Below are 115,343 nucleotides of genomic sequence, written 5' to 3' on the forward strand. Positions count from 1 at the left end.
AATCGAGCTGAACATCACCGCCTCGCGGCCGGTTTTATCCGCATGCTCGCGGGCCAGGGCGAACATCTGCGGGTTGGCGGTGGAGCCGAAGCTGCTGAGAAATACCCCGACGAAAAGCAGGACAAAGTAGCTGCGGTTCCACGCAAACAGCAGGCAGGCCAGCACGCCCAGCAGGCAGCAGAAGACAATCAGTCTGTTTACGATCCCCGCGGCGGTCCGAGCGCCCGGCGAGAAACTGGCTCACCAGAATGCCGATGACCGCGCTGCCGGTAAAAAAGAAGCCGACCATCGCCGGGCGCACGTGCACCTCGTTGGTCAAAAACAGGCTCAAGGTTGGCGTTTGCAACGCGCCGGCAATCCCGGTCAGAAAGGCGACAATCAGGAAGGCGGAAGAGGTCAAATCGAATCCGCGGCGGGGAAGGGCGGCGCTACTGTTTTGCATGTGCGGTTATCTGTGGTTTCAGGAGTCGCGGAGTTTACGCCGCCAGTCAGAAAATGAACAGTAGTATGGCATGAATAAAGCAAAGAGGCGTTTCAAAACGTTGCGTTCAGCAAAATGCTGAAGCGGAGGTCAATCTTGCAATACAGCTTCAGCAAAAATGTGCGTTATCTCTAACTTCTGTTATCAAGCCGATAACTTATCTTGCGCGGTGATTAATAAAGGTACAGACTCCTTGAAACGTTTCAGCGTCATTCAGGTGTTTCTTCAGCAGCACGGTGACGTATTTTTTCACCAGGCAGCTGAAACGATTCAACTCAGCAGGAGAGGAGATCCATGTTCCAGTTATCTGTGCAGGATATTCATCCCGGTCAGCAGGCCGGTAATAAAGAAGAGGCGATTCGTCAGGTTGCTTCCGCGCTGGTAAGCGCAGGCAACGTGGCGGAAGGCTACGTTAACGGGATGCTGGCGCGCGAGCAGCAGACCTCGACTTTCCTTGGTAACGGGATTGCGATCCCGCACGGCACCACCGACACGCGCGACCAGGTGCTGAAAACCGGCGTTCAGGTCTATCAGTTCCCACAGGGCGTAGCCTGGGGAGAGGGACAGACGGCCTACGTGGCGATTGGCATCGCCGCCAGTTCGGATGAGCATCTCGGATTACTGCGTCAGCTGACGCACGTGCTCAGCGATGACTCGGTCGCGGAGCAGCTCAGATCCGCTACCACGGCCGAAGAGCTGCGCGCCCTGCTGATGGGGGAAAAACAGAGCGAGGTGCTGAAGCTGGATAACGACACCTTAAGCCTCGATATCGCGGCCAGCGATCTGCTGACCCTGCAGGCGCTGAACGCCGCGCGGCTGAAAGAGGTCGGCGCCGTTGACGCCGCGTTTGTCAGCCGCACCATTAACGATAAGCCGCTGCACCTGGGTCAGGGGATCTGGCTGAACGACTGCGCGGAAGGCAATCTGCGCAGCGCCGTTGCCGTGAGCCGCGCCGTCAGCGCATTTACCGCCGACGACCAGCCGGTATCGCTGCTGATTACCGTCGCGATGGCCGACGAGCAGCCGACCGCGGTGCTCAGTCGCCTGAGCAATCTGCTGATTGACAAAAAAGCTGAACGTCTGCTGACGGCTGACAGCGCCACGCTGCTGGCGCTGTTGACCAGCGATGATGCAATTGCTGAAGACCTGCTGAGCGCCGAATTTGTCGTGCGCAACGAACACGGTCTGCACGCGCGTCCGGGCACGATGCTGGTGAATACCATCAAACAGTTTTCCAGCGACATTACCGTCACCAACCTCGACGGTTCCGGCAAGCCGGCAAACGGCCGCAGCCTGATGAAGGTGGTGGCGCTGGGAGTGAAGAAAGGTCACCGTCTGCGCTTTACCGCGCAGGGTGCAGATGCGCAACAAGCGCTGGATGCGATTGGCGAAGCTATCGCCGCAGGCCTTGGGGAGGGCGCATAAATGAGCAGACGTGTAGCAACGATTACGTTAAACCCGGCATACGACCTGGTGGGCTTCACGCCGGAAATTGAGCGCGGCGAAGTCAACCTCGTCCGCACCACCGGCCTGCACGCGGCCGGAAAAGGCATCAACGTCGCCAAGGTTTTGAAAGATCTTGGTATTGACGTCACCGTCGGCGGCTTCCTCGGCAAAGATAACCAGGACGGGTTTCAGCAGCTGTTTAGCGAGCTGGGAATTGCCAACCGCTTCCAGGTTGTGCAGGGCCGTACCCGCATTAACGTCAAGCTGACGGAAAAAGACGGTGAGGTCACCGACTTTAACTTCTCCGGCTTTGAGGTGACCCAGGGTGACTGGGAGCGCTTCGTCAACGATTCCCTGAGCTGGCTCGGCCAGTTTGACATGGTTTGCGTCAGCGGCAGCCTGCCGTCAGGCGTCAGCCCTGAGGCCTTCACCGAATGGATGATCCGTCTGCGCAGCCAGTGTCCGTGCATTATTTTCGACAGCAGCCGCGAAGCGCTGGTGGCCGGCCTGAAGGCGGCGCCGTGGTTAGTTAAGCCAAACCGCCGCGAGCTGGAGATTTGGGCCGGCCGCAAGCTGCCGGAAATGAAAGACGTGATTGACGCCGCCCACGCCCTGCGCGAGCAGGGGATTGCCCACGTAGTTATCTCGCTGGGCGAAGAGGGCGCGCTGTGGGTTAACGCCTCCGGAGAGTGGATTGCCAGGCCGCCTTCAGTCGACGTCGTCAGCACCGTTGGCGCCGGCGATTCGATGGTCGGCGGCCTGATTTACGGCCTGCTGATGCGCGAGTCCAGCGAGCATACTCTGCGCCTGGCGACGGCCGTTGCCGCCCTGGCGGTGAGCCAGAGCAACGTTGGTATTACCGATCGTACCCAGTTGGCCGCAATGATGGCGCGCGTCGACTTACAACCGTTTAATTAACAGCAGGAGAGGCATAATGAAAACGCTGCTGATTATTGATGCCGGACTCGGACAGGCGCGCGCCTATATGGCGAAAACCCTGCTGGGCACCGCGGCGCAAAAAGCGCAACTCGAACTGATTGATAACCCGAACGATGCGGAGCTGGCTATCGTCCTCGGCTCAACGCTGCCTGCTGACAGCGCGCTGAACGGTAAAAAGGTCTATCTCGGCGATATTAACCGCGCCGTTGCCCACCCGGAGCTGTTCCTCGGCGAGGCGAAAAGCCATGCGACCCCTTACAGCGCGCCGGCTGCGGCGCCCGCCGCGGCCAGCGGCCCGAAGCGCATCGTCGCCGTTACCGCCTGCCCAACCGGCGTGGCGCATACCTTTATGGCCGCAGAGGCTATCGAAAGCGAAGCGAAAAAACGCGGCTGGTGGGTGAAGGTGGAAACGCGCGGCTCCGTCGGCGCGGGCAATGCGATTACGCCGGAAGAGGTGGCGCAGGCCGATCTGGTGATCGTTGCGGCGGATATTGAAGTTGACCTGGCGAAGTTCGCCGGTAAGCCAATGTATCGCACCACTACCGGCCTGGCGCTGAAGAAAACCGCCCAGGAGTTTGAAAAGGCGCAGCTGGAAGCCAAACCCTATCAGCCTTCCGGGTCACAGCAGGCGGACAGCGCGAAGAAAGAGGGCGGCGGTGCCTATCGTCACCTGCTGACCGGCGTCTCCTACATGCTGCCGATGGTGGTGGCGGGCGGCCTGTGCATCGCGCTTTCCTTCGCTTTCGGGATTAAAGCATTTGAAGTGAAGGATACGCTGGCGGCGGCGCTGATGCAGATCGGCGGCGGTTCAGCCTTTGCGCTGATGGTTCCGGTGCTGGCGGGCTTTATCGCCTTCTCCATCGCCGACCGTCCGGGCCTGACGCCGGGTCTTATCGGCGGTATGCTGGCGGTGAGCGGCGGTTCCGGCTTTATTGGCGGGATCATTGCGGGCTTCCTTGCCGGCTACGTGGCTAAACTGATCAGCACGAAGCTGAAGCTGCCGCCGAGCATGGAGGCGCTGAAACCGATTCTGATCATTCCGCTGGTTTCCAGCCTGATTGTCGGTCTGGCGATGATCTACCTGATCGGTAAGCCGGTTGCCGGTATCCTTGCGGGTCTGACCCACTGGCTGCAAACCATGGGCACGGCTAACGCGGTTCTGCTGGGCGCCATCCTCGGGGCAATGATGTGTACCGATATGGGCGGTCCGGTGAACAAAGCGGCGTACGCCTTTGGCGTCGGGCTGCTGAGTACTCAGACCTATGCGCCGATGGCGGCGATTATGGCCGCGGGCATGGTACCGCCGCTGGCGATGGGCATCGCGACGCTGGTGGCGCGTAATAAGTTTGACAAAGGCCAGCGCGAAGGCGGCAAAGCGTCGCTGGTCCTGGGGCTGTGCTTTATTACCGAAGGGGCGATTCCGTTCGCCGCCCGCGATCCGATGCGCGTCCTGCCATGCTGTATCGTCGGCGGGGCGGTAACCGGCGCCATCTCCATGGCGATTGGCGCCAAACTGATGGCACCGCACGGCGGCCTGTTTGTGCTGCTGATCCCTGGCGCGATTACGCCGGTGCTCGGCTATCTGCTGGCGATTATTGCCGGGACGCTGGTTGCCGGTCTCTCCTACGCGGTGCTGAAGCGTCCGGAGGAGCAGACGCTCGAAAAAGCCGCCTGAGTCACATCTGCATAAGCAAAAGGGCCGATGATTCGGCCCTTTCTTTTTTTAGCGGTTGCGATTAGCCCGGCATCGACCTCAGGCCGACGCTTCCGCCGGCTGCTGCGCCCGCAGCCAAGCTATCTCTTGCGCCCAGATATCGGGATTCACGGTTTCCAGAATTAGCGGAATCCCGTCGAAGCGGCTGTCCTGCATGATCCAGCGGAAGGCATCGTGGCCGATATTGCCTTCGCCCAGGCTGTGGTGGCGGTCGACGCGGCTGCCGAAGGCGCTTTTCGCATCGTTCAGGTGCATCCCGCGCAGGTATTTGAAGCCGACGATACGCTCGAAGTCAGCGAAGGTCTTCTCACACTCTGCAGCGCTACGCAGATCGTACCCGGCGGCAAAGGCGTGACAGGTATCAATACATACGCCGACGCGGGATTTATCCTCCACGCCGTCGATAATGGCGGCCAGATGTTCAAACTTAAATCCGAGATTGCTGCCCTGGCCGGCGGTGTTTTCGATAACCGCGGTCACGCCTGCGGTTTTTTCCAGCGCGATATTAATCGAGCGGGAGATCCGCGCCAGGCACTCCTCTTCCGCTATTTGCTGCAGGTGGCTACCGGGATGGAAGTTCAGCAGCGTCAGCCCCAGCTGCTGGCAGCGGGTCAGCTCATCAATAAAGGCTTCACGGGATTTTTCCAGCGCCTCTTCCACCGGGTGGCCGAGGTTGATCAGATAGCTATCGTGCGGCAGGATTTGCCCGGGAGCGAAACGGTATTTTTCGCAGGCGGCTTTGAATTCAGCAATGGTTTCGTCGCTCAGCGGGGCGGCGCGCCACTGGCGCTGGTTCTTGGTGAAGAGGGCGAAGGCGGTCGCACCGATTTCGGCTGCGCGAATGGCGGCATTGGCCACTCCGCCGGAGGCGCTGACGTGCGCTCCAATATATTTCATAAAAAACTCCAGTTAAGCCGCTGCGGGGTGGGTAATGATAGCGGCTTAACCGGAGAGTTACATCATCCTTAACATCGCCGTCATACTTCAGGCCATCAGGCCGTGGACCGCCAGGTTAATCGTGCCGCCGCCGACAATCAGCCAGACGAACAGCATTAATGCCATCAGCAGCGGTTTGGCGCCGGCTTTTTTCAGCGCGCTAACGTGGGTGGTCAACCCCAGTGCGGCCATCGCCATCGCCAGCAGCACGGTATCGAGGGTCACCAGCATATCGACCGCCGCTTTTGGCAGCAGGTGGAAGGAGTTAAATACCGCCACCAGGATGAACATAATGGCAAACCACGGGATGGTGATTTTACTTTTCTCGCCGCTGCCGGCCGGGGCCAGCTGCTTAACGCGGGCGGCGAGGAACAGCAGGAACGGCGCCAGCATCATGACGCGCAGCATTTTAGCAATCACCGCCGCGTTCTCAGCATCGGGGCTCACCGCATGACCCGCCGCGACCACCTGCGCCACCTCGTGCATGGTCGAGCCCATATAGATGCCGTAGGTTTCCGGCGTAAACCAGTGCGCCAGCAGCGGATACATCGCCGGATAGAGGAAGATAGCCAGGGTCCCGAAAATCACCACCGTAGCGACGGCGACGGTTACCTTGCTGGCCTCCGCCTTCACCACCGGTTCGGTGGCCAGAACCGCCGCCGCGCCGCAGATGCTGCTGCCGGCGCCAATCAGCCAGCTGGTGTGCTTGTCCAGACCGAAGACCTTCTGCCCGAGGAAACAGGCGATAAAAAAGGTGCTGGTCAGGGTCAGAACGTCAATGGCAATGCCGCTCACGCCGACGTCGGCAATCTGTGCGAAGGTCAGGCGAAAGCCGTATAAAATAATACCGAGACGCAGCAGGTGCTGTTTAGCGAAGATCACGCCGCCGTCGCAGGATTGCCACATTTTTGGGTAGATCGTATTGCCGACGACCATGCCGAACAGGATGGCCAGCGTCAGGGCGCTGAAACCGGCGCCGGCGATAGCGGGAAAGCTGCCCGTCCAGAGCGCGGCGCCGGTAAGTACGACGGTAAGCGCCAGGCCTGGGATAAAATGCCACAGCGTGCGATGTTTTGTCGGTAAAGTGAGTGCTGTCATAACCTTCTCCTTTGTCTGCGTAAAGATTACGACTCGCTGGTTTAAATATAAAATTGATTATATATTTATAATTAATCGTAATAAGTGGTAGATAAGCCTCTTCGCAGCTCTCGCGGCGCTATGCGCCAGGCGTCGGGACTACGAAGAGTGATGTCGATTGGACGAGCAAGGAAGGGTTATGCATATCACACTGCGGCAGCTGGAAGTTTTTGCTGAAGTTCTCAAGAGCGGTTCAACCACCCAGGCGTCGCAAATGCTGGCGCTTTCGCAGTCAGCGGTCAGCGCGGCGCTGACCGATCTCGAAGGGCAGCTGGGCGTGCAGCTTTTCGATCGCGTCGGCAAGCGGCTGGTGGTCAACGAGCACGGTAGGCTGCTTTACCCGCGCGCGCTGGCGCTGCTGGAGCGCGCCGGTGAAATCGAGCTGCTGTTTCGCGGCGACAACGGCGCGATCCGCGTGTACGCCAGCAGCACTATCGGGAACTATATTTTGCCGGAAATCATTGCCCGCTATCGCCGCGATTTCCCCGAACTGCCGCTGGAGCTGAGCGTCGGCAACAGCCAGGACGTGATTAACGCCGTGGCCGATCTGCGGGTGGATATCGGGCTGATTGAGGGGCCGTGCCATGCGGCGGATATTATCGCCGAGCCGTGGCTGGCGGATGAGCTGGTGGTGTTTGCCGCTCCCGGTTCGCCGCTGCTGGAGGGCGAGGTGACGCTGCAGCGGCTGGCGGAGGCGCCGTGGATCCTGCGCGAGCACGGCTCGGGTACCCGGGAAATCGTCGACTATTTACTGCTATCGCATCTGCCGGCGTTTCATCTGGGGATGGAACTGGGCAACTCCGAGGCCATCAAACACGCCGTGCGTCACGGCCTCGGCATCAGCTGCCTTTCGCGGCGGGTTATCGCCGAGCAGCTGGAGGTAGGATCGCTGGTTGAGCTGAGCGTGCCGCTACCGCCATTAACCCGCACCCTGTGGCGGATTCATCATCGCCAGAAGCACATTTCTAAAGCATTACAGCGTTTTCTGCGCTACTGCGAGGTGTAGAACGGCGGATTCAGCGCGCTGAGGTGAAAAGAGGCGGGGGATTATTGCTGGCAATTCCGCGATTTAGTGCTTTACTAATAATCCATGTTCGATCATGAACCTCTCTTATAACTTTGTATTTGTACCGGATGGATCGCCGATCGTCTGCTACAATCTCGCCTCATTTTTTTGATGGATAGCATTTTCACATGGTTTCGGATACTAAAACCACAGAAGCGCCCGGCCTACGCCGTGAACTGAAGGCGCGTCACTTGACCATGATCGCTATTGGCGGTTCCATCGGTACAGGTCTTTTCGTTGCATCCGGTGCAACTATTTCCCAGGCAGGCCCCGGCGGCGCGCTGCTTTCTTATATTCTGATCGGTCTGATGGTCTATTTCCTGATGACCAGCCTTGGCGAGCTGGCGGCGTTCATGCCGGTGTCCGGCTCCTTTGCCACCTACGGTCAGAACTATGTCGAAGAGGGCTTCGGCTTCGCGCTGGGCTGGAACTACTGGTATAACTGGGCGGTCACCATCGCCGTTGACCTCGTGGCCTCGCAGCTGGTCATGACCTACTGGTTCCCTGACGCCCCGGGCTGGATCTGGAGCGCGCTGTTCCTCGGCGTTATGTTCCTGCTGAACTGGATCTCGGTCAAAGGCTTCGGTGAAGCAGAGTACTGGTTTTCGCTGATCAAGGTCGCTACCGTCATCATCTTTATTGTCGTTGGCGTGATGATGATCGTCGGCATCTTTGAAGGCACAAAGCCTGCGGGCTGGAGTAACTGGGGAATTGACGATGCGCCGTTTGCCGGCGGCTTTGCGGCGATGATCGGCGTGGCGATGATCGTCGGCTTCTCGTTCCAGGGCACCGAGCTTATCGGCATCGCCGCGGGTGAGTCGGAAAACCCGGAGAAGAACATCCCGCGCGCCGTGCGCCAGGTGTTCTGGCGTATTCTGCTGTTCTACGTGTTCGCGATTTTAATCATCAGCCTGATTATCCCTTATACCGATCCGAGCCTGCTGCGTAACGACGTGAAGGATATTTCCGTTAGTCCGTTCACCCTGGTGTTCCAGCACGCCGGCCTGCTGTCCGCGGCCGCGATCATGAACGCGGTGATCCTGACGGCGGTGCTGTCGGCGGGCAACTCAGGAATGTACGCCTCCACGCGTATGCTCTACACCCTGGCCTGCGATGGTAAAGCGCCGCGCATCTTCGCGAAGCTGTCGCGCGGCGGCGTGCCGCGCAATGCGCTGTACGCCACAACCGTGGTGGCGGCGCTGTGCTTCCTGAGTTCAATGTTTGGCAACCAGACCGTCTACCTGTGGCTGCTGAATACCTCGGGGATGACCGGCTTTATCGCCTGGCTGGGGATCGCCATCAGCCACTATCGTTTCCGTCGCGGCTACGTGCTGCAGGGCAACGATGTCAACGATCTGCCGTATCGCTCCGGGTTCTTCCCGCTTGGGCCGATCTTCGCCTTCGTTCTGTGCCTGATTATTACCCTCGGCCAGAACTACGAAGCGTTCCTGAAAGACACCATCGACTGGGGCGGCGTGGCGGCGACCTATATCGGTATTCCGCTGTTCCTGGTTATCTGGTTTGGCTATAAGCTTGCCAAAGGTACCCGGTTTGTCCGCTATAGCGAAATGAAGTTCCCGCAGCGTTTTAAAGGCTAACAGCAGCGAATTTCAGCAGATAAAGCCCTCTTTTAGAGGGCTTTTTTGCATATTTACTCCTTACAAATTGTCACAATTATTCATAATTGTATTGATAATCAATATCATTATCTTTATCATCCTTGCCAAATTCAGGATGAAGCCAATCCCCATATCTTGCCGGTCTCAGTATCTGACAAGGGGCGACCAGCCACGTCTGCTGTAAAAAATATGCGCGTACCGCCAATGAGCGTTGCGCCGACAGTACGTGTTAGCAGCACCTTTTGTTTGATTTGTTTGTTACCTCATGGAGATATGAAATGTTCAGGCTAAACCCTTTTGTCCGGGCGGGATTGTGCGCATCCGTCGTCTCGCTGGCCCTTCCGGCCGCGGCCGAGGTCAATGAAGAAACGCTGGTTGTCACTGCCGCGGCAACTGAACAGAGCGTAAAGGATGCCCCTGCCAGCATTAGCGTTATCACTCAGCAAGATTTACAGCGCCGTCCGGTGCAAAACCTGAAGGATGTTCTGCGGGAAGTGCCGGGCGTGCAGCTCACCAACGAAGGGGATAATCGCAAGGGCGTCAGCATCCGCGGACTCGATAGCAGCTATACGCTGATTCTCGTGGATGGCAAACGCGTCAACTCCCGCAACGCCGTTTTCCGCCATAACGACTTCGATCTTAACTGGATCCCGGTAGACGCCATCGAGCGTATCGAAGTGGTGCGTGGGCCGATGTCATCTCTTTACGGTTCAGACGCCCTTGGCGGCGTGGTCAACATTATTACTAAAAAAGTTGGTCAAAAATGGACCGGCACCCTGAGTGCGGATACCACCGTTCAGGAACATCGTGACCGTGGCGATACCTATAACGGGCAGTTCTTTACCAGCGGGCCGCTGATTGACGGTGTGCTGGGTATGAAAGCCTACGGCAGCCTGGCGAAACGTGCGAAGGACGATCAGCTGGCGTCCAGCAATGCCGCTGGCGAAACGCCACGCATTGAAGGATTCTCCAGTCGTGACGGCAACGTGGAGTTTGCCTGGACGCCGACCGATAGCCAGGATATTACCGCCGGTTACGGATTTGACCGCCAGGACAGGGATTCTGACTCCCTCGATCGCAACCGCCTTGAGCGCCAGAATTACTCGCTTAGCCACAACGGCCGCTGGGACATGGGTAACAGCGAGCTGAAGTTCTATGGCGAAAAAGTGGATAACAAAAATCCGGGTCAGGCCGGTACCATCACCTCTGAAAGCAACTCCGTTGACGGCAAATACGTCCTGCCGCTGGGCATGATCAATCAGCTGGTGACCGTCGGAGGTGAATGGCGACACGATAAGCTGAAAGATCCGGTCAACCTGAGCAGCGGCGGAAAATCGACCTCCGCCAGCCAGTATGCGCTGTTTGTTGAAGATGAATGGCGTATTTTCGAACCGCTGGCGCTGACCACCGGTATTCGTATGGATGACCACGAAACCTACGGCGATCACTGGAGCCCGCGTGCTTATCTCGTCTATAACGCGACCGATACGGTGACGGTGAAGGGCGGCTGGGCGACGGCCTTTAAAGCGCCGTCTCTGCTACAGCTGAACCCTGACTGGACCACTAACTCCTGCCGCGGCTCCTGCAGCATTATCGGTAACCCTGACCTCAAGCCGGAAACCAGCGAAAGCTTCGAGATCGGCCTCTACTATCGGGGTGAGGAGGGATTACTGGATGGCGTGGAAGGGAGCGTGACCACCTTCCAGAACAACGTGGACGATATGATTGATATCCTGCGTACTTCCAGCGCCAGCGAGGCGCCAGGCTATCCCAACTTTGTGGGCTGGAAAACCGTCAACGGCAAACGAGTGCCGGTATTCCGCTACTTTAACGTCAACAAGGCGCGCATCAAGGGCGTAGAAACCGAAGTGAAGGTGCCGTTCGGCGATGAGTGGAAGCTGACGGTGAACTACACCTATAACGACGGCCGCGATCTCAGCAACGGTGGTGATAAGCCGCTGCAAACGCTGCCGTTCCATACTGCCAACGGCACGCTGGACTGGAAACCGTTGGACGACTGGTCCTTCTACGTTTCGGCGAACTATACCGGCGAGCAGCGTGCGGTCAGCGCCACGGCTAAAACGCCGGGCGGTTACACCATGTTTGATATCGGTGCCGCCTGGCAGGTTACTCAGAACGTTAAGCTGCGTTCCGGCGTGCTGAACGTCGGGGATAAAGATCTGAGCCGCGACGATTACAGCTATACCGAAGAGGGCCGCCGCTACTTTATGGCCGTTGACTACCGCTTCTAAGCGCACTAAGGTTAGCTGAAACATAAAAGAGGGCTGGCAGGTTTTCCTGTCAGCCCTCTGTGCGCTGGCGACTAAGGTGCGGCAGTCGTCATCAGTGCGTCAGCAGATACCGGGCGTGAAAACGCAGATGGTCTTCGATAAATGAAGCAATAAAGTAGTAGCTATGATCGTAGCCGGGCTGAATTCTCAGGGTCAGCGGCCACGCCTTTTGTCGCGCAACTTCGGCCAGCACCGCAGGCTGCAGACTGCTGGGCGAGGAACGCGTCGCTGTCGCCCTGATCGATAAGCGTGGGTATCGCGTCGCTGGCCTGGCTGGCCTGCATTAATGCGCAGCTGTCCCACGCCTGCCAGCGAGATTCGTCGGCGCCGAGGTAGGCGGTAAACGCCTTTTGCCCCCACGGCACTCTGGCAGGGTTGACGATCGGCGCAAAGGCCGACACGCTGGCGAAACGGCCCGGGTTCTTCAGGGCGATAATCAGCGCCCCGTGACCCCCCATTGAGTGGCCGCTAATAGCGCAGCGATCGCTGACGTTAAACTGGGCGCTAATCAGCTGCGGCAGCTCGTCGCGAAGGTAATCGTACATGCGAAAATGCGCCGACCACGGCGCTTCGGTGGCGTTGAGATAAAATCCCGCGCCTTTGCCCAGATCGTAGGCGCTATCGTCGGCGACGCTATCGCCGCGCGGGCTGGTATCCGGCATCACCAGCGCCAGGCCGAGCTCGGCCGCGATGCGCTGAGCGCCGGCTTTGGTGGTAAAGTTCTCATCGTTGCAGGTCAGGCCGGAGAGCCAGTACACAACCGGCGGCGGCGCATCATCGCGCTGCGGGGGTAGGAAGATGCTGAACGTCATTGCACAGTTCAGCGTCGTGGAGTCATGCCGCCAGCGTTGCTGCCGACCTTCATAACAGCGATGCTCTTCAAGCAATTCCATGCCGGGCTCCTTAGAAAAAGGGGATACGCGTTAGCCAGCAGGCCATACATACCTTACGGATATATCGTGGTAGCGGCCGCCGGCTGACTCTGCGTACAGGGACGTAATTTTGCATAATACAGATATTTCACTTACTCGTGAGCAACTTTCACTTTCTCCTTTCGGGAACATATTGCATCATTAATGCAACTTTTAGCCAACATGCTCCGGCTGCTGTGCTATTTAGAATGACGCGAAGTCGTTCTTTTGTTCGGGAAGTGGCAACTGGCGGGCGTTAGACGATTGACAGGCGCGATGTGGCGGACGTAGGACCAGAAGCGCGCTATCAATAGGTCACGCAAATTTCAATAATTATCGTTTCGGCTACTAGATTATGTGCGCTACCTCACGCACAATGCATGCAAACTTTGCCCTCAGAAGAGCAAAGAGCGCCACACCTGCAGGAGAACATAAATGTCATCACTGAGCAAAGAAGCCATACTCGTTCATGAAGCGCTGGTCGCTCGTGGGCTGGAGACGCCGTTGCGTCCGCCAGTACAAGAAATAGATAATGAAACTCGCAAGCGTCTGATTGCCGGACACATGACTGAGATTATGCAGCTGCTGAATCTTGATCTTAGTGATGACAGTCTGATGGAAACCCCGCATCGCATCGCCAAAATGTATGTCGATGAGATCTTTTCCGGACTGGACTACGCCAGGTTCCCCAAAATCACCGTCATTGAGAACAAGATGCAGGTTGATGAAATGGTTACCGTGCGCGATATCACCCTGACCAGCACCTGCGAACACCACTTTGTCACGATTGATGGTAAAGCGACGGTGGCCTATATTCCGAAAGACTCGGTGATTGGCCTGTCGAAAATCAACCGCATCGTGCAGTTCTTCTCCCAGCGCCCGCAGGTGCAGGAGCGGCTGACGCAGCAGATTTTAACCGCGCTGCAAACCCTGCTTGGTACCAGCAACGTGGCGGTATCGATTGATGCGGTGCATTACTGCGTGAAGGCGCGCGGTATTCGCGATGCCACCAGCGCCACTACAACCACCTCGCTGGGCGGTCTGTTTAAATCCAGCCAGAATACCCGCCAGGAGTTCCTGCGCGCCGTACGTCACCACGGCTAAAATCGGAGCAGGGTACATGGAACGAAACGTCACGCTGGACTTTATTCGTGGCGTCGCCATTCTGGGTATTCTGCTACTGAATATTAACGCTTTCGGCCTGCCGAAGGCGGCCTATCTCAACCCGGCGTGGTCCGGGAGCATCTCTTTTAGCGACGCCTGGACCTGGGCGATCCTCGACCTGCTGGCGCAGGTGAAATTCCTGACCCTCTTTGCTCTGCTGTTTGGCGCCGGGCTTCAGCTGCTGCTGCCTCGCGGCAAGCGCTGGATCCAGTCGCGTCTGACGCTGCTGGCGCTGCTGGGGTTTATCCACGGACTTTTTTTCTGGGACGGAGATATCCTGCTGGCCTACGCACTCGTGGGGCTGGTGGCCTGGAGAATGATTCGCGATGCGCATCACCTCAAAACCCTGTTTAATACCGGCGTGATGCTGTACGTCATCGGCGTGGCGGTGCTGCTGCTGCTTGGCGTCATTTCCGGCGATGCGCCGAATCGCTCGTGGGTGCCCGATGCGGCAAATTTACAGTATGAGCAGTACTGGAAGCTGAACGGCGGCTTCGAGGCGATAAGCAACCGCGCGGATATGCTGTCGGATAATCTGCTGGCCCTCGGCGCGCAGTACGGCTGGCAGCTGGCGGGAATGATGCTGATGGGCGCGGCCCTGATGCGCAGCGGCTGGCTAAAAGGGCAGTTCAGCCTCAGCCACTACCGGCGCACCGGCGTTCTGCTGATCGCCGCCGGAATGGCGGTCAATATCCCGGCGATTTTCGCCCAGTGGTATCTCGACTGGGATCCCCGCTGGTGCGCATTCCTGCTGCAGGCCCCGCGCGAGCTCGGCGCGCCGCTACAAACCATCGGCTACGCTTCCCTGGCGTGGGGCTTCTGGCCTCAGCTGTGCAAGCTGCGGCTGGTGACCGCGATTGCCTGCGTCGGACGCATGGCGCTGACCAACTACCTGTTGCAAACTATCATCTGCACCACGCTCTTTTACCGCCTTGGCCTGTTTATGAAGTTCGACCGCCTGCAGCTGCTGGCCTTCGTCGTACCGATTTGGGCGATAAATCTCATCTTCTCGCTCTTCTGGCTGCGTCATTTCCGCCAGGGCCCGGTTGAATGGCTGTGGCGTCAGCTCACCCTGCGCGCTTCAGGGACATCATCAAAGAACACATCCAGATAACGATCTCGATCACAATCGTTAACAAAATGAATGTAAGCGTTTTCAGGCGTGTGACCTCACTCACGTAGCGCGCCGCGCGTCGCTGCCAGAATAGCCACCTTGCTGAACACAGGAGGTGGGTGTGACGTATTGCAATTCTCTACAGGTCGGTGAGCATGATCACCATTCGTGATGTCGCCCGTCAGGCGGGGGTTTCCGTCGCGACGGTCTCGCGCGTGCTGAATAATAGCGCGCTGGTGAGCCCGGATACGCGCGAAAGCGTGATGAAAGCGGTAACGCAGCTCGGCTACCGGCCCAACGCCAACGCGCAGGCGCTGGCGACGCAGGTCAGCGATACCATTGGCGTGGTGGTGATGGACGTGTCGGATGCCTTTTTCGGCGCGCTGGTGAAGGCGGTGGATACCGTGGCCCAGCAGCATCAGAAATACGTGCTGATCGGCAATAGCTACCATGAGGCGGAAAAAGAGCGTAACGCTATCGAAGTGCTGATTCGCCAGCGCTGCTCGGCGCTGATCGTGCACTCCAAGGCGCTGAGCGACGAGGAGTTCGGCGATTTCATGCAGCATATTCCGGGGATGGTGCTGATCAACCGCATTGTGCCCGGCTACGAGCACCGCTGCGTCGGTCTGGACAACGTCAGCGGGGCGCTGATGGCGACGCGGATGCTGCTCAACCACGGCCATCAGCGGATCGGCTATCTCTCCTCAAATCACGGCATTGAAGATGACTCCCTGCGCCGGGAGGGGTGGTTCAAGGCGTTGCAGGAGCAAAGCATTATTGCCCCCGACAGCTGGGTAGGCTCCGGTTCGCCGGATATGCAGGGCGGCGAGGCGGCAATGGTTGAGCTGCTGGGGCGTAATTTAGGCCTCACCGCCGTTTTCGCCTACAACGACAGTATGGCGGCCGGCGCGCTGACTACCCTGAAAGATAACGGCATTGTCGTGCCGCAGCATCTGTCGCTGATTGGCTTCGATGATATCCCTATTTCTCGTTACACCGACCCACAGCTGACGACGGTGCGCTATCCTATTATGTCAATGGCGAAGCTCGCCACCGAGCTGGCGCTGCTGGGGGCTGCGGGTAAGCTCGACCATGACGCTCGCCACTGCTTTATGCCGACCCTGGTGCGTCGCCATTCGGTGACCCAGCGGCAAATTGTGGGGCCGATCACTAACTGAAAAGGGCGGGGATGTAACCGCTTTCAATCTGTGAGTAAATTCACAGTATATTAACATTCAACTGATTATGATGGCCGCGTTTACCAGTCCTGACCATTTTGTCACGGTGATTAATCACTTTTACAACGGGAGCAAGGCGCTAAACTGCGAGTAAAGCCGTACCTTTGGAGCGTCACCCTACACGGAAGACAGAATTTACAGTCGTGAACCTTGTTGTGCGGTAACGTTAATGTAACAACTTCCGCCAGCCGTTTTCACACCAATGACCCTGCATAAAAAAAACCGGAGATTCCATGAATAAGAAGGTGTTTACCCTGTCTGCAGTTATGGCGAGTATGTTATTTGGCGCCGCGGCACACGCAGCTGATACCCGCATCGGCGTAACCATTTATAAATACGACGACAACTTTATGTCGGTGGTGCGTAAGGCCATTGAGAAAGACGGCAAAGCCGCGCCGGACGTTCAGTCTGCTGATGAATGACTCGCAAAACGACCAGTCCAAACAGAACGATCAGATTGACGTTCTGCTGGCAAAAGGCGTGAAGGCGCTGGCGATTAACCTGGTGGACCCGGCTGCCGCCGGCACCGTTATCGATAAAGCGCGCGGGCAGAACGTCCCGGTGGTGTTCTTTAACAAAGAGCCTTCCCGTAAAGCGCTGGACAGCTATGACAAAGCGTATTACGTCGGTACCGACTCTAAAGAGTCCGGTATTATCCAGGGCGACCTGATTGCTAAACACTGGAAAGCCAACGCCGGCTGGGATCTGAACAAAGATGGTCAGATTCAGTATGTGCTGCTGAAAGGCGAGCCGGGCCATCCGGATGCCGAAGCGCGTACCACCTACGTCATTAAAGAGCTGAATGACAAAGGTCTGAAAACTCAGCAGCTGCAGCTGGATACCGCGATGTGGGATACCGCTCAGGCGAAAGATAAGATGGACGCCTGGCTCTCCGGCCCTAACGCTAACAAAATTGAAGTGGTTATCGCCAACAACGATGCGATGGCAATGGGTGCGGTAGAAGCCCTGAAAGCGCACAACAAGAGCAGCATTCCGGTCTTCGGCGTCGATGCCTTACCAGAAGCGCTGGCGCTGGTTAAATCCGGTGCGATGGCCGGTACCGTGCTGAACGATGCCAATAACCAGGCAAAAGCCACCTTCGATCTGGCGAAAAACCTGGCGGACGGTAAAGAGCCTGCCGCGGGCACCAGCTGGAAGATTGAAAATAAAATCGTTCGCGTTCCTTACGTTGGCGTCGATAAAGACAATCTGAGCCAGTTTATTGGTAAGTAATATTTAATACTCGGTTTCGGGCTGCGGGTGCATACCATTTCGCAGCTCGAAGTTTATCGAGTAGATGTACGGGCGTATTGGCTATAAATACAGTCACTCGGGATGCGTTGAGAGCAACGTCGCCGCTAAAATGGCCGCCTGAAGGATCGCCAGCCGCTACGCCCGATTATTCCTGATAGAGAACCAGATCCTTATTTTGGCGCTAATTCGTCAGCTGAGGGTGTGCATGAACGCAGCCAGGTATAACTATGGTCAGTAATAATAGCGAACGGTCGGGCGAATTTTTGTTGGAAATGAGCAATATCAACAAATCATTTCCTGGCGTCAAGGCACTCGATAATGTCAACCTGAAAGTCCGTCCTCACTCTATTCATGCATTAATGGGCGAGAACGGCGCGGGAAAATCAACATTATTAAAATGCCTTTTTGGGATCTATCAAAAAGATTCCGGCAGCATTCTTTTTCAGGGACAAGAGATCGATTTCCATTCGGCGAAAGAAGCCCTGGAAAACGGCATCTCAATGGTTCACCAGGAATTAAACTTAGTATTACAACGTTCGGTGATGGACAATATGTGGCTGGGTCGCTATCCCGCCAAAGGCGTGTTTGTCGATCAGGATAAAATGTATCGCGATACCAAAGCGATATTTGATGAACTGGATATTGATATTGACCCGCGCGCGCGCGTGGGCACGCTATCGGTATCGCAAATGCAGATGATTGAAATTGCGAAGGCATTCTCCTATGACGCCAAAATCGTCATTATGGATGAGCCGACGTCGTCGCTGACCGAAAAAGAGGTCAACCATCTGTTTAAGATCATCCGTAAGCTGAAAGAGCGCGGCTGCGGCATTGTCTATATCTCCCACAAAATGGAAGAGATTTTCCAGCTGTGCGATGAGATAACCATCCTGCGCGACGGCCAGTGGATTGCCACCCAGCCGCTGGAAGGTCTGGACATGGACAAGATCATCGCCATGATGGTCGGCCGCTCCCTGAACCAGCGTTTCCCAAACCGGGAAAACACGCCTGGCGAGGTGATTCTTGAGGTGCGTAACCTGACCTCGCTGCGTCAGCCGTCGATCCGCGATATCTCCTTCGACCTGCATAAGGGCGAAATTCTCGGCATCGCCGGGCTGGTGGGCGCGAAGCGTACCGATATCGTCGAGACCCTGTTCGGCATTCGCGAAAAGGCCAGCGGGACGATTAAGCTGCACGGTAAGAAAATTAATAACCATAGCGCCAATGAAGCTATTAACCACGGCTTTGCGCTGGTGACCGAAGAGCGCCGTTCTACCGGGATTTATGCTTATTTGGATATCGGTTTTAACTCCCTGATCTCCAATATTAAGAAATATAAAAACAAGGTCGGATTGCTGGATAACTCGCGCATGAAAAGCGATACCCAATGGGTTATTGACGCCATGCGTGTGAAAACCCCAGGACAGCATACGCAAATTGGTTCGCTGTCCGGCGGCAACCAGCAGAAGGTTATTATCGGCCGCTGGCTGTTAACCCAGCCGGAGATTCTGATGCTTGATGAACCGACGCGCGGGATTGACGTTGGCGCCAAGTTCGAAATCTATCAGCTGATTGCCGAACTGGCCAAAAGAGAGAAAGGGATCATTATTATTTCCTCCGAGATGCCGGAGCTGCTGGGTATTACTGACCGTATTCTGGTAATGAGCAACGGGCTCGTTGCCGGAATTGTTGAGACAAAAACCACTACGCAAAACGAAATTTTACGTCTTGCGTCGTTGCATCTTTAAGATCAGGGGCTTGCGATGAGCGCATTAAATAAAAAGAGTTTTCTCACCTATCTGAAGGACGGTGGGATTTACGTTGTTCTTTTGGTCCTGCTGGCCATTATTATTTTCCAGGATCCGACCTTCTTAAGTTTACTGAACTTAAGTAACATTCTGACCCAGTCCTCGGTACGTATTATTATCGCGCTGGGCGTCGCGGGGCTCATCGTGACGCAAGGGACCGACCTGTCAGCCGGACGTCAGGTTGGCCTGGCAGCGGTTATCGCCGCAACGATGCTGCAGGCGGTGGATAACGCCAACAAGGTCTTCCCGGATATGGCAACGATGCCAATACCGCTGGTGATCCTGCTGGTGTGCGCGATTGGCGCGGTAATTGGTCTGCTGAACGGCATTATCATCGCCTACCTCAACGTGACTCCGTTTATCACCACCCTGGGCACCATGATTATCGTTTATGGGATCAACTCCCTGTACTACGATTTTGTTGGCGCCTCGCCGGTTTCCGGATTCGACAGCCACTTCTCGAATTTTGCGCAAGGGTTTGTCGCGCTGGGGACCTTCCGCCTGTCGTATATTACCTTCTACGCGCTGATTGCCGTGTTTTTCGTCTGGATCCTGTGGAACAAGACCCGCTTTGGCAAAAACATCTTTGCTATCGGCGGCAACCCGGAAGCGGCGAAGGTTTCAGGGGTTAACGTTGCCCTTAACCTGCTGATGATCTATGCCCTGTCCGGCGTGTTTTACGCCTTCGGCGGGCTGCTGGAGGCCGGGCGAATCGGCTCGGCGACCAACAACCTCGGCTTTATGTATGAGCTGGATGCGATTGCGGCCTGCGTTGTCGGCGGCGTCTCCTTCAGCGGCGGCGTGGGGACCGTGCTCGGCGTGGTAACCGGCGTTATCATCTTTACGGTGATTAACTACGGCCTGACCTACATCGGCGTTAACCCGTACTGGCAGTACATTATCAAAGGCGCCATTATTATCTTCGCCGTCGCGCTGGATTCACTGAAATACGCGCGCAAAAAATAACGCTCGATACTTGTTTACCAGGCCCGCGCACGCTGCGCGGGCTTTTTTTTGGCTCTCTTATCGCAAGGCGCGGAAGCCGTGTGGCCGCCGAAGGATACGACCCGTTACTTCTCTTTTTGCAATTCCAGCAGCTGATCCGGGGTCACCGCCGGATAGGACTGGGCGCCATGCGGAACTTCCTGCTGCGCCGGAATGGGGATCAGCGGGCCTAAAAAACGCGGCTCGCGTTTGAAAAGGTAGAGGTCCGCGAGGGCGCCGAAGCGCGCGCCGAACTCGCGCAGCCGCACGTTCCACATATCTTTTGGCGACGGTACCGCATAGCACTGGGCCTGAATGCCCATATGCAGGGCGATAAACAGCGCGCGCTCGCAGTGGAAGCGCTGGGTGATGATAATAAAATCGTTGGTGTCAAAAACCTTGCGGGTCCGCACGATGGAGTCGAGGGTACGGAAGCCGGCGTAGTCCAGCACGATATCCGCCGGATCGACGCCGGCTTTAATCAGGTCCCGGCGCATGGTCATCGGCTCGTTATAGCTCTGCAGCGCGTTGTCGCCGCTGAGCAGCAGGTAGTTCACCTTGCCGCTGTTGTAGGCGTTGAGCGCGCCCTGGATACGGTAGCGATAGTATTGATTGATGACTCCGGTGCGGTAGTACTTGGCGGTGCCGAGCACCACTCCGACCTGACGGTAGGGCAGATCCTGCAGCTCATCGTAGATGTAGGGCGCGGTTTTCCAGCTCATCCAGCGGTCAAGACCCAGCACGGTCAACAGCAGCAGGCCGAACAGGACTAACAGGCTGTATAACACGCGCTTTAACATTAACCTGGGCTCACCGATAGACAATAGAGTGTTCAGGCTACTTTACCCGCCGGGCAAGAGCAAGAAACCATCGTTTGATTGCGGGGATTTTCAGCAATACGGGCCTGAGGCCCGCATAATGTGTGATTTAGCCGAGCAGCACGCGGTCAATACTGTGGCAGCCAAGGGCTTTCAGCGTCGCCGCGGTGGCATCCCACTGGATCAGCGCCGCATCGGCCTTTTCTGCGAGAATGGCCCGCTGGATATCGGCGTAATCATAGCCGTTCAGGCTGAGCAGGTTGAGCGCACCCTGCAGCGGCGGCAGCGTCGGGTTAAAGGCGGCGTTTTCGGCATAGCTGCCGGCGAAGAGGGTGCCGTCCTTCAGCTCCAGCGCGACGCCGGACGGCGACTGGCTGTAGGGCATATGGCTGCGGTTTGCCGCCTGAATCGCCGCCTGTGCCAGCGCGTCGCCGCTCGGCGGGAAGCCGTGATCCTGCTCATCCATCAGCAGCGTTTTGATCTCCAGATCCTTCGGACCAAATGCGTCCGGCAGATAGTGCTGCAGCGAATGCGCCTCGCGGCCCGGCAGGTGGATGCGCAGCACCTGGCTACTGTTGAGCTCATTCATAAACTGGCGACAGTGGCCGCAGGGCGTGTAGTTAACGGTGATTGCCAGCAGGGATTTTTCGCCGCGTAGCCACGCATGGCTGATGGCGCTCTGCTCCGCATGGACGGTTTGCTGCATGGTCGCGCCGAGGAACTCCATATTGCCGCCGAAGTACCAGCGTCCGCTGACGCCGCGCGCGATGGCGCCAACGTTAAAATGTGACAGGTCGGCGCGCGCGCAGGCGGCTGCCAGCGGCAGCAGGGCGAAGGCCAGCGCGTCTTCATCCAGGCCCGTCGCGCGCTGCAGCGCGGCGACCTGCTCGGCATCAAGCATGGCCGGGAAATGCGGGTCGGTCAGCATCGGGGCGATAGCCGTCCGCAGGTCTGCCGCCAGTTGAGAGAGAGCGGCTTGAAAACGTGGGTGCATGGCGTTGCCTCATAACAGTGTAATGGGAATCTAGTGTACGGGCGGTGAGGGCCTGTATATGTGATTAATATCTCATTGTTTATGCAACTTGGTTATGTTGCATTAATAAATGTGACTTTAATCACTTTTTATCCCACTGCGGCTAAAATGACCGGGAACAAAAACGGCGCGACCAGGGAGGTGATAATCCCGCACAGCACCAGCGCCAGCGAGCTGAAGGCCCCCTCCTGATAATCGAGCTCCGCGCAGCGCGCGGTGCCCAGCGCGTGCGAGGCGGTCCCCATCGACAGGCCGCGTGAGGCCTTGGTGCGGATGCGCATCAGGTTGAGCAGCGTATGGCCGAAAACCGCGCCGAGAATGCCGACGAAAATAACGCATACCGCGCTGATCGCCGGAATACCGCCAATGCTGCCGCTGACCGCCATCGCAATCGGCGTCGTTACCGATTTCGGCATAATCGAGGCGGCGATTTGCGGCGTGGCGCCCATTAGCAGCGCCACGGTAGTTCCGGTCGCCATCGCCACCACGCTGCCGATAAAGCAGATGGTCATGATCGATTTCCAGCGGGCGCGAATCTGGTGAAGCTGTTCGTATAAAGGAAAGGCCAGCGCCACCACCGCAGGCTGCAGCAGATCGTTGAGGATCTTACTGCCCTGAAAATAGCGGTCGTAAGAGATACCGCTTACCAGCAGAAAGGGGATGATGACCACCATCGCCACCAGCAGCGGGTTGAGTAGCGGAAATTTAAAGCGCGCAGCCAGCCTGCGGGCGAGGAAAAAGACAATCAGCGTCAGCGGCAGCGACCACCAGATTTCATGCATCATTTTTGCTTCCTTTTTGGCCGATCACTTTGCGTTCGCCGTGCACCAGGTGGGAACTCCAGCTGACAACCAGAAAAACGACCAGCGTGCTGATGGTGCAGGAGACGGCGACCGGGCCGAGCTGAGAGCGGAGCAAATCCCAGTACTGCATCACGCCTACGCCAATGGGCACAAACAGCAGCGCCATATAGCGGATCAGCACGTTACAGCCGGGATTGACCCACTTCGGCGGCATAATCTGCAGCGCCAGCAGAACGAACAAAATTAGCATCCCGATAATACTGCCGGGGATGGCGATCGGCAGCAGGGAGGAGATAAAAATCCCGGCGTACAGGCAGGCGTAAATCAGCACAAAAGCCCGCAGGTACTGCCAGATAATAATCAGTGATTGACTCATGGTAATAACCCTTGATGAACCGCATTCATCATACAATTAAACCCAAAAATGTGCTACCGGTCACAACATGAATTATAGGCATAGCCGGGATAGAGCAATGGAACCCTGCGCGCGGGCAGCGTCACGGCTATGGCTCCGGCGATAAATAATCAAGAAACCGGCTGAGGGCAAGCGATGGCGTTTCACTTTTTCGCCAGAATACCCCGACGCTACCTTTTTGTATGGTGCGAGGCAAATGAAGAATTGCCGGCTGCCGCCGTGCGGCAAAGCGCTGCGGCCTGCGCCACGGGCGGCGGGAAAACCACACGGAGACCTTTCAACCGGCACGTAGAGGCGCTAACATAGCGCCTCTTTTTTTCCGGGCAATGAATAAAACTATGCGGGTATTACTGGCGCCGATGGAAGGCGTGCTCGATTCTCTGGTGCGTGAGCTGCTGACTGAAGTCAACGATTACGATCTTTGCATCACCGAATTTTTGCGCGTGGTGGACCAGCTGCTGCCGGCGAAATCGTTTTACCGACTCTGCCCGGAGCTACGCCACCACAGCCGGACGCCTTCCGGAACCCGCGTGCGCGTGCAGCTGCTCGGACAATATCCGCAGTGGCTGGCGGAGAACGCCGCCCGGGCGGTGGAGCTTGGATCGTGGGGCGTCGACCTGAACTGCGGCTGCCCGTCAAAGCTGGTTAACGGCAGCGGCGGCGGCGCGACGCTGCTGAAGGACCCGGAGCTGATTTATCGCGGCGCGAAGGCCATGCGCGAGGCGGTTCCAGACCACCTGCCGGTGACGGTAAAAATTCGTCTGGGCTGGGACAGCGGGGCGCGTCAGTTTGAAATTGCTGATGCGGTGCAGCAGGCCGGAGCGACGGAGCTCGTCGTTCATGGGCGTACCAAAGAAGACGCGTATAAAGCGGAACGTATCAACTGGGCGGCAATTGGTGAAATCCGCCAGCGGTTGTCGATTCCGGTGATTGCCAACGGTGAAATCTGGGACTGGCAAAGCGCGCAGGATTGCCTGGCGGCCACCGGCTGCGACTCGGTGATGATCGGCCGCGGCGCGCTTAACGTACCGAATTTAAGCCGGGTGATAAAATACAACGAGCCGCGCATGCCGTGGCCGCAGGTCGTGCTGCTGCTGCAAAAATATACCCGTCTGGAAAAGCAGGGTGATACCGGCCTCTATCACGTAGCCCGCATCAAGCAGTGGCTCAGCTATTTACGTAAAGAATATAGCGAAGCGTTGGGGGTATTTAATGAGATTCGCACCCTGAAAACCTCTGCTGAGATTGCCGCCGCCATCGCCCGCTATTAATCTGCGGAATTGTTCATTCGCTCGCCAATTATTACTCCGGACGTTTCTGGCGATGACCTTTATTCAGTCAGGTTCGATATACCGGTGAATAACAAAACAATAAATCGCCTGTTCTTCTTGCCGCCATTTTCACTATTGTCGCCGGGCTCAGGATGCGCGGGTGGCGGAGCGGAAACGGTGGCGACCTTCTAAAAACGCCGCGCTGATGTGCTGTTAGTCGCGATCTGTATCACGTTTTTCCGCCTGGGCAGTTGAGACAAAAAGAGAAATTGCTACAGTGCGGGAGTTGGATTGCTACTGCTTAGGCAGGCAAAACCTGATTTCCTGGCATTTGTCGGGGGTCAGGTTTTTTTGTTTCTGGGGTTCATATGCAAATCGCCAAAGTTCTTAATAATGATGATGACGTGACGCTGCACAGTGTGGTGAAGGACAACTACGCCAGGGCGTGGAAGTGTGCGGAAACCGTGGCCCGACATCTGCAGAAAAGCTATCAGCGGCAGCTGACGACGGAAGAGATTATGTTTCTTGCCATTAACGAAATCAACATGTCCCTGCATGCGCCGATGACCGGTGTCGGCCTGCCGGAGGGGAGCAGCAGGGGAGCGGTCTACCAGGCGATCCATCATCAGCTGGTCGCCAGCGCGCTGGCGGTTAAGGCCTGCCACGAGATAGTCGAAGACGGAAAAATCGGCAATATGCTGCTCGGCGGCCTGATGTATCCGCTCAGCTGCCGTCCTGAAGATGTCTTTGAGACCCTGCAGCAGAACCGCAGCTGGCAGTTCTTCGGCGACGTGCAGTGCCGCGGCGCCTATCCGGGCTATATGCTGCGCTATTTCCGCGAGCAGGATATCAGCCTGGAGATAACCGACGCCGACCGCGCGGCGCTGCAAGAGACCGTCGATTTTATCTCCTTTAGCTACTATATGACCGGCTGCGTGACCGCCGATGAAGAGTCTGAATAAAACGGCGCGCGGCAACATTCTCAGCATGGTGCCCAACCCGCACCTGGCGAGCTCGGAGTGGGGCTGGCAAATCGATCCGCTGGGCCTGCGCACGCTGCTTAACGTCCTGTGGGATCGCTATCAAAAGCCGCTGTTTATCGTGGAAAACGGCCTCGGCGCGAAAGATCAGGTTGAAGCGGACGGCAGCATCAATGATGACTACCGGATCGCCTACCTGAACGATCATCTCCTGCAGGCGCGGGAGGCTATCGACGACGGCGTCGAGCTGATGTGCTACACCAGCTGGGGGCCAATCGACCTGGTGAGCGCCTCGAAGGCTGAGCTCTCCAGGCGCTACGGTTTTATTTACGTCGATCGTGATGACGAGGGGAAGGGGACGCTGGCGCGCAGCAGGAAGAAGAGCTTTTACTGGTATAAAGAGGTCATTGCCAGCAGCGGCGCCTGCCTGAAAGAGTAGGTCGCTATGCGGCCCGCAGGCGCCGGGCCGCCTGCGGGTTACCGACGCGTCTTACCGAATGGACCAGGGGCGCGTATCCGGCGAAAAAGCGCGAATCGGCGTAAATATTCGGGCTTATCTTCACGCCGTGAATTCATTGATCTATTTTTAACCATCTGATTTGGCTGGCCACACGCTTTACTTAACGGCGCGAGGGCGGTTAATTTATTATATCCGACCTTATTAAGTCATCTGACCTATCTCATGAATCTGAATCCGAGCAAACGCGTCCTCGCCGGGCTACCCCTGGTTATTGCGCTGGCCGGGTGCGCGCCGTCGCACGATACCGGCGCCCCGCAGCAGCGGCAAACTCCGGCATCTCATGTGGCTACGGAGCTGCCCGCCAGCGTGAAAAACGGCTGGCCGCATGACAGCTGGTGGCTGGAGTACCGCGATCCGCAGCTGAACGACCTGATTCAGCGCGCCTTAGCCAACGCGCCGGATATGCAGATTGCCAGCCAGCGCATCAGGCTGGCTGAGGCCCAGGCGCGGATGGCGCAGGCCAGCCTTGGCCCGGAGATGGACTTTTCCGCCAACGTTGAGCGGCAGAAAATGTCTTATGAAGGGCTGATGGGGCCCTTTGCGACCGATACCGATGGCAATACCGGGCCGTGGTACACCAATGGCACCTTCGGCCTGACGGCGGGCTGGGATCTGGATCTGTGGGGGAAAAATCGCGCGCTGGTGCAGGCCCGCATCGGCGAAGTGAAGGCGCAGATAGCCGAAAAGGCGCAAACCCGCGAGCTGCTGGCCAGCAGCGTGGCGCGGCTCTACTGGCAGTGGCAGACCGCGGCGGCGGTGAAGGACGTGCTGCAGCAGACTGAAGGATGAGCAGAACAATATCGTCAGCGTCGATCGGGCGTTGTACCAGCGCGGGATCACCAACTCGGTTGAAGGGGCGGAGAACGATATCAGCGTCAGCAAAACCGAGCAGCAGCTGGCCGATGTGGCCGGCGGCATGCAGGAGATCGAGGCGCGCCTGCTGGCTCTGACCAACGGCCAGGGCCGGGCGCTGAACCTCCGCCCGGCCCCTTTGCCCGCGGTTGGCACGCAGATGCCGGCCGAGCTGGGCTACGAGCTGCTGGCGCGCCGCCCGGATCTGCAGGAGGCGCACTGGTATATCGAGGCGTCGTTAAGCGAGGTGGATGCGGCGAAAGCGGCGTTCTATCCGGATATTAACCTGATGGGCTTCCTGCAGCAGGACGCCCTGCACCTGAGCGATCTGTTCCGCCATTCGGCGCAGCAGACTGGGGCTTTCCGCGGGCCTGACGCTGCCGATCTTTGATAGCGGCCGGCTGAACGCCAACCTCGATATCGTCAGCGCGCAGAACAACCTGTCGGTGGCGAAGTACAACAAAGCGGTCGTTGACGCGGTGAATCAGGTGGCGAAGGCGGCAAGCCGGGTTGAGACCCTGATGGCGAAAAACCAGCAGCAGCTGCAGGTCGAAAAAGATGCCCGGCGAATGGTGGATCTGGCGCAGGAGCGGATGAATGCCGGGATGCTGCCGGGTTCGAAGGTGAGCATGGCGAAGCTGCCGGCGCTCGAAGAGCGGATTTCCGCGCTTCGCCTGCACGGCCAGTGGCTGGATGCCAGCATTCAGGCTGACCTCCGCGCTGGGCGGTGGCTACCGCCAGGCCGCGAAATAACGGCGTTGCCCGGCGGCAGCGCCGGTCGGGCATCCGGCTACTCTTTCCTCTGCGCCTCGCGGCGCTTTAGCCACCAGTGCGCGGCGAACACCAGCACAACCGCGAGGATCAGCCAGACGGCGTGCTTGAGATGACCGTCAAGATGATGCAGCCACGGGCCAATGGCTTCTCCCCCCAGATAGCCGAGGGTGGTAAACAGCAGCGCCCAGACGATCGCGCCGAGGATATTGAGCGGCAGAAAGACCTTCGGCGGCAGGCGGCTGGCGCCGATCAGCAGCGGCCCGATGATGCGAAAGCCGTACATAAAGCGCGTGCCGATGACGAACAGATAGGGGCGGCGCTGTATCATGCGCTGCGCTTTGCGGATCCGCGCCTGCTGGCGAGAAAAGCGCCGCAGCAGCCGGCCGCCAAAATGCCTGCCCAGCAGATACAGCAGCTGATCGCCAATCATTCCGCCAAGCGCCACGGAGATGACCACCAGCGGAAACTTCAACAGGCCCTGATGCGCCGCCACTCCGCCAAGAAGGGTGATAGTTTCGCCTTCCGCGATGCTGCCGATGACCAGCGCCGCGTAACCATAATGGGAAATCAGGTTATTGATATCCATACAAAAAATGCTCCCTCCGCGCGGCATCTTGCAGGTAACGCTGGCGGGTGGACCGTGCCGGACCCGGCCGCCAGCCTGAACCAGGCCGCATGACGCGACGTTTTTTTACCCTAAAGCCTAAACATACACCCTGGCGCTTAAAATAAGGTTAAGCGCCTTTTTATCGCTGTACACAAAATAATCTCTCAGGGTGAATTATACTTGTATCACTGCTGTACGAAGCCGTGACAAGGGGGACGCTATGAACCATGTCTGGGGACTTTTCTCTCATCCGAATCAAGAGATGAGCGTTATCAAGAGCGAAAACGAAACGATTTCGCATCACTACACGCACCATGTGCTGATCATGGCCGCGGTTCCGGTTATCTGCGCGTTTATTGGTACCACGCAGACTGGGCTGGAACTTCGGCGATGGCACCGTGATCAAACCGTCGCTGTTCACCGGGCTGGCCTTAGCGGTGCTGTTTTATGCCGTGATGCTCGCCGGGGTGGCGGTGATGGGGCGGGTCATCTGGTGGATGGCGAGAAGCTATCCGCAGCGACCTTCGCTAAAACGCTGCATGGTGTTTGCCGGCTACGTCGCGACGCCGCTGTTTTTAAGCGGGATCGTGGCGCTCTATCCGCTGGTGTGGCTGTGCGCGTTTGTCGGAACGGTGGCGCTATTCTACACCGGCTATCTGCTCTATCTCGGGATCCCAACCTTCCTGAATATCAATCGCGAAGAGGGGCTCAGCTTCGCCAGCTCCACCCTCGCGATCGGGGTGCTGGTGCTGGAAGTGCTGCTGGCGATCACCGTTATCCTGTGGGGCTACGGCTACCGGCTTTTCTGACAACACATATTGCCAGCATAAATAGATTTTTATGCTGGTAATGCAGCATTTGCTCACGATTCTTATTAGCCAGGCGCCGCCGTGGCGCGGTATGATTGCCCCTGCCAGCTTCGCTTTTGCTTCAGCGACGCAGCGTACGTATATAACGTGCAAAAATACTTTTCAGAATGCTCACCATGCCGAAATTTCGAGTTTCTTTGCTCAGCCTGACTTTGCTACTGGCTGTTCCTTTTGCGCCCCAGGCGCTGGCAAAAACCCCCGCGGCCGTTCACGCCATGCAGCCGGATATCGCTTCCGGTAGCGCGATGATTGTCGATCTTGCGAGTAAAAAAATTGTCTACCAGAGCCAGCCGGATCTGGTTCGCCCGATGGCCTCGATCACCAAAGTGATGACCGCCATGGTGGTACTTGATGCCCATCTGCCGCTGGATGAGATGCTGAGCGTGGACATCAGCCATACCCCGGAAATGAAGGGGATCTATTCACGCGTGCGCCTCAACAGCCAAATCAGCCGCCGTAATATGCTGCTGTTGGCGCTGATGTCTTCGGAAAACCGCGCCGCCGCGAGCCTTGCCCACCATTATCCCGGCGGCTATGACGCTTTTATTCGCGCGATGAACGCCAAGGCGCAGGCGCTGGGCATGACCCATACCCGCTACGTTGAGCCGACCGGCCTGTCGATTCACAACGTCTCGACCGCGCGCGATCTGACTAAGCTGCTGATTGCCACCGAACAGTATCCGCTGATCGGCCAGCTGAGCACTACCAAAGAGGATATGGCCACGTTCGCCCGGCCGGCCTACACGCTGCCGTTCCGCAACACCAACCACCTGGTGTACCGCGATAACTGGAATATTCAGCTGACCAAAACCGGCTTTACCAACGCCGCGGGCCACTGCCTGATCATGCGCACGGTGATTAATCAGCGCCCGGTGGCGCTGGTGGTGATGGACGCCTTTGGCAAATATACGCACTTTGCCGACGCCAGCCGTCTGCGGACGTGGATTGAGACCGGGAAGGTGATGCCGGTTCCGGCTTCGGCGCTGAGCTATAAAAAGCAGCGCGAAGCGCAGATGGCGGATGCGATGCTGAAAGGCGGCGCGCAGACCGCGCAGAACGATTAGGCGAACGCCAAACTTTGCCATATTTGCCGGCCCGGGCCGGCGAGTATGCGCTCTCCCCGCAGCGGCGCGCGACGCCGCTACGGGTTTTCACCCGAGCCTATTCCGGGATCGTCAGGTCGCCGTCGCCGAGCGGACGCTGCATAATCAGCGTATCCCGCCAGTCGCCCATCTTGTAGCCCACGCTGCGCAGCTGGCCCGCTACGCTAAAGCCAAATTTTTTGTGGATCGCCAGCGAGCCGGCGTTATTGTGCCCGTCGCCAATAATGGCCAGCATCTGCCGCCACGGACCCTGTTCGCACCTGGCGATCAGTTGCGACAGCAGGGCGCTGCCGATGCCGCGTCCGCCCATGCCCGACTCGACGTAAATCGACTCTTCGAGGGTGTAGCGATAGGCCGGTCGAGGGCGGTAAAAGGTGGCGTAGCAGTAGCCGACGATGCTCCCCCGCCACAGCGCCACCAGCCACGGCAGCCCGTTGTCGCGTACGGTTTTAATCCGCTTGCGCATTTCGTCGACGGTGGGGGGAATATCCTCAAAGGAGGCGCGGCCGTTCAGCACGTGCCAGACGTACAGCGCGGCGATGGCGTGAGCATCATCGGGCAGGGCTTCGCGGATCTCTAATTCAGCGCTGTGTAACATATCCGCTTCGGACATGGTGGGGCTCCTTAAGCCAGGTTTACCGGAGACGCGTTTTCTTCGGCATGCAGCGTAATACATAACCCCGGTAGATGAATAGCCCCGGCGAAGAAGGTCCTTCGGCCTGGTCGCTAGCGGGCGAGGCCAGGCCGAACGGTTTCGACAACTGGTCTCTGCGCCTACGAGGCGCTGCCGTCGCTCTCCCGGCGCTCGCCCCAGTATTTTTGCTTGCTGGTTTTGCCGATCCCCGGGTTCATGCTGTTGGTCGGGTCGTTCTGGCGATAGAACTGCTTTAAGCTCTCCGGCGCTTCGTAAAGATGACCCACGTTGTGCTCGGCGGGATACTGCGCGCCGCGCGCTTTTAACAGCGCCAGCATTTTCTCCTTCAGCTCGTGGGCATCCACGCCTTTCTTGACGATGTAATCCTGGTGGAAGACGTGGCACATAAAGTGGCCGTAGTAGAGCTTATAGACCAGCTGGTCGTCGATCTCGGCCGGCAGATGCTCAAACCACTCGCTGTCGTTGCGGCGCAGCGCGATATCCAGCGCCAGAATATCCTCCACCTCGTCGGCGTGAACGGCCTGGTAGCGGATGGCGGCCCCCGCCGCGGCGAAGCGATGCAGGAACGCTTTGCTGCCTTCTTCCGCCGTACAGACGAAGAAATCGCCCTCGGCCTGTTTAAAGTACTCCGTCAGCCACGCCTGGGCCTCCTCGACGCCGTCGCCCGCCATCTTCAGCAGCAGGTGATGCTCATATTTATCGCGCCAGGTTTTCATCCGCTCCGGCAGGTGCGCCGGGAAAACGTGACCGATTTTTTGCATAAAGCGGTCGGTGAAGTGCGGTTTAAACAGCGATACCTTCTCCAGCAGCGCGTCGGTGCGGCCCTTCATGGTGAAGAAGAACGGCATTTTGTCGGTGCCGAGCTTGTCGATCATCAGGAAGGTGTCCTTGCCGTAGCGCTCGGCGATATCGTAGATATCGCGGTGCATATATTCCCCGGCCACCGGCAGGTTGTTAAATTCAGCAAGAATATGGCGGCGGATTTCCGTTAGCACCGCCGGTTGGTTAGTGCCGATATAGAACACCTGCTGGCGCTTCTCCGCCGGGAAGGTGTCCAGGCGGACGGCAAAGACCGCCAGCTTGCCGGCGCAGCCCGAGGACTCAAACAGGCGGTCGGGGTCGGCGTTGTAGCGCGCCGGCGTGTCGGCGGTGACGTCGCGTACGCGGGTGACGTAATCATGATCGTGGGCGTGGCGGCCGTCGTGCAGGACATTTTCATCTTTAATGCGATCGTCGTCGAGGCTGCTGAGGATCTGCTCCGGGGAGGTGCCGAGGTCGATGCCCAAATGGTTAACGAGGCGCAGCTTGCCCTGTTCATCAATCTGCGCAAACAGCGACATCTCGGTGTAGGCCGGGCCGCGCTGGACCAGCGAGCCGCCGGAGTTATTGCAGATGCCGCCGATAACCGATGCGCCGATGCAGGAGGAGCCGATTACCGAGTGCGGCTCGCGGCCAAACGGCTTCAGCGCCTTCTCCAGCGAATAGAGCGTGGTGCCCGGGAAGGCCAGCACCTGCTCGCCTTTATCCAGCAGATGCAGCTTGTCGAGGCGCAGGGTGCTGATAATCACGATATCGCGATCGTAATCGTTGCCGTTGGGGGTGGAGCCTTCGGTGAGGCCGGTATTCGCCGCCTGCATGAGAATAATTTTATCGGCTTCCACGCAGGCGCTCAGCACCCGCCAGAGTTCCAGCAGCGTTCCGGGAAAGACCACGGCCAGCGCATCGCCGTGGCCGGAGCGGAACCCCTTGCGATAGCGCTGGGTTTTGGCCGGATCGGTGAGCAGGTGCGAGGCGCCAACCACTCTCGCCAGCTCGGTCAGAAAAGCGTTGTTTTGCGGTGTTGCTGCAGATGACATGATCCACTCCTTGTGGTGGGACAAAAAAATCTGCACTAAGAATAGCGCTTTGTATGACAATTTGGTGCATGAATGTTGCGAAAAATCAGAGCAGAAGCCGAGCTTTCTACAGGCGTCTCGCCTATGTTTATGGCAAACTGCGGTTTTTATTTATGTTTTGCCGTGATCCCGGCCTGAGAGAAGAGAGATAACAATGAAATGGCTCTGCACTGTAGGCGTCGCCGTAAGTCTGGCGCTGCAACCCGCGCTGGCGGATGAACTGTTTGGCAACCACCCCTTAACGCCGCAGGCGCGAGACGCGTTCGTCAGCGAACTGCTGAAGAAAATGACCGTCGATGAAAAAATCGGCCAGTCTGCGGCTGATTAGCGTCGGGCCGGATAACCCGAAAGAGGCGATCCGCGAGATGATCAAGGATGGCCAGGTGGGGGCGATCTTTAACACCGTGACCCGCCCGGATATCCGCGTGATGCAGGACCAGGTGATGCAGCTCAGCCGGCTGAAAATTCCGCTGTTCTTCGCCTACGATGTGATCCACGGTCAGCGCACCGTCTTCCCGATAAGCCTCGGCCTGGCCTCCTCCTTTAACCTCGACGCGGTGAATACCGTCGGGCGCATTTCGGCCTATGAGGCCGCCGACGATGGCCTCAATATGACCTGGGCGCCGATGGTGGACGTCTCCCGCGACCCGCGCTGGGGACGCGCCTCGGAAGGCTTTGGCGAAGATACCTATTTAACCACCATGATGGGCAAAGCGATGGTTGAGTCGATGCAGGGCAAGAGTCCGGCGGACCGCTACTCGGTGATGACCAGCGTCAAGCACTTCGCCGCCTACGGCGCGGTGGAGGGCGGTAAAGAGTACAACACCGTCGATATGAGCCCGCAGCGCCTGTTCAACGACTATATGCCGCCGTACAAAGCGGGGCTGGATGCCGGCAGCGGCGCGGTCATGGTGGCGCTTAACTCGCTCAACGGCACGCCGGCCACCTCCGACGCGTGGCTGCTCAAAGAGGTGCTGCGCGACGACTGGGGCTTTAAGGGCATTACCGTTTCCGACCACGGCGCGATTAAAGAGCTGATCAAGCACGGCGTGGCCTCCGACCCGGAAGACGCGGTGCGCGTGGCGCTGAAGTCCGGCATCAATATGAGCATGAGCGACGAATACTACAGCAAATACCTGCCGGATCTGGTGAAGTCCGGCAAGGTGACCATGGCGGAGCTGGATGACGCCACGCGCCACGTGCTTAACGTCAAATACGATATGGGGCTGTTTAACGATCCGTACAGCCACCTGGGGCCGAAGGAGTCCGACCCGCAGGACACCAACGCCGAAAGCCGCCTGCATCGTAAAGAGGCCCGGGAAGTGGCGCGCGAAAGCCTGGTGCTGCTGAAAAACCGTCTCGGGACGCTGCCGCTGAAAAAATCGGGCACCGTGGCGGTCATCGGGCCGCTGGCCGACAGCAAGCGCGACATGATGGGCAGCTGGTCGGCGGTGGGCGTTGCCGACCAGTCGGTCACCGTGCTCGCCGGGATTAAAACGGCGCTCGGCGATCGCGGCAAGGTGGTATACGCCCGCGGCGCCAACGTGACGAACGATCAAGGCATCGTTGATTTCCTCAACCTGTATGAGAAAGCGGTGCAGAACGATCCGCGCTCGCCGCAGGCGATGATCGACGAAGCGGTGGCCGCCGCGAAGCAGTCTGACGTGGTCGTCGCGGTTGTTGGCGAAGCGCAGGGGATGGCGCACGAGGCCTCCAGCCGCACCGATATCACGCTGCCTCAGAGCCAGCGCGATTTAATCAGCGCCCTGAAGGCCACCGGCAAGCCGCTGGTGCTGGTGCTGATGAACGGCCGCCCGCTGGCGCTGGTCAAAGAGGACCAGCAGGCTGACGCGATGCTGGAAACCTGGTTCGCCGGCACCGAAGGCGGCAACGCCATTGCCGACGTGCTGTTCGGCGACGCCAATCCGTCCGGCAAGCTGCCGATGTCGTTCCCGCGCTCGGTAGGGCAGATCCCGGTCTACTACAGCCACCTCAATACCGGTCGCCCCTACAACGCCGACAAGCCGAACAAGTACACCTCGCGCTACTTCGACGAGGCCAACGGTCCGCTGTACCCGTTCGGCTACGGCCTGAGCTACACCACCTTTAGCGTATCTGACGTCAAAATGTCGGCGCCGACCATGCGGGCCGACGGCAGCGTGACGGCCAGCGTGCAGGTAACCAATACCGGCAAGCGCGAAGGGGCGACGGTGATCCAGCTGTACCTGCAGGACGTGACCGCCTCGATCAGCCGGCCGGTGAAAATGCTGCGCGGCTTCAAGCGCGTGATGCTCAAACCGGGCGAGACGCAAACCGTCAGCTTCCCGATTGAGGTCGACGCGCTGAAGTTCTGGAACCAGCAAATGAAATACGCCGCCGAGCCGGGGAAATTCAACGTCTTTATTGGTGTAGACTCCGCCCGCGTGAAGCAGGGCGAGTTTGAACTGCTCTAGTTTCGCCGGGCGCGGGGCGCCGACGTTGACCATCTATCAGGCCGGGTAACCGGCCTTTTCATTTCCTCTCATCGCGCATTTGCGCTACGCTTTTCTCTTAAGCTTCTGTAAATGGAGCGCAAATTAAAGAGGGAAGCGGGATGAGGATTGCAAGCAAATGGTCGGGCGCGCTGGCGCTGGCAGCCCTGGTGAGCCTGCCGCTGCAGGCGGCGGAACCGGTCAAAGTGGGCTCAAAAATTGATACCGAAGGGGCGCTGCTGGGCAATATTATTTTGCAGGTTCTCGAGAGCCACGGCGTAAAAACGGTGAATAAAATTCAGACTCGGCACCACGCCGGTGGTGCGCGGCGCCATTACCGCTGGGGAATTAGATATTTACCCTGAGTATACCGGCAACGGGGCCTTCTTCTTTAAGCAGGAGAACGACCCGGCGTGGAAAAACGCGCAGCAGGGCTATGAGAAGGTCAAAACCCTGGACGGCGAAAAGAATAAGCTGATCTGGCTAACGCCTGCCCCGGCCAACAACACATGGACCATCGCCGTGCGTCAGGATGTGGCGCAAAAAAATCATCTCACCTCGCTGGCCGATCTGAGCGGTTATCTGCAAAAGGGCGGCGCATTCAAGCTGGCGGCCTCCGCCGAGTTTATCGAACGCCCGGACGCGCTCCCGGCCTTTGAAAAGGCCTACGATTTCAAACTGAATCAAAACCAGACTGCTGTCGCTGGCGGGCGGCGATACGGCGGTGACCATCAAGGCGGCGGCGCAGCAGACCTCCGGCGTCAACGCGGCGATGGCCTACGGGACCGACGGGCCGGTGGCCGCGCTCGGGCTGCAAACCCTGAGCGACCCGCAAGGCGTGCAGCCGATCTACGCCCCGGCGCCGGTGGTGCGCGAAGCGGTGCTGAAGGACTATCCGCAGATGGCGCAGTGGCTGCAGCCGGTCTTCGCCAGCCTTGATGAAAAAACGCTGCAGCAGACTCAACGCCAGCATCGCGGTGGAAGGGCTGGATGCGAAGAAAGTTGCCGCAGACTATCTGCAGCAAAAAGGGCTGTTGAAGTAGGTTTTGGTGGCTATTCGTTGCTATAACCGCGTTTCGCTGCTGCTGGCACTTTTACTGCTGATGATGGTGGCGCTGCCGTTTGTGAACTATGCGCCGAACCGGCTCCTCTCCGGAGAGGCGCGCTGGCTGTGGCAGAGCTGGCCTTGGCTGGCCGCCGCGCAGGCTGGGAATGGCGCTGGCCGTCCTGCTGCTTTGCGCGCTTCCGGGCCGCTTACCGCTGCTGTTAACCTTCCTGATAGCCGATGCGCTGCTGCCGCTGCTGTGGTACGGCGCCGGGCAGGCGGGCCTGCAGACTGGCGCAAAACGGGTCGCCGCTGGCCCGCACCTCGCCGGGCAGCGGCCTGTGGCTTTCGCTGGCGCTGTGCCTGCTGCTGGCCAGCGATGCGATACGGCGCCTGACGCCGCGGGCGCTGTGGCGCTGGCTGCTCAATGCGCAAATCTGGCTCATTCCCTGCATCCTGCTGGCGACGGGAACGCTTGACTCGCTATCGCTGCTAAAAGAGTACGCCAACCGCCAGGATATCTTTGATGATGCCCTGCGCCAGCACGCGATCCTGCTGTTCGGCACGCTGCTGCCCGCTCTGCTCATCGGCGTGCCGATGGGCGTGTGGATCTGGCGGCAGCCGCGCTGGCAGGGGGCGGTGTTTACCTGCCTTAACGTCATTCAAACTATCCCCTCGGTGGCGCTCTTTGGCCTGCTGATCGCGCCGCTTGCCGGCCTGACGCGCCGCTTTCCCGCGCTGGCAGAAGCCGGCATCTCCGGCACCGGAACGGCGCCCGCGCTGATTGCGCTGGTGCTCTACGCGCTGCTGCCGCTGGTGCGCGGGGTGGTTACCGGCCTGCAGCAGGTGCCGCGCGAAGCGCTGGAAAGCGCGGCGGCGATGGGTATGAGCGCTTTCCAGCGCTTCTGGCAGGTACAGCTGCCGCTGGCGCTGCCGATACTGCTGCGCAGCCTGCGGGTGGTAAGCGTACAAACCGTCGGCATGGCGGTGGTGGCGGCGCTGATCGGCGCCGGGGGATTCGGCGCTCTGGTGTTCCAGGGTCTGCTCAGCAGCGCCCTGGACCTGGTGCTGCTGGGGGTGATCCCGACGATTGCGCTGGCGGTGGTGGTGGATGCGCTTTTTGCGCTGTGGGGCGCGTTGTTAAAAGGAGAGGCCGGTGATCGAATTTGACGGCGTAAGCAAATCTTTTGCCGGGCAGCCGGCGGTGAAAAACCTCAACCTGCACCTGCGCGAAGGGGCCTTCTCGGTGCTGATCGGCACTTCCGGCTCGGGCAAGTCGACGACGCTGAAGATGATCAACCGGCTGGTTGAGCACGACAGCGGCACTATTCGTTTCGCCGGCCAGGATATCCGCGAGCAGCCGCTGCTGGCGCTGCGCCGGCGGATGGGCTACGCCATTCAGTCGATCGGCCTGTTTCCCCACTGGACGGTGGCGCAGAATATCGCCACCGTCCCGCAGGCTGCAGAAGTGGCCGCGGCGAGAGGTGGAGGCGCGGGTTGATGAACTGATGGCGCTGCTGGGGCTGGAGGCCACGCTGCGGGCGCGCTATCCGCATCAGCTGTCCGGCGGCCAGCAGCAGCGGGTGGGCGTGGCGCGGGCGCTGGCGGCCAACCCGGAGGTGCTGCTGATGGACGAGCCCTTCGGCGCGCTCGATCCGGTGACCCGTGAGGCGCTGCAGCAGGAGATGATCCGCATTCACCGGCTGCTGGGGCGCACGATTGTGCTGGTCACCCACGATATTGACGAAGCGCTGCGGCTGGCGGATCACCTGGTGCTGATGGACGGCGGCGAAGTGGTGCAGCAGGGGGAGCCGCTGCGGATGCTGCTGCAGCCGAAGAATGACTTTGTCGAGACCTTTTTTGGCCGCAGCGAGCTCGGCGTGCGCCTGCTGTCGCTGCGCGGCGTCGCCGACTATCTGCGCCGCGATGAACGTCTCGCCGGCGATACCCTCAACGTGACGATGACGCTGCGCGAGGCGCTGTCGCTGTTCGTGGCCCACCGTCGCGAAGTGCTGCCGGTGGTGGATGAGCGAGGTGCGGCGTGCGGGACGCTGCATTTTGCCGACCTGCTGCGCGAGGAGGTACGGCATGAAGGTTCTGCGTGATCCGCTGCTGTGGCTGCTGGCGCTGTTTATCGCCATTTTGCTGGCGCTCCCCTACAGCGGGCCGCTGTTTAGCGCTCTGTTTCCGGAGCTGCCGCGCCCGGTCTATCAGCAGCAGAGCTTTATTTCTCTGACCCTCGCCCACTGCTGGCTGGTGGCGCTCTCCAGCCTCGCGGCAACTGTTATCGGCGCTGGAGCGGGGATTGCGGTAACGCGCCCCGCGGGCCGTGAATTTCGCCCGCTGGTGGAGACCATTGCCGCCATGGGACAGACCTTTCCGCCGGTGGCGGTGCTGGCGATTGCCGTTCCGGTTATGGGGTTTGGCTGGGAGCCGGCGCTGATTGCGCTGGCGCTGTACGGCATACTGCCGGTGCTGCAGGGCACCCTGGCGGGCCTGAGCGCGGTGCCTTCGGGGGCGCTTGAGGTAGCGCAGGGAATGGGAATGACCCGCTGGCAGAGGCTGATTAAAGTCGAGCTGCCGCTGGCGGCGCCGGTGATGCTGGCGGGTATACGCACTTCGACGATCGTCAATATCGGGACGGCGACGATTGCCTCAACGGTCGGGGCCAATACTCTCGGCACGCCGATTGTTATTGGCCTGAGCGGGTTTAATACCGCTTATGTTGTGCAGGGGGCGCTGCTGGTAGCGCTGGCGGCGATCGTGGTCGATCGCGGGTTTGAGCGGCTGAATCAGCGAATCAGCCGACACCGCCGCGAACGATAAAGGAGTAACCGGCAAGCATAACGCCGCTGATCCCGCCGATAGCCATAAATAAGAACAGGGTAATAACCGCAATTTTTGCTGGCTTCATAATAGGCTCCTGATGTTAACCGGGCGATTATACGGTGAAGCACGGGTGTTAACGAAACATTAATTGCTATTTAGCCAGATAACGCGCCCCTGCTGCTGCCAGCCCAGCAGCTGTTCCTGCTCGGCGGGAGCGGGCGTTTCGCCGCACCACACCAGCAGGGTGCTCCCGGAAAACAGCTCCGGGCGAATCTGCGTCAGCGAGTGGGCGACGACGTCGACCCGCCAGCCCTGTTCGCTGGCCACCCAGCCCTCCAGCCACAGCCGGGCGATGTCGCCGGTGTTCCAGCCCACCACCAGCGCGTGGCTGCCGGGGCGCTTCCAGGCGCTGGCCAGGCTTTGCGCGATATGGCTGATGAGGATCCCGTCGAGAATGCCGCGCAGGGCGATAAGCGTCGGCTGGGGGCTCAGCAGGCGATGGCGCAAAGGGACGAACAGGTGGTTGACCAGGGTGTGCGCGGAGTAGCTGTGGCTGCGCTCTTTAATCCACGAACGCAGGCGGTGGTAGCTGCCGTCGTGGAGCAGCGTCAGCACGATCTCCTGCTGTTCGCGCCAGCCGCCTTGCTCCTGCGGGTCGCTGTCGGTGAGCAGCGTTTTGACTTTTCCCACCTGAACGCCGGAGTCAATCCAGCGCTTAATTTCGCGGATGCGGTCAATCTCCTGTTCGCTGAACAGGCGGTGGCCGCCGTCGGTGCGCTGGGGTTTGAGTAGTCCATAGCGCCGCTGCCAGGCGCGAAGCGTTACCGGGTTAATATCGCAAAGCTGCGCCACTTCACCAATCGTATAAAGCGTCATCTCTTCCCCTCCCGCAGAATTCTCCTCCCTATAACTGTAGAAGCTGTTTCGGGAAGGGGAAGTGTTTGCTTATTTTTTGTTCGCGTCAGCGAGGGCGAGGCGCGGAGAAGTGCGATCGCGGCCATGAATGTTCATTTTCTTGTAGCGCTTCAAAGAAAGATTTGCCGGGGCGGTGTATGTTACGCGCTTTCAGGTGATGTGTGGTTTCCGGGTATGTACGAGTTCGATCTGGTGTTGCTGCTGCTTCAGCAGATGTGCGTCTTTTTGGTCATCGCGTGGTTGATGAGCAAGACGCGGCTATTCATCCCCCTGATGCAGGTCACCGTCCGCCTGCCGCACAAGCTGCTGTGCTACGTTACCTTCTCAATTTTCTGCATTATGGGGACCTACTTCGGTCTGCATATCGAAGACTCTATCGCCAATACCCGGGCCATCGGCGCGGTGATGGGCGGCCTGCTGGGCGGGCCGGTGGTCGGCGGCCTCGTGGGCCTCACCGGCGGGCTGCATCGCTACTCCCTTGGCGGCATGACCGCCCTAAGCTGCATGGTTTCGACCATTGTTGAAGGGCTGCTTGGCGGACTGGTGCACAGCGTCCTCGTGAAGCGCGGGCGGCCGGATAAGGTCTTCAGCCCGCTGACCGCCGGGGCGATCACTTTCTTTGCCGAACTGGTGCAGATGATGATCATCCTGCTGATCGCGCGCCCGTTTCAGGACGCCCTGCATCTGGTGCAGAGCATTGCCGCGCCGATGATGGTCACCAACACCGTCGGCGCCGCGCTGTTTATGCGTATCCTGCTCGATAAGCGGGCGATGTTTGAAAAATACACCTCGGCGTTTTCCGCCACCGCGCTGAAGGTTGCGGCCTCGACGGAGGGGATCCTGCGCCAGGGGTTTAACGAAGAGAACAGCATGCGGGTGGCGCAGGTGTTGATCCAGGAGCTGGATATCGGCGCGGTGGCGATTACCGATCGCGAGCGGCTGCTGGCCTTTACCGGCATCGGCGACGATCACCATCTGCCCGGCAAGCCTATCTCCTCGCTCTATACCCAAAAGGCGATCGAAAGCGGCGAAGTGGTCTACGCCGATGGCAACGAGGTGCCCTACCGCTGCTCAATCCATCCGCACTGCAAGCTCGGCTCGACGCTGGTGATCCCGCTGCGCGGCGAGAACCAGCGGGTGATTGGCACCATCAAACTCTACGAGGCCAGGAACCGGCTGTTCAGCTCCATCAACCGTACCCTGGGGGAGGGGATTGCCCAGCTGCTGTCGGCGCAAATTCTTGCCGGGCAGTATGAACGACAGAAGGCGCTGCTCACCCAGTCGGAAATTAAGCTGCTGCATGCCCAGGTGAATCCGCACTTTCTGTTCAACGCCCTCAATACCCTGAAGGCGGTGATCCGCCGCGATAGCGATCAGGCCGGCCAGCTGGTGCAGTATCTGTCGACCTTCTTTCGCAAGAACCTGAAGCGGCCGTCGGAGATTGTCACCCTCGCGGATGAGATTGAGCATGTGAACGCCTATCTGCAGATTGAAAAAGCGCGTTTTCAGGCCAATTTACAGATTCAGATGCTGGTGCCCGACGCGCTGGCGCATCATCAATTACCGGCGTTTACCCTGCAGCCGATCGTGGAAAACGCCATTAAGCACGGCACCTCGCAGCACCTTGGCGTGGGCGAGATTATCATTCGCGCCAGCCAGGACGCGCGCTGGCTGCGGCTGGATATCGAAGATAACGCCGGGCTGTATCAGGCCAATCCGGACGCCAGCGGACTCGGCATGAGCCTGGTGGACCGGCGGCTGCGGGCGCGATTTGGCGCCGAGTGTGGAATTACCGTGACCTGTGAAGCCGAGCGCTTTACCCGCGTTACGCTGCGACTGCCCGTGGAGGAGAGCGCGTGTTAAAAGTATTAATCGTTGATGATGAGCCGCTGGCGCGTGAAAACCTGCGTATCCTGCTGGAAGCGCAGAGCGATATCGAGGTGCTGGGCGAGTGCGGTAACGCCGTTGAGGCGATCGGCGCGGTGCACAGGCTGCGCCCGGACGTGCTGTTCCTCGATATCCAGATGCCGCGCATCAGCGGGCTGGAGATGGTCGGCATGCTCGACCCGGAGCATCGGCCCTATATCGTGTTCCTGACCGCCTTCGACGAATATGCGGTTAAGGCGTTCGAGGAGCACGCGTTTGACTATCTGCTCAAGCCGATTGAGGCCCCCAGGCTGGATAAAACCCTGGCTCGTCTGCGCCAGGAGCGCAGCCTGCAGGATATTTCGCTGCTCGACGACGCTCAGCAGGCGCTGAAGTATATCCCCTGCAGCGGGCATAGTCGGATCTGGCTGCTGCAGATGGAGGACGTGGCGTTTGTCAGCAGCCGGATGAGCGGGATTTACGTCACCGACAGCGAAGGGAAGGAGGGCTTTACCGAGCTGACCCTGCGCACCCTCGAGAGCCGAACGCCGCTGCTGCGCTGCCACCGCCAGTATCTGGTCAATATGGCCCACCTGAAGGAGATTCGTCTCGAGGAGAACGGCCAGGCCGAGCTGCTGATGCGCGCCGGGCATACGGTGCCGGTCAGCCGCCGCTACTTAAAAAGCCTGAAAGAGGCGATTGGTCTGTAAAACGGCAGAATCGTGGTAGACTTAGCGCCAGTTTTTTTCATCATGAAGGCATTATGATCAGCAACGATATCCTACGTAGCCTGCGCTACACCTTAAAAACCAATAATGATGGCCTGGTGCGTATTTTCGCGCTTGGCGATTCCGTCGTCAGCGCAGAGCAGCTGGTACCGTGGCTGAAAAAAGAGGATGAGGAGGGTTTCCAACGCTGCCCGGATATCCTCCTGTCGATCTTCCTCAACGGTCTGATTTACGACAAACGCGGTAAAGATGAGTCCGCGCCGCCGCTGGCGGTTGAGCGCCGGGTGAATAACAATATCGTGCTGAAAAAGCTGCGTATCGCCTTCTCTTTGAAGACCGACGATATTCTCGCCATTCTGACCCGGCAGCAGTTCCGCGTCTCGATGCCGGAAATTACCGCCATGATGCGCGCGCCGGAGCATAAAAACTTCCGCGAGTGCGGCGACCAGTTCCTGCGCTATTTCCTGCGCGGTTTGACCGAGCGCGTGCACGCCGCCAAACCCTGAGTTAGCGCCTCAGACGGCCCGGCTGGCGCAGCGCTTCGCCGGGCTACGGCCTACTTCACTTCCTGAAAACCCTGCTCTTCGAGCAATTTTTCCGACACCGACATCGACACAAACTGCCGCGAGCAGTCGGTGAACATCGATCCCGGCAGCTTGCACAGTTCGCTGATTTTCGCCTCGTTAAAATCGACGCTCAGGTGCTCCTGCGCGTAGCTGTCCTTATAGTCGATGGTTTGCTCCACCCCCTTGATGCTGCGGTAGACGCTGCTCATCGGTTCTATAATCGCCCGCGCCTGCTCTTTATTGCTGGCGCCGATGGTTTTATAGGGGATGGTGTTGTTGGCATCCTGGCGCAGCACCTTATCGCCATCGTAATAGTAGGTAAAACTGAGTTCGACGCCCTCGGCCGCGCGGTTAAAGGTTTTGCTCTGCGCTTTTTGATTATCGCAGCCGGCCAGCGCCGCGGTCAGCAGAGCGGCGACGGCGAGTGCGGCCAGCCTGTGTGTGTATTTCATCCCGGTTCCCTGTGTTGTTATTAATACCGTTCCGTTGTCAGAATAGCGTATTGATTATTGTTCTGATTGGCAGGCTGTGCAACTCAGCAAAAAAAACGCTGCCGGGGCAGCGTTTTAGGCGGAGATTATTTGACCTGTTGGCCGGGCTGAGCGCCGCTGTCCGGGCTGAGCAGGAAGATATCTTTCCCGCCAGGGCCTGCCGCCATCACCATTCCTTCGGAGATACCGAAGCGCATCTTGCGCGGCGCGAGGTTGGCGACCATCACCGTCAGACGACCAATCAGCGCCTGCGGATCGGGGTAGGCGCTGCGGATGCCGGAGAAGACGTTGCGCTTCTCGCCGCCGAGATCCAGGGTCAGGCGCAGCAGCTTGTCGGAACCGTCGACGAATTCGGCGTTTTCGATCAGCGCGATGCGCATATCCACTTTGGCAAAATCATCAAAGCTGATGGTTTCCTGCAGCGGATCGTCCGCCAGCGGACCGGTGACCGGGGCGGAGAGCGCTTTCACTTCTTCCTTCGATGCCTCTACCAGCGCCTCAACCTGCTTCATTTCGATGCGGTTATACAGCGCCTTGAAGGTGTTGACCTTATGCGCCAGCAGCGGCTGCTGGACACCATCCCAGTTCAGTTCGCTGTTGAGGAAGGCTTCGGCGCGGGCGGTCAGCTGCGGCAGGACCGGCTTGAGCCAGGTCATCAGTACGCGGAACAGGTTGATACCCATGGAGCAGATAGCCTGCAGATCGGCATCGCGACCTTCCTGTTTGGCGACGACCCACGGGGCCTGCTCGTCAACGTAGCGGTTAGCCACGTCGGCCAGCGCCATGATTTCACGGATGGCTTTACCGAACTCGCGGCTGTCCCAGGCTTCGCCAATGCTTGCTGCCGCATCGGTGAAGGTTTTGTACAGCGCCGGGTCCGCCAGCTCGGCGGCCAGCACGCCGTCGAAGCGTTTGGCGATAAAGCCGGCGTTGCGCGACGCGAGGTTAACCAGCTTGTTGACGATGTCGGCGTTGACGCGCTGAATGAAGTCTTCGAGGTTGAGGTCGATATCGTCGATGCGCGAAGAGAGCTTGGCGGCGTAGTAGTAGCGCAGGCTGTCGGCATCAAAGTGGTTCAGCCAGGTGCTGGCTTTAATGAAGGTGCCGCGCGATTTAGACATCTTCGCGCCGTTGACCGTCACGTAGCCGTGAACGAACAGGTTGGTCGGCTTGCGGAAGCCGCTGCCTTCCAGCATCGCCGGCCAGAACAGGCTGTGGAAGTAGACGATATCCTTGCCGATAAAGTGATACAGCTCGGCGGCGGAGTCTTTCTTCCAGTAGGCGTCAAAGCTTTCGCTATCGCCGCGTTTGTCGCACAGGTTTTTGAATGAACCCATGTAGCCGATCGGCGCGTCCAGCCAGACGTAGAAGTATTTGCCCGGCGCGTTGGGAATTTCGAAGCCGAAGTACGGCGCATCGCGGGAGATGTCCCACTGCTGCAGACCGGACTCGAACCACTCCTGCATCTTATTCGCCACCTGCTCCTGCAGCGCGCCGCTGCGGGTCCATGCCTGCAGCATTTCGCTAAACGACGGCAGGTCGAAGAAGAAGTGCTCGGATTCACGCATCACCGGCGTCGCGCCGGAAACCACCGATTTCGGCTCGATCAGCTCGGTCGGGCTGTAGGTCGCGCCGCACACTTCGCAGTTATCGCCGTACTGATCCGGTGATTTACATTTCGGGCAGGTTCCCTTCACGAAACGGTCGGGGAGGAACATCCCTTTTTCCGGATCGTAGAGCTGAGAGATGGTGCGGTTTTTGATAAAACCGTTCTCTTTCAGGCGCGTGTAGATAAGCTCCGACAGCTCGCGGTTTTCTTCGCTGTGGGTGGAGTGGTAGTTATCGTAGCTGATGTCGAAACCGGCAAAATCGGCCTGGTGCTCCTGACTCATCTCGCCAATCATCTGCTCCGGAGAGACGCCAAGCTGCTGAGCCTTCAGCATGATCGGCGTGCCGTGGGCGTCGTCGGCGCAGATGAAGTTGACCTCGTGGGCGCGCATTCGCTGGTAACGGACCCAGACATCAGCCTGGATGTGCTCCAGCATGTGGCCGAGGTGGATTGAGCCGTTGGCGTACGGCAGCGCGCACGTTACCAGAATTTTCTTCGCGACTTGAGTCATAGTGAGCATTACATCTTCTGTTGTAAAAAGGGCTTTTGATATTACCAAAAGGGCACTGGGTGCGCCATAAATGGCTATCCATATATGGATAATCCCCAGCTGTGATAAACTCAATCATTACTGAAAGCATCTCATAACAACAAAGGAGTCGGGATGAATTCGCAATCCCAGGCCAAATCCCCCGAACGTCTACGCGCGATGGTCGCCGGAACGCTGGCTAATTTTCAGCACCCCACTTTGAAGCGCAATCTCACCGCGCTGAAGGCGCTGCACCACGTCGCCTGGCTGGACGACACCGTGCATATCGAGATTCAGATGCCGTTCGTTTGGTACAGCGCTTTTGAAATCCTGAAGGAGCAGTGCAGCGCCGAGCTGCTGCGCATTACCGGCGCCCAGGCTATCGACTGGAAGCTGACGCACAGCATCGCCACCCTGAAGCGGGTGAAAAACCAGCCGGGCGTCAACGGCGTGAAGAATATTATTGCCGTAAGCTCCGGCAAAGGCGGGGTCGGGAAATCGTCTACGGCGGTTAACCTCGCGCTGGCGCTGGCGGCGGAAGGGGCTAAGGTCGGCATTCTCGACGCCGATATTTACGGCCCGTCGATTCCTACCATGCTGGGCGCGGAAGATCAGCGTCCCACCTCGCCGGACGGCACCCATATGGCGCCGATTATCAAATTCGGCCTCGCCACCAACTCGATCGGCTATCTGGTGACTGACGACAACGCCATGGTGTGGCGCGGCCCGATGGCCAGCAAGGCGCTGATGCAGATGCTGCAGGAGACGCTGTGGCCGGATCTCGACTACCTGGTGCTGGATATGCCGCCGGGCACCGGCGACATTCAGCTGACGCTGGCGCAGAACATCCCGGTGACCGGCGCGGTTGTGGTCACCACGCCGCAGGACATCGCGCTGATCGATGCCAAAAAGGGCATCGTGATGTTCGAAAAAGTGGAGGTGCCGGTGCTGGGGATCGTGGAGAACATGAGCATGCATATTTGCAGCAACTGTGGTCACCATGAGCCGATCTTTGGCACCGGCGGCGCGGAGAAGCTGGCGGAACAATACCATACCCAGTCTGCTTGGCCAGCTGCCGCTGCACATTCACCTGCGCGAGGATCTCGATAACGGGACCCCGACGGTGATCGCCCGTCCGGAAAGCGAGTTTACCGGTATCTATCGCCAGCTGGCAGGGCGCGTGGCGGCCCAGCTTTACTGGCAAGGGGAGGTTATCCCCAGCGAGATCGCCTTCCGCGCGGTGTAACCGCCGCGGATAAAACAACGCCCGGGACTTCGCTGCGCCATGCGGGAGCAGCAGAAGGACCGGGCGTTTTTCGTGGCGGCTAGCGGCCGCTGCGCGAGCCGCGCAATCAGTGCTGGTAGAAAATCTCGCCGTCGTAAATTTTGACAATTTTACCTTCAGGCTCGGTGACCAGCACGTAGCTGCCGCCCATATAGGTCCAGTGGGTGTTGGCGTCCGGCGCAGGCAGGTGGCGCTGCTGCCACTGCTTAATGGTGTACTCGGGGGTCATATACAGCGCCGGTACGGTATCGCCTACGCGAAACTGCTGGAAGTCGGAGGTGACGCCGTCCAGCTCATATTTCTGCAGATCGGCGGCGGAAACCGACCAAACGGCGCCGGTGCTGGCCAGCAGTACGCCCAGAAGCAGCATTTTTGTTTTACGCATAAATTCCTCATTATTATCCTGGACTCAAAATCGCAGCCTCGTATCATTCCGAAGCATGAGGGCGATGGCAAGTACTGGTTGATTAAAAATGTAAGCAAACGATGGTGCCGGTTACGCGATTCAGCGAACCGCGCCAGTTTTAGGAAAAGTCCGGCGATTGGGAGGTGGGAGTTAATATGTTCAGGCTGGAAGATCTGACGTTATTTGTCCGCGCGGCGGCGCTCGGCAGCTTCAGCGACGCGGCGCGAGAGGTCGGGCAGCAGCCGGCGCAGGTGAGCGCGGCGATTAAGCGTCTGGAGACCACGCTGAATATCCGCCTTTTTGCCCGCTCAACCCGCAGCCTGCGCCTGACGCCCGAAGGGGAGACCTGGCTGCCCTATGCGACGCAGATGCTCGACACCCTGCACGCCGGGCTGCAAAAAATCCAGCTGCCGGATGACCAAATCCGCGGCACCCTGCAAATTGCGGTGCCCTCCGACCTCGGGCGCAATCTGCTGCTGACGGTATTTCGCGCCTTTCGCCAGCGCTACCCGGAGCTCAGGCTGCGCATCCTGTTCTCCGATCATCGCACCGACGTGTTTAAAGATCCGGTCGACGTGGCGTTTCGCTACGGTGATAACGACGACGCCTCGTTTATCTCGCTGCCCGTCGCCCCGGAAAACCGCCGGGTGCTGGTGGCCTCCCCGGCGTGGATCGCCGAACACGGCGAACCGCAGACCCTGGAGGATCTGGCGCAGCGTAACGCTCTGCTGTACGTGCTGCGCGGCAGGCAGTTCGATCGCTGGTCGTTAAGCCTGGCGGGGGAGGTTCAGCACCTGCAGGTTTCCGGCGTTATCGTCAGCGACGATGCGGAAGTGATTCGCCGTCTGGCGATTGCCGGGGAGGGGTTTGCCTACAAATCCTGGCTCGACGTCAGCGACGATATTCGCGCCGGGCGGCTGCAGGTTCTGCTGCCGCAGTATCAGGGCGACCGGGTGCCGCTGAATATGATTTGCCCGCACCGCAAGCAGCCTCTCCGCCGCGGTGCGTTTGCTGTATGAAGAGGTGAAGGCCCGCTGCGAGGCGCTGCACAACCAGCGCCCGGCGCCTTAGTGCCTGACCAGGGTCGCGAAGTAGTAGACCAGCGGAATCGCGAGGATCCACAGTCCTGGCGGGATCTCGCGCCACCTGCCGGCCACGGCCTTAATCACGATATAGAACAGCAGCCCGCCGGCGATGCCGGTACCAAAGCTGTTGGCAATCAGGGTGATCATCACCATCATCAGCACCGGCAGCCCGTCGGTAAAGTTGGCTAAATCGACCTTGCGCAGGCCGCTGAACATGTTCAGACCAATCAGGATTAGCGCTGGCGCGGTGGCCTCTTTGGGGATCATCAGCGCAATCGGGGTAAACAGCAGCATCAGCAGGAACATCACCGCCGCCGCCAGCGCCGTCAGCCCGGTTTTGCCGCCCGCTTCGGCCGCCGCGGAGGACTCAATCAGCGCGGTGGCCGCCGGAATACCGACCCACGGCCCGATGGCGGCGGCAATAGAGTCGACCATAAACGGCCGGTTGATGTGCGCCATATTGCCCTCCTCATCCAGCAGGCCCGCCTCGCCGCCTACCGCCAGAGTTGTTCCCATGGTGGAGAAGAACTCGGAGGCGAAAAAGATAAACAGGAACGGCAGAAAGGCGATATTCAGCGCGCCGAGCATATCGACGTGACCGAGCACCGGCGTCAGCGAGTGCGGCATGGTGATAAAGCTGCCCGGCAGGCGGGTGACGCCGAACGGGATCCCCACCAGAGTGGCCACGAGGATCGCCCACAGAATCGCGCCCGGGACGCGTCGCGCCTGCAGCGCAATGGCGAGAAACAGGCCGCACAGCGCCACCAGCGCGCCGGGGGCCAGGAAATCGCCGAGCATCAGGGCGTTGGTTTTGGCATTCGCCAGCACCAGGCCGGCGTTGCGAAAGCCGAGAACCGCCACGAACAGTCCGATGGAGGCGGTGAGCCCCAGCTTGATCGACTGCGGCACCGAGCGGGTCACCACCTCGCGCAGGCCGAATTTGGTCAACAGAAAGAACAGAATGCCGGACCAGCAGGCGATGCCGAGGCCGATTTGCCAGCCGATACCTTCGCTACCGGCCAGGGTGACGCCCACCAGCACCGACCCGCCGATGCCGGGGCCGACGATAAACGGCAGGTTAGCATAGAACGCCATCAGCAGCGTGCCGGCGACGAAGACCAGAATCGTTCCGGTGGTGACCGCGCCTTTATCCATTCCGCCGACCGCCAGCAGGCCGGGAATAACAACCAGCAGATAGGCGGCGGCGAGAAAGCCGGTGACCCCCGCCAGGCACTCGGCGCGCAGCGTACTGCCGCGCGAGTAGAGGGAAAATCGCCGTTCCAGCCAGCTGCCCCGGGTTGATGCAGGAAGTGTGTTGTCAGCCATTATCAGGCTCCGTGATGATTATTGTTGTCGGTATGCTCCGGGGTTTCCCGGCAGGCTATCAGCGGGTCGACGATCCGGCGGGTGGTGCCGTCGGTCAAACCCAAATCGGTCAAATGCGGTCCGGCGTTACAGGAGAGGCAGGTTCCCTCGATAGCCTTAAACACCCGGTACGGCGGCTCCCAGTCGGCAATCTCGGCGCTCAGATCGCGCAGCTCGCGGAACTGGCGCGCCAGCTCCGCCGCCGGCAGGTCGGAAAGCATCCCGGCAATCGGCATGGCGACGTGGGCCAGAATCTCTCCCCGTTGCGCCAGCGCCATGCCGCCGCCGGAGGCGATCAGCCGGTTGGCGGCCCGCGCCATCTCTTCGGCGTCCCGTCCGAGCACCACGAGGTTGTGCGAGTCGTGGGAGTAGCTGGTGGCAATCGCCCCGCGCAGCTCGCCCCAGCCCTCAAGCAGGGCAATCTGCGGCATCGCCTGATGGCGCCCGTGGCGGTGCTTGACCCAAATCAGGCTGAAGCCGTCGGGCAGCTGGACGCGACCATCGCAGATCTGTACCTCAACTTCCCCCCACTGCGTAAAGCGCGCGCCGCGAATATGCCGCAGACGGGCGACGCCGTGGCGAATACCACCCACCTTGAGGATAAAGTCGTCGGCGCTCAGCGGCGCAAGCTGCAGGGTATCGCGCGGTGGCGTGACGCCGGTGGCCGCAGGAATCGGCTGGCGCAGCTGTCCGTTCCGGGCAATCAGCTTCCCGGCAACGTAGACCTCCCGCGCCTGCAGCTTATCCAGCGTCGGGAACACCACCAGGTCCGCGCGACGACCGGCGGCAATCAGGCCTAAATCATGGCGCTGCAGACGAATCGCCGCGTTCAGCGTGGCGAAGCGCAGGGCGTCGCTGGCCGGCAGGCCGTGGCCGATCAGCAGGTTGAGCAGGGCGATAATGCCGCCTTTTTCCAGCAGCATATCCGGCGGCACATCGTCGGTGCAGACGGTAATTTGCGAGGAGAGATGCGGCAGGATTTTCAGCGCCTTGACGATATCCTCCAGCAGATAGGGGGGCGAGCCGCGAATTTGCAGGGTCAGGCCGGCGCGCAGTTTTTCCAGCGCATCCTCCGCCGAGGTAAGCTCATGATCGGAGGTGACGCCGGCAGCCAGATAGGCCTGCAGATCCGCGCCGTTCAGCCCGCGGGCGTGGCCTTCAATCAGCTTGCCGCTGTTGAGACCCGCCTGGACTATCTCCTGCATCCGCTCGCTGGCGTGCAGCACGCCGTGCATATCCATCACTTCCGCCACGCCGCGCACTTCCGGCCACGCCAGCATGGTGGTCATCTCTTCGCCGGCAAAATCGGCGCCGGACATCTCCAGCCCCGGCGTGGACGGCACGCTGGAGGGGGCGGCGACCATCACCTCCAGCGGCAGGTTGCGGCTGGCGGCAACGGCGTAGCGCACCCCCTCCACGCCGAGCACGTTGGCCAGCTCGTGCGGATCCCAAAATACCGCCGTGGTGCCCTGGGCGAGGACGATTTCCGCGTAGCACTCGGGAGGCAGATGGGAGCTTTCGAGGTGGACGTGGGTATCCATCAGCCTCGGAGAGAGGTATGCGCCCCGCAGGTCGTGGGATTTCGCGGCATCGCTGCGGCTGCCGCGCGGGTGGACGCTGGCAATCATCTCGCCGACGATGCCGACGTCGGCGGCGCGGATTTCCCCGGTGACCATATCAACGATCTCTCCCCCGGTGAGCAGGAGGTCGAAGGGCAATTCGCCCCGGGCGGCCTGTACGGCGCGGCGGCGGTTTTCAGCACTGCTGGACATAACAACTCCGGCACAAGGATAATGGCGCTACTCTAGGCTGTGTCCCTTAATTACATAACCTCTTGTAAAACAATCGGATGCAACCCAGTTTCACCATCGCCAGATAATTCCTCGCCGTTTTGTCGTAACGTGTGGCAATGCGGCGGTATTCTTTCAGGCGACCAAAGCACCTCTCAACAACATTGCGATTGCGGTAGGCTTCACGATCGAGTGGTGAACGACCATCTGTGGCCATTTTTTCATTGGATTTACGCGGGATGACAACTTTTATCCCTCTTCTTTTCAGTTCGTTACGTAACGCATGTCCGGAGTAGGCTTTATCAGCCAGTACTGCATGACCACGGCGCTTGATACTTCCGTTCTGGCGCTGAACACCGATACCGTCCAGAAGACGTTGTGCAAACTGGCTTTCGTGAGCCTGACCGGGACTCAGTACGATGTTTAACGGCAGACCACTTCCGTCTGTCGCCAGATGAATTTTGGTGCCAAAACCACCGCGAGAGCGACCCAGCCCATTATCTCCGGTGATATCGGGTTGTTTTTTTGCGCACCGGCAGCACATTTCAGCGCCCGGATATTGCTGCCATCCAGTGCAGTGGCCGACCAGTCCACGAGGCCATGTGCATCCAGAGCTGAAAGTAACTTGTTGAAAATAATGTTAATCACACCCGATTTTGACCATCGGTTAAAGCGGTTATAAACGGTCTTCCATGGGCCGTACCGTTCAGGTAAATCACGCCATGGTGCACCTGAACACAGCACCCAGAACATGCCGTTGATGATCATACGATGCTCCGCCCACGGACGCCCGGCCTGTGGAGAGGCAGACGCTGCTGGCAGAAAGGGTTGGATGATAGTCCATGCTTCATCGGGAATGTCGTAGCGAGCCATAGTTTAATATGTTGTGGAAACAGACAGTTACTATAGCTCAGGTGATTACGGGACACAGCCTAGGGGCACAGCAAACGTTTGCCCAGATGAATAAATTTATCGCCCGATAAGCTCGGGTTATTCTGCCTGCTCACTCTCAGCGATGGATAACATGACCGAACCGTGGCAGCGGCTGCCCGCGCTTTCTCTCAAGCAGCTACAGTATTTTGTTACCCTGGCGCAGCTGCGTCATTTTACCGATACCGCCAACCGGCTGGCGATCAGCCAACCGGCGCTGAGCAGCGCGCTGCGGCAGGTTGAGGCGGTGCTCGGCGGCAAGCTGGTGAACCGCACCGCCTCTTCGGTCACGCTGACCGAACTGGGCGCGGCGATCCTGCCCCACGCGCAGCGCGTGCTGAGCGTGGCCCAGCTGGCGTTTGATGATATGCGGCAGATTGTCGAAGCCGGCGGCGACGGTACGGTGCGCATTGGGCTGATGCCGTCGGTCAGCTCGCTGCTGTTTCCCCTGCTGCCGCAGACCCTGGCCGGGACCTTTCCGCGCCTGCGGGTCGAGTTTCACGATCGGGCCAACGACGCGCTGGTGCGCGAACTGCTGAGCGGGCAGATTGATTTCGCCGTCGGCGCCATCGACAGACTCGTTGCCCGCGGAGCTGCAGGTTTATCCGCTGCGTGAGGACCCGTTTGTGGCGGTGCTGCACGGCGACGATCCGTTCGCCAGCCAGCCGCATCTGCCGTGGAAGCTGCTGGCCGGTCGCGATATCGCGGTGTTCTCGAAAGGCAATATCCAGCGGCTGGTGGGGGCGCTGGCGGAGAGCCATCGCCTGACGCTGAATACCCGCTATCAGGTGGACTATATCGAAACGCTGTATGGTCTGGTGCGCTCGCGGCTGGCGATAGCTATTCTGCCCGAGCTCTATACCACCCATTTATGCGATCCGCTGCTGAAGATAGCCCAGCTGCAGCAGCCCGCGCTGAGCCGTACCGTGGCGCTAATGCGCGGGCCGCAGCCGCTACCGCCGCTGATCGAGGCGTGTTTTGCGCTGCTGCTCGATGTGCTGCGCAATGAGTCTTCTCCCGGCGCGCCGACGCCTTAAATCGCCTCCCGGCATTTGAGGCATTTATCCGGCCGGGCATTGCGGATGGTCGGCCGGAGCCCCGGCGATCCGTCATGCTCATATTCCCTTATTCATCACCGACATATTCCCCGGCGCCGTTGCCTGCAGCAAAGCAGCGGTAAAACAGTCAAGCGAAGGGATATCGGGAAGCTAGTGAGGAAAATGTCGCAATGTTTCTGAGCCAGAGGATCAGAGGCCTCAAAAGGTCAATTAACATCCATGCGCTTTTTTACATGATTATGTGAAGGTGCTATTTCTATTATTTTATTTTTAATCAATGAGTTGAGTGAGCATCGTTATGCGTAAATATGTGATATGTATCATTCAAATGTGAATTGCTTATTAACATAATAGTTCCCATGAATAAAACCGGCTAGCATGGTGTTCAGACATTTCGATGAGTCAGGTGGCGGTATGACCCCGAATGAAAGGCAGGATTTTATCTACAAATATGTCTACGAAAACAGCACCGCGTCGTTTAAGAGCCTGGCAGAGTTGCTGGATGTATCGCATATGACGATCCGCCGCGATATTCAGTTGCTGGAAAATGAAGGTAAGGTGGTCATTATATCCGGCGGTATAAAACTTAACGATGTGCTACGTCACGAGATGCGTTACAGCGATAAGGCGATGATTCATCATCAGGCGAAAAGGTTAATCGGCAAAATGTGTTCAGAGCTGGTTACCGATGGCATCGTGGTTTACCTGGACGCCGGGACCACGACATATGAAATTGCCAAATATCTGGGTGAAAGATTTAATATTACGATCGTTACTAATGATTTTTCTATTAGCCACTATTTAATGAATAAATCGCAAATTAATTTGTTTCATGCGGGAGGGCAGGTCGATAAGCGTAATATGTCGTCGGTGGGCATCAGTACGGCAAATTTCATTAAGACATTGAACATTGATATGGCGTTTATCAGTTCAAGTTCCTGGCATCTTGAACGCGGAGTCTCAACGCCATATGAAGAAAAGGCAATTGTAAAACAGGCGGTTATTGAATCTTCGACGAAAAATATCCTGGTGTCGGATAGCAGTAAATATGGCAAGTATGGATTCTATGCGATCTGTTCGCTGAGTGCGATGGATATGATCGTTACTGATTCATATCTGCCGGAAAAAGACAGAAACCTCATCAGGGCTCTGGGGGTTGAACTCAATATTGTCAATATTTGATTGTTTGTTTCGCTGAAAATAGCCTGAGTCGTTAATTCAGGCTTCAGGGTTTGTCATGCTTATAACCATTCAATTACAGGAAATATAAAATGCGTAAGTACCCTAAAATAAGATGGTTAATGATTTTTATGTGCTTTTTGGCCATGGCCATTAACTATATCGACCGCGTAAATCTTTCCGTTGCCGCTCCCCATATTAAGGAAGATTTAGGGCTTGATGATGTCAGCATGGGATTAATTATGGGGGCATTTTTTTGGACCTATGCGTTGATGCAGATCCCCGTAGGCAGGATGTTAGATCGCTTTGGCGAGCGTCTGGGCCTGACTATTGCTGTGGCGTGGTGGTCAGTGTTTACCATACTAACCGCATGCGGCCGCGGCTTGGTGTCAATGGTGGGTTTGCGTATGCTGCTGGGGATTGGTGAAGCGGGCGGTCATCCGGGATGCGCGAAAGTTGTCTATTCGTGGTTTCCCAAAAAAGACCGTGCTACCGCCAGCGGCATTTTCAATGCCGGTCCACGCGCCGGCTCGGCGCTGGCATTACCCCTTGTTGCCTGGATTATCAGCAACTGGGATTGGGAAACTTCATTTATCGTAACGGGGTTACTTGGCATTATCTGGGCCGTGGCCTGGTACGTTATCTACCGTACTCCCGAAAAGTTGACCTTCCTCGACGCGCAAGAGCGCCAGAATTTGATTGAGGATCGCGGTCCGGCGAAAAGCAAAAGCAGCGCCAAGAAAGAGTGGTTATTCCTGTTTCGCTACCGCACCATGTGGGGAATGATGCTATCGTTTTTCTGCCTGAATATCGCGCTCAGCTTCTTCCTGACGTGGTTCCCGTCCTATTTGATGGCCAGCCAGGGATTCTCACTCAAGCAGCTCGGGACCCTGGGGATGATCCCGCCGCTGGTCGGCATTCCGGCAAGTATGCTCGGTGGTTTTATTTCCGACTGGCTATATCGGAAAGGGTTTAGCCTGACGTTTGCGCGCAAGTTCTGTTTGGTCCTGGGATTATTACTTTCCTCGGTCATCGGCTTTGCAACATATACGCATAGTATTCCGTTGATCATTACACTGCTCTCGATTTCTTACGCCAGTATCGCGTTTGCTGCGGCGGTGGTGTGGTCATTGCCGGCGGATGTGGCCCCGGGGACCGAATATGTGGCGACGATTGGCGGTATTCAAAACTTTGCCGGAAACCTGGCAGGGATTATTAGCTCGTCGTTTACCGGATTAATGTTGGTTATGACCCATGGCTCCTATGAAGTTCCGCTGATTGCCACCGGTATTATTTGTGTGATTGGCGCGCTTTCTTATATTTTCATCGTTGGGAAAATAGAGCCATTAGATTTAGATAAGAAAAATATGAACTCTTCCTCGCGCCCCGCTCAGCCTGATGTTAATTGATAAACAGGATCTCGAAATAATGAATGATGAGAATGCGGTTCGCGCAGAAATATGTCAGACGGGACTTAGCCTGCATCGTCGGGGGTTTACAGTAGGTAGTTCAGGAAATATTAGCGCCAAACTAGAGGACGGTTGGCTAATCACGCCAACCGATATTTGCCTAGGATCGTTAACGCCTGATGCGATCGCCAAAGTGAACCTTAATGGTGAATGGATAAGCGGGGCAAAACCGTCCAAAACGCTGATTCTGCACCGCGCGATTTATGAAAGTAATCCGGCGGTCACGGGGATCGTTCATACCCATTCGACGCACCTGGTGGCGATGACGCTGGGGGCGGTCTGGCAGCCGGATGCCATACTGCCGCCAATAACGCCATACCAGGTGATGAAAGTAGGGCGTATTCCGCTGATCGGCTATCGCAGGCCCGGGGCGCCGGATGTTGCGGCGCTGGCGGCGGATCTGGCGACAACGGTCAAGGGGATTATGCTGGAGCGTCTGGGTCCGGTGGTGTGGGGGCCTTCGGTCACCAAAGCCGCTGAAATCCTTGAAGAACTGGAAGAAACCGCCAAACTCTGGCTGATGACGAATCCAAAACCGCAAGCATTGAACGCCGCATCGCTCCAGGAGCTGTTTGAAACGTTCGATTGTCGTTGGTGAGGTTCTGTTACCGCGACATAAGAGGGAGGGAGATACAGTGAAGCAGAATGGTACAGAAAAATTAACGGTGTTCAGCACGCTTGCCGTGCGGGCGCCTTTTGATAACGGCGTGATGGCGGAATATGCCAATGCCGGGCGATTTCAGTTTGAGTGGAGCCCGACGACGGTTATCGAGGCCAAAATGAGTGAAGGGCGCCAGGCGGATCTGGTGATTGCCACTGACAGCGCGATTGCGCGGATGGTGGACGCCGGTCTGCTGTGTCAGGAGAGTCTGCTTTCCGCTGGTCACCGCCTGCTTTGGCGTGGCGGTATTGCGCGGGCATGCGAAACCGGATATTTCGACCAAACGGGCGTTTCTTAACGCGTTAACCGCTGCACGCTCCGTTGCTTATTCGCTGGGCGGGGCGAGCGGAATCTATCTGCAGGAAGTCCTGAAGGACAACGGCATCTTTCATGACGTGGAAGCGAAAGCCACGACAATTGCCCAGGGCTTCACCGCAGAGCAATTAGTGAACGGTAATGCGGATCTGGCTATTCAGCAGATGAGTGAACTGATGGTGGTTGAGGGGGTGGATATTGTCGGCCCCTTCCCTGATGAGGTGCAGCAGCTCACTCCGTTTAGCGTCGCCATAGTAAACGGCTGCGAAAATCGGCGAATAGCCGGGGAGTTTATCGACTATCTCCTTAGCAGCCGATGCCGGGAAACGTATCTGCAAAATGGTCTGCAGTACCGCTAAAAAATGCGGCGACCTGTGAAGGGTAAAACACCAGGGTGATGCTTATGTCAGAAATAATTGTCTTACTGCATGCAACGTCAGTTGCGATGCAGCCCGTTCATCAGAGTTTTAAAACCTTATGGCCTGAGGCTGAGCTGGTTAATCTTCTTGATGATGGCTTGTCAGTAGATCGCGCTCGCGAAGGCGATCTTTCTCCGGCGATGATTGAACGTTTTGTCCGCCTGGGCCGTTATGGCTACGATATGCGGCCTGCCGGTATTCTGGTGACCTGTTCTGCTTTCGGCCCGGCGATCGACCAGCTCTCCGCCGAACTTGATATTCCAGTGCTTAAACCTAATGAAGCGATGTTCCGGGCGGCGATCGCCCAGGGCAACCGCATCGGCATGCTGGCGACTTTTGCGCCGGCGGTGGCGACGATGAGCGATGAATTTGCTGAGTTTTCGGCCGCTAACGGAAGTGGCGCGACTCTGAAGACGGTGCTTGTCGATGATGCAATCGCGCTGCTGCGCCAGGGCGATACGCAAGCGCATAATCGGCTGGTGGCGGCGCGCGCCCATGAGCTGAGCGATTGCGATGTGATTATGCTGGCGCATTTTTCTACCTCTCGCGCCGCCAGCGCCGTCAAGGCGTCTGTTTCTATCCCGGTCTTTAGCGCGCCGGATGCCGCCGTCGAACGGATGAGAACTCTGGTGACGGCAAGGGAGAGAGCGACATGCTGATTGGCGTTATTGCGGATGATTTTACCGGCGCCAGCGATATTGGCGTGACGCTGGCGAAAGGTATCGCCGGCGAAGGCGGGTTGCGTACTACGCTCTATCTGGGAACGCCAGACACAGCGGCGGCAGAAGAGGTGGAAGCGGGGGTTATCGCGTTGAAAAGCCGCTCGATTTCTGCCCATGAGGCCGTGAAGGCATCGCTGGCCGCCTGCCGCTGGCTACTGGCCCAGGGCTGTCAGCAGATTGTTTTTAAATACTGCTCGACGTTTGACTCTACTGCCGAAGGTAATATCGGCCCGGTGGCGCAGGCGCTGGCCGAGCTGCTTGAGGCGGGTGCCGTTCCGGTCTGCCCGTCGTTCCCGTCGATGGGCCGGACGATGTACCAGGGGCACCTGTTTGTCCGCGATCGTTTACTCAACGAGTCAGGTATGGAGCACCATCCTCTGACGCCGATGACCGATGCCGATATCCGGCGGGTGCTGCAAGCGCAGACGACCTGCGCAATAGGTCATATCGCGTGGCAGACGGTGTCCAGCGGAAGCGTGGCGCTGCGTGAAGCGCTGAATCTGTGCGCTTCGCGTCATGAAAAGCTGGTCGTTATTGATGCCTTGAGCGACGAGGATCTTATTACGATTGGTAAGGCCTGCGCCGGGCAGCGTCTGCTGACCGGTGGTTCCGGTATCGCCATTGGCCTGGCGCATCATTTTATTGTCAAGGGCGAAGCGAAAGGGAGTACCGCAAGCGTGCCGCATATCGACGGGCCGGAGGCCATTCTGGTGGGCAGCTGCTCGACGACCACGCTCGGACAAATCGCCGAACATGCAAAACGACATCCGGTCATGATGGTGGCCGTAGATGACGCGATGGCCGGAAGCGTAAGCTCGCACGACCTGGTGAGATTTGTGATGGATAACCGGGGTAAATCGCCGCTCGTTTTCACTTCCGGTGATAAGGCGGAGGTTGCCCGGGCTCAGGCGGCATACGGGCGAGAAGAGGTCTCGGCAACGCTCGAAACGCTGTTTGGCGAAACGGCTCGCGAACTGGTCAGCTGCGGTATTCGCCGCCTGGTTGTCGGCGGCGGCGAGACATCCGGAGCGGTGGTTAGCGCCCTGAATCTGGACTCGTTAATGATTGGTCGCGAAATCGATACCGGCGTCCCGGTGCTGGTCGCGCCCGGTGAACGCCCGATCGCGCTGGCGTTGAAATCCGGAAACTTTGGCAGCGCGGATTTTTTTGCCAGGGCTATTAATACGCTGCGTGGCTGAGGAGGGCGGGATGAGTAGCAATTTACGCTTTAGCGCAAATTTGAAATGGCTGTTCACCGAGTTACCGTTTACAGAACGTTTTCATGCCGCGGCAAAATCCGGGTTTACGGCGGTCGAATATGCCTCGCCTTACGAATTTCCGGCCGCGCGACTGAAAGCGTTGCTGGATGAGCATGGCCTTAAACAGATCCTCTTTAATACGCCGGCCGGCGAGCCCGGCACGGTAAAAGCCTCCGGGCAGGCTTGCCATCCGGATAGCATCGCTGCATTTCGCAATGATTTTGACCGGGCGCTGGATTATGCGGCAGGGCTCGAATGCGCCATGATCCATCTGCAGGCGGGGATCCGCCAGGCTGGAGTGGCGCAGGAGCGAGCCCGCGACACGTTTGTTGAAAACCTGCGCTGGGCGGCGGAACAGGCGTTGCGGCGTCATCTCGACATTGTGCTGGAGTCTATCAATCCGCATGATATTGCCGGTTTTTTTCTGCAACGGCAGTCCCAGGCGCTGGACGTGATACAGCAGGCGGGGGTGTCCAATGTCGGGCTGCTATTTGATATCTATCACTGCCAGCGCGGTGAGGGGGACGTTACGACGAAGATGCGTGAATTTATGCCGTGGATTAAGCATGTTCAGGTGGCGGAGTCGCCTTCCCGCAATGAGCCTGGCGAGGGGGAACTCAACTGGCCTTTCCTGTTTAATGAACTTCGTACCTTACAGTACGCCGGCTGGATTGGCTGTGAGTATCGCCCTAAAGCGGGTACCGAAGCGGGATTGAGTCTGGTTATCCCGGTTTAGCTAAAACCGCTGCATCGCGATGAGACAGAAACGTCTGGCGGGCGGGGTCAGTCCAGCGGTGAGCCTTTTCGTCTAAGAAGGGGAGATTTAGCCGGCTCACACCCGCTGTCACTCGCCCGCCGGGGGCGCTTTTACCGTTTACAAGACTTCCCGCTGGCATTACTATCCTGAGCAGGGATTAATGAAGAGCATTAATCGCAATCTTTTGATTTTAGAGTAAATGACTCGGGGTGCCCTTCTTTGTGAAGGCTGAGAAAAACCCGTACCACCTGATCTGGATAATGCCAGCGTAGGGAAGTCAGAGACCACAAGGTCGTTGCTTCTTCATCGCCTGGCTGGAGCAAACGATGCAAGCTGAGCCACTGAACCCCGCGCATATTGCGCATCTGCGACACCTTTTTCGCCGCCACTCCCCCCTAATTCACTGCATGACCAACGACGTGGTGCAGACGTTCACCGCCAACGTCCTGCTGGCGATTGGCGCTTCCCCCGCGATGGTGATTGACCCGCAGGAGGCCAGCCAGTTTGCCGCCGTTGCCGATGCGCTGCTGATTAACGTCGGCACCTTAACCGTCGACCGCGCCGACGCCATGCGGGCGGCTGTCCGTAGCGCGCAGCAGGCCGGCAAGCCGTGGGCGCTGGACCCGGTTGCGGTCGGCGCGCTCACCCTGCGCAGCGAATTCTGTCGCGACCTGTTAACCCTGCAGCCGGCGGCCATTCGCGGCAATGCCTCGGAGATTATGGCCCTCGCGGGAATGAGCGGCGGCGGGCGCGGGGTCGATACCACCGATACCGCGGCGGCGGCGCTGCCGGCCGCTCAGGCGCTGGCGCGTCAGCTGAACACGGTGGTGGCGGTGACCGGCGAGGTGGATTACGTCACCGACGGCCAGCGCACGCGCGCCGTCAGCGGCGGGGATCGCCTGATGACCCGCGTTGTTGGCACCGGCTGCGCCCTCTCTGCGGTCGTTGCCGCCAGTACGGCGCTGCCCGGCGACCGGCTGGAAAACGTTGCGGCGGCCTGCGGCCTGATGAAGCTGGCGGGCGGGCTGGCGGCCCGTCAGGGCGGCCCGGGTAGCTTTACCCCGGCGTTCCTCGATGCGCTGTACGAGGAGGAGCAGCAATGAAGCGAATTAACGCCTTAACGATTGCCGGCACCGACCCCAGCGGCGGCGCGGGGATTCAGGCCGATCTGAAAACCTTCTCCGCCCTCGGCGCCTACGGCTGCTCGGTGATCACCGCGCTGGTGGCGCAGAATACCCGCGGCGTACAGTCGGTGTACCGCATCGAGCCTGATTTTGTTGCCGCCCAGCTGGACTCGGTGTTTAGCGACGTGCGCATCGATACCACCAAAATTGGCATGCTGGCGGAAACGGATATTGTCGAAGCCGTGGCCGAGCGGCTGGCGCGCTACCGGATCGCCAACGTGGTGCTGGATACGGTGATGCTGGCGAAAAGCGGCGACCCGCTGCTCTCTCCCGATGCGATCGCGACGCTGCGTACCCGGCTGCTGCCGCAGGTTTCGCTGATAACGCCCAACCTGCCGGAGGCCGCGGCGCTGCTGGATGCGCCCCACGCGCAGAATGAAAAAGAGATGCTTGAGCAGGGCCGGGCGCTGCTGGCGCTGGGCTGCGGTGCGGTGCTGCTGAAGGGCGGTCATCTGGACGATGCCGAAAGTCCGGACTGGCTCTTTAGCGCCAAAGGCGAGCAGCGCTTCACCGCTCCGCGAATCAGGACCAAAAATACCCACGGCACCGGCTGTACGCTCTCCGCCGCGCTGGCCGCGCTGCGTCCGCGCTACGCCGACTGGGGACAAACGGTCGCCGAGGCTAAAGGCTGGCTCTCCGCGGCGCTGGCGCAGGCGGATTCGCTGGAAGTGGGGCAGGGGATTGGCCCGGTGCACCATTTCCACGCCTGGTGGTAAGCCTGATATACTGACGCCAGATTTCAGTCAGGAAAAGACAAATGGAACAGGCGCATACCCGGTTGATTAACCAGCTCGTTGAACGCATGGCCGCGACGGATAACGCGCCGCTGTATATCAGGTTTGCCGACACCATCAAAGATGCCGTGCGCAGCGGCTGGCTGGAGAACGGCAATATCCTGCCCGGCGAGCGCGATCTGAGCCAGCTCACCGGCGTATCGCGTATCACCGTGCGCAAGGCGCTGCGGACGCTGGAAGATGAGGGCGTGGTCACCCGCGCCCAGGGCTACGGCACCCGGGTCAACAATATTTTCGAGTATTCGCTGAAAGAGGCGCGCGGCTTTACCCAGCAGGTTGTGCTGCGGGGCAAAAAGCCCGACACCCTGTGGGTCAACAAGCGGATCGTCAAATGCCCGGAGGAGGTCGCGCAGCAGCTGGCGATTGCCGCGGGCAGCGACGTATTTATGCTTAAGCGCATCCGCTACGTGGATGAAGCGGCGGTATCGCTTGAGGAGTCGTGGGTTCCCGCGCATCTTATCCACGACGTCGATGCGATCAGCGTCTCGCTGTACGACTACTTCCGCAGCCGGCAGATCCTTCCCCAGCGCACCCGCTCCCGGGTTAGCGCCCGGATGCCGGACGCCGAGTTTCAGTCGCATATTCAGATGGATAGCGCGATTCCGGTGCTGGTGATTAAGCAGGTTGCCCTCGATCAGCACCAGCACCCTATCGAATACAGCATTAGCTACTGCCGCAGCGATCTATACGTCTTTGTGTGCGAGGAGTAGGGTTTCGCGATCCGGGGCGCAATCGCCGCCCCGATGGCTCACCACCCACGCCGCCACGGCATTCCCCAGGGTCACCGCTTCTTCCAGGCTCCAGCCGGCGGCTAAGCCGGCGAGGGTGCCTCCGGCGTGGCTGTCTCCGGCGCCGATGGTATCGACCACCGTCGCCGGGAAGGCTCGGGCCTGGCCGCTCGCCTGCGGGCTGAAAAACCACGCGCCGTCTTTATCCAGGCGGACGATCAGCGGGGCGCCGTACTTGTTCAGCCACCCGGCGCCGAACTCGCTCACCTCAGCGGAGAAGCCGTTGGCCTCGGCGGCAATCAGCGCCTCCTGGCGGTTAACGGAAACCAGCGGCTTCAGCGCCATCAGACGCGCCATTAGCGCTTCGGGGATATCGGCAATGCGCGGACCAAAGTCGATAAACGGCGTGACGTCACTCTGCTGCTCCAGCCACGTCACCAGCCGTTCGCCGCTGGCGGAAGCCAGTCTGGTAGCCGGAAAGATACGCCAGGCCGTTGGGCCCGGCATTGAGCGGTATGAGCCAGTCGTCGCGCCACTGGTTTTCGACGCCGCTGAAGGACATAAACGTGCGCTCTCCGTCCGGCTCCACCAGCGCCAGGCACCAGCCGTTGTCGCCGCTGGCGTGGGTTATCACGCTGGTTATCCCCTCCTGCGCCAGGCGATTGCGGATAATTTCCGCCCACACCCCTTCGCCGATCGGCAGCGCGTTTTGCGCCGCGATGCCCAGCCTTTTGAGCGCCACCGCAATATTCAGGGCGCAGCCGCCGACGTTGACGCTCTGCTGCTGCAGTTCGATATCGCAGCCGCGCCACGGCAGGGCGTAAGCGTCGGCGATTACGTCGATCACCGCGGCCCCGATAACCGTCACCGGCCTGACGGCGCTGAGGGTCGCGAGCTTATCGCTCAGCTGGCGGCTATTCATTGCGCCTCCCGCTGCCGGCGGTAGCGGCCGAGGGCGTCGGCGTAGCGCGTGAAGTCCAGCTTATTGACCTCGTCCAGACGCGCTTTGAGCTGGCCATCGATGGCCGAAATGCCGTTTATCGCCCCGCAAATGGCGGTGGCCATCGCGCCGATGGTGTCGGTATCGCCGCCGAGGTTGGCGCAAAGCACCGCGCAGCGGTTAGGGTCGGTGCCGGCAAGCTCAACCATCGCCACGGCGCAGGGCACGGATTCGATGGTACTGGTTCCGGCCCCCACCAACTGATAAAGCTGCTCACAGGCGGACTCGACTCCGCCCGCGCTGCGGACGGTGCGTAATGCCAGCTCAATGCGCAGAGCCAGCGAGGCGCTAAAGGTCGTGACGCGCTGCTGCTGGGCATGATGGGCGATGGTCGGAAGCGCATCGGCGATGGCGGACCAGCCTGCGCCGTCGACGGCGCGCGAGATGGCCCAGGCGATGACCGTCGCACCGGCGATGGCCAAATCAGATTTATGCGTTGGGCTGGAGGCGGCGGCAACCTCGGCAATAAAGGCGTCGAGGTCGCCGGTCGGCAGCAGGCATCCCAGCGGAGAGGCGCGCATCGCCGCGCCGTTGGTTACCCCGTTATTCTCCAGCTCGCTTACCGGCGTGCCGCTGCGAATGGCCTTGAGGGCGATTTTTGACGTCGGCCCGAGAACATTTTTATTAAAGGCGTCAAACTCCTCCGCCCAGCGGAGGATGTGGCGGCCGATGGTATCGGGAACAATCCGGCCGTCGCATTCGATGATGGCATCGGCGAGGCACAGGGCCATCGAGGTGTCGTCGGTGAACTCGGCCTCGGCAAAGTAACAGGCGGCATTGTTTTCCGCCGGTCCGGGCAGGAAACGGTCGATCCAGCCAAAGTGGGCCTTCACCCGCGATCTTGGCCACAGCTCCGACGGCATGCCCAGCGCATCCCCTAACGCCTGCCCGTAAAGGGCACCGAGAATACGTTCTGCTTTCATTTGACTTCCTCTTGTGTAAGCGCAGCATCCTGCGCGTCGATCTCAATGGTGGTGATGTCTTTGTCCGACTCGCGGAAGAACACCATGAACAGCACGGCGATAACGGCAATCATGATGGCGCCGAACGTCCACATCCCTGCCCAGTTAAAGGTATGGCCGTTTACCGGCGATGAGTAGGCAAACATTTTCTCCATCATCACCCCGCCGAGGCGGTAGCCCAGCAGGCTGCCGAACCCCTGACAGCAGAGGGTGATGAGCCCCTGCGCGGCGTTGCGCATCGCCACCGGCGCCTTTTTGTCGACGTAGATGTAGGCGGTGACGTAATAGAAGTCGTAGCTGACGCCGTGCAGCAGAATGCCGAGGAACATCAGCGTATAGGTGAAATAGTTATCTGCCGCGCCGTAGACGAAAAAGCCGTAGCGGATGGCGGCGGTAATAAGACCAAGTAATAGAACCTTTTTAATACCAAAGTGCTTAGTGAAGAACGGCAGCGCCAGCATAAAGAAGATTTCAGAGAACTGGCCGAGAGTCATCCAGCCGGTGGCGTTTTTCATCCCCGATTCGCTGAGATAGCCGTTGGCAAAGATGTAATAGAAGGCCAGCGGCATGGCGAAGAGGAACGAACAGAAGAAAAAGACGAGGAAGTTGCGGTCGCGCAGCATGATCAGCGCGTCCAGCCCCAGCATCACCTTCAGGCTCAGCTTGCCGGTACTCTTCGGCGGCGTATCCGGCAGGCACAGCGCAAAAATCCCCAGCACCAGCGAGCTGCCCGCGGCGATCAGCAGCGGCACGTTGGTGGGCGAGATATCGCCGAGGCCGAGCATTCCCGGTAAGAAACCACACACCAGCCCGGAGCCGATCCAGCCGATGGTCCCCATCACCCTAATGCGCGGGAAATCGCGTTCGACGTCGGCGACGTTGGAAAAGGCGATACTGTTGGTTAGGGCGATGGTCGGCATGTAGGTAAGGGAGTAGGCCAGCAGCAGCGGGAAGAAGCCGCTGAAGGTGGTCTGCTGCGCGGCGAAGTACATCAGTATCGCCCCGGCAAACATCAGAATCGCCAGCACTTTTTGCGCGGAGAAGAAGCGATCCGTCAGCGAGCCGACCAGCACCGGAGAGAGAATGGCAGCAATGGCGGTACAGGCATAGGACCAGCCAATTTCGCCGGCGCTGAAGCCGCTTTTGCTCAGCCACAGCCACAGAGGAACAAACCACGCTCCCCAGATAAACCACTCAACGAACATCATGAACGACAGCTTTGCTGTAGTTTTCATTTGGAGATCCTTCATGACAGGTAAGGTACGCATTTAGAGTACCATTTGATAATACCTTTTAAATACCACTGAGCTGATTGTTTGAACAAGTTAACACTTTTTCGTATCTGAATCGTGCCAGCAGAAGTTACTGAAAAAATGCGATCCCGGCTGGAAAATATGCTAAGTCGGTACCAGGCTTAACCTGCCCAAAAAAGTTGGGTCAGGAACATTGACGCCGGCCGCGGCCGGCCTTACGGGAGTTATTGCTATGACTGATATTACGCAATTGCTTGGCAAAGATGCCGACAGCCTGTTACAGCACCGTTGTATGACTATTCCAGCCGATCAGGCTCTATTTACCGGGAGCGGATTACGTCGACCGGGTGATGGTTGATAACAATCGTCCGCCGGCGGTGCTGCGTAATATGCAAACCCTGTACAACACGGGGCGCCTGGCCGGCACCGGATATCTGTCGATTCTACCGGTTGACCAGGGCGTGGAACACTCGGCCGGCGCCTCTTTTGCCGCCAACCCGCTGTACTTCGATCCGAAAAATATCGTCGAGCTGGCGATTGAGGCCGGCTGTAACTGCGTGGCGTCGACCTACGGCGTGCTGGCCTCGGTATCGCGCCGCTACGCGCACCGCATTCCGTTCCTCGTCAAGCTGAACCACAACGAAACCCTGAGCTATCCGAACACCTTCGACCAGACCCTGTACGCCAGCGTTGAGCAGGCCTTTAATATGGGCGCGGTGGCGGTGGGGGCGACTATCTATTTCGGTTCCGAAGAGTCGCGGCGCCAGATCGAAGAGATCTCCGCGGCGTTCGAGCGCGCGCACGAGCTGGGGCTGGTCACCGTGCTGTGGGCCTATCTGCGCAACCCGGCCTTCAAGAAAGATGGCGTCGATTACCACGTCTCCGCCGACCTGACCGGGCAGGCGAACCACCTGGCGGCGACCATTGGCGCGGATATCGTGAAGCAGAAAATGGCGGAGAATAACGGCGGCTATAAGGCGGTTAACTTCGGCTATACCGACGACCGCGTCTACAGCAAGCTGACCAGCGAGAACCCGATCGATCTGGTTCGCTACCAGCTGGCGAACTGCTATATGGGGCGGGCGGGGTTGATTAACTCCGGCGGCGCGGCGGGAGGCGAGACCGACCTGACGGATGCCGTACGTACGGCGGTAATCAACAAGCGCGCCGGCGGCATGGGGCTGATCCTTGGCCGTAAAGCCTTCAAAAAATCGATGGCCGACGGCGTGAAGCTGATCAACGCCGTGCAGGACGTCTATCTCGACGGCAAGGTAACCATCGCTTAGGCGTGTCTTTTGTGTCTCTGAACGTTTTTTATCGGACGTTCATTGCCGCGAAGATGTCGGCTGAAACTGCTGGTGTTGTCGGCCGCAAAATCGCTGAGACGCTGCCGGCAGGCCGGGGCAGCCCGCATGGATGCGGGCTGAGGGTCGTGGTTTCGGTCGGATTCGACGCCTTTTTGTCCCTGAACGTCGTTTATCGAATGTTCTGAAGCCGGCTGAAACTGCTGGTGTTGTCGGCCTCAAAATCGCTGAGACGCTGCCGGCAGGCCGGGGCAGCCCGCATGGATGCGGGCTGAGGGCCGTGATTTACAGGGACGTTACCTCGGCCCGACCCGACAGCCTGACGGCATCGGTCGAAGGGACCGCGCAGCGGCGATTTTGGCTGGCCGGAGCCCGGGGGGACAGGGGGCGGCGGCGATGGGCCGCCCCCTGTGCGCTCCCTGCGCTACGGGGAACATAGGGCAGGGAAATCGCCGGGGAGCGCAACATCCTGCGGAGCAAGAAAATATCCTCCGCCGTGGCTGGCACCAAACTTTAGGGCACCAGGTAGGCTCTTCCTTAAGCCCACTGTACGCTCGCTGCTACTCCCTTACCAACCTGGCCGCCTGCTGCAGCGCCAGATAAGCCTCATAGCGCCGCTGGTGAACCGCCTGATGCTGCGTCGCGCTATGATAGATCTTATCCACCCGGGTAAACCGCTTCATCGCCTCCGGCAACGACGCGCAAACCCCGCCAGCGACGGCGCCCAAAATCGCCGAACCCAGCAGCACCGGCTCGCTGCACTCGGTGCTCATCACCGGAATGCCGCAGGTATCGGCCAGCAGACTGGCGAACCAGCGGATGCTGCCCCGCGCCGCCGCTAATCACGATATTCTCGCTGCGCACGCCGCAGGCCTGCTGGGCATCAAGAATCTGCCGCAGGCCGTAGCCAATGCCGCACAGTCCGGCCACGTACAGCGCCAGCAGATGATCGACATCCTCTTCCATGCCCAGCCCGGCAACGATCGCCCTGGCGCCAGGGTCCGCCAGCGGCGCGCGGTTGCCTAAGAATTCAGGCACTACGTGCAGGCCGGCGGCGAGGTGTACCGCTTCGGAGGGGCTCTCCAGGCGGGCCAGCACCCGGTCCGCGAGATAGACCGGCAGCGGCAGCCCGGCCTCCTGCGCCAGCTGGCGGGCTTCATGCGACGCCGGATGGAAGCTCAGCAGCCGGTCGATAGCGGCGCCTGCCGCGCTCTGACCGCCTTCATTCAGCCAGAAACCCGGCACCATTGCCGAGTAGTAGGGACCCCAGACGCCGGGCACAAAGATGGCCTCTGGCGAGGTGGTCATGGTGCAGGAGGAGGTGCCGAAGACGTAGGCCATATTGCTGAGCGCGCCGTCGAGCACTCCGACGGTGCCGATGCCGCCGGCGTGGGCGTCAATCATGCCAACCGCCACCGGCGTGCCGACCGGCAGGCCCATCTGCTGCGCGGCGACGGCGGTAAGGCCGCTGCCGCAGGGCGTTCCCGGATCGACAATGCGCTGGCCGATGCGCGCAAACCCCTCGTCCGTCAGACTCGGTAAGCCCAATCTGGCGGAAGTAGTCGGCATCCCAGCGCTGCTCGTGGGCCAGATAGGTCCATTTACAGGTGACGGTACAGACCGAGCGGGCCTCGTCGCCGGTGGCGCGCCAGGTCAGGTAGTCGGCGAGGTCAAAAAAGTGTCGCGCCTGCTGATAAATCTGCGGTCTATTCTCCTTAAGCCACAGTATTTTTGGCGTTTCCATCTCCGGCGAGATTATGCCGCCGACGTACTGCAGCACCGGGTGACCGGTGGCGTTAATTTTTTCCGCCTGCCCGGTGGCGCGGTGATCCATCCAGACGATGATGTCGCGGTTAGGGTCCTCTGAAGGACCCACCGCCAGCGGCGCGTCGTTTGCACCGACCACCACCAGCGAACAGGTGGCGTCGAAGCCAATGCCCGCAACCGAGTCCGGCGCGGCGCCGGAGCGGGCGAGCGCGGTTTTAATACTATCGCACACCGCCTGCCAAATCTCGCTGCTGGATTGTTCAACTATGCTTCCCGGGCTGCGAAAGAGGGTAATCTCCCGCGTCGCGTGGGCGAGCAGTTCACCACTGAGGTTGAAAACGCCCGCCCGCACGCTGCCCGAGCCGACATCGACGCCAATAATGGTTGGTGTATCGCTGTTCATAGAGCCATCCTTTAGCCAGCCTGATTAAAGAGTTAGAGATCCACGCTGTTAGGCAGGATAACGAGGTCGCGCACGGTGACGTTTTTCGAGCGGGTCACCATAAACAGCACGGATTCAGCCACCTCAATCGGCTGCATCAGGCTGCCGTTGGCCAGCGCTTCTTCCATTTTCTCTTTTGGCCAGTCGTCAAGCAAGGCGGTTACCACCGGGCCAGGCAGGACCGCGCCGACGCGCACGCCGTGCTGCGACACCTGGCGGCGGGTGGTGTGTACGAACGCCTGAACCGCAAATTTTGAGGCGGTGTAGATAGGTTCCCAGATAACCGGCACCACCCCGGCGATGGAGCTGGTAAAGATGATATCGCCGGACTTTTGCGCGATCAGGTGCGGCAGTACGCTGCGCACGCAGCGGAAGGCGGCGTTGGTGTTAAGGTGGAGCACGCGATCCCAGACGTCCGGATCGCCTTCGGCCACCGGCCCGCCGATATAGGCGCCGGCGTTGGCGTGGAAGATATCCAGCCCGCCCGCCAGCTTAAGAATGCCGGCCAGAATATTATCGACCTGTTCGCCCTGCATCAGATCCACCTGCAGGGCAAAGGCGTTTTCGCCCAGTTCGGCCACAATCTTGTTTAGCTTTTCGCCTTCGCGGTCGATCAGCACCACCTTCGCGCCCGCCGCGAGCAGGGTTTTGGCGCATTCGAGGCCGATACCGGAAGCCGCGCCGGTCACCGCGGCGACTTTACCATTGAGAGAAGTATTCATAGAGGATACAGAGTGGTTCATTTTATAATCCTTCACCGAGTCTATTTTGGTAAATCGATCTGGCCCGTAATAAGCCGGGACCAGCGTTGGAGTCGGGCACTAAATCTTGCTAAGATTTTGAATATCAGCATCATTTATTTATATACGCTGGATACTGAGCGGCGTGCGACCTGCGCGCCGGGGAGCATAGTGGTTGCTCAATCGATGAAGCTAATGTGCGCCAGCTCCATCGATTGAGCAAGTGGGTAAATTAACAGCGAAATGAATTTGTGACGCAAGTTGGGAAAATGAAAAAAATCACTATCTACGATCTGGCGGAATTATCCGGCGTTTCGGCCAGCGCGGTGAGCGCGATCCTCAACGGTAACTGGAAAAAGCGCCGCATCAGCGCGAAGCTGGCGGAGAAGGTTACCCGGATTGCCGAAGAGCAGGGCTATGCCATCAACCGCCAGGCCAGCATGCTGCGCAGTAAAAAATCCCACGTGATCGGCATGATCGTCCCTAAATATGATAACCGCTACTTCGGCTCGGTGGCGGAAAGCTTTGAAGAGATGGCCCGCGAGCGCGGCCTGCTGCCGATTATTACCTGTACCCGCCGGCGCCCGGAGCTGGAGATTGAGGCGGTGAAGGCGATGCTCTCCTGGCAGGTGGACTGGGTGGTGGCGACCGGGGCGACCAACCCGGACAAAATTACCGAGCTGTGCCAGCAGGCCGGCGTGCCCACCGTCAACCTCGACCTGCCGGGCACCATTGCGCCTTCGGTGATTTCCGACAACTACGCCGGGGCGCGGGCGCTGACCGATAAAATCCTCGACAACAGCCTGCGGCGACACGGCAGCCTGGCGCCGCTGACCTTCGTCGGCGGGCGCAGCAGCGACCACAACACCCTTGAGCGTCTGCGCGGCTTTCACGACGCGCATCGGGCGCGCGGCCTGAGCGTGCCGGCGGAAAATATTCTCGCCCCCGGCTACTCGAAAGGCAAAGTTGAGGCCAGCATGCAGGCCCGCTTCGGCGTGCCGGATGAGCATCTGCAGGGCTTCTTCGTCAACTCGACCATCTCGCTTGAAGGGGTCGTTCGCTGGCTGGCCCAGCGCGGCCTGACCGGCACCGGGCAGCCGCCGATGGGCTGCTTTGACTGGGATCCTTTCGTCTACCTGCTGGGGCACGATATCGACATGGTTCAGCAGAACGTGCCGGCGATGCTGGAGGCGGTATTCGGCATTATCGATTCCGGCGACGCCGCGAAACAGCTGGTCGAAATCCCGCCGCTGCTGATCGGCAGCCGCGAACCTATCTGAACCGGCGCGGACGTTAGCGCGTCAGCAGCCAGCGGGCGGTGTGCTCATCGGTCACCAGGCCGTTGATCCAGCCGCCTTTCAGCGCGGCGAGAATCGCCGGACGCTTATATTCGCCGCAGGCCACCGCGATGCGCGGGCAGCGGTTATGGCGGATATCGTAGCTGGTGATCATCTGGTTGATATTGCTCTCCACCACGCCGCCTTCGGCATCGATAAAGCGGCCGAGGATCTCGCCGATCCCGCCCTGCGCCGTCAGCTCGTCCAGCTGCGCCCGATCGATAAATCCGTCCTTGAATATCGGGCTGTGGGTGCCCAGCGGGCCGATGCCGACGAAAATCACGTCCGCCTGCTGCGCCACGCCCGACACGTTCTGGAACAGCCGGCTGGTGCACCACATCCGGTGCTCGTCCACCGTTTGCGCGTAGCGCGGCGCCGGCCACTGGTAATATTTGGCCTGAATTTTCCGCGCCAGCAGCAGGGGAACGTCGTCGTAGTAGTTGCACTGTCCGTCGGCATCCATCGCGCTTATCAGCGCCACGCAGCGCGTGTTCAGACTGTCGAAATCGATGCGCTGCATGGTTTTTTTCAGCGTCAGCCCGGAGCCAATGCCGATAATTTTGACCTTATCGTCCTGCAGATAGCGGGCCATCAGCTGATAACAGCCGAACGACACGCTGTCGAGGGTGCTCTCCTCGCTGTAGGCCGGGACGATATTGCAGTCGATAAGCCGATATTTTTCCTGCAGCAGCTGGGCGTAGTCGAGGCAGTTGGCTACCGGATGGTGTAGCCCAATTGAGACGATGCCTTCCTCTTTCGCCGCGGCAATCAGCCGCTGGACCACCGGCCTTGAGGTGCCGAGCTGGCTGGCGATCTCGCTCTGATTCTGGCCGGCAATGTAGTACATCCACGCGGCGCGGACCTTCTGGTCCAGCCTGATGTCATCTTCTTTACTCACGATTCCCTGCCTTAAGTTGGCGGCCGCGGCGATAAGCACGTCTTTTCGCGGGCCCGATAATTTTGACTGTTAGCAGCATTTTGGCCGCGGCTCAGAAAACAGGCAAGCTTTTGCTCTCTACTGGTCATTTGTAATTTATTTGGGTAATTGCTCTTTTGTGATCTATGGCTCTTATTTAGGACAAATGATCATCTACAGTGAGCCACATCACTTAAGGAGATCGGAATATGAATCAGCAATACACATGGCTTCACATCGGTTTGGGTTCTTTTCACCGTGCGCATCAGGCGTGGTATCTGCATCGCCTGATCTCCGGCGGCGACAAGCGTTGGCATATCGCGGCGGGCAATATTCGCGCTGACGCCGAGCAGGTGGTACAGGCGCTGACCGCCCAGGGCGGGCGCTACGTGCTGGAGACCGTCAGCCCGGAAGGCGAACGCGAGTATGAAGAAATCACCTCTATTCAGAAGCTGCTGCCGTGGCAGAAGGGGCTGCAGCCGCTGATTGATGAAGGGGCCAACCCGCAGACTAAGGTCATTGCCTTCACCGTCACCGAAGGCGGCTACTACCTGAATACCAGCCACCGTCTGGAGACCAGCAACCCCGATTTGGTTGCCGATCTGCAGGGCGACTGCCAGACCATTTACGGCACCATCGCGCGTATTCTGGAAAAGCGCATGGCGGATAACACCGGGCCGCTGACCCTGCTGAACTGCGATAACGTCCGCCACAACGGCGAGCGCTTCCACGACGGGCTGGTGGAGTTCCTCCAGCTTACCGGCAGGCAGGCGCTGGTCGAGTGGCTGGCGGCGAACGCCAACTGCCCAAACACCATGGTTGACCGCATCACGCCGCGCCCGGCGGCGGATCTGCCGGCGCGCATCAAAGCGCAAACCGGCATTGACGATAAGGCGCCGGTCATGGGCGAAACCTTTATTCAGTGGGTGGTGGAAGATCATTTCCGCGCCGAACGGCCGAACCTGGAAGCCGTTGGCGTGGAGATGGTGGAGTCGGTTATCCCTTACGAAGAGGCGAAAATTCGCGTTCTCAACGCCTCGCACAGCTGCATCGCCTGGGCGGGCACCCTCATCGGCCAGCGCTATATCCATGAAAGCACGCTGACCGAGTTCATCTACGCCATCGCCGACCGCTACGTCACCGAAGACGTGATCCCGTGCCTCGGCGATAACGGTATCGACCTCGCGACCTATCGCGACGTGGTGCTCAAGCGCTTTACCAACCCCTATATCCAGGACACCAACCAGCGGGTGGCGGCGGACGGCTTCTCTAAAATCCCGGCGATGATCGCCCCGACCCTGCAGGAGTGCTACCAGCGCGGCGCGCGCCCGGAAGCGACGGCGATGCTCCCGGCGCTGTTCTTCGTCTTTATGGAGCAGTGGCATGAGGGAACGCTGCCGTATCAATACCAGGACGGGATCCTCGACGCGCAGGCGGTGCACGAGATGTTCGAAGCCAGCGACCCGATCGCCGTCTACGCCAAAGACCGGGCGCTGTTTGGCGCGCTGGCGGAAAACGAAGACTTCCTGGCGCTGCTGCGCGAGAAGATTGCCGCAGTTTATACGCTGATTAAGTAAGAGGTGGCTATGTACTTAGGGATCGATCTTGGCACGTCGGAAGTGAAGGCGCTGGTCATTGATGAGAACAATGACGTCGTCGCCAGCCATAGCGCGCCGCTGAGCATTCAGCGGCCCCATCCCCACTGGTCAGAGCAATCTCCGCAGGCGTGGTGGGAAGCCACGGAGTATCTGATGACCACCCTGCGGGAAAAGTGCGGCCATCACTGGTCGGCCATCAAGGCGATTGGCCTGTCGGGGCAGATGCACGGCGCGGTGCTGCTGGACAGCAGCGGGGAGGTGATCCGCCCGGCCATTCTGTGGAATGACACCCGCTGCGCCGACGAGTGTCGCGAGTTGGAGGAGATGGCTCCCGAGCTGCATCAGGTAGCGGGAAACCTGGCGATGCCGGGCTTTACCGCGCCGAAGCTGCTGTGGGTGCGTCGCCATGAGCCGGCCAACTTCCAGCGCACGGCGACGGTGATGCTGCCGAAGGACTATCTGCGCTACCGGATGACCGGCAGGAAAATCTCCGATATGTCGGACGCCGCCGGGACGCTGTGGCTGGACGTGGCGAAGCGCGACTGGTCCGATGCGCTGCTGGACAAGTGCGGTCTGTCGCGCAGCCATATGCCGACGCTGGTTGAAGGCTGCGAAGTGTCCGCGACCCTCGATCCGCAGGTGGCGGAACGCTGGGGGCTGAACGCGTCGGTGGTGGTGGCCGGCGGCGGGGGCGATAACGCGGTCAGCGCCATTGGCGTTGGGGCGGTTTCACCGGGCGATGCCTTTATTTCTCTCGGGACCTCCGGCGTGCTGTTCGTGGTGACCGACGCCTATCGTCCGGCGCCGCAGTCGGCGGTTCACGCCTTCTGCCACGTGCTGCCGAACCTGTGGCATCAGATGAGCGTGATGCTCAGCGCCGCCAGCTGCCTGCAGTGGTTCTGCCGTCTTACCAGCACCACCGAGGTCGCGCTGCTGGAGGAGATTGCCCAGCTCAGCGAGGAGGAGAAAACCAACGCTCCGTTCTTCCTGCCGTATCTTTCCGGCGAACGCACGCCGCATAACGATCCCGATGCCCGGGGGATGTTTTGGGGGATGACGCACTCCAGCCTGCGCGCGCAGGCTGGGCTACGCGGTGCTGGAAGGCGTGAGCTTTGGCATCAACGACGGGCTGCAGGTGCTGAAGGAGAGCGGCACGCGAATTGAACAGTGCTCGCTGGTCGGCGGCGGCGCCCGAAGCCCGTTCTGGGCCCAGCTGCTGGCGGATATTCTCGCGATGCCGGTGGTCACCCACAAAGGGGGGGAAACCGGCGGCGCGCTGGGGGCGGCGCGGCTGGCCTGCCTGGCGGCAGGGAAGCCGCTGGCTGCGGTGTGCGCAAAGCCGGAAGTCTGGCAAACCTGGCGCGCAACGCCGGCCCGCCATCAGGCTCTGATGCAGCGCTATGCGCAGTTTAAGTCTTTATATATCAACGACCTGAATTACCGTCGGCGCTAATTATAAATAACATATCCTGATGAGTTCGGGCTGCAGGAAGCCAACGCGCCTGTAGCCTGAACGATGACGGATAGAACAACCGCTCCGGTGGCGTCACCGGAGCTGACTCCTGTACCCTGCAAACGAGGTCATAATGTCCGCAACCAATAAACAGTGGCTCGGTCTGCCCCTGAATCTGATATGGGGATACATTGCTATCGCCGTGTTTATGACCGGCGACGGTTTCGAGCTGGCTTTTCTCTCGCACTATATCAAAGAGCTGGGCTTCACCCCGGCGCAGGCCTCTTTCGCCTTTACGCTGTACGGCCTGGCCGCCGCGCTCTCGGCGTGGATTTCCGGCGTGGTGGCGGAGATCATCACCCCGCTCAAAACGATGATGATTGGCTTCGTGCTGTGGTGCGTGTTCCACGTTCTGTTCCTGGTTTTTGGCCTCGGACACGCTAACTATCCGCTGATCCTGCTGTTCTACGGCATCCGCGGCTTTGCCTATCCGCTGTTCCTCTACTCGTTTATCGTGGCGATTATTCACAACGTCAAGAGCGACAGCGCCAGCTCGGCGCTGGGCTGGTTCTGGGCGGTTTATTCAATCGGTATCGGCGTGTTCGGCAGCTACATCCCGAGCTTTACCATTCCGCATATCGGCGAGCTCGGCACCCTGTGGCTGGCGCTGGCGTTCTGCGTCACCGGCGGCGTTATCGCGATGGTCGCGCTGCGCAACATTGAGACTCCGCGGCATATGCAAAACCTGACCACCCGCGAGAAGTTTGCCGAGCTGGGCCGGGCGGTGACGCTGCTCTACAGCAATCGCAATATTCTGCTCTCCAGCGTGGTGCGTATTATCAATACCCTGTCGCTGTTTGGCTTTGCGGTCATTATGCCGCTGATGTTTGTTGATGAGCTGGGCTTCACCACCTCGGAGTGGCTGCAGGTGTGGGCGGTGTTCTTCTTCACCACCATTTTCTCCAACGTGCTGTGGGGGATCCTCGGCGAGAAGCTGGGCTGGATCAAAGTGGTGCGCTGGTTTGGCTGCGTGGGCATGGCGCTGTCGAGCCTCGCCTTTTACTACATTCCGCAGCACTTCGGGCATAACTTCGCCATGGCGCTGATCCCGGCGATCGCGCTGGGGATCTTCGTCGCCGCCTTCGTGCCGATGGCCGCCGTGTTCCCGGCCCTTGAGCCGAAGCATAAAGGGGCGGCCATTTCGGTCTATAACCTGTCGGCAGGGCTGTCCAACTTCCTCGCTCCGGCGATCGCGGTACTCCTGCTGCCGTACTACAGCACCATCGGGGTGGTCATCGCCTACACCGGGCTGTACGTGCTGGCGTTCTTCCTCTGCGCGTTTATCCGCGTCGAGCAGCCGGGTTTTAGCCAACAGCCGGCCGGTAGCGGTAAAAGCGTTGAATTTTCCTGATGAGAGTCTACGGGCCGCGAGAGCAACATCGCGGCCCGCCTGAGGTGGATGATGAGTATTAAAGCGGTAATTTTTGACATGGACGGCGTGATTATTGATTCAGAAGGCCTGTGGCGCCAGGCGCAGATGGAGGCCCTGGCGAGCCTGGGCGCCACGGTCAGCGAAGAGGAGTGCGAAACGCTGACCAAAGGTAAACGTCTGGACGATATTGCCCGCGTGTGGTGCCGGCATTGCCGACTGGCGATTGCTCCGCAGCAGCTGGAGCAGCGTATTCTGCAGCGTATCACCGGGCTGATTGCCGCCAACGGGCAGGCGATGGACGGCGTCAATGAAGTCCTGGCCCATTTCCGGCGCTGCGGCTACAAGATGGCGCTGGCGACCTCATCTTCCCATCAGGTTATTGCCGCCGTGCTCGATAAACTCGCCCTGCGCCCCTGGTTCGAGGTGATCTCCAGCGCCGATGACGAAGCGTGGGGCAAGCCCCATCCGGCGGTTTATCTGTCCACCCTGGGTAAGCTGGGGCTGTCGGCCGGGGAGTGTCTGGTGATCGAGGACAGTTTTAATGGCTTTTGCGCCGCGCAGGCGGCGGGGATCCCAACGATAGTGATTGCCGACGATTGCCGGCATCCGCGATTCACCGCCGCCGTGGCCCACCATCACTCGTTACCGGAGCTGCTGCGGACGCACGTTGAGCCCGCTTTGTCGCTCGGGTAACGGTCTTATCGGTGAGCGCAGAAGCCCTGGAGATGTAAACGGTCTTTTAATCTCTTTGTTCTGCGCTCACTTCCTGTCTCTGCCGTATCATTTCAGCAGCGGGCAGTCGGGCGGCAGCCGGCAGCGCAGGGCGCCGGGCACAATTTCCATGCGGAAGGTTTTGCCGCTCAGCGGTTCGCCGTCGAGGTTAAAGGTCATCTCGTGGGCGGCGGTAATTTCAAACCATGACGACACGCCGTCCACCAGGTTAGGGGAGTTGTCGGGATTGGCTAGGGTGCTGAACAGCGCCGGCAGCAGCTCCTGACCGGTAAAGATGCGCAGATGCAGCAGCCCGTCGTTAATGAGCGCCTGCGGGCACAGCTGCTGGCCGCCGCCCGCCTGACGTCCGTTGCCGATGCCGATCACCAGCGCGTCCCCTTGCCAGGAGAAGTTCTCCCCGCGAATTTCGCAGCGGTCGGGCTTAAGGGTATCCATGCGCATCAGGCCGTGGAGCAGGTAGGAGACGCCGCCCAGCGCGGCTTTCAGCTTTTCCGGCGTTTCAGTGGTGATCCGGGTACCGAAGCCGCCGGTGGCCATATTAATAAAGCCGGTATTATCGTTGACCCGCGCGACGTCTATCGCCATATCGCGCCCGACGATCGCCAGCTTGAGGGCGCTGGCGAGGTCCTGCGGGATGCCGACGCTGGTGGCGAAGTCGTTGGCGGTACCGAGCGGCAGGATCCCCAGCGCCGCCTTGCCACCGCGCTGGACCAGCGCGGTGGCGACCTCATTAATGGTGCCGTCGCCGCCGCCGGCAATCACCGTGCCGACGTTAAGCCGTTCGGCCTCATCGACGAAGCGCCCGGCGTCGCCCTTTTCCCAGGTGACGCGGACGTGGATATCGACGCCCTCTGCGCGTAACAGGTTTATCGCTTCGCGCAGCTGCGGCTCATTAGCGCCTTTGCCATTCAGAATCAGTAAGCTGGCCGGAAACGTTGACATGATGGTTGCCTCATTGCACAAGATGCAGAAAGTGTACCGCATGCAGCGAAGGATGGATATTTTGGTAATTATCGGCCGGGCGGCGCGGATATTGGGTTAGCGATAGCCGCGTTCCCCTTTTTCTGCAATGGTAGCTCAACCAGCGCGCTATTTGTCCTGTGATAGGTTGAGCGGGAGTGTCAGAATTGCGCGGGTAAATTTGACCATTGATACAGTAAGGAAAAGAGGATGTCCCGTAACATATTCACCTACGTAACGAGCTCCGGCATAGCGTTATTTTGCCTGGCTTTCTCCCTGCAGGCGCTCTCCGCGCCGGTGACGGAGAAGCGTATTCCCGGCGGGGAACAGTTTACCGTTACGCTGCAGGATATCCCGGGCACCGGCTACAAGTGGATGCTACGTTCCTTACCCGCGCAGGTCATGCTGGTCGCCGAGAATTACCGCCAGCCCGCCAGCTGCGGTAAGCGAGCCACGGGCTGTCCGGTGGAAAGAACCTTCACCTTTAAAGGCGTCCAGCAGGGAACCGGAAATATTAACCTCGTCTATGGCCGCCCCTGGCTGAATATCACAGAGAAAGCGACCATCGTGCGGGTCAGCGTCAGGTCAAATGCGCCTGAGCGGTAATCCGGCATGACGCGATGACTTCTCATCATATTCACGCACGGTTTTTAAATTGTGCGCTTTATGTTAATTGTCTTTTCAAAAAGGCTTCTTCATATTAACAACCCGCCCCTGCGAGCGTCATTATTTAAACAAAGGGCAAAAAAATATCGCTATTTATCGTGTGGTTTTAGTTTGGTTGCTCTTTACCAGGTGATTATCTGCGTAATTTGATAACCCGGTCTATAGAGAGATATTATGCAACACAAGCAACAAGCTGAACCTTCACGTCGTACCATTCTGAAACAAACTTTAGCGCTTTCCGCGCTGTCCATTACCGGGCTGGCGGCCTTATCGGTACCATCGATCTCTTTTGCCGCGTCTCTGAGCAAAGAGGAACGCGACGGTATGACGCCGGATGCGGTGATTGAACATTTTAAACAGGGGAATCTGCGCTTCCGGGAAAACCGCCCGCTTAAGCACGATTATCTGCAGCAAAAGCGCAGCAGCCTGGCGGGGCAGTTCCCGGCGGCGGTGATCCTCAGCTGTATCGACTCGCGCGCGCCGGCAGAAATTATTCTCGATGCGGGGATCGGCGAAACCTTTAACTCTCGGGTCGCGGGCAATATCAGCAACCGCGATATGTTAGGTAGCATGGAATTTGCCTGCGCCGTCGCCGGCGCGAAACTGGTGCTGGTGATGGGGCATACCCGCTGCGGCGCCGTCCGCGGAGCCATTGATAATGCCGAATTAGGTAACCTGACCGGCCTGCTGGATGAAATTAAACCGGCCATCGCCAAAACCGAGTACAGCGGTGAACGGCAAGGCAGCAATTATGAATTTGTTGATGCCGTGGCGCGGAAAAACGTCGAGCTGACAATCGAAAATATTCGCAAAAATAGTTCGGTGCTGAGAAAGCTGGAAGAACAAGGGAAAATCAAAATGGTTGGCAGCATGTATCATCTTGCCGGCGGCAAGGTTGAGTTCTTCGAAGTCTGAGCCGGGTAACCCGGATGCAGCCTGAAGATAGGTATTCATAGCGCCTAATCGGCAGGGGAGAGGGCGCAAAAACCGCCCACTCTCCGGATAATGTCTCTGCCAGGGAACGGTCAGAAGCGGAGATCAACCCCCAGCATCACCGTTCTGCCGGGGTCTGGCATGCTGATGACCGCTCCGGGCTGGATATCATAGCGATCCGTGACATTATTAACGGCGGCAAAAAAGGTCGCATTTTTATTTAAAATATACTCGCCATACAAATCAATTTGGTAGCCGGAAGGGATTTCGATAACCGGGTTGGCTGCGGTCCCCTCAAGCCATCCCGCAGGGTTTGTTTTCGCCGAGTGATATCGGTATCTGATGCCCGTATCGACGGTTTCATTGAGGAATTTTTTCCCCAGATTCACCGCGATATTTTGTTTGGCGGGAATTCTGGTCGGCGTTAATCCCCAGGCGAAGCCCATGTCATTACAGTTGCTGGTATTATATTTTTGCGCATAGTAGTTTGAGCACACCGCCGTTTTGCTATACAACGTTGCGGAAATGGCCGAGTAGAACAGTTCGCTGTTATATTTAAGCGAAAAGTCAATTCCGGATAAATCGAGCTTATCATAATTCATAAACGTGAAGTTATCCTGCCATGCCGGCATTCCCGCGGTTTTATCCTTTATTCCGGGAGAGATAAAGTTATTGGTCTGATTGTTAAACCAGGAGAGGGAGAGGTCAAGTGCATCTTCTGCGGATAATAAAGCCGGGCGATGTATCTTAATCCCAATTTCTTTTTGCAGGGAGACTTCTGGCGCAATAGGATCCGCCGGATTATAGCTGAAAATCTCATTAGATACCGTGGTTTCATACAGGCTCGGCATTCTGTAGTTTCTGGCTGCTTTCACAAACAGGGCGGTATTTGGGGTCAGCGCATAGCTTATTTCGGAACTCAGATCCGCTTTCGCCTGATATTTTACGCTTTGATTGGTCTGAAAATCGTTGGCTGTGGAATTATGATAATTAATTCCCAGATTGACCTGGAGCGGGCCGCTCTCAATCATCCCGTTTACGAAGAGGGCATTTTCTCTTCTCTCACCGTGACGCGAGGTGGGGTAAGCGGTAAAGCGGGTCAGACCGTCAGATTTTGGCGCCAGCTTCTCTTTTTGCGTTGATGCCCCGTAGCGCAGCGTGAGCATATTTAGCTGGCTTTCATTGACGATGGCGATCCCGTTTTTATTGTTGCTGTAGGCGTGCAGATATTGTTGCGCATCGGTTCCCAATGCCCACAGGCCGTTATACTGCTTTAAGTTTGTATCGGTCAGCCAGTAGTTCAGATTTAAGTTAATCAGCCGATTGTCAACGGGGGTATAGGTGTATCCGGCGCTGTAGGCGTTAACAATCGCGCTGCCGGGTTTCCATTGCGGCATGGATTCCACTCCCGCAGGCAGGGGCTCGAAATCAATGTCGTTAGCATTTTTATACCAGTAGGCAGCCAGCGTTTCACCGGCCTGCTGACGATGGTTGCGGTACGCAAGATTGAAGTGATGGTTGTCATTGGCGCTGAGCGCCAGCTTATAAATAAATGACTCGCTTGCAAAGTAGGTGTTTACAACCTCTTCATTTTTAAATACCACCGGATCTGTGAATTTCTTAAAACCATTTTTCCCTGAGAAATAGTTTCCGGTGGATCTTTTACTGTAGGCGACAACGGTGTCAACGTTATCATCTCTGAAACCAAAGGCCAGCGTGGCGGAGCCGTTTCGGAAATCATACCCGCGGGGTTTGTCCGTCAGCTGATAATAGCTCTGCGCCGCGTAATCATCGGGAATATCCGGCTTTTTATTATTGTTAAAGGTTCTTAGCTTAAGCAGTAGGCCATAGCTATTGCCGGGATTGATAATATCCTCGGTGGAGAGGGTTTTTATATTTATTACCCCCCCGATGGCGCCGGATGAAAAGGCATTGTTATTCTGCGAGGCCCCCTTGCTGATAGCGATATTGCTGATTAAATCAGGGTCGATGTAGGTTCTGTCGCTGGTTCCCTGATAGCCTCTTGAGGTATGCGTTGACTGCAGAGAGCCGTCAATAAATACCGGAACGCGGCCTTCACCCTGCAGTCCCCTGATTCCGGGATCGATTGAACCGGCCTCGTTTCGCATATTATTTGACTGGATATAGGTTTCAGAGGAGAAAATATCGGCATTGGCAATCCCTCTGAATCTGTTTAAATCAGATCCGGAGAGGGTGTTTTCAGCGGTTCCCGTTGATGAAACAACCATCGTTTCTTCATTGTCATTTTTTCCCTCAGCCAGCGTCGAACCGGTAAAAATCGACGTAGATAAAGCGAGGGTTAAGGCGCGCTTTCCCATAAAATTTCCTTATTTTTTAAAAAGATATCGAAAATGCAACAATGTAAGAGATGAAAAACCAGTAGCTGGTTAATTACCGGCTTAAAACGCTATAAAAATAAAGGATGGCAGTTTATGCTTCCGTTTGATCAAATGCAAATAGTTATCATTACCATTTGGTTGGGGTGATTATAATTATCTGCCTAATGAATAGGGGCGAAACGGCGTGCGCTATCGGGCCGGCGAAAGTAAACCCTGCGGGAAAGGCGGGTATTATTTTTAATTTCAGGGTCACGATCGCGAATGGGTCCCCGCGATAAAGAGGAAATCAGGCAGGCAGGTTAATAATAAAAAATGAGCCCGCGTAAGGGAGATTACGCAGGCTAAGGAGGTGGTTCCTGGTACAGCTAGCATTTATGGGTTATGTTTTTCAGCGAAATGGATAATACCGGCTTTGAGCGAAACGGTATGTGATCCGATTCTAATATCCGTGCATCCTGAAAAAATAACCCTGCTAAACTAGCTGCCGTGCGGGTTTCTGGTGCTCTGGCCGGCGAAGTTGCGCATCAGCAGAGCATACTGCAGCGTCATATCTTCCGGTACCGGCAGCCAGACCGTGTAGCCATCGCCGGGGGCGACCGGCATCACTTCGCCTTTGCCATTTTCCATATGTTCGAGGGTGAAGTTGACGTTGCCCTGCGGCGTCATCAGCTCAAGGCTGTCGCCGAGGGTGAATTTGTTCTTCACCGCCACCGCCGCCAGCTGGCCGTTCCGTTCGCCGGTAAACTCGCCGACAAACTGCTGGCGCTCGGAGAGCGAGTAGCCGTACTCGTAGTTCTGATAGTCATCGTGGGTATGGCGGCGCAGGAAGCCTTCGGTATAGCCGCGGTGGGCCAGCCCTTCGAGGGTTTCCAGCAGGCTTTCGTCGAACGGTTTGCCGGCGGCGGCGTCGTCGATCGCCCTGCGGTAGACCTGCGCGGTGCGGGCGCAGTAGTAGAAGGACTTGGTGCGGCCTTCGATTTTCAGCGAGTGCACGCCCATCTTGCTCAGGCGCTCAACGTGGGCGACGGCGCGCAGATCCTTCGAGTTCATGATGTAGGTGCCGTGCTCGTCTTCGAAGGCGGTCATATATTCGCCCGGGCGTTTGGCTTCTTCAATCATAAATACCCGGTCGGTCGGCTCGCCGATCCCCAGCGTCGGCTCCACGTTCTGCACCGGGATCGGCTCATATTTGTGAACGATATTGCCGACGTCGTCCTGCTTGCCTTCCTGGACGTTATATTCCCAGCGGCAGGCGTTGGTGCAGGTCCCCTGGTTCGGGTCGCGTTTGTTGATATAGCCGGAGAGCAGGCAGCGGCCGGAGTAGGCCATGCACAGCGCGCCGTGAACGAAAATTTCGAGCTCCATCTCCGGCACCTGGCTGCGAATTTCGCCAATCTCTTCCAGCGACAGCTCGCGCGAGAGAATGACCCTGCTCAGCCCCATCTGCTGCCAGAATTTGACCGTCGCCCAGTTGACGGCGTTGGCCTGGACCGAGAGATGGATCGGCATCTCGGGGAAGTTTTCCCGTACCAGCATGATTAAGCCCGGATCGGACATAATCAGCGCGTCCGGCCCCATTTCCACTACCGGCTGCAGATCGCGAATGAAGGTCTTCAGCTTGGCGTTATGCGGCGCGATGTTCACCACCACGTAGAACTTTTTCCCCAGCGCGTGGGCCTCGTTGATGCCGAGCTGCAGGTTTTCGTGGTTGAATTCGTTGTTGCGCACGCGCAGAGAGTAGCGCGGCTGGCCGGCATAAACGGCATCTGCGCCGTAGGCGAAAGCGTAACGCATATTTTTCAGCGTTCCCGCCGGGGAAAGGAGTTCCGGTTTAAACATGATTTTCTCGTTCTGATGACAGGTCAGATTCGCCGCAGCTGGTGGGCGAGTTGGGGAGTGTCCCCACATTAAGGGCGGGCATTGTAGCGCCGTGGGGCAGGCAGGTAAACCCTTTCCCGCCGCCGGGTCGGCGGGGCAATGACGGCAAACGCGCCTGCCGCGCGGATGGCTCAGACGCCGTAAGCATAAAAAAATACCCGCCAGAAGGCGGGTAATGGCGCGAGTCCCGGCCTACGCCAGCCGGCAGGCGTCCGCCTCCCAGCGGTAGCCGACGCCGTAGACGGCGCGGATAAACGACTGCTCGGCGTCCAGCGACTCCAGCTTGCGGCGCAGGTTTTTGATATGGCTATCGATGGTTCGGTCGGTGACCACGCGATAATCATCGTAGAGATGGTTCAGCAGCTGCTCGCGTGAGAACACCTTGCCCGGCTCCTGGGAGAGGGTTTTCAGCAGGCGAAACTCGGCGGGGGTGAGATCCAGCAGCTTGTCGCGCCACGAGGCCTGAAAGCGCCCCTCATCGACGATCAGCGGGCTGAGGGCATCCAGCGCCTGCAGTTCCGGACGCGGCCGGCAGCGGCGAAGGATGGTTTTCACCCTCGCCACGACTTCACGCGGGCTGTAGGGCTTGCAGATATAGTCGTCGGCGCCGATCTCCAGCCCCAGCAGGCGGTCGATCTCTTCAATCTTGGCCGTCACCATCACCACCGGAACGTCGGAGAAGCGGCGAATTTCGCGGCACAGCGTCAGTCCGTCGATGCCCGGCAGCATCAGATCCAGCAGGACCAGATGCGGCGGCGACTGGCGAACGTAGGGCAGTACCCGATCGCCGTGGTTAATCAGCGTCGGCGCATAGCCTGCGGCAAGCAGATAGTCGACCAGCAGCTGGCCGAGCTTGGGTTCATCTTCCACGATAAGAATGCGCGGGGTGTTTTCATCAACAGGTAATTCAGTCATACGTCTCTCGGTAAATCGCGTTCCAGAGGTAACTCTACTTTAATGCTAACCCCGCCAAAAGGCGAATGGCCGGCGCGTAAGGTGCCGCCGTGGGCGGCGACGATATTGACGCAGATAGCCAGCCCGAGGCCGGAGCCGCCGCTGGCGCGATTGCGCGAGCCTTCTGCGCGGTAGAATCGTTCGCAGAGGCGCTCCAGCTGGGCGTCGCTGACGCCGGGGGCGCTATCGGCAAAGTCGATGCTCAGCATGCGACCGTTTTGCGCGGCGCTAATCAGCAGCTGGCCGCCGCCGTCGGTGTAGCGCAGGCTGTTTTCCAGCAGGTTGTTGAACAGCTGCATCAGGCGATCGCCGTCGCCGAAAATTATCGCGCTTTCCGGCAACGATACGCCGATCGCCAGCCCGCGGCTGGCGAAGCGCTCGCGGAAGGCTCCCGCCGCGACTTCCAGCAGAGTGATGATATCCACGGAGGTTTTCTGATAGGCCAGCGCGCCCTCGTCCGACATCGACAGGCTGACGCAGATCGTCAACCAGCTTGGTCAGGGTGGCGACTTCCGCCTGCAGGGAGGGAATGGAGTCCGGGGTGAATTTGCGCACTCCGTCCTGGATCGCCTCCAGCTCGCCGCGCAGAACCGCCAGCGGCGTACGCAGCTCGTGGGAAATATCCGCCATCAGATCGCGACGCATCTGCTGGTTGCGCTCAAGGGTGCTGGCAAGCTGGTTAAAGTCCTGCGCCAGACGGCCAAGCTCGTCGCCGCCGCTGGCGGTGACCCGGGTGGAGAAATCCCCCGCCGCGAGGCGATGGGTTCCCTCTACCAGCCGCTTGACCGGCGCCAGCAGGCCGCGCGCCAGCGGGAAGGTGGCCAGCGCCGCCAGAATGGTCGCCAGGGCCACAATCAGCCAGCTGGTGCGCCTCTGCTGGCGATCGAAATTGATATCGGTATTGCGGGTTAAGCGCTCCACCGGCGAGGCGATAACCGCTCCCACCGCCACGCCGTTAACGAGGATTTCGCGGCGGGTGCCGTCTTCGGGCACCGGCTCCCGCGGGCCGACCAGCACGCGACCTTTTTGATCGACTACCCAGAACATCGTCCGCCAGCCGTGCGGAGGCATATCCGGTCCGGGACCGCGCGGCCCATCGTCCGGCGGCGCGCCGCGGTCCGGGTCGGAGCCTGGCCCCCGTTCCTCGTCAGGGCCACGGCCGGCGGGGGAGCGATCGTCGTTGTCGCGCTCAAAGGTGCGCAGCAGCTGGAAAATAAAGCGGTCGTTGTTGCGCAGAAACTTCCAGCTGCCGTGCTGGGCATACTGTTCGCTGAGGGCATCGCCGAGCATCGTCAGCCGCTGCTCGTTGCCGCGCTTAATGTAGTCGATAAAGCCGCGTTCAAAGCTGATACGCACCGCCCAGTGCATGCTGATCAGCAGCACGATGCAGGTGGCGAAGATGGCGAGAAACAGTTTGCCGGTAATGCCGGGACGCCAAAACTTCACGATTCACTCCTTTTGCGGCGGGCGATGACGGTATTGCCTTCGATGTCATCCGGCACGCGGGAAAAGATAAGCGCCGGCAGCGCGATAATAACCGCCATGCTCAGGTAGGTGTAGAGAAAGACCTGGTGCGCGGTGGCCGCATCGGCGCTGAGATGCTGCTGGCCGAACATCCCCAGCAGCATGCCGGCGATGGTCACGCCAATGCTCATCGACAGTCTGCATCACCATCGACAGCATACTGTTGCCGCTGCTGGCCAGCGGGTCCGGCAGATCCTTCAGCGTCAGGGTGTTCATCGACGAGAAGCGGCTGGAGTTGATCATGCCTTGTAAAAACAGCACCACCGGCAGCAGCCAGTACCAGCCCGCCAGCGCGACGGCCATAAACAGCAGGCTGATCAGCGCCAGGCCGATGGTGGCGACGATCAGCACCCGGCGGTAGCCAAAGCGGTTCACCACCTGCACCACGATGCGCTTCATGCCCATGCTGCCGAGCACCATCGGGATCATCATCAGGCCGGCGTGGAACGGCGTGAAGCCGAGGCCGATTTGCAGGAATACCGGCGTCATAAACGGCAGCATGCCGCTGCCGATACGTCCGGCGAAGCTGCCGCCGAGCCCGAGGGAGAAGGTGCGGTTGCGGAACAGATCGAGGCTGAACAGCGCGCCGTCATTGCCCCGGGCATGCCACAGGTAGAGCCCAATGGAGGCGATACCGATCGCCACCAGCGCCGCCAGCAGCAGCGGAGAGATACCGAGCCCTTTTTTGCCGTCAAGAGCGAGGGTTAGCGTCGCCATGGCGGCGGCCAGCAGGATAAAGCCGGGAATATCAAAACGGCGCGTCTGCAGGGTGTAGTTCGGCATCAGCGAGAGCGTGGCGATGGCGCCGATAATGCCGACCGGAATGTTGATTAAAAAAATCCAGTGCCAGGAGGCATATTCCACCAGCACGCCGCCGAGCGCCGGACCCAGCAGCGGCCCGACCTGGCCGGGGAGGGTGACGAAGGTCATCGCCGCCATATACTGCGCGCGGGGGACGATTTTCATCACCGTCAGGCGGCCTACCGGCACCATCATGGCGCCGCCGACGCCCTGCAGCACCCGGGCCAGCACCAGCTGGTCGAGGGTGTTGGCCTGGGCACAAAACAGCGACCCGAGGGTGAAGAGGATAATGGCAGTAAAAAAGATATTGCGTACCCCCACCCGATCCGCCAGCCAGCCGCTGGCGGGCAGCATAATCGCCACCGTTAGCACGTAGGAGACGATAACCATATGCATATGCAGCGGGCTCTCCCCGAGGCTTTTGGCCATCGAGGGGAGGGCGGTATTGACGATAGTGGTATCCAGCGACTGCATAAAGAAGCCAAAGGCCACTATCCATAACTGCCAGCGCACGCTGGACGGGAGATCGGTCATGTTATTCGCTTACCGGTTGCCTGATTTTTCGGGAAAAACGCAGCCGAAGACGATCGAAGAACAGATACACCACCGGCGTGGTGTACAGCGTCAGCAGTCTGGCTTACCACCAGGCCGCCGACGATCGTAATCCCCAGCGGCTGGCGCAGCTCCGAGCCGTCGCCGCCGGATAGCACTAGCGGCAGCGCGCCGAACAGCGCCGCGAGGGTGGTCATCATAATCGGGCGAAAACGCAGCAGGCAGGCCTGGAAAATGGCCTCTTCCGGCGGCAGGTTGCCGCTACGCTGCGCCTCCAGCGCAAAGTCGACCATCATGATGGCGTTTTTCTTCACTATTCCAATTAATAGCATAATACCAATCAGCGCGATGAGGCTAAACGGCGCGCCGAACAGCTCCAGCGCCAGCAGCGCGCCAACCCCTGCCGAGGGGAGGGTGGAGAGGATCGTTAACGGATGCACGTAGCTTTCATAGAGGATCCCCAGCACGATATAGACCGTCGCAATCGCCGCCAGAATCAACACGATCTGCGAGTTCATGGTTTCCTGGAAAACCTGCGCGGTGCCGGCGAACGAGCCGCGGACGCTGGAGGGCACCCCGAGCTGGGTCATCGCGCGGTTGATGGCGTCGCTGGCCTCCGACAGGGATTTGCCGGTCGGCAGGTTAAAGGAGATGGTGGACGCCGCCGAAAGCCCCTGATGGTTCACCGACAGCGGGGCGTTAGCCGGCTGCCATTTGGCGAAGTAGGAGAGCGGGATCGGTTTGCCTTCGCTATTGATAACGAACATCTTATCCAGCGCGCTGACGTCCTGGGTATAAACCGGATCGACCTCCATCACCACTTTATACTGGTTCAGCGGCTGATAAATGGTGGAGATCTGCCGCTGGCCGAAGGCGTTGTTCAGCAGGCTGTTGGCGTCCTGCACGCTGATACCGAGGCGCGACATGGTATCGCGATCGTAGATCAGATCCATTTCCGCGCCGTTGTCCTGCTGGTCTGAGTTGACGTCAGCCAGCTCGGGCAGCGCCGCCAGCGCTTTACGAATTTTCGGCTCCCATTCGCGCAGCGCCGCCAGATCGTCAGATAATAGGGTGTACTGATAGCTGGCGTTGGCCTGGCGGCCGCCGACGCGAATATCCTGCACCGCCACCAGGAACAGGTTGGCTCCCGGCTCTTTCGCCAGCTTCTTGCGCAGCCGGTCAATGATCTGCTGCGCCGTCTCCTGGCGCTGGTCGCGCGATTTGAGGGTGATAAACATCATCCCGCTGTTGACCCGCGAGCCGCCGGTAAAGCCGGTGACGTTATCCACCGCCGGATCTTCCCGAATGATCTTCATAAAGTCCTGCAGCTTGCCGCGCATCGCCTGGAAAGAGATGCTCTGGTCGGCCTGAATGCCGCCCATCAGCACGCCGGTATCCTGCTCCGGAAAGAAGGTTTTCGGAATCGAGATATAGAGCCAGATGCTTAGCGCAATCGTGCCCAGCAGGACGAAGCCGGTGATGCGGCTGTGCTTTAGCACCCACTTCAGCGATTTGCCGTAGCCGCCCTGAACGGCGACCAGCATCCGGCCAAAGCCGCGCTTGCGCGTGGGCGCGTGCGGCTTGCCGCTTTTCAACAGCCAGCCGCACATCATCGGCGTCAGGGTTAACGACACCGCCAGCGATATCCCAATCGCCACCGACAGGGTGACCGCGAACTCGCGCAGCAGACGCCCCGGCAGGCCGCCCATCAGCAGCAGCGGTAAAAACACCGCCACCAGCGACAGGCTCATCGACAGCACCGTAAAGCCCACTTCCTGGCTTCCCTGCAGCGCCGCCTGCAGCGGTTTCATCCCCGCCTCAAGGTGGCGGGAGATGTTCTCCAGCACCACGATGGCGTCATCCACCACGAAGCCGGTGGCGATGGTCAGAGCCATCAGCGACAGGTTGTTGAGGCTAAAGTCGCAGAGGTACATGGCGGCAAAGGTGCCGACCAGCGACACCGGCACCGCCACCGCCGGGATCAGGGTGGCTCTGCCGGAGCGCAGGAACAGGAATACCACCAGAATTACCAGCGCCACCGAAATCACCAGCGTCTGCTCGACCTCCTCCAGCGAGGCGCGGATCGTCGGCGAGCGGTCCTGGGCGATTTGCAGATCGATCGCCGCCGGAATCGTTTTTTGCAGTCTCCGGCAGGCGGGCGCGAATGCTGTCCACCGTCTGGATGATATTGGCTTCCGGCAGCTTGCGGATCATCAGCAGAATGGCCGGTTTGGCGTTGGTCATCCCGGCGTTGCGCACGTCCTGCACCGAATCGCTGACGTTCGCCACGTCGCCGAGACGCACCGCCGCGCCGTTGCTGTAGTGCACGATGATGGGCTGATACTCGGCGGCGGTTTTTAGCTCATCGTTGGTGTGTACCTGCCAGCGATGGCTGTCGTCCTCCAGCGCCCCCTGCGGCCGGCGTACGTTGGCGTTGCTAATCGCCGTGCGCACGGCGTCCAGCGATACGCCCTGGTTAAACAGCGCCTGCGGATTGAGGTCAACGCGCACCGCGGGCAGGGAAGCTGCCGCCGACGTCAACGTCGCCGACGCCGTCAATCTGGGCGATAGTTTGCGCCAGGCTGGGTGGAGGCAAAATCGTACAGCTCGCCCTGGGAGTAGGTATCCGAGGTGAGCGTCAGGATCATGATCGGCGAGTCCGACGGATTGGCCTTGCGATAGGTCGGACGGCTCGGCATGCCGCTGGGCAGCAGGCTTTGCGCGGCGTTGATCGCCGCCTGCACATCGCGGGCGGCGCCGTTGATATCGCGGTCGAAGTTGAACTCCATAATAATGCGCGTGCTGCCAAGGGAGCTGGAAGAGGTCATTTCATTGACCCCGGCGATGCGCCCAAGGGAGCGCTCCAGCGGCGTCGCCACCGACGAGGCCATGGTTTCCGGCGAGGCGCCGGGCAGCGAGGCGCTGACCATAATCACCGGGAAATCCACCTGCGGCAGCGGCGCGACCGGCAGCAGGCGGAAGCCGAGAATGCCGCACAGGGTGATGGCCAGCGAAATGAGAATCGTCGCCACCGGGCGGTAAATGAAGAGGGCGAAAAACTTCATTTACGCCTCCTCCTCGCGCCGCGGGAAGCGGCTTTTAAGGTACAGCGACAGGCGGTCGAACAGCAGATAGATCACCGGAGTGGTAAACAGCGTCAGCACCTGGCTTAACATCAGGCCCCCGACCATGCCGATCCCCAGCGGACGGCGCAGCTCCGCGCCGACGCCGGTGCTCAGCATCAGCGGCAGCGCGCCGAGCAGCGCCGCCAGGGTAGTCATCAGAATCGGGCGAAAACGCAGCAGGCAGGCCTGATAAATCGCCTCCCGCGGCGGCATACCCTGTTCGCGCTCGGCGGCGAGGGCGAAGTCGATCATCATGATGGCGTTTTTCTTGACGATGCCAATCAGCAGGATGATGCCGATAATGGCGATCACGTCCACTCGCTGCCGGCGAGCCACAGGGCCAGCAGCGCGCCGACGCCGGCGGTCGGCAGGGTGGAGAGGATGGTGATCGGATGGATAAAGCTCTCATACAGCACGCCGAGGACGATATACATCGCCACCACCGCGGCGACGACCAGCCAGACGGTGTTGCCCAGCGCCGACTGGAAGGCAAGGGTGCTGCCCTGGAACTCGGTGCGGATATCGGTCGGTAAATCCAGCGCCTGTTCGGCGGCCTGAATCGCCTCCACCGCATCGCCGAGGGAGTAGCCATCCGGGACGTTAAACGAGATGGTGGTTACCGGGAACTGGTCGAGGTGGTTGATCGACAGCGGAGTAAAGCGCTGCTCAACGGTGGCGATCGATTTCAGCGGCACGACGCCGCCGTCGCTGCCGGTGAGGCGAATGCCGTCGAGCGCGGCGAGCCCCGGGGTGGCCTGGGTGTCGTGCTCCAGCACCACCCGGTACTGGTTGGCCTGGGTATAGATGGTTGAGATCAGACGCTGGCCAAAGGCGTTGTACAGCGCATTATCGACATCGGCCATGTCGATCCCAAGGCGGCTGGCGCTGTCGCGGTCGACGTTGATGTACGCCGCCAGGCCCTTATCCTGCCAGTCGCTGCTGACGTCGGAGAGCCTGCGGTAGCGCCTGCAGGCGGGTCAGCAGCTGCGGAACCCAGTTGCTGAGCGCATCCAGCGAGTTGGCCTGCAGCGTGAACTGGTACTGGGTGCGGCTGACGGTGGTATCGATGGTCAAATCCTGGGTGGGCTGCAAATAGAGCGCGATGCCGGGAATGCCGTCCACCGAATGCTGCAGGCGCGAGATTACCGTCTGGACGCGATCGTCGCGTTCGCTCAGCGGCTTGAGGTTGATCTGCAGCCGGGCGCTGTTCAGCGCCGGGTTGGTGCCGTCGACGCCGACGAACGACGTCAGGCTCTCCACCGCCGGGTCCTTGAGGATCAGGGTCGAGACCTGCTGCTGGCGCTGCGCCATGCTGGCAAAAGAGGCCGACTGCGGGGCCTGCAGCGTGCCCTGAATAATGCCGTTGTCCTGGATCGGGAAGAAGCCTTTCGGGATAAACACCCACAGCATAATCGACAGCGCCAGGGTGGCCAGCGCCACGCTGAGGGTCAGCCACGGGTGGTTCAGCACCCGGCTCAGCAGGCGGCCGTAGGCGGCAATCACCCGCTCGAAGAAGCGTTCGCTGGCGCGGGAGAAGCGGTTTTGCTTACGCAGCGATTCGTTGCTCAACATTCGCGCGCACATCATCGGCGTCAGGGTCAGCGACACCACGGCGGAGATCAGGATCGCCACCGCCAGGGTGACGGCAAATTCGCGGAACAGCCGGCCGACGATATCGCCCATAAACAGCAACGGGATCAGCACCGCGATCAGCGAGAAGGTCAGCGAGATAATGGTAAAGCCGATCTCGCCGGCGCCCTTGAGCGCGGCGGTCAGCGGCTTCTCGCCTTTTTCGATATAGCGCGAGATGTTTTCGATAACCACGATGGCGTCATCGACCACGAAGCCGGTGGCGATGGTTAAGGCCATCAGCGTCAGGTTGTTAATCGAGAAGTCGAGAAACACCATTACCGCGAAGGTGCCCACCAGCGAGAGCGGTACGGCGACGCCGGGAATGATCGTCGCCGGGACGTTGCGCAGGAACAGGTAGATGATCATCACCACCAGGGCGATCGCCAGCATCAGCTCAAACTGCGTATCGCTCACCGAGGCGCGGATGTTGTTGGTGCGGTCGGATAGGACCTGCACCTTGACCGATTTCGGCAGGCTTTCGGTCAGCTGCGGCAGCATCTGGCGCACGCTGTCGGCGGTGGCGATAATATTCGCCCCCGGCTGGCGCTGAACGTTCATGACGATCGCCCGCTGGCTGTTCGCCCACGCGCCCAGCCAGTCTGTTTTCCGCGCCCTGCTCGATGGTGGCGACGTCGCCGAGGCGGATCGGCGCGCCGTTCTGGTAGCCGACGATCAGGCGGCGATAGTCCTCCGCCGACTGCATCTGGTCGTTAGCGGAGAGCGTCACCGCTCGCGAAGGACCGTCGAGGCTGCCTTTCGCCGAGTTGACGTTGGCGCTGGTAATCGCGGTGCGAATGGTTTCGCTGGTTAATCCGAGGGCGGCAATCGCCTGCGCGTTGAGCTTCACGCGCACCGCCGGACGCTGGCCGCCGGCGAGGGTCACCAGCCCGACGCCGGAGACCTGGGAGATTTTCTGCGCCACCCGGGTCTCCACCATATCCTCCACCTGGGTCATCGGAATGGCGGAAGAGGTGACCGCGAGGGTCATGATCGGCGGATCGGCCGGGTTCACCTTGCTGTAGACCGGCGGATTCGGCAGATCCGAGGGGAGCAGGTTGGTGGCCGCGTTAATCGCCGCCTGCACCTCCTGCTCGGCGACGTCCAGCGGCAGCGTCAGCTGGAACTGCAGGGTTACCACCGAGGCGCCGCCGGAGCTTTGCGACGACATCTGCTTGAGGCCGGACATCTGGCCAAACTGGCGCTCCAGCGGCGCGGTGATCGCTGAGGTCACCACGTCAGGGCTGGCGCCCGGATAGAGGGTAATCACCTGAATGGTCGGATAATCGACCTCCGGCAGCGCCGAGACCGGCAGGAACCGGTAGCCGATAATCCCGGCCAGCAGGATCGCCACCATCAGCAGCGTGGTGGCCACCGGGCGCATGATAAAGAGACGGGAAGGGCCGCCCGTACTGCTCGGCGGTAGGACTTGCATCAGGAGCGCGCTCCTTTTTTGCCGTATTCGCGGCTGGTGGCTTTTTCCGGCGCGGCGGCGGAGGCGCTATGCGGCTCGACGACTTCAACCTTCGCCCCTTCGGTCAGGCGGTCGATACCGTCGGTGACCACGCGGTCGCCGGCGGAAAGTCCGGCGTTAATAACCACCTTCAGGCTATCCTGAATACCCGGCGTGACCGTATGCTTGCTGACCTTGTTGTCGGCGTTCAGCACCCATACGAAGTGGCCATCATTGCCCATCTGCAGAGCGGCGGCAGGGATCACCACCGCGTTCTGCTGGGTATCCACCAGCATGCGGGCGTTGACGAACTGGTTGGGGAACAGCGCATCGTCCTGGTTGCTGAAGCGGGCTTTCAGCTTGATGGTGCCGGTGGTGGCGTCAATCTGGTTATCAAGGCTGAGCAGCGTGCCGCTGGTGATTTTCTGCTTGTTGGTGCGGTCCCAGGCTTCCACCGCCAGGGCTTTACCCGCCTTCTGCGCCTGAACCACCGCCGCGATGTCGTTTTCCGGCAGCGTGAAGACTAAATCGATCGGCTGGGTTTGCGTTAATACCACGATGCCGGTGGTATCGCCGCTGGAGATCTGGTTGCCGATATCCACCTGTTTTAAGCCGACGCGTCCGTCGATGGGCGCGACGATCCGGCTCCAGTTGAGTGCAGGCTGGGCGCTGGCCACCGCGGCTTCGTCGGCTTTAATCGTGCCGTTGGTTTCGCTGACCAGCGACTGCTGGGTATCCAGCTCCTGGCGCGAAACGAGGTTGGTTTTGACCAGCTGTTGGTAGCGGGCGAGGTCGCGCCTGGCGTTGGCCAGAGTGGCTTGATCTTTGGCTAACTGCCCCTGCGCCTGGGCCAGCGCCACTTTGAACTGGCTGGGGTCGATTTCAGCCAGCAGGTCGCCGGCTTTAACCTGCTGGCCTTCCTGGAAGTGGAGCGCCAGCAGCTGGCCGTCGACGCGGCTGCGCACGGTGACCGTATTGGCGGCGGTCACCGTGCCGAGGCCGCTGAGATAGCGCGGCACCGATTCGCTGGTGGCGGTAGCGGCCTGAACCGGCGCCAGGGTCGCGCCGAAGCGGCCGTGACGGCCGCCGCCCGCCGCAGGCGCCCCGTGCCCGGCCGCGGCCGGAGCCGCTTCACCCGCCGTATCGCGACCCTGCCAAAACCAGTATGCGGCGCCGGCAACGATGACGACCGCCAGAGCGGTTGCCCAACGAACTGTGTGACTGCCTTTCATTATTTTGCTATCTCATCCTGAAACGTTTCGCGAAATGATACTAGTTTAGTGATGGAACGCCTCGTAAAAATGGAGGAATTATGAAAAGACTGTTGAGATATGTCTGGATAGATGCCACTTATTGGCGCGACGTGCGGGCGTTTTCCTTCTTGAGTCCGCGGCCGGGCGCCGATCGACGGCGTCCCTCCTGAGCTTCCCGTTGGCCGGGGCATTACTTTCGCGACCCGGGCGGAGAAGATGCAGCAAAGGCGCATGCTTAAGCACTTGACGCACATCAAGCATCCTGCCGACTTTTAGTTTAAAAAATAAAAAATAGTTGTAACTGGCGCGGCTTTTATTCAATTTATACGCCGAATGTTTTGGTGTGCTGCGATAATAAAAATATATGCGCACTGAACGCGACGGTTTATCAATCAGGGGTAATTAAATCCGGTAAACCCCCGGCTTTGCCGGGGGACTCCGAAAGGTTTGACCTTTAAGTCAGTCGCGCGAATCTGAAATCTCCGCCAAGAGATGAGGATTCGTGATGAGAGACTATCAGAGCTTAAGCCATACGAAATGGGACTGTAAATATCACGTGGTTTATATCCCTAAACGCCGGAAACAGCGGTTATATGGTGCGCTGCGGCATGAGTTGGGAAAAATATTCCACGAGCTTGCGAGCCAGAAGGGCTGTCAGATTCTGGAGGGGCATCTGATGCGTGATCATGTCCACATGTGCATCAGCATACCGCCAAAGTACTCGGTATCGACAGTCGTCGGCTATCTGAAGGGAAAAAGCGCGATAGCGATAGCACGACACTTCGGCAGAGGTAAAAACTTCACCGGAGAAGTTTTCTGGGCACGAGGTTATTTCGTTTCAACCGTTGGTTTGGATGAAGCCACGGTCAGGGCATACATACGCAACCAGGAGAGAGAAGACGAACGATACGATCAAATGAAACTGAACGTATAGCAGCCGCCTTGGGCGGCTCATGGTTTGTCGGCGCCTTTGAGGCGCTCCCCCTAAAGCCTCCGGCTCTGCCGGAGGATACTTACTTTAGTGGCCAGTGCAAACAAACTCACGCTCTTCATCGTTATCTTCATGCTGATGGGGATCCTTTCCGGCGCGGCGATCCACGCCTGGGCTTCCCAGCCCGCCATTGCGGCATGGTCGGAGAACATCACGCTTTTCACCGATATGTTTTTACGCCTGATCAAGATGGTGATTGCGCCGTTGGTCTTCAGTACCCTGACCGTGGGCATTATGCGGCTGGGTGAAACCGCCACCATCGGCCGCGTAGGCGGTAAGGCGATGGTTTGGTTTGTTACCTCCTCAATCCTCTCCATTCTGGTGGGATTAGCGATCGTCACGCTCTGGCATCCGGGTAACGGCCTGAATCTGGCGATCCCGAAAGAGTCCGTGGACACCGGCCTGGCGGTCAGCGGAATGAGCCTGAAAGGCTTCCTGTCGCATACCATTTCGACCAGCATTACCGAAGCGATGGCCAATAACGAAATTCTGCAAATCGTGGTCTTCTCGATGTTCTTTGGCATCGCCGGGGCATCGCTGGGGGAGAAGTTTAACGCCCCGCTGGTGGCGGCGCTGAACGTGGTCTCCCACATTATGCTCAAGGTGACCGGGTACGTGATGTACGTGGCCCCGCTGGCGATTTTTGCCGCGATCTCCTCGGTTATCGCCTCCCAGGGGCTGGGCATTCTGCTGAACTACGCCTCGTTTATCGGCGGCTACTACGTGGCGGTTCTGCTCACCTGCGCTGTGTTGGTGGCGGTAGGCTATATGGTGCTGAAAAAAGAGGTCTTCCGCCTGCTTAATATGCTGAAAGATCCGGTGCTGGTCGCCTTTACCACCAGCAGGCTCGGAAGCGGCCTATCCGAAGACGCTGGAGCGGCTGGTGAGCTTCGGCTGCTCGCGCAATATCGTCTCCTTCGTTTTGCCCATCGGCTACTCCTTTAACCTGGTCGGTTCGATGGTCTACTGCTCCTTCGCCTCTATGTTTATTGCCCAGGCCTATAACATCCATCTCAGCTTCAGCGAAATTACGGTGATGATGCTGACGCTGATGCTGGCGTCGAAAGGGATTGCCGGGGTGCCGCGTTCGGCGCTGGTGGTGCTGGCCGCGACGATCCCCAGCTTCAACATTCCGGTCGCCGGGATTTTGCTGCTGATGGGCATCGACCATTTCCTCGATATGGGACGTTCCGCCATCAACGTGCTGGGCAACGGTATCGCCACGGCGATGCTGTCGAAAAATGAGGGGCAGCTGGAGGAAGAAGCGCCGGAGGCGGAACCTCAGGGGGTTCAGGCCTGACGGCGGCATACGCGCTCCTGGCGGGGCGCGTATTTCTTCTGCCGTGAGAGCGCGGCGATATAAAAAGATGCCCCTAACAGGCACGCAAGGGGCGATGTGACGAAGTAATAATTCCCCGCTAAATACGTTGTTATGGTTGTATAACCACGCATTGACGCGTCTTTATACCGGGGATGCGCCGATGTTATCCGCTGTTTATCGGGCATGAGAAGCTCTTTTTCCGCGCGGCGGGTTTTTTTAGGAATCGACTCCCTGCACAACCCCATAAATTCCTAAATTTAATTCTTCGCACGTAAATATTCTCCGGCGACGACGCGTTTTACCCTCTTTCGCGGAGTAAATTCATAAACTGAAAAAAGTCGTGATTGTTATTAAGACGGTATTTTTCCATGATCTTACTTTTATGGTAAGTGGTCGTTTTGATACTGACCTTATTGATAGCGGATATTTTACCGATATCAAACCCGTGAATAAGACCGTGGGCCACCGCGACCTGTGAACGCGATAGCGTTTGGTGCGGGCAGTGGCTGCAGATTAGCCCGGGATCCTTGAATAGCTTAATCGGCGGATTTTCACCGCTCTTCAGCGCCCGGTCGATAATCGTCCGCATCTGCTCGACGCTGGCCGATTTGATGGCGAAAAAGAGGGCCTCCCGCAGGCAGTTGACGATGCAGGCCGGCTCCGGGAGAGGGTCGTAGTCGTGGAGGATAATCACCGAGCTGCCGGGCTTACGATTCTTTATCAGCGTATTGCACAGGTGAATCTCGCCCGGCAGAAGGTCCGAGAAAATGATGTCCTCATGGGCCAGCGTATCGCTGCGCGCGGAGAAATTCACCCGCATGCCGGGGCGATCCCGGATAATCTCATTCACCAAATACACTAACGCATCGCGGATAAAGGTGTTGCGGGTGTTAAGAGCGATATTAATGGTTTTCATGGCGTGACTTCCCTTCTAAGTCAACGTAACGCCATTGCGTGACCGGACCTCCGGCACAGGCGATGGTTGCTGTGCGTGGTACAGAAAAACAGGCTGCGCATCGGCTTATTAGCGCTGCCGATTATTATTGGGCGCGCTATTTTTATTATTGCCGAAAGTCCGTTGGCGTTATTTTTTACGCCCGTAGGTAAACGGCATCTTTTGTTTTTTACGATCCTTCAGATATGAAACCAGGCTGTATACCGAAATACCAAGACAAAATACGCACAGCAGCAGGGCGAACCCCGTTTGCATGGTCATGATAAATATCCTTTCTCTAAGCGCCTGCCGGAACAGGATCTAAACGGTGTATGGCGTTAAAAATCGCTAAGCATGAATATTGCGCGGCGCTGCACGCTGCGTCGCGGCTAATGCGCCGACGACATCAGGCCGGGCGCCTAAATCGTTATAGTGGCCTGGGGCTGGTATCAAGGAACCGTGCTCAGCAGACGGTTCGGCAAATCGGATACGCCGGCAGCCCGCGCTTTTCGGCGCCAAATCAGTGTAAGAAAATTCCTAATTCAGGCGTCAGTCTCATTTCTCTCATTTCTCTCAAAAAGTGAGAAAAAATTAATAACCGTAGAAAAATGAATAATGTACCGGCAATAGCGATGGCGCGGAAAGGGGAGTCCCGCCCATTGCGCGTCAGGAAAGAAACGCCAGCCCTTTGCCGAAAATGGCGCGGATGGGCAGGCTAATGCCGTGCAGCCGCGCCTTGTGCCGCAGCCGGCTGATGACCACGTCGATGCGGTGCAGCTCGGGTTCGCCTTCGTCGGTGAAGAGCCAGGCGTGCAGATCGATCTTGCTGCACACCTCATTGCGGTTGCGCATCAGGATCTCCATCAGCCGGTACTCCTGCTGCGTCAGCGGAAGGGTCAGCCCCGACGGCGCAATCAGCCGCTCAGCCTGCAGCGTCCACGGAGCGAGGGATGCCGGTTCGGCTAAGCGCGCTGGCGTAGCGGGCGTCACCGTCTGCTGTCCCCTCAGCCGGGCGCCCAGCGCGTGGATGATCTCCGCGAGGTCGGAAAAGTTAACCGGTTTAATCAGGTAGAAGTCCGCGCCGAGGTTTAACGCCTGCAGCTTGTCCTGCTGGTGGCCTCTGGCGGTAATGACGATCAGCCCAAACTGGCCAAGCTGATGCAGATACTCCAGTACGCTGAAGCCGTCTTCTCCCGGTAAGCCGATATCAATTAATACAATATCTACCGGGTTGGCGTGCAGCTGCCGCCAGAACGCCTCGGCGCTGCGTACGCCCCAGGCCGCAAACCCGCGGTGGCGGAGGAAGGCCTGCAGTTCATCGAGTAAATCAGCGCTATCTTCAATAATAGCCACGCGTAATGTCATAACCTGGCCTTCTGTTGTTCTGTCTGGGGAATCGTTAACGCAAATTCGCAGCCGGCGGGCGTATTCGCCGCCAGCCATAAATCACCGCCGTGGGCCTGGACAATCTGTCTGGCAACGTACAGCCCGAGGCCGGTGCCGGCCGGTGATGCGCCGCGCGTTTCGCCGCGTCGGTAGCGCTCAAAAATAAGCTCGCTCTCTGCGGCGGCGATGCCCGGGCCCATGTCGCGGATCCTGATCTCGACGTGCCGCTCCTTTTGCGCGATATCGATGACGATTTCGCCGGAGGAGGCATACTTCACCGCATTGTCGAGCAGGTTGGCCAGCGCCACGCACAGCAGGCCGCTATCGATAAACAGCACCGGGGAGGGGGCATCGGGCGTCACGAGACGCTCTTCCAGCCTGACCTTGAGATTGTGTTTTAGCGAGAGGTCCACCACCGTCGCCGCCATCTGAATTAGCGGCAGCAGCGCCGCGTCCTGTTTATCAACGGCGAAAGCGTCGGAGGAGAGCCGGGCATCGGCCAGACAGTTATCGGTGAGCTGCACGAGGCGGGTGGTCGCCCGCTGCATCCGATCCAGCCGGGGCTTCTGCTCCTCGGTTGCGGCGTACAGCCGCAGGTTTTCCAGCGCGGCCTGGATAATCGCCAGCGGCGTTCTGAACTCATGCGCCACCATCCCCATAAACTGGCGCTGATGAAAGCTGGCTTCGCGCTCGATGCGCAGCTCCCGCGCCAGCTGCTGTTTCTGCAGCAGCCGGCGGTTTTCCGCGCGAACCCGCCGTACGGCGATAATCAGCACGGTGATGATATGGACGATCAGCGCGTACTGCCAGGCGGAGTAGACCGCCTGATGATAGGGAATGATGCCGTTTATCGAGAGCAGTACCAGCACGGCTGAAGCGACGTAAAGCGGCGGCAGCAGGCCAAGGAGCAGCGTATTGAGATCGATCGCTTTGCGCCGCCACAGCATCCACGAGGTTGTCAGCAGTACCGGGGAGGCAATAAAGAAGATCCCGGCCTCAATCTGCATCGCCAGCCCGTAAAAGCCCAGCGGAATGCTGAGCTGGAGCGCGACGTTCAAGCCCACCGCCACCAGCAGCAGCCGATAGAGCCCGGGCATGTTCCTCTTCAGGTCGAACACTTCGCCATGCAGCCACAGGGCGGTGGCGTAGCTGAGCAGCGACAGGCAGCTGATCATGTAGTCCTGAACGGGCAGCACCGCCTGGCCGAATAGCCACTCCGGGTAGCCGTGCAGCGCCGCAACTAGCGGGTAGTTGAGGGAGAAGAGGCAGATCCCCCACAGCAGGCGACGGCGCAGCGCAATGGCCAGCCACAGGGCAATGCCGCTGGCAATAATGGCCAGGCCGAAATAGAAGCTCCAGAAGGCGGTATCGACGGTGGCAGCCTGGACGAACTCCTCGGCGGAAGAGAGGGTCGCCAGCAGGATCAGGGTGCTGCTGCTCTGAAGATGGAAAACCACCTCGTATCCCGCCGGGCCCGGCGGCGGAAGAATCAGTACGCTTTCGCGATAGTCGATATCGCTCTCCCTGGCCGGAGCGCGGTCGCCGAACGCCTTGCGAACCCAAGGGGCAGCGCTGCCGGCCGGGCGGTAGAATACCGTCAGGTTATCGATAAAGGAGGGGCCAACCTGCAGCCAGCGCGGCTGGCCGGCGAAGTAAGAGGCCGGTAAGACGGCCTTCAGCCACCAGGCTTTACGCGAGTAGCCAAAAGAGGGGATTTTGCCCAGCGGCTGCAGGTCGCTGTCGGGCAGCGAGGCGAAGGTATCCACCGTCATCCCGCCGTCGGCGTCGGCGAACCAGTAAAGGGGAATATCGATCCCCAGCTGGCGGGATTCAGCATGCGCCGGCGTCACGCTCTGGAGGTAGCCCAATACGCCGCAGCAGACTAAAAAAAGGCACCTGAAGCAGGCTACCGGCTTAGCCGTAGCAAAAATAGCGCACACGCGATCCAACCACGCCCCCTTGCGGTATTGATAACGGTATTTTAAATAGCGCGACAGTGAATAACCGGCAGCGTAAATCCGCCGGTATCCCGGGGAAAAGTGCAGAGGTTCAGACGCGAAAGTATTTTGCTGACCCGACGGAGAATATTCCAGCTTTATTTCAGTTCGCCATTTCTCTTTGTTATGACGAGCCAAAGCCTCGCGACAGCGCCGCGAGCGGGATCGCCGCCATAGGGTATATCACGAATAAAAGAGAACGGGAGAGAGCATTTAGTGATAGCAGGGGCCGGGGCGGGCCGAGCATCTCTTTTATTTGGCGATATTGCCAAATAGCGACGCCGGCGCAGCGACAGACGACAGGGCGGCCGAAGGAGCGGCCGCCCGCAGCGGGGTTAGCTAAAGACCACCTGTGCCCAGCGGGCGAGGCCGGCGGTGACCGAGCCAAAGTCGTCGCCGCCCGCAATGGGAATGCCCGGCAGATGGGCCGCCAGCGCTTTCTTAATCAGCGGCGAGCGGGCGCTGCCGCCGGTCAGATAGATGACGTCCGGCGTTTCGCTGCTGCTGTCCAGCGCGAGCTGAACCTGCTCCATAATGCGCGCCAGCGGCTGATTCAGCGCGGCTTCCAGCCCCTGCTGGCTGATGGCGGTCGCCAGGTCGGCGCTGATAAACGGCAGTCCGGCGGTGACGCTATCCTGGGCGGAGAGGGCAATTTTGCTCTCTTCGGCGCCGCGTACCAGACGATAGCCGAGGCGCTGGCGCCACACCTTGGCCAGCAGCGCGACCTTCTCGCCGTCGCGGGCGTCGCGGACTAAATCGTTGAGCAGCCTGCCGTTGGCGCTGCTGTAGAAATCCGTCTGCGCCGGAACGTCGTTAATCGCCACCGCGTTCCACCACGGCAGAACCGGCAGGGCAATCCCCTTTTCGGTTTCGCCGCCCATGCCGAGCAGCGGCATCAGGCACTTAAAGGCGAGGGCGATATCAAGATCGTTCCCGCCGATGCGGCAGCCGCTGTGCCCCAGCAGGCTTTGCTGGCGATCGGCCTTCTGACGCCACTCCGGGCCCATCAGCAGCAGCGAACAGTCGGTGGTACCGCCGCCGATATCGACAACCAGCACGCGCTTTTCCGCGCCGAGCGTGGCTTCGAAATCGAGCCCCGCCGCCACCGGCTCAAACTGAAATACCACCTCGCGGAACCCGGCACGCTTCGCCGCGCGCTCGAGGATCCCCTGTGCCTGGGCGTTAGCCTCATCGCCGCCGAGACCCTGGAAGTTAATCGGCCGACCGATGACCGCCTGGTCGATGGTCTCCGCCAGCTGGGTTTGCGCCTGCTGCTTAATATGGACCATCATGGCGCAGACCAGATCTTCAAACAGCGCGACCTGCTGCGGCTTCAGGCCGCTGGCGCCGAGGAAGGACTTAGGCGATTTGACGAAATAGACTTCCTCCGGGTCACCGACGTACTGATGCAGGGAGGCGAGACCAAACTGCACGCTGCTGTTGAGAACCTCGATATCCTCCTCGCGGTTAAAGCTCATCGCGCGGCGCAGCAGCGCCTGATTTTCATCGCCGTTGGTGGGGACGCTATGATGCCGGTAAAGCCACTCGCTGACCGCTTCGCGGGTCGGCGCAGAGAGCATCGAAGGCAGCAGCTTGCTGCCGTTTTCCAGCGTTAACAGCTGCGGCGTATTATCGCGCATTACGGCAACCGAACAGTTGGCAGTTCCGTAGTCAAAACCAATAAACATGACCTGAAAATCCCCATGCCAGTGAAGAAGGGGGGCGACTTTAGCGGATTGCCGCCACGGCGACAACTGGAATTTAAAAGCAAGGTACGGCATCCGCGGAGCGGCTATCATTGAGGCAATTCATCAGGAGAAACTATGACGCTATTACCCTGGCACCCGCCCTACGACGGGGAGTGGATATTCGGATTTCTCGGTGCCCGTGCGGTTCAGGGCGTCGAAACCTTTAGCGAAGGGCGCTATACCCGCAGCTTCTCCCTGGCGGGGCACAGCGGGCTGATAACCATCGCCCCGGACTACGCCGCGCAGGGGCTGCGGGTGACGCTCTCCGATGGGCTGCTGCCGGTGGCGGACGAATGTCTGCGGCGGGTGGCGCGCATGTTTGACCTCGCCTGCGATCCGCAGCAGATTATGCACGCGCTGGGCCCGTTGGCGCAGGCGCGCCCGGGCCTGCGTCTGCCCGGCTGCCTCGACGCCTTCGAGCAGGCGGTTCGGGCGGTGCTGGGACAGCTGGTGAGCGTGGCGATGGCGGCCAGGCTGACGGCGAAGGTGGCGGCGGCCTTCGGCGAGCCGCTGGCGCAGGCGCCGGGATACGTTCTTTTTCCGTCGCCGCAGCGGCTGGCGCAGGCCGATCCGCTGGCGCTGAAGGCGCTGGGCATGCCTCTGCGCCGCGCCGAAGCGCTGATTCATCTGGCGCAGGCGGCCATCAGCGGCGACCTGCCGCTGGCGGCGCCGGGCGATATCGCGGCGGGGATGAAGCAGCTGCAAACCCTGCCGGGCATCGGCCGCTGGACCGCGAGCTACTTCGCCCTGCGCGGCTGGCAGGCGCAGGATATTTTCCTCGCCGATGATTACCTGATTAAGCAGCGCTTCCCCGACATGACGCCGGCGCGCATCGCTCGCTATGCCAGCCGCTGGCAGCCGTGGCGATCCTATGCGCTGCTGCACATCTGGTATACCGAAGGGTGGACCCCGGCGGCGGAATAGCCTAACGGGGCGCATAGCGCTGGTATCGCCGCGCTGAAGCCCCTATAATTGCCGCGTTTGACGCTAAAACGTCACCCTTCCATATACATCCAGGTTAATCAGGTCGCAAAATTTATGACTGATACGTCTCATCAGTGCGTCATTATAGGCATCGCCGGCGCATCGGCTTCGGGAAAAAGTCTTATTGCCAGCACGCTCTATCGCGAACTACGCGAACAGGTTGGCGACGAGCACATCGGCGTTATTCCGGAAGACAGCTACTACAAAGATCAAGGTCATTTGTCGATGGAAGAGCGGGTTAAAACGAACTATGACCATCCCAGCTCGATGGACCATAGCCTGCTGTTTCAGCACCTGCAGATGCTGAAAAGCGGCCAGCCGATTGAACTACCGGTTTACAGCTACGTTGAGCACACGCGTATGCCGGAAACGATCCACATCGAACCGAAGAAAGTGATTATCCTTGAGGGGATTTTGCTCCTGACCGACGTGCGTTTACGCAATGAATTAAACTTTTCTATCTTCGTTGATACGCCGCTGGATATCTGCCTGATGCGTCGTATTAAGCGTGACGTTAACGAACGCGGCCGCTCGATGGATTCGGTCATGGCGCAGTATCAGAAAACCGTCCGTCCGATGTTCCTGCAGTTTATTGACCCCTCCAAGCAGTATGCCGACATCATCGTGCCTCGCGGCGGTAAGAACCGCATTGCGATTGATATTCTGAAGGCCAAGATCAGCCAGTTCTTTGAATAACACTAACGAATTGTGTAACGTGCAAAGATAACCTCTATTGCCCTTATCCCCGGAAGGTGTAAGGGCGCGATGCCTTAAAGGAGAAAGCTCATGCGTCTGTGCGACCGAGATATAGAAGCCTGGTTGGATGAGGGGCGGCTATCCATCAGCCCGCGTCCGCCCGTTGAGCGCATTAATGGCGCGACCGTCGATGTCCGCCTGGGCAATAAGTTCCGCACCTTTCGCGGCCACACGGCGCCGTTTATCGATCTGAGCGGGCCGAAGGCGGAAGTAGCCGCGGCGCTGGATCGCGTGATGAGCGAAGAGATTGTCCTGCCGGAAGGCGAGGCGTTCTATCTGCATCCGGGCGAGCTGGCGCTGGCGGTTACCTTTGAGTCGGTTACCCTGCCTGCGGATCTGGTGGGCTGGCTGGACGGGCGTTCGTCGCTGGCGCGTCTGGGGCTGATGGTCCACGTCACCGCGCACCGCATCGATCCGGGCTGGTCCGGCTGCATCGTGCTCGAGTTCTATAACTCCGGCAAGCTGCCGCTGGCGCTGCGTCCGGGGATGCCGATCGGCGCATTGAGTTTTGAACCTCTGTCCGGCCCGGCGGCCCGTCCCTATAACCGCCGTGAAGACGCCAAATATCGCGACCAGCAGGGCGCGGTGGCGAGTCGAATCGACAAGGATTGATAACGTAAGCGGCTTGCTGAGGATGCCATGAGACGAATTCTGACGACGCTGATGATCTTACTGGCGGTAGTTGTCGCCGGGCTTACCGCATTGGTATTGCTGGTCAATCCCAATGATTTTCGCGCCTATATGGTGCATAAGGTAGCGGAGCGTAGCGGTTATCAGCTCAAACTCGATGGCCCGCTGCGCTGGCACGTCTGGCCGCAGCTGAGCATCCTCTCCGGGCGCATGACGCTGACGGCGCCCGGCGCGGATGAACCGGTGGTGCGCGCGGACAATATGCGCCTCGACGTGGCGCTGCTGCCGTTGATTTCCCACCAGCTGCAGGTTAAGCAGGTGCTGCTCAAAGGCGCGGTTATCCAGCTGACGCCAAAAACGGAAGCGGTGCGCGATCTGAATGCGCCGGTGGTTCCGCATGACAATACGCTGCCGCAGGTGTCGGAAGATAGCGGCTGGTCCTATGACGTGCGTCAGTCTGAAGGTTGTCGATAGCGTGCTGTTCTTCCAGCATGATAGCGGCGAGCAGGTGACGGTGCGCGATATTCGTCTGCAGATGGAGCAGGATCAAAATCATCACGCGACGCTCGATTTCTCCGGGCGGGTCAATCGCGATCAGCGTGACCTGGCGCTCTCTTTCTCCGCCGAGGTGCAGGGCGGCGATTATCCGCACTCCCTGCAGGCCGACGTTTCCCAGCTTAACTGGCAGCTGCGCGGAGCCGAGCTGCCGGCTAACGGCATCAGCGGCCAGGGCAGCCTGCAGGCCAGCTGGCTTGAGGATCAGAAAAAGCTCAGCTTTGATAAGCTGAATCTGACGGCTAACGGCAGCGCGATTTCCGGCAATGCCAGCGTGATGCTTGGCGAGCAGGCCGACTGGACGCTTAATCTCCACGCCGGCACGCTGAACCTCGATAGCCTGCTGACCCATACCGAAACCGCCGGCGATAGCGCGGCAATCCAGCAGGGGCAAAGCCAGCCGCGGCAGATGCGCCCGGTGATTGCCGATAGCGACATTCAGCAGGATTACGCTAGCCTGCGCGGCTTCAGCGCGCATATGGCGTTGACCGCGGATCGCCTGCAGTGGCGGGGCATGAATTTTACTCAGGTGAAAAGCGATATCAGCAACCAGCAGGGGCTGCTGACGATTAACCAGCTGCAGGGCGAGCTCGACGGCGGGCGTATCTCTCTGCCCGGCACGCTGGATGCGCGCCGGGATACCCCCGAGGCGTCGTTCCAGCCAAAACTCGATAACGTCGAGATTGCCACCATCCTTAAGGCTTTTAACTACTCGTTGAATCTTACCGGCAAGCTCTCGCTGGCCGGCGATTTTTCCGGCCAGAGCATTGATGCCGACGACTTCCGCCGTAACTGGCAGGGGCAGGCGCATCTGCAAATGAACGATACCCGCACCGAAGGGCTCAATTTCCAGCAGCTGGTACAGCAGGCCGTTGCGCGCAGCACCAACGTGCAGGCGCAGCAGAACTACGATAACGCGACCCGCCTCGATTCCATGAGCAGCGACCTGCTGCTGGATAACGGCGAGGTGACGCTTAAGAGCCTGCAGGGGCAGTCCGAGCTGATGGCGCTAACCGGGCAGGGCGGCCTGAATCTGCTGAAAGAAGATTGCGACATGCGCTTTAACGTCCGCGTGCTTGGCGGCTGGAAAGGCGAGGGCAAGCTAGTTGATCGACTGAAACAGACGGCGATTCCGCTGCGAATCTACGGTAAATGGCAGGCGCTGAGCTATAGCCTGCAGGTTGACCAGAGCCTGCGTAAACAGCTGCAGGATGAGGCGAAGCAGCGCCTGAACGACTGGGTTGAACGCAATAAGAACAGCCAGGATGGCAAAGACGTGAAGAAGCTGCTCGATAAGCTTTGAGCGCTTTGACCTGCTGCTGGACTCCCGGATAGCGGCGTAACCGCCTTATCCGGGCTACGCGATCGCCTACGCTTCGTAGCCCCGGTAAGCGCAGCGCGACCGGGGGAAGCGGGCCAGATGCTGAATACGGGTTTAAAGGTTATCACCGATAGCTTCCCGGATAGCGGCGCAAGCGCCTTATCCGGGCTACGCGATCGCATTCGCCCCGTAGCCCCGGTAAGCGCAGCGCGACCGGGGGAAGCTGGCCAGATGCTGAATACGGGTCTAAAGGTTATCACCGATAGCTTCCCGGATAGCGGCGCAGACGCCTTATCCGGGCTACGCGATCGCACTCGCCCCATAGCCCCGGTAAGCGCAGCGCGACCGGGGACGGTCATCAACGTTCGCCACAGGTGAAATCATCCACCTCTCCGCTCCAGTTAGCAGGATATAGCCCGCGCCGGACATCCCGATGAAAGGTTGAAAATGGCCAGTCCTGTATCTGTTTTATCCATCCATGTTTGAACGGATTCATGTAGATGTAATCGACGTGACGGCGATAATCCTGCTGATTGCGAATCGTATGTTCCCAGAAACGAGGCTGCCAGACGTTATTCTGTCTTAATGTTCTGGAAAATCATCCCTTTATGTCCCGCCAGCGCCCCGAAAAATCACAGTCGTTGTCCGGCAAGGTCCAGATGCAATGCAGGTGCTCCGGAAGTACAACCCAGGCGTCGATATAAAAAGGCTTTTGCCGTTTAACGGTCATAATCGCGTGACGTAAGGCTGCGACCTGCTGAGTCAGAAGCTCGCTTTTCCTGTTGCGTAAATTGATGGTAAAAAACCAGGTTGCACCATGAATATAGTTGCGGCGATAGGCGACCAAAGAAGGCTCCTTATGTGAGATGTGGTCTCTGCAGCGGGAGAATAAATTGGGATAAGCGCGTAGGCCATGAACAGTAGAAAGGATTGGCAAATGGCTCGCAAAATGCCGGTATACGCAGTGCGACCGGGGGAAGCGGGCCAGATGCTGAATGCGGATTTAACTGTTATCACCAGGGGCTTTCCCGGTTAGCGGCACGAGCGCCTTATCCGGGCTACGCGATCGCATACGCTTCGTAGCCCCGGTAAGCGCAGCGCGACCGGGGAGTATCCGGTGGCTACGGGCAATTACACTTCGTAATTCAGCTCGTCGTCATGCACCGGCGGGGGAATAATCTGCACCTTCTGCACCCGGTGGCTTTCAACCTGCAGGGTACGCAGGATAAAATCGCCAATCTTAACCTCTTCTCCGGCTTCAGGCACATGCTGGAGATACTCCATCAGCAGGCCTGCGACGGTGTGATATTCGCGCTTATCATCGAGCGGCAGGGGAACGTACTGGACTAAATCTTCGAGCGGCATATGGCCGTTGACCGTCCAGCTGCCGTCAGGGTCTTTGGTTATATCGTGGCGGGCGTCAATCTCTTCCGCCTCATTCGGCAGATTACCGGCAATCGTTTCCATCACGTCGCTCAGCGTCACCAGCCCCTCAACGGAGCCGAATTCATCGACCACGAAGGCAAAGTGGGTACGGGCATGACGAAACTGCTCGAGGGCCGGGAGCAGCGGCAGCGTTTCGGGGAATACCAGCGGCTGACGCAGCAGAACGTGGAGGTTGAGCGGTTCGTGGCGCAGCGACTGCTGCAGCAGGTCGATAACGTGCACCACGCCCAGCAGGTCTTCGTCATTTTTCCCGCCGGTAACCACCAGCCGGGTATGCTGGTTTTTCTCCAGCAGCGCGCGGATCTCGGCTTCCGGCGCGCTGAGATCGATATGCTCGATATCGTGGCGCGAGGTCATGATGCTGCTGACGGTACGCTGGTTGAGATTAAGCACCCGCTCAATCATCCGCCGCTCCTGCGGGTTGAACAGCGGGCCGTCTTCCTGATTGACGATGAGCGCCGCGGTGTCGGTATTCAGCTCGGCGTTTTCCTTGTGTCCGCTCAGCAGGCTCATCACCGCTTCCGTGGTGCGCTGGCGCAGCGTCAGATTGGCCGAGAGAAAGCGACGGCGGTTGAACAGCGCCAGCTGGTTTAGCGACTCAATGATCACCGAGAAGCCAATTGCCGCGTACAGATAGCCTTTCGGGATCGGGAAGCCGAACCCTTCGGCGATCAGGCTAAAGCCGATCATTAACAGGAAGCTGAGGCATAAGATAACGATAGTCGGGTGACTGTTAACAAAGCGGGTTAACGCCTTGCTGGCAAGCAGCATCAGGCTCATGGCGATAACCACCGCCGCCATCATCACCGCCAGATGATCGACCATGCCGACCGCGGTAATCACCGAGTCGAGCGAGAAGATGGCGTCCAGCACCACAATCTGCGCCACCACGCCCCAGAAGCGCGCTCCTCTGCGTTGCACCGGATTATCGCTGTCCTTACCTTCGAGGCGCTCGTTAAGCTCGACAGTGGCTTTAAACAGCAGAAACAACCCGCCGAACAGCATGATCAGGTCGCGGGCGCTGAAGCTGAGATCGTGAAAGGTGAACAGCGGTTTTGTCAGGGTGACTAACCAGGATATCGAGGCCAGCAGCAGCAGGCGCATCAGCATGGCCATCATCAAGCCAACCACCCGGGCGCGATCGCGCTGGGCGGGGGGAAGTTTTTCGGCAAGAATCGCGATAAACACCAGGTTATCAATCCCAAGCACCAGCTCAATAACGACAAGCGTTACCAGCCCTGCCCAGATCGAGGGGTCGGCAATCCATTCCATCATTCGTTAAAACCTTTCCAACATAAGCGTGCCATCCGTCGATCATGGATAAGCGACCGCTAAATTGCAACTCGAATTATCCCGCTTATGCCCGCTCAGCCCCCGCCGTCGCTGGGATTTGATACAAATAAAAGCAATCGTGATAAATATTCCAGCGGGTAAAAGATAAACGCTATGGCTTATATTTACGCGAATTATCCTGGTCATAAGCTATTGAAATCAGGATCGCCGATGGTAGATGGTTTATTGTTACCCTGAGTGCTAAAGGCGTTATATCGCAGAGCATCATCGGCATCCGTCAGTAGGGGGGAGAACATCGGGCTACGACGTAATGAACCAGCGCTATTTTCTGTATCAGATACATTAATAGTTTTTCCTACTGCTTGATTGCGCGGCTTATGAAATATCCGTTTATATCTGAAGATATTGATAGATTTATATCGCAATAGCAGACGTATCGTCTGACCAGTTATATGGATAATATTGCAAAATAACTCTGTTTTACGCTCTTTTTAACTATGTTTTGGAAACTACGTAGTGGTCTATTCAGGATTGTGAGTTTTTATAATCACTATGTCTATTAATGAGTTGGCCGTTTTTAGTGTATATAAACACATGCCTGGGGCTTATAGGTGAACATTGACAGCTAAATCGACGAGTCACGATGAGCATGCCTTGCGATCCAACGAAATAAATGGCATAAGAATTTTCTCAAATCGGCCTGTCGGTCGTCATAGTTTAAGTGTATTCTCTGGTTAAACGCGTAAATTCAGAATTTGACGGAAAGTCGGGTCGGTCGCAAACCTGTATTATCGGGAATAAATGCCGTTGATACATGCGGTCTGACAGGCATAGAAAGATGTATAACTTACGGATGGATAAGAGAATGGCGAGTTTGAAAGCGGTTATTCCGGTAGCAGGGTTAGGTATGCATATGTTACCGGCAACTAAGGCGATCCCCAAAGAGATGCTGCCGATCGTTGATAAACCAATGGTTCAGTACATCGTTGACGAAATTGTTGCCGCCGGCATCAAGGAAATTGTGCTGGTTACCCATTCATCCAAGAATGCAGTCGAAAACCATTTTGATACCTCCTACGAGCTGGAAGCGCTGCTCGAACAGCGCGTAAAACGTCAGCTGCTGGCCGAAGTACAGGCTATTTGCCCGCCGGGTGTCACTATTATGAACGTGCGTCAGGGGCAGCAGTTGGGCTTAGGCCACTCTATCCTTTGTGCTCGCCCGATCGTTGGCGATAACCCGTTTGTCGTCGTGCTGCCGGATATCGTACTAGACGATGCCAGCGCCGATCCGCTGCGCTACAACCTTGCGGCGATGGTGGCCCGCTTTAACGAAACGGGCCGCAGCCAGGTGCTGGCGAAGAGAATGCAAGGCGATCTGTCAGAGTATTCGGTTATTCAGACCCGTGAACCGCTGGAAACAGAAGGGCAGATTGGCCGCATTGTGGAGTTTATCGAGAAACCGGATGAGCCGCAGACCTTCGACTCCGACCTGATGGCCGTAGGGCGTTACGTCCTGTCCGCCGACGTGTGGAGCGAGCTGGAGCGCACTGCGCCAGGCGCGTGGGGTCGTATTCAGCTAACGGATGCCATCGCCGAGCTGGCGAAAAAGCAGTCCGTCGATGCGATGCTGATGACCGGAGAGAGCTACGATTGCGGTAAGAAGATGGGCTATATGCAGGCATTCGTTAATTACGGGCTGCGTAACCATAAAGAAGGCAATAAATTCCGCGAGAGCATCAAAAAACTGCTGGCGTAACGACGTGACGGCAGCAGCGTGAAATATCGGTCTACGGAAGTATAATTATGAAGGTAAATCCTTCGTCGCTTCCGTAGCCGGTTCGCTATCGCTAAGTTAAAAAGTAATATTTATATAAAAAACTAATATTATCAATGTTTTGTGATTTTTTGGATGATTGTTTCAATAAATTATTCCGAAATACACAGCATGGAATATGGTCTGCACGGATAACGGCAAGATGACGTAATGGTCAGACGAGCAAAATTTAATCTTTACGAAGAGCTACTTAGTGAGATTATTCTCAAAAAAATGCTTGGTTCCGGCGATCATAAAAAAATAAAACTTGACTGAGATCATACTTACGCATTAAACAACGGTTATGAATGCATAAAAATGTGAAGTTTATGGGTATGCATTCCCACATAAATAACGTGGAAAACGCTATGAACAGGAGAAATCGTCAAAGGATGAAAAGTAAATGAGCTGGCAATTTGTCTCTTTTTTTGGCGATAGCACCGTGCTGTTACCCAGCGCGGCGGCTCTGTTGATTGTGTTATTCCTGCGTGCACCCTCCCGGCAGGTGGCCTGTCAGTGGGCGCTCCTGTTCGGTATCACTGGCGCTATCGTTAGCGCATCAAAACTGGCCTTTATGGGCTGGGGTATCGGTATTCGTGAAATCGATTTCACCGGCTTTAGCGGGCATACCGCTCTGTCAGCCGCATTTTGGCCGATTTTCCTGTGGCTCCTTTCATCTCGCGCCACGACGGGAGTGCGTCGTGCTGCCATCGTGGTTGGTTATGCCCTTGCGACGCTGGTGGGTTACTCCAGATTAATGATTCACGCTCACTCCACCTCGGAAGTGGTCGCCGGCCTGCTGCTGGGGGCGAGCGGTAGCGCGTTATTTCTCCTGCTGCAATCGCGGACAGCGCGTGCAGGCAATGCACAGCTTTCATGGAGCGGGGTATTCAGCGTGATTGCGATCCCCATTATGCTGCTTAATACCGGCGTAAAAGCGCCAACTCAGTCATTACTGGGTGAGATTGCGGTGAAGATCGGTCCTCTGGATAAGCCATTTACCCGCGCGGATCTGCATAAGCATTTTTATTGATTGCGTCAAAGACATGGCGTTGAGCTAACGGATATCGCTCATTATCTCAGGCATAGCGCTAGCATCAGGATCGCTGCAGATTGATTAATCAGGTGGAAGCGGATTCATATTCATGAAATAAATAACTGTTACTACATCGCGAGCGATATCCCTGATTTTTATAATGCTTGTGAGATGATTCCTAAATAGAGCGATAAGATTGCCGTCTGATTTTAAATTAAGTTTGTCAAGTATAATAACCAAACGAAATCTATTAAATTTTGTAGTTGACCGGAGCGAATAACGAATGGATTCATTAGTGACAATAATAGATTAAGATGTTTTAAAACAATGAGTTACGTTTGTTTTTTTGCGGTGATGAATGTTGGCCAACAACTTCTATGGCGTTGCTTAATAATTTTAATGTCTGGAGTGTGTTTGCTTTTCTCCGCTGGTAAGAAGGCTTTTAATGAGTGAATAATTTTCATTTGCTCTCCCATTTAGCTGCAGAATCTCGTAAACTTGATGCCGCTAAAATTATAGTAAGTGATTAATTATTCGACGGACATGAAGTCGGTCAATTAGCTTAAAAGGGAAGTACAGTGCATTGGTAGCTGTTAAGCCAAGGGCGGTAGCGTTCCGAAAGTACTCGAATCCTTTCAGCAAGGCCTTCTTCAGGCGTTCGAAATTCCTAAAACCTGCCTTCGTGGGTGCATATCCTGATTACCCGTATATACTGGGTCGCTTTCAGAGGATAGCCGGCCGCAATCCGCGGCAGCCTGTCAGCCAGGGTTAAACACAGCAAAAAATAGTTCTTGATAATGTTACGTGCGCTTTTTGCTTGCATTATATACGATATGAACGATTATCAACTGCTGAGGCGGCAATGTTTCACCGACGGTTTGCTTTGCTGCTCCCTGGTGAGCTTTGCTGCAGTATAGATGCGGCACAAACATACTGAAGGCCGGCGTCAGAGTACG

The 115,343-nt window shown here is 58.7% G+C and carries 73 protein-coding genes, 26 pseudogenes and 1 riboswitch (1 of these 100 cut by a window edge); of the genes and pseudogenes, 57 read left to right on the top strand and 42 right to left on the bottom strand.

Annotated elements, in window-relative coordinates; all coding sequences use genetic code 11:
- Positions 1-442, bottom strand: a pseudogene (gene setB / locus ABOC21_RS07505) (sugar efflux transporter SetB) (it extends 741 nt beyond the left edge of the window).
- Positions 443-775: 333 nt separating this feature from the next.
- Between setB and fruB the strand changes: the two are divergent.
- Genes fruB through fruA form a run of 3 tightly spaced genes read left to right on the top strand, consistent with a single transcriptional unit; the run spans position 776 to position 4,541 of the window.
- Entirely contained in the window at positions 776-1,906 is a 1,131-nt protein-coding gene (fruB, locus tag ABOC21_RS07510) for a fused PTS fructose transporter subunit IIA/HPr protein (protein WP_426814111.1), read from the top strand.
- Positions 1,907-2,845 (top strand): 1-phosphofructokinase, encoded by a 939-nt coding sequence (gene fruK, locus ABOC21_RS07515; protein WP_426814112.1) that lies wholly within the window; start codon positions 1,907-1,909, stop codon positions 2,843-2,845.
- A gap of 16 nt (positions 2,846-2,861) precedes the next feature.
- A complete protein-coding gene (gene fruA, locus ABOC21_RS07520; protein ID WP_426814113.1) occupies positions 2,862-4,541 on the top strand; it encodes a PTS fructose transporter subunit IIBC in 1,680 nt (559 codons plus the stop codon).
- A 78-nt stretch (positions 4,542-4,619) separates the two neighbouring features.
- Here the strand turns inward: fruA and nfo are convergent, their stop codons facing one another.
- Both nfo and ABOC21_RS07530 read right to left on the bottom strand, forming a co-directional pair.
- On the bottom strand, positions 4,620-5,477 hold the full coding sequence (gene nfo, locus ABOC21_RS07525) for a deoxyribonuclease IV (RefSeq protein ID WP_426814114.1): 858 nt from the start codon (positions 5,475-5,477) through the stop codon (positions 4,620-4,622).
- An 87-nt stretch (positions 5,478-5,564) separates the two neighbouring features.
- Positions 5,565-6,614, bottom strand: coding sequence for a YeiH family protein (locus tag ABOC21_RS07530; protein WP_426814115.1), 1,050 nt, complete (start codon positions 6,612-6,614; stop codon positions 5,565-5,567).
- Positions 6,615-6,792: 178 nt separating this feature from the next.
- Between ABOC21_RS07530 and yieE the strand changes: the two genes are divergently transcribed.
- The 3 genes from yieE to cirA all read left to right on the top strand — a co-directional run bounded on the left by yieE (position 6,793) and on the right by cirA (position 11,590).
- Positions 6,793-7,659 carry a DNA-binding transcriptional regulator YeiE gene (gene yieE / locus ABOC21_RS07535; RefSeq protein ID WP_426814116.1) on the top strand — a complete coding sequence of 289 codons (867 nt, stop codon included), beginning with the start codon at positions 6,793-6,795 and terminating at the stop codon, positions 7,657-7,659.
- A gap of 188 nt (positions 7,660-7,847) precedes the next feature.
- Positions 7,848-9,317 (top strand): amino acid permease, encoded by a 1,470-nt coding sequence (locus tag ABOC21_RS07540; RefSeq protein WP_426814117.1) that lies wholly within the window; start codon positions 7,848-7,850, stop codon positions 9,315-9,317.
- A gap of 299 nt (positions 9,318-9,616) precedes the next feature.
- Positions 9,617-11,590, top strand: a complete 1,974-nt coding sequence (cirA, locus tag ABOC21_RS07545; RefSeq protein WP_426814118.1) for a catecholate siderophore receptor CirA — start codon at positions 9,617-9,619, stop codon at positions 11,588-11,590.
- Positions 11,591-11,681: 91 nt separating this feature from the next.
- Here cirA and fghA read toward each other — a convergent pair.
- Positions 11,682-12,522 (bottom strand): annotated as a pseudogene (gene fghA, locus ABOC21_RS07550) (S-formylglutathione hydrolase).
- Between the two features lie 453 nt (positions 12,523-12,975).
- Between fghA and folE the strand changes: the two are divergent.
- From folE to mglC, 6 genes and pseudogenes are all read left to right on the top strand, one after another.
- The gene (gene folE, locus ABOC21_RS07555; protein WP_426814119.1) at positions 12,976-13,644 is read left to right on the top strand and encodes a GTP cyclohydrolase I FolE; all 669 of its coding nucleotides are present in this window, start codon (positions 12,976-12,978) and stop codon (positions 13,642-13,644) included.
- Positions 13,645-13,660: 16 nt separating this feature from the next.
- Positions 13,661-14,818, top strand: coding sequence for a DUF418 domain-containing protein YeiB (gene yeiB, locus ABOC21_RS07560; RefSeq protein ID WP_426814120.1), 1,158 nt, complete (start codon positions 13,661-13,663; stop codon positions 14,816-14,818).
- A 155-nt stretch (positions 14,819-14,973) separates the two neighbouring features.
- A complete protein-coding gene (gene galS / locus ABOC21_RS07565) occupies positions 14,974-15,996 on the top strand; it encodes an HTH-type transcriptional regulator GalS (protein ID WP_426814121.1) in 1,023 nt (340 codons plus the stop codon).
- A gap of 293 nt (positions 15,997-16,289) precedes the next feature.
- Positions 16,290-17,289: pseudogene (gene mglB / locus ABOC21_RS07570) on the top strand (galactose/glucose ABC transporter substrate-binding protein MglB).
- Between the two features lie 248 nt (positions 17,290-17,537).
- Positions 17,538-19,058, top strand: coding sequence for a galactose/methyl galactoside ABC transporter ATP-binding protein MglA (mglA, locus tag ABOC21_RS07575; RefSeq protein ID WP_426814122.1), 1,521 nt, complete (start codon positions 17,538-17,540; stop codon positions 19,056-19,058).
- Positions 19,059-19,073: 15 nt separating this feature from the next.
- Positions 19,074-20,084: a galactose/methyl galactoside ABC transporter permease MglC gene (gene mglC / locus ABOC21_RS07580; RefSeq protein ID WP_426814123.1), complete on the top strand. Its 1,011-nt coding sequence runs from the start codon at positions 19,074-19,076 to the stop codon at positions 20,082-20,084.
- A 104-nt stretch (positions 20,085-20,188) separates the two neighbouring features.
- Here the strand turns inward: mglC and sanA are convergent, their stop codons facing one another.
- The 5 genes and pseudogenes from sanA to ABOC21_RS07605 form a co-directional block, all read right to left on the bottom strand.
- Positions 20,189-20,902: an outer membrane permeability protein SanA gene (gene sanA, locus ABOC21_RS07585; protein ID WP_426814124.1), complete on the bottom strand. Its 714-nt coding sequence runs from the start codon at positions 20,900-20,902 to the stop codon at positions 20,189-20,191.
- A gap of 127 nt (positions 20,903-21,029) precedes the next feature.
- Positions 21,030-21,914, bottom strand: a complete 885-nt coding sequence (gene cdd / locus ABOC21_RS07590; RefSeq protein ID WP_426814125.1) for a cytidine deaminase — start codon at positions 21,912-21,914, stop codon at positions 21,030-21,032.
- A 128-nt stretch (positions 21,915-22,042) separates the two neighbouring features.
- A complete protein-coding gene (locus ABOC21_RS07595) occupies positions 22,043-22,738 on the bottom strand; it encodes a CidB/LrgB family autolysis modulator (RefSeq protein ID WP_426814126.1) in 696 nt (231 codons plus the stop codon).
- A complete protein-coding gene (locus ABOC21_RS07600; protein ID WP_426814127.1) occupies positions 22,728-23,132 on the bottom strand; it encodes a CidA/LrgA family protein in 405 nt (134 codons plus the stop codon). The genes ABOC21_RS07595 and ABOC21_RS07600 overlap by 11 nt, the downstream gene beginning before the upstream one ends.
- Before the next feature lie 127 nt (positions 23,133-23,259).
- Positions 23,260-23,415: pseudogene (locus ABOC21_RS07605) on the bottom strand (LysR family transcriptional regulator); the annotation flags it as partial.
- Between the two features lie 94 nt (positions 23,416-23,509).
- Here ABOC21_RS07605 and dusC point away from each other — a divergent pair.
- The 4 genes and pseudogenes from dusC to mdtQ all read left to right on the top strand — a co-directional run bounded on the left by dusC (position 23,510) and on the right by mdtQ (position 27,547).
- Complete coding sequence (dusC, locus tag ABOC21_RS07610) at positions 23,510-24,442, top strand: tRNA dihydrouridine(16) synthase DusC (protein WP_426815597.1); 933 nt, start codon at positions 23,510-23,512, stop codon at positions 24,440-24,442.
- 368 nt (positions 24,443-24,810) lie between these two features.
- Positions 24,811-24,915: pseudogene (locus ABOC21_RS07615) on the top strand (transcription antiterminator LicT); the annotation flags it as partial.
- Positions 24,907-25,861 (top strand): annotated as a pseudogene (locus ABOC21_RS07620) (family 1 glycosylhydrolase). The pseudogenes ABOC21_RS07615 and ABOC21_RS07620, both read left to right, overlap by 9 nt.
- Positions 25,862-26,104: 243 nt before the next feature.
- Positions 26,105-27,547, top strand: a pseudogene (gene mdtQ / locus ABOC21_RS07625) (multidrug resistance outer membrane protein MdtQ).
- 37 nt (positions 27,548-27,584) lie between these two features.
- Here the strand turns inward: mdtQ and ABOC21_RS07630 are convergent.
- On the bottom strand, positions 27,585-28,154 hold the full coding sequence (locus ABOC21_RS07630; RefSeq protein WP_133599087.1) for a DedA family protein: 570 nt from the start codon (positions 28,152-28,154) through the stop codon (positions 27,585-27,587).
- A 241-nt stretch (positions 28,155-28,395) separates the two neighbouring features.
- Here ABOC21_RS07630 and ABOC21_RS07635 point away from each other — a divergent pair.
- Together ABOC21_RS07635 and pbpG are read left to right on the top strand one after the other, a co-directional pair.
- Positions 28,396-28,984 (top strand): annotated as a pseudogene (locus tag ABOC21_RS07635) (Yip1 family protein).
- 176 nt (positions 28,985-29,160) lie between these two features.
- Positions 29,161-30,108, top strand: a complete 948-nt coding sequence (gene pbpG, locus ABOC21_RS07640; RefSeq protein ID WP_426814128.1) for a D-alanyl-D-alanine endopeptidase — start codon at positions 29,161-29,163, stop codon at positions 30,106-30,108.
- A gap of 97 nt (positions 30,109-30,205) precedes the next feature.
- On the opposite strand, the gene ABOC21_RS07645 is transcribed toward pbpG, so the two are convergent.
- Together ABOC21_RS07645 and dld are read right to left on the bottom strand one after the other, a co-directional pair.
- Positions 30,206-30,760 carry an N-acetyltransferase family protein gene (locus ABOC21_RS07645; RefSeq protein ID WP_426814129.1) on the bottom strand — a complete coding sequence of 185 codons (555 nt, stop codon included), beginning with the start codon at positions 30,758-30,760 and terminating at the stop codon, positions 30,206-30,208.
- A 161-nt stretch (positions 30,761-30,921) separates the two neighbouring features.
- Positions 30,922-32,658, bottom strand: coding sequence for a D-lactate dehydrogenase (dld, locus tag ABOC21_RS07650; protein ID WP_426814130.1), 1,737 nt, complete (start codon positions 32,656-32,658; stop codon positions 30,922-30,924).
- Positions 32,659-32,851: 193 nt separating this feature from the next.
- Here dld and bglX point away from each other — a divergent pair.
- The 5 genes and pseudogenes from bglX to ABOC21_RS07675 all read left to right on the top strand — a co-directional run bounded on the left by bglX (position 32,852) and on the right by ABOC21_RS07675 (position 39,039).
- Positions 32,852-35,150: pseudogene (gene bglX, locus ABOC21_RS07655) on the top strand (beta-glucosidase BglX).
- 140 nt (positions 35,151-35,290) lie between these two features.
- Positions 35,291-36,211 (top strand): annotated as a pseudogene (gene osmF / locus ABOC21_RS07660) (glycine betaine ABC transporter substrate-binding protein OsmF).
- A 6-nt stretch (positions 36,212-36,217) separates the two neighbouring features.
- A pseudogene (locus ABOC21_RS07665) lies at positions 36,218-37,383 on the top strand (ABC transporter permease).
- A pseudogene (locus ABOC21_RS07670) lies at positions 37,370-38,318 on the top strand (ABC transporter ATP-binding protein). The pseudogenes ABOC21_RS07665 and ABOC21_RS07670 overlap by 14 nt, the downstream one beginning before the upstream one ends.
- Positions 38,302-39,039, top strand: a complete 738-nt coding sequence (locus tag ABOC21_RS07675) for an ABC transporter permease (RefSeq protein WP_426814131.1) — start codon at positions 38,302-38,304, stop codon at positions 39,037-39,039. Before ABOC21_RS07670 ends, ABOC21_RS07675 begins: the two are co-directional and overlap by 17 nt.
- On the opposite strand, the gene ABOC21_RS07680 is transcribed toward ABOC21_RS07675, so the two are convergent.
- Both ABOC21_RS07680 and ABOC21_RS07685 read right to left on the bottom strand, forming a co-directional pair.
- A complete protein-coding gene (locus ABOC21_RS07680) occupies positions 39,014-39,127 on the bottom strand; it encodes a protein YohO (protein ID WP_071844955.1) in 114 nt (37 codons plus the stop codon). The genes ABOC21_RS07675 and ABOC21_RS07680 overlap by 26 nt on opposite strands.
- Before the next feature lie 59 nt (positions 39,128-39,186).
- A complete protein-coding gene (locus tag ABOC21_RS07685) occupies positions 39,187-39,918 on the bottom strand; it encodes a MerR family transcriptional regulator (RefSeq protein WP_426814132.1) in 732 nt (243 codons plus the stop codon).
- Positions 39,919-40,131: 213 nt separating this feature from the next.
- Here ABOC21_RS07685 and ABOC21_RS07690 point away from each other — a divergent pair, with 213 nt between their 5' ends.
- From ABOC21_RS07690 to ABOC21_RS07700, 3 genes are read left to right on the top strand one after another with little or no spacing between them, the layout of a single operon-like run.
- The gene (locus ABOC21_RS07690; RefSeq protein WP_426814133.1) at positions 40,132-41,820 is read left to right on the top strand and encodes a LytS/YhcK type 5TM receptor domain-containing protein; all 1,689 of its coding nucleotides are present in this window, start codon (positions 40,132-40,134) and stop codon (positions 41,818-41,820) included.
- Positions 41,814-42,533 carry a two-component system response regulator BtsR gene (gene btsR, locus ABOC21_RS07695; RefSeq protein WP_426814134.1) on the top strand — a complete coding sequence of 240 codons (720 nt, stop codon included), beginning with the start codon at positions 41,814-41,816 and terminating at the stop codon, positions 42,531-42,533. Before ABOC21_RS07690 ends, btsR begins: the two co-directional genes overlap by 7 nt.
- 53 nt (positions 42,534-42,586) lie before the next feature.
- A complete protein-coding gene (locus ABOC21_RS07700; protein ID WP_426814135.1) occupies positions 42,587-43,057 on the top strand; it encodes a DUF1456 family protein in 471 nt (156 codons plus the stop codon).
- 50 nt (positions 43,058-43,107) lie between these two features.
- On the opposite strand, the gene ABOC21_RS07705 is transcribed toward ABOC21_RS07700, so the two are convergent.
- Together ABOC21_RS07705 and metG are read right to left on the bottom strand one after the other, a co-directional pair.
- A complete protein-coding gene (locus ABOC21_RS07705) occupies positions 43,108-43,569 on the bottom strand; it encodes a YehR family lipoprotein (protein ID WP_426814136.1) in 462 nt (153 codons plus the stop codon).
- A 125-nt stretch (positions 43,570-43,694) separates the two neighbouring features.
- The gene (metG, locus tag ABOC21_RS07710) at positions 43,695-45,728 is read right to left on the bottom strand and encodes a methionine--tRNA ligase (protein WP_426815598.1); all 2,034 of its coding nucleotides are present in this window, start codon (positions 45,726-45,728) and stop codon (positions 43,695-43,697) included.
- 153 nt (positions 45,729-45,881) lie between these two features.
- Here metG and apbC point away from each other — a divergent pair.
- A pseudogene (apbC, locus tag ABOC21_RS07715) lies at positions 45,882-46,992 on the top strand (iron-sulfur cluster carrier protein ApbC).
- Positions 46,993-47,098: 106 nt separating this feature from the next.
- Here the strand turns inward: apbC and ABOC21_RS07720 are convergent.
- Positions 47,099-47,416 (bottom strand): RcnB family protein, encoded by a 318-nt coding sequence (locus ABOC21_RS07720; protein ID WP_426814137.1) that lies wholly within the window; start codon positions 47,414-47,416, stop codon positions 47,099-47,101.
- Positions 47,417-47,592: 176 nt separating this feature from the next.
- Between ABOC21_RS07720 and ABOC21_RS07725 the strand changes: the two are divergent.
- A pseudogene (locus tag ABOC21_RS07725) lies at positions 47,593-48,508 on the top strand (LysR family transcriptional regulator).
- Here ABOC21_RS07725 and ABOC21_RS07730 read toward each other — a convergent pair.
- The 3 genes from ABOC21_RS07730 to ABOC21_RS07740 form a co-directional block, all read right to left on the bottom strand.
- Positions 48,505-49,848, bottom strand: coding sequence for an NCS2 family permease (locus ABOC21_RS07730; RefSeq protein WP_426814138.1), 1,344 nt, complete (start codon positions 49,846-49,848; stop codon positions 48,505-48,507). The pseudogene ABOC21_RS07725 and the gene ABOC21_RS07730 overlap by 4 nt on opposite strands.
- A gap of 2 nt (positions 49,849-49,850) precedes the next feature.
- Positions 49,851-51,659 carry an adenine deaminase gene (locus ABOC21_RS07735; RefSeq protein WP_426814139.1) on the bottom strand — a complete coding sequence of 603 codons (1,809 nt, stop codon included), beginning with the start codon at positions 51,657-51,659 and terminating at the stop codon, positions 49,851-49,853.
- 46 nt (positions 51,660-51,705) lie between these two features.
- Positions 51,706-52,550, bottom strand: a protein-coding gene (locus tag ABOC21_RS07740; protein WP_426812222.1) for an IS5 family transposase whose coding sequence is annotated in 2 segments (ribosomal slippage) — positions 51,706-52,205 and positions 52,205-52,550 — 846 coding nt in all. Because the reading frame shifts where the segments join, the coding sequence is not laid out codon by codon here.
- A gap of 151 nt (positions 52,551-52,701) precedes the next feature.
- Here ABOC21_RS07740 and ABOC21_RS07745 point away from each other — a divergent pair.
- From ABOC21_RS07745 to ABOC21_RS07800, 12 genes and pseudogenes are all read left to right on the top strand, one after another.
- Positions 52,702-53,644, top strand: a pseudogene (locus tag ABOC21_RS07745) (LysR family transcriptional regulator).
- A 435-nt stretch (positions 53,645-54,079) separates the two neighbouring features.
- Positions 54,080-54,847, top strand: coding sequence for a DeoR/GlpR family DNA-binding transcription regulator (locus tag ABOC21_RS07750; RefSeq protein WP_426814140.1), 768 nt, complete (start codon positions 54,080-54,082; stop codon positions 54,845-54,847).
- Positions 54,848-54,936: 89 nt separating this feature from the next.
- The gene (locus ABOC21_RS07755) at positions 54,937-56,253 is read left to right on the top strand and encodes an MFS transporter (protein WP_426814141.1); all 1,317 of its coding nucleotides are present in this window, start codon (positions 54,937-54,939) and stop codon (positions 56,251-56,253) included.
- A gap of 19 nt (positions 56,254-56,272) precedes the next feature.
- Positions 56,273-56,911 carry a 3-oxo-tetronate 4-phosphate decarboxylase gene (locus ABOC21_RS07760; protein ID WP_426814142.1) on the top strand — a complete coding sequence of 213 codons (639 nt, stop codon included), beginning with the start codon at positions 56,273-56,275 and terminating at the stop codon, positions 56,909-56,911.
- Between the two features lie 37 nt (positions 56,912-56,948).
- Positions 56,949-57,272, top strand: coding sequence for a hypothetical protein (locus ABOC21_RS07765; protein ID WP_426814143.1), 324 nt, complete (start codon positions 56,949-56,951; stop codon positions 57,270-57,272).
- Positions 57,214-57,648 carry a molybdate ABC transporter substrate-binding protein gene (locus ABOC21_RS07770; protein ID WP_426814144.1) on the top strand — a complete coding sequence of 145 codons (435 nt, stop codon included), beginning with the start codon at positions 57,214-57,216 and terminating at the stop codon, positions 57,646-57,648. The genes ABOC21_RS07765 and ABOC21_RS07770 overlap by 59 nt, the downstream gene beginning before the upstream one ends.
- 44 nt (positions 57,649-57,692) lie before the next feature.
- The gene (locus tag ABOC21_RS07775; RefSeq protein WP_426814145.1) at positions 57,693-58,367 is read left to right on the top strand and encodes an aspartate/glutamate racemase family protein; all 675 of its coding nucleotides are present in this window, start codon (positions 57,693-57,695) and stop codon (positions 58,365-58,367) included.
- Positions 58,361-59,629 carry a 3-oxo-tetronate kinase gene (gene otnK / locus ABOC21_RS07780; protein ID WP_426814146.1) on the top strand — a complete coding sequence of 423 codons (1,269 nt, stop codon included), beginning with the start codon at positions 58,361-58,363 and terminating at the stop codon, positions 59,627-59,629. Before ABOC21_RS07775 ends, otnK begins: the two co-directional genes overlap by 7 nt.
- A gap of 10 nt (positions 59,630-59,639) precedes the next feature.
- Entirely contained in the window at positions 59,640-60,425 is a 786-nt protein-coding gene (locus tag ABOC21_RS07785) for a hydroxypyruvate isomerase family protein (protein WP_426814147.1), read from the top strand.
- A gap of 216 nt (positions 60,426-60,641) precedes the next feature.
- A riboswitch (TPP riboswitch) is annotated at positions 60,642-60,738 on the top strand.
- Between the two features lie 34 nt (positions 60,739-60,772).
- The gene (thiM, locus tag ABOC21_RS07790) at positions 60,773-61,549 is read left to right on the top strand and encodes a hydroxyethylthiazole kinase (protein ID WP_426814148.1); all 777 of its coding nucleotides are present in this window, start codon (positions 60,773-60,775) and stop codon (positions 61,547-61,549) included.
- Positions 61,546-62,346 (top strand): bifunctional hydroxymethylpyrimidine kinase/phosphomethylpyrimidine kinase, encoded by an 801-nt coding sequence (gene thiD, locus ABOC21_RS07795; protein ID WP_426814149.1) that lies wholly within the window; start codon positions 61,546-61,548, stop codon positions 62,344-62,346. Before thiM ends, thiD begins: the two co-directional genes overlap by 4 nt.
- Positions 62,347-62,387: 41 nt before the next feature.
- Entirely contained in the window at positions 62,388-63,134 is a 747-nt protein-coding gene (locus ABOC21_RS07800) for a GntR family transcriptional regulator (RefSeq protein ID WP_095100825.1), read from the top strand.
- On the opposite strand, the pseudogene ABOC21_RS07805 reads toward ABOC21_RS07800, so the two are convergent.
- The 3 genes and pseudogenes from ABOC21_RS07805 to ABOC21_RS07815 form a co-directional block, all read right to left on the bottom strand.
- A pseudogene (locus ABOC21_RS07805) lies at positions 63,108-64,074 on the bottom strand (PfkB family carbohydrate kinase). The gene ABOC21_RS07800 and the pseudogene ABOC21_RS07805 sit on opposite strands and share 27 nt — an antisense overlap.
- Positions 64,071-65,075, bottom strand: a complete 1,005-nt coding sequence (locus ABOC21_RS07810) for an ADP-ribosylglycohydrolase family protein (protein WP_426814150.1) — start codon at positions 65,073-65,075, stop codon at positions 64,071-64,073. The pseudogene ABOC21_RS07805 and the gene ABOC21_RS07810 overlap by 4 nt, the downstream one beginning before the upstream one ends.
- The gene (locus tag ABOC21_RS07815; protein ID WP_426814151.1) at positions 65,072-66,349 is read right to left on the bottom strand and encodes a nucleoside permease; all 1,278 of its coding nucleotides are present in this window, start codon (positions 66,347-66,349) and stop codon (positions 65,072-65,074) included. Before ABOC21_RS07815 ends, ABOC21_RS07810 begins: the two co-directional genes overlap by 4 nt.
- Positions 66,350-66,599: 250 nt before the next feature.
- Between ABOC21_RS07815 and fbaB the strand changes: the two are divergent.
- Positions 66,600-67,653 (top strand): annotated as a pseudogene (gene fbaB / locus ABOC21_RS07820) (class I fructose-bisphosphate aldolase).
- Positions 67,654-68,231: 578 nt separating this feature from the next.
- Here the strand turns inward: fbaB and ABOC21_RS07825 are convergent.
- Positions 68,232-69,841, bottom strand: a pseudogene (locus tag ABOC21_RS07825) (FGGY-family carbohydrate kinase).
- Positions 69,842-69,873: 32 nt separating this feature from the next.
- On the bottom strand, positions 69,874-70,623 hold the full coding sequence (locus ABOC21_RS07830; protein WP_426814152.1) for an SDR family oxidoreductase: 750 nt from the start codon (positions 70,621-70,623) through the stop codon (positions 69,874-69,876).
- Positions 70,624-70,889: 266 nt separating this feature from the next.
- Here ABOC21_RS07830 and ABOC21_RS07835 point away from each other — a divergent pair, with 266 nt between their 5' ends.
- The gene (locus tag ABOC21_RS07835; RefSeq protein WP_426814153.1) at positions 70,890-71,900 is read left to right on the top strand and encodes a substrate-binding domain-containing protein; all 1,011 of its coding nucleotides are present in this window, start codon (positions 70,890-70,892) and stop codon (positions 71,898-71,900) included.
- A gap of 13 nt (positions 71,901-71,913) precedes the next feature.
- On the opposite strand, the gene ABOC21_RS07840 is transcribed toward ABOC21_RS07835, so the two are convergent.
- On the bottom strand, positions 71,914-72,855 hold the full coding sequence (locus tag ABOC21_RS07840; RefSeq protein WP_426814154.1) for a sugar-binding transcriptional regulator: 942 nt from the start codon (positions 72,853-72,855) through the stop codon (positions 71,914-71,916).
- A 227-nt stretch (positions 72,856-73,082) separates the two neighbouring features.
- Between ABOC21_RS07840 and dalD the strand changes: the two genes are divergently transcribed.
- From dalD to ABOC21_RS07860, 4 genes and pseudogenes are all read left to right on the top strand, one after another.
- Entirely contained in the window at positions 73,083-74,450 is a 1,368-nt protein-coding gene (gene dalD, locus ABOC21_RS07845; RefSeq protein ID WP_426814155.1) for a D-arabinitol 4-dehydrogenase, read from the top strand.
- Positions 74,451-74,459: 9 nt separating this feature from the next.
- Positions 74,460-75,924, top strand: a pseudogene (xylB, locus tag ABOC21_RS07850) (xylulokinase).
- 133 nt (positions 75,925-76,057) lie between these two features.
- Positions 76,058-77,335 (top strand): RbtT/DalT/CsbX family MFS transporter, encoded by a 1,278-nt coding sequence (locus ABOC21_RS07855; RefSeq protein WP_426814156.1) that lies wholly within the window; start codon positions 76,058-76,060, stop codon positions 77,333-77,335.
- 51 nt (positions 77,336-77,386) lie between these two features.
- On the top strand, positions 77,387-78,049 hold the full coding sequence (locus ABOC21_RS07860) for an HAD family hydrolase (protein ID WP_426815435.1): 663 nt from the start codon (positions 77,387-77,389) through the stop codon (positions 78,047-78,049).
- Positions 78,050-78,136: 87 nt separating this feature from the next.
- Here ABOC21_RS07860 and yegS read toward each other — a convergent pair whose 3' ends face one another.
- Positions 78,137-79,030 (bottom strand): lipid kinase YegS, encoded by an 894-nt coding sequence (gene yegS, locus ABOC21_RS07865; protein ID WP_426814157.1) that lies wholly within the window; start codon positions 79,028-79,030, stop codon positions 78,137-78,139.
- Between the two features lie 228 nt (positions 79,031-79,258).
- Between yegS and ABOC21_RS07870 the strand changes: the two genes are divergently transcribed.
- Entirely contained in the window at positions 79,259-79,654 is a 396-nt protein-coding gene (locus tag ABOC21_RS07870; protein WP_426814158.1) for a protease inhibitor I42 family protein, read from the top strand.
- 234 nt (positions 79,655-79,888) lie between these two features.
- Positions 79,889-80,629 (top strand): carbonic anhydrase, encoded by a 741-nt coding sequence (locus ABOC21_RS07875; protein WP_426814159.1) that lies wholly within the window; start codon positions 79,889-79,891, stop codon positions 80,627-80,629.
- A 110-nt stretch (positions 80,630-80,739) separates the two neighbouring features.
- Here the strand turns inward: ABOC21_RS07875 and ABOC21_RS07880 are convergent, their stop codons facing one another.
- The 8 genes and pseudogenes from ABOC21_RS07880 to ABOC21_RS07915 form a co-directional block, all read right to left on the bottom strand.
- Complete coding sequence (locus ABOC21_RS07880; protein ID WP_426814160.1) at positions 80,740-82,986, bottom strand: TonB-dependent receptor domain-containing protein; 2,247 nt, start codon at positions 82,984-82,986, stop codon at positions 80,740-80,742.
- A 498-nt stretch (positions 82,987-83,484) separates the two neighbouring features.
- The gene (yegQ, locus tag ABOC21_RS07885) at positions 83,485-84,846 is read right to left on the bottom strand and encodes a prephenate-dependent tRNA uridine(34) hydroxylase TrhP (RefSeq protein WP_426814161.1); all 1,362 of its coding nucleotides are present in this window, start codon (positions 84,844-84,846) and stop codon (positions 83,485-83,487) included.
- Positions 84,847-85,077: 231 nt separating this feature from the next.
- The gene (baeR, locus tag ABOC21_RS07890; protein WP_426814162.1) at positions 85,078-85,800 is read right to left on the bottom strand and encodes a two-component system response regulator BaeR; all 723 of its coding nucleotides are present in this window, start codon (positions 85,798-85,800) and stop codon (positions 85,078-85,080) included.
- Positions 85,797-87,285, bottom strand: a pseudogene (baeS, locus tag ABOC21_RS07895) (two-component system sensor histidine kinase BaeS). Before baeS ends, baeR begins: the two are co-directional and overlap by 4 nt.
- Positions 87,282-88,698: pseudogene (locus tag ABOC21_RS07900) on the bottom strand (MFS transporter). Before ABOC21_RS07900 ends, baeS begins: the two co-directional pseudogenes overlap by 4 nt.
- A 1-nt stretch (position 88,699) precedes the next feature.
- Positions 88,700-91,781 (bottom strand): annotated as a pseudogene (gene mdtC, locus ABOC21_RS07905) (multidrug efflux RND transporter permease subunit MdtC).
- A pseudogene (locus ABOC21_RS07910) lies at positions 91,782-94,905 on the bottom strand (MdtB/MuxB family multidrug efflux RND transporter permease subunit).
- Positions 94,905-96,155: an MdtA/MuxA family multidrug efflux RND transporter periplasmic adaptor subunit gene (locus ABOC21_RS07915; RefSeq protein ID WP_426814163.1), complete on the bottom strand. Its 1,251-nt coding sequence runs from the start codon at positions 96,153-96,155 to the stop codon at positions 94,905-94,907. Before ABOC21_RS07915 ends, ABOC21_RS07910 begins: the two are co-directional and overlap by 1 nt.
- Positions 96,156-96,681: 526 nt before the next feature.
- On the opposite strand from ABOC21_RS07915, the gene tnpA reads away from it, so the two are divergent.
- Both tnpA and ABOC21_RS07925 read left to right on the top strand, forming a co-directional pair.
- On the top strand, positions 96,682-97,110 hold the full coding sequence (gene tnpA, locus ABOC21_RS07920) for an IS200/IS605 family transposase (protein ID WP_426812394.1): 429 nt from the start codon (positions 96,682-96,684) through the stop codon (positions 97,108-97,110).
- A gap of 129 nt (positions 97,111-97,239) precedes the next feature.
- Positions 97,240-98,467, top strand: a pseudogene (locus ABOC21_RS07925) (dicarboxylate/amino acid:cation symporter).
- A gap of 319 nt (positions 98,468-98,786) precedes the next feature.
- Here ABOC21_RS07925 and ABOC21_RS07930 read toward each other — a convergent pair.
- The 5 genes from ABOC21_RS07930 to yegD all read right to left on the bottom strand — a co-directional run bounded on the left by ABOC21_RS07930 (position 98,787) and on the right by yegD (position 104,493).
- Positions 98,787-99,404 (bottom strand): helix-turn-helix transcriptional regulator, encoded by a 618-nt coding sequence (locus ABOC21_RS07930; RefSeq protein WP_426814164.1) that lies wholly within the window; start codon positions 99,402-99,404, stop codon positions 98,787-98,789.
- 168 nt (positions 99,405-99,572) lie between these two features.
- Positions 99,573-99,704 (bottom strand): small membrane protein, encoded by a 132-nt coding sequence (locus tag ABOC21_RS07935; protein WP_426814165.1) that lies wholly within the window; start codon positions 99,702-99,704, stop codon positions 99,573-99,575.
- A gap of 384 nt (positions 99,705-100,088) precedes the next feature.
- On the bottom strand, positions 100,089-100,787 hold the full coding sequence (locus ABOC21_RS07940; RefSeq protein ID WP_426814166.1) for a response regulator transcription factor: 699 nt from the start codon (positions 100,785-100,787) through the stop codon (positions 100,089-100,091).
- Positions 100,784-102,748 (bottom strand): sensor histidine kinase, encoded by a 1,965-nt coding sequence (locus tag ABOC21_RS07945; RefSeq protein WP_426815436.1) that lies wholly within the window; start codon positions 102,746-102,748, stop codon positions 100,784-100,786. The genes ABOC21_RS07940 and ABOC21_RS07945 overlap by 4 nt, the downstream gene beginning before the upstream one ends.
- 392 nt (positions 102,749-103,140) lie before the next feature.
- Positions 103,141-104,493, bottom strand: coding sequence for a molecular chaperone (gene yegD, locus ABOC21_RS07950; RefSeq protein ID WP_426814167.1), 1,353 nt, complete (start codon positions 104,491-104,493; stop codon positions 103,141-103,143).
- Between the two features lie 135 nt (positions 104,494-104,628).
- On the opposite strand from yegD, the gene alkA reads away from it, so the two are divergent.
- From alkA to ABOC21_RS07975, 5 genes and pseudogenes are all read left to right on the top strand, one after another.
- The gene (gene alkA / locus ABOC21_RS07955) at positions 104,629-105,477 is read left to right on the top strand and encodes a DNA-3-methyladenine glycosylase 2 (protein ID WP_426814168.1); all 849 of its coding nucleotides are present in this window, start codon (positions 104,629-104,631) and stop codon (positions 105,475-105,477) included.
- Between the two features lie 114 nt (positions 105,478-105,591).
- Positions 105,592-106,233 (top strand): uridine kinase, encoded by a 642-nt coding sequence (gene udk, locus ABOC21_RS07960; RefSeq protein ID WP_041146397.1) that lies wholly within the window; start codon positions 105,592-105,594, stop codon positions 106,231-106,233.
- Positions 106,234-106,323: 90 nt separating this feature from the next.
- Positions 106,324-106,905 (top strand): dCTP deaminase, encoded by a 582-nt coding sequence (gene dcd, locus ABOC21_RS07965; RefSeq protein WP_102004703.1) that lies wholly within the window; start codon positions 106,324-106,326, stop codon positions 106,903-106,905.
- 27 nt (positions 106,906-106,932) lie between these two features.
- Positions 106,933-108,781 (top strand): annotated as a pseudogene (asmA, locus tag ABOC21_RS07970) (outer membrane assembly protein AsmA).
- A 117-nt stretch (positions 108,782-108,898) separates the two neighbouring features.
- Positions 108,899-109,177: a hypothetical protein gene (locus ABOC21_RS07975; RefSeq protein ID WP_426814169.1), complete on the top strand. Its 279-nt coding sequence runs from the start codon at positions 108,899-108,901 to the stop codon at positions 109,175-109,177.
- On the opposite strand, the pseudogene ABOC21_RS07980 reads toward ABOC21_RS07975, so the two are convergent.
- Positions 109,158-109,646 (bottom strand): annotated as a pseudogene (locus ABOC21_RS07980) (REP-associated tyrosine transposase). The gene ABOC21_RS07975 and the pseudogene ABOC21_RS07980 overlap by 20 nt on opposite strands.
- A gap of 284 nt (positions 109,647-109,930) precedes the next feature.
- Positions 109,931-111,517 carry a TerC family protein gene (locus ABOC21_RS07985; protein WP_426815437.1) on the bottom strand — a complete coding sequence of 529 codons (1,587 nt, stop codon included), beginning with the start codon at positions 111,515-111,517 and terminating at the stop codon, positions 109,931-109,933.
- Positions 111,518-112,403: 886 nt separating this feature from the next.
- Here ABOC21_RS07985 and galF point away from each other — a divergent pair.
- On the top strand, positions 112,404-113,294 hold the full coding sequence (galF, locus tag ABOC21_RS07990) for a UTP--glucose-1-phosphate uridylyltransferase GalF (protein ID WP_426814170.1): 891 nt from the start codon (positions 112,404-112,406) through the stop codon (positions 113,292-113,294).
- Between the two features lie 460 nt (positions 113,295-113,754).
- Positions 113,755-114,384 (top strand): phosphatase PAP2 family protein, encoded by a 630-nt coding sequence (locus tag ABOC21_RS07995; protein ID WP_426814171.1) that lies wholly within the window; start codon positions 113,755-113,757, stop codon positions 114,382-114,384.
- Positions 114,385-115,343: the final 959 nt, after the last annotated feature.

This window comes from Klebsiella sp. WOUb02, from assembly GCF_050058015.1.
In the GTDB taxonomy this organism is placed as follows: domain Bacteria; phylum Pseudomonadota; class Gammaproteobacteria; order Enterobacterales; family Enterobacteriaceae; genus Klebsiella.

What these genes read in the sequence shown, in the direction of transcription:
- ABOC21_RS07760 (WP_426814142.1), top strand. Translation starts at nt 56,273, where the DNA reads ATGAATGATGAGAATGCGGTTCGCGCAGAAATATGTCAGACGGGACTT.
- ABOC21_RS07815 (WP_426814151.1), bottom strand. Translation starts at nt 66,349, where the DNA reads ATGAAAACTACAGCAAAGCTGTCGTTCATGATGTTCGTTGAGTGGTTT.
- baeR (WP_426814162.1), bottom strand. Translation starts at nt 85,800, where the DNA reads ATGACTGAATTACCTGTTGATGAAAACACCCCGCGCATTCTTATCGTG.
- yegD (WP_426814167.1), bottom strand. Translation starts at nt 104,493, where the DNA reads ATGTTTATTGGTTTTGACTACGGAACTGCCAACTGTTCGGTTGCCGTA.
- thiM (WP_426814148.1), top strand. Translation starts at nt 60,773, where the DNA reads ATGCAAGCTGAGCCACTGAACCCCGCGCATATTGCGCATCTGCGACAC.
- tnpA (WP_426812394.1), top strand. Translation starts at nt 96,682, where the DNA reads ATGAGAGACTATCAGAGCTTAAGCCATACGAAATGGGACTGTAAATAT.
- ABOC21_RS07930 (WP_426814164.1), bottom strand. Translation starts at nt 99,404, where the DNA reads ATGAAAACCATTAATATCGCTCTTAACACCCGCAACACCTTTATCCGC.
- pbpG (WP_426814128.1), top strand. Translation starts at nt 29,161, where the DNA reads ATGCCGAAATTTCGAGTTTCTTTGCTCAGCCTGACTTTGCTACTGGCT.
- ABOC21_RS07785 (WP_426814147.1), top strand. Translation starts at nt 59,640, where the DNA reads ATGAGTAGCAATTTACGCTTTAGCGCAAATTTGAAATGGCTGTTCACC.
- fruK (WP_426814112.1), top strand. Translation starts at nt 1,907, where the DNA reads ATGAGCAGACGTGTAGCAACGATTACGTTAAACCCGGCATACGACCTG.
- fruB (WP_426814111.1), top strand. Translation starts at nt 776, where the DNA reads ATGTTCCAGTTATCTGTGCAGGATATTCATCCCGGTCAGCAGGCCGGT.
- dld (WP_426814130.1), bottom strand. Translation starts at nt 32,658, where the DNA reads ATGTCATCTGCAGCAACACCGCAAAACAACGCTTTTCTGACCGAGCTG.
- metG (WP_426815598.1), bottom strand. Translation starts at nt 45,728, where the DNA reads ATGACTCAAGTCGCGAAGAAAATTCTGGTAACGTGCGCGCTGCCGTAC.
- ABOC21_RS07630 (WP_133599087.1), bottom strand. Translation starts at nt 28,154, where the DNA reads ATGGATATCAATAACCTGATTTCCCATTATGGTTACGCGGCGCTGGTC.
- ABOC21_RS07705 (WP_426814136.1), bottom strand. Translation starts at nt 43,569, where the DNA reads ATGAAATACACACACAGGCTGGCCGCACTCGCCGTCGCCGCTCTGCTG.
- mglC (WP_426814123.1), top strand. Translation starts at nt 19,074, where the DNA reads ATGAGCGCATTAAATAAAAAGAGTTTTCTCACCTATCTGAAGGACGGT.
- ABOC21_RS07835 (WP_426814153.1), top strand. Translation starts at nt 70,890, where the DNA reads ATGAAAAAAATCACTATCTACGATCTGGCGGAATTATCCGGCGTTTCG.
- galS (WP_426814121.1), top strand. Translation starts at nt 14,974, where the DNA reads ATGATCACCATTCGTGATGTCGCCCGTCAGGCGGGGGTTTCCGTCGCG.
- dcd (WP_102004703.1), top strand. Translation starts at nt 106,324, where the DNA reads ATGCGTCTGTGCGACCGAGATATAGAAGCCTGGTTGGATGAGGGGCGG.
- ABOC21_RS07755 (WP_426814141.1), top strand. Translation starts at nt 54,937, where the DNA reads ATGCGTAAGTACCCTAAAATAAGATGGTTAATGATTTTTATGTGCTTT.
- ABOC21_RS07680 (WP_071844955.1), bottom strand. Translation starts at nt 39,127, where the DNA reads ATGAAGCCAGCAAAAATTGCGGTTATTACCCTGTTCTTATTTATGGCT.
- ABOC21_RS07595 (WP_426814126.1), bottom strand. Translation starts at nt 22,738, where the DNA reads ATGATGCATGAAATCTGGTGGTCGCTGCCGCTGACGCTGATTGTCTTT.
- ABOC21_RS07700 (WP_426814135.1), top strand. Translation starts at nt 42,587, where the DNA reads ATGATCAGCAACGATATCCTACGTAGCCTGCGCTACACCTTAAAAACC.
- ABOC21_RS07915 (WP_426814163.1), bottom strand. Translation starts at nt 96,155, where the DNA reads ATGAAAGGCAGTCACACAGTTCGTTGGGCAACCGCTCTGGCGGTCGTC.
- yegS (WP_426814157.1), bottom strand. Translation starts at nt 79,030, where the DNA reads ATGTCAACGTTTCCGGCCAGCTTACTGATTCTGAATGGCAAAGGCGCT.
- dusC (WP_426815597.1), top strand. Translation starts at nt 23,510, where the DNA reads ATGCGGGTATTACTGGCGCCGATGGAAGGCGTGCTCGATTCTCTGGTG.
- ABOC21_RS07940 (WP_426814166.1), bottom strand. Translation starts at nt 100,787, where the DNA reads ATGACATTACGCGTGGCTATTATTGAAGATAGCGCTGATTTACTCGAT.
- ABOC21_RS07975 (WP_426814169.1), top strand. Translation starts at nt 108,899, where the DNA reads ATGCTGAATACGGGTTTAAAGGTTATCACCGATAGCTTCCCGGATAGC.
- ABOC21_RS07730 (WP_426814138.1), bottom strand. Translation starts at nt 49,848, where the DNA reads ATGGCTGACAACACACTTCCTGCATCAACCCGGGGCAGCTGGCTGGAA.
- yegQ (WP_426814161.1), bottom strand. Translation starts at nt 84,846, where the DNA reads ATGTTTAAACCGGAACTCCTTTCCCCGGCGGGAACGCTGAAAAATATG.
- ABOC21_RS07645 (WP_426814129.1), bottom strand. Translation starts at nt 30,760, where the DNA reads ATGTCCGAAGCGGATATGTTACACAGCGCTGAATTAGAGATCCGCGAA.
- folE (WP_426814119.1), top strand. Translation starts at nt 12,976, where the DNA reads ATGTCATCACTGAGCAAAGAAGCCATACTCGTTCATGAAGCGCTGGTC.
- ABOC21_RS07675 (WP_426814131.1), top strand. Translation starts at nt 38,302, where the DNA reads ATGAAGGTTCTGCGTGATCCGCTGCTGTGGCTGCTGGCGCTGTTTATC.
- yieE (WP_426814116.1), top strand. Translation starts at nt 6,793, where the DNA reads ATGCATATCACACTGCGGCAGCTGGAAGTTTTTGCTGAAGTTCTCAAG.
- ABOC21_RS07685 (WP_426814132.1), bottom strand. Translation starts at nt 39,918, where the DNA reads ATGACGCTTTATACGATTGGTGAAGTGGCGCAGCTTTGCGATATTAAC.
- galF (WP_426814170.1), top strand. Translation starts at nt 112,404, where the DNA reads ATGGCGAGTTTGAAAGCGGTTATTCCGGTAGCAGGGTTAGGTATGCAT.
- ABOC21_RS07935 (WP_426814165.1), bottom strand. Translation starts at nt 99,704, where the DNA reads ATGACCATGCAAACGGGGTTCGCCCTGCTGCTGTGCGTATTTTGTCTT.
- ABOC21_RS07875 (WP_426814159.1), top strand. Translation starts at nt 79,889, where the DNA reads ATGCAACACAAGCAACAAGCTGAACCTTCACGTCGTACCATTCTGAAA.
- cdd (WP_426814125.1), bottom strand. Translation starts at nt 21,914, where the DNA reads ATGCACCCACGTTTTCAAGCCGCTCTCTCTCAACTGGCGGCAGACCTG.
- ABOC21_RS07860 (WP_426815435.1), top strand. Translation starts at nt 77,387, where the DNA reads ATGAGTATTAAAGCGGTAATTTTTGACATGGACGGCGTGATTATTGAT.
- ABOC21_RS07690 (WP_426814133.1), top strand. Translation starts at nt 40,132, where the DNA reads ATGTACGAGTTCGATCTGGTGTTGCTGCTGCTTCAGCAGATGTGCGTC.
- alkA (WP_426814168.1), top strand. Translation starts at nt 104,629, where the DNA reads ATGACGCTATTACCCTGGCACCCGCCCTACGACGGGGAGTGGATATTC.
- mglA (WP_426814122.1), top strand. Translation starts at nt 17,538, where the DNA reads ATGGTCAGTAATAATAGCGAACGGTCGGGCGAATTTTTGTTGGAAATG.
- ABOC21_RS07800 (WP_095100825.1), top strand. Translation starts at nt 62,388, where the DNA reads ATGGAACAGGCGCATACCCGGTTGATTAACCAGCTCGTTGAACGCATG.
- ABOC21_RS07735 (WP_426814139.1), bottom strand. Translation starts at nt 51,659, where the DNA reads ATGTCCAGCAGTGCTGAAAACCGCCGCCGCGCCGTACAGGCCGCCCGG.
- fruA (WP_426814113.1), top strand. Translation starts at nt 2,862, where the DNA reads ATGAAAACGCTGCTGATTATTGATGCCGGACTCGGACAGGCGCGCGCC.
- thiD (WP_426814149.1), top strand. Translation starts at nt 61,546, where the DNA reads ATGAAGCGAATTAACGCCTTAACGATTGCCGGCACCGACCCCAGCGGC.
- ABOC21_RS07530 (WP_426814115.1), bottom strand. Translation starts at nt 6,614, where the DNA reads ATGACAGCACTCACTTTACCGACAAAACATCGCACGCTGTGGCATTTT.
- otnK (WP_426814146.1), top strand. Translation starts at nt 58,361, where the DNA reads ATGCTGATTGGCGTTATTGCGGATGATTTTACCGGCGCCAGCGATATT.
- yeiB (WP_426814120.1), top strand. Translation starts at nt 13,661, where the DNA reads ATGGAACGAAACGTCACGCTGGACTTTATTCGTGGCGTCGCCATTCTG.
- ABOC21_RS07810 (WP_426814150.1), bottom strand. Translation starts at nt 65,075, where the DNA reads ATGAAAGCAGAACGTATTCTCGGTGCCCTTTACGGGCAGGCGTTAGGG.
- cirA (WP_426814118.1), top strand. Translation starts at nt 9,617, where the DNA reads ATGTTCAGGCTAAACCCTTTTGTCCGGGCGGGATTGTGCGCATCCGTC.
- ABOC21_RS07870 (WP_426814158.1), top strand. Translation starts at nt 79,259, where the DNA reads ATGTCCCGTAACATATTCACCTACGTAACGAGCTCCGGCATAGCGTTA.
- ABOC21_RS07775 (WP_426814145.1), top strand. Translation starts at nt 57,693, where the DNA reads ATGTCAGAAATAATTGTCTTACTGCATGCAACGTCAGTTGCGATGCAG.
- udk (WP_041146397.1), top strand. Translation starts at nt 105,592, where the DNA reads ATGACTGATACGTCTCATCAGTGCGTCATTATAGGCATCGCCGGCGCA.
- ABOC21_RS07750 (WP_426814140.1), top strand. Translation starts at nt 54,080, where the DNA reads ATGACCCCGAATGAAAGGCAGGATTTTATCTACAAATATGTCTACGAA.
- nfo (WP_426814114.1), bottom strand. Translation starts at nt 5,477, where the DNA reads ATGAAATATATTGGAGCGCACGTCAGCGCCTCCGGCGGAGTGGCCAAT.
- ABOC21_RS07540 (WP_426814117.1), top strand. Translation starts at nt 7,848, where the DNA reads ATGGTTTCGGATACTAAAACCACAGAAGCGCCCGGCCTACGCCGTGAA.
- ABOC21_RS07855 (WP_426814156.1), top strand. Translation starts at nt 76,058, where the DNA reads ATGTCCGCAACCAATAAACAGTGGCTCGGTCTGCCCCTGAATCTGATA.
- sanA (WP_426814124.1), bottom strand. Translation starts at nt 20,902, where the DNA reads ATGTTAAAGCGCGTGTTATACAGCCTGTTAGTCCTGTTCGGCCTGCTG.
- ABOC21_RS07600 (WP_426814127.1), bottom strand. Translation starts at nt 23,132, where the DNA reads ATGAGTCAATCACTGATTATTATCTGGCAGTACCTGCGGGCTTTTGTG.
- dalD (WP_426814155.1), top strand. Translation starts at nt 73,083, where the DNA reads ATGAATCAGCAATACACATGGCTTCACATCGGTTTGGGTTCTTTTCAC.
- ABOC21_RS07830 (WP_426814152.1), bottom strand. Translation starts at nt 70,623, where the DNA reads ATGAACCACTCTGTATCCTCTATGAATACTTCTCTCAATGGTAAAGTC.
- ABOC21_RS07995 (WP_426814171.1), top strand. Translation starts at nt 113,755, where the DNA reads ATGAGCTGGCAATTTGTCTCTTTTTTTGGCGATAGCACCGTGCTGTTA.
- ABOC21_RS07985 (WP_426815437.1), bottom strand. Translation starts at nt 111,517, where the DNA reads ATGGAATGGATTGCCGACCCCTCGATCTGGGCAGGGCTGGTAACGCTT.
- ABOC21_RS07720 (WP_426814137.1), bottom strand. Translation starts at nt 47,416, where the DNA reads ATGCGTAAAACAAAAATGCTGCTTCTGGGCGTACTGCTGGCCAGCACC.
- ABOC21_RS07880 (WP_426814160.1), bottom strand. Translation starts at nt 82,986, where the DNA reads ATGGGAAAGCGCGCCTTAACCCTCGCTTTATCTACGTCGATTTTTACC.